Below are 115,343 nucleotides of genomic sequence, written 5' to 3' on the forward strand. Positions count from 1 at the left end.
GGCCACAGCAGTGGACCGCGCACGATGGCTGGCGCGGCTACGCCAGCGAGGGTGAACGCTGGTTCGGGTTTGATGCGGTAAGAGCGATTGACGATCTCAGCGATGAGATCCTGCTGGTGCCGCTGCCGGGACACACCGCCGGACACGCAGGCGTGGCGATCCGCCACGGCGGTGGCTGGCTGCTGCATGGGGGAGACGCCTGGTTTTATCGCGGAGAGATGCATCACACCCAGCGGCACTGTACGCCGGGCCTGCGCGCCTATCAGCGGCTAATGTGCAGCGATCGCGAAGCGTGGCGTATTAATCAGCAGCGGCTGCGCGAACTCTCGCTGCAGCCCCAAAGCGGTGTTGCGCTGTTTTGCAGCCACGATGCGCGCGAACTGGCACACTACCGGCCACACTGTTAGCTTTTTTGCCGGTTTTCTGCGCATTACCCTTTATCTTTACTAATATTTCTCTGGCGGCGTCGTGAAGCCTGTCGGCTCGCCGCCGTCTGAAAACTCTAAAGGGAGCGTGCCATGTTTCATACCTCGGGAAAGTCGGCGTTCGGCATTACGCTGTATGCCTTACTGGAGCCACTGCCGCTGGGCTTTTTTTTTGCCGCCTGGCTGTTTGACATCCTCTATCTGCAGACCTTTGTGGTGATGTGGACCAAAGCCGCCAGCTGGCTGATTGTATTTGGTCTGCTGCTGGCTATTCTGCCGCGAATTATCAGCCTGATTCATCTGTTTCGCGGCGTCACTGCCGGTGAGAAAACGCATTTCTGGCTCTCGCTGCTGGCGGTGCTGGTGGCCATAGTTAACGCCTTTATCCATAGCCGTGATGCGTATGCGGTGGTGCCCATGGGCGTCACGCTGTCGACCATCGTGGTGGCGCTGCTGCTGATCGCCAACGTACAGCTGGCGCTGCGCGCGCGCCGTATCCCGGGAGGTCGTCCATGAAACTGCGCATTCTGAGTGCTGTCAGTCTTGCTGCGCTACTGAGCGCCTGCGACAGCGGATCTTCTCTCGATCCGCAAAAACAGACCGGACCCAATCCCGAGCTGCCTAAAGCGCAGAACTTTTTCATGCCGCCTATGCAGGTACCGGAAGGGACGCCGTGGAAAACCGGCGAAACGCCAAAGGTGGCGGACGGACTGAAGATAGAGCGGATCCCGGCGAAGCTGATGCACCCGCGCCAGCTCTACGTACTGCCAAACGGAGATGTGCTGGTGGCCGAGGCCAACGGGGTAAAAAATCCGGTCACGGCGCCGAAGCAGCTTATTATGGGCATTGTGCAGAAATCCTCAGGCAAAGGTGCGCCGGGCGGCAACCGTATCTCACTGCTGCGTAACGTTAACGGTAAATGGGAGCAGCATCTCTTTATCGAAAACCTGAATGCGCCCTTTGGTATGCAGCTGATTGGCAACACGCTCTACGTTGCCAATGCCGACAGCCTGGTGAAGTTCCCTTATCAGACCGGGCAGACGGAGATCCGCACCGCGCCGGAAGAGGTCACGGCACTGCCGGGTGGCGAGCTTAACCATCACTGGACCAAGGCGCTGCTCGCCAGCCAGGATGGCAGTAAACTCTATGTTGGCGTCGGGTCTAACAGCAACATCACCGAAAACGGACTGGGTGCGGAATATCAGCGCGCAGCGATCTGGGAGGTGGATGCCGCCAGCGGGGCGAGCCGCATTTACGCCAGCGGCATCCGCAATCCTACCGGACTGCAGTGGGAGCCGCAGAGCGGCAAGCTGTGGGCGATCGCGAATGAGCGCGATGAAATCGGGTCCGATCTGGTTCCTGACTATATGACCTCCGTGCAGGATAACGGCTTCTACGGCTGGCCCTGGAGCTATTTTGGCCAGCACGTGGATGACCGGGTCCGGCCGCAGCGGCCTGACATGGTGGCGAAAGCGATCAAGCCGGACTACGCCCTGAGCTCGCACGTTGCACCGCTCGGACTGCTGTTCTACGGCGCGGACAATATGCCGCAGTATCGCGGCGGCGCGTTTATCAGCGAGCACGGCAGCTGGAACCGGACGCCGCTTAATGGCTACAAAGTAGTATGGGTTAAATTTGAAAACGGCATGCCGGTCGGTAAGCCACAGCCGGTAGTCACCGGATTCCTGACGGACGATGAGAAGAACGTGCGTGGTCTGCCAGTGGGACTGGCAACGGATAATCAGGGTGGGGTACTGATAGCGGACGATGCGGGGGATGCGATCTGGCGCATCAGCGCGGCGCAGTAATTTTTACCGGTAAAAATAGAAAAGGATTTGGCTGGTCAGCCAAATCCTTTTTTTTGGTTCGCTTAAGCGGCGGGTAACCGCGCGGCGAACGGGGTGCTCAGCACTCCTCACACAGCGAATCATAAAATGTGACGGGAAATATTTCAAGTTTCAGGAAATTACTGTATGGTTATACAGTGTTGAGTGCGGGCGGAGTATCGTTGCTTTCTGATGACTCTCAGGGGCGCGGATAGTCAAATCCCGGCAGGTTCCAGGTGGTGCTGGCCTGTGGCTTTAGCAATGAGTGCCGCTCAGCGCTCCTCACAGATGTGCTCAGGCGGCCGGCGGGTAGGGTCAGGGCCCCGGCCGCTGAACGGCGCGCGCTCCTGTCAGAGGAGAAGGAAAGTGATGGAACTTGTACGATTACTCCTGGACATCGTCCGGATCATCCTGCAAATCATCGTTGCCCTTTTGCAACTGACCGGTCAGGCGCACTGACCGGAACTTGAAACAAGGCGGAGCTCACCCCTCCGCCTTTTTTCGTGGCCGCTCAGGCGGTCCGTGAAGGTGGACGCCAGGGCGCCATAAATGGCGCCCCTACGGAATGGCGTAGATATCTTCCGTAGGGGCCGCATTAATGCGGCCCGTGAAGGCGGATGTATATCCCGGGCCAGGGCGCCATAAATGGCGCCCCTACAAAATGACGTTGGCGGCCGGTGCTGACGAAACGGCGGGGGCTGGCTGCAGGCGTTTCTCTGGCTGCAGCAATGTCATGGCCAGCATACTGACAAAGGCGATAACGGCAGTCACGGTAAACATGGCGTTATAGCCGTAATACTCCGCCAGCCAGCCGCACAGCATGGGTGAAATAATGGCGGCCAGGTTAGCAATTGCCAGCGTCATCCCGCTGAATGCACCCACCGACGCCTTTGGCGTAACGTCTATAACCACCGACCAGTAAACATTATTGACCAGCGCATTGAGTGCGTTTCCCAGCGTCATCAGGGCGATGATCGCGGCCGCCGAACCGGCAAACGGGATGGCCATAAAGCAGCAGGCGGTGGCGCAGAGCGTAATCGCCGCAAAGCCATTGCGGGCCAGCCGCAGATTTCCGGTTCGCGCCAGCAAACGATCGGCGAGGCGTCCGCCGAGCAGCACCGTCAGACAGGCTCCGCTCCACGGGATCATGGCGATATACCAGAGCGAGTGCAGGTCATAATGAAAATTATCCTGCAGATATTTTGGCAGCCAGGTGACCAGCGTAAAGGTGATATAGAGAAAACTGAAATAGCCCAGCGCATTACACACCAGCGTGCGGCTGGTGAAAAAGCGCCACCAGGGTAACGGGCGCTCATCATGCGCTTCAGCACGCTGCCCCTGTACAATAAGCGCACGCTCAGCGTCGTTCGCCGCCGGATGCCGCTGCGGCGTATCGGCGAAGTAGCGGGCAAACAGCAGCATCGCCAGCAGCGAAAAGACGCCAAGCAGGATAAACATCATGCGCCAGTCGTTGGTCAGCAGCAGCAGGCCAACCGCGATGGGGGCGGTCAGCAGCGAGCCTACCTGCGTACTCAGCAGGCCGATACCCAGCGCCATGCCGCGTTCATTATCCGGCGCCCAGTGCGCAATTGTCTTGTTCATCAGCGCGTAGGCAGGACCCTCGGCAAAGCCAAACAGTACGCGCAGCGCGGCGAACCCCATGATGGCGGAGCCGCCAAACAGCGCCACGCCAATTTCACCTGCCCAGGCCGTGGCGATCTCCAGCAGCGACCAGAGCACGCCGGCCATCAGCCACACTTTACGCGTGCCAAACCGGTCGGCGAGAAAACCGCCGCAGAGCGAGCCAAACAGATAGCCAAAACCAAAGTACCCCAGCACGGCGCCCAGCTCGACCTTACTGAAATGGAACTGCTGCGAAATGGCCTGCGCAGCGAAGGAGAGTGCACCGCGGTCAACGTAATTAATCAGCGCAATAAGGAACAATAATGAAAAGATACGGTAGCGGACAGCAGAGGCTTTCATGGCATAACTCCTGTGAAGAACACAGGAATGAGTAAGCAAAGGTAATGCCAGAATCTCTGAGCCGGGTCATATCAGCGCGAAGAGGGATAAAACCGGGCAGAACAGCAAGCACTTTATGCTTCGGGAAACGTAAAGGTTGCTGCGCTGCACCAGACTGGATGCTTAAGCGTGCATTGAGGGTGCAGAATTACACCACGGGCTGCTGCAGGATCACGCCATTCACCATCGGCTCCTGAGGTAATCCGACATGCAGTAAAATCTGACCACGATAGTGCTCATCCGTGTCGTGCTGATCGTCGCTCAGCAACACGCCCGCTTCATTGACATTCTTGCCCGCAATTTCCGTTTTGGTACGCGCCGCACTGCGCATCCACTCATATTCAATATCGATATGCCCGGTATCAATACAGCGGATCCCCTGCTGACTGAGATCGTAAGCCAGCACGGTCGCCGTCGGACCCAGCGAAATCAGCACTAAGTCATACTCGCGGGCATGCGCCAGCACACTGGTATAGAGCTGGTTATAGACTGAAAATGCATTACGGTTTAGCGTGGTAATACGCTTTATTTCGCGTGCGCCGTCCATTAAATCGTTGCCGATACCCAGCCGGGTGCCGCTGCCTTCAACGATCAATATTTTTTTGTCGTAAAAAAGCTGTTTGAATTTAGCAAATACGCGGGTCGCCTGCTGTTTATCAATATAATCATGATAAGGGCGCGTTACCGAAGTATTTCCATACTGATACGTTTTTTTTAATAAAGGCTCATAGCGGCGAAAGAAAAAGGCTTTATGAAAAAACCAGAACAGGGCTGAGCCAAAACGCATATTGCGGGTGGAGCGAAAAGCATCCGGCATGCAGAGCAGGCAGGGGTTATCGTCACGCGTACCGCGCCGCATGATCTCTTTCAGTCTGATAGAAAGACGCTCATCAAATGACTGAAAGCCAATATTTTTAAACAGTGTCATCTCCAGTTCTCCATCCCCATACCGGCATACGGATAACCTGTCGTTACTGAGCAGCAAATCGATCGTCTGTTCAGGTGACATCACCTGATATTGCCGCGCATGTGCCTGGGCAACCGGGAATTTTAACGCTGCGTGTGTAAATTTAAATGGAAACCGTATTTTACGATAAAGGGAATCTGCGCTGATCATAATAACCTTCTTTTTATCTGCGGATCTGCTATAGAGCAGTCAGGTGATTTATATCACTCTTCCTGAAAAAACAGAGGCTGAGGAAATTCCCAAACTGAAATTACGCTGCGTTATTTAATGATTAAACCCCGGCTCAACGTAAAACCAATCGGAAGAATTGTCAGGCGTAGCGGCAAATTAAATGGCAGCAGGCAATTTACGCCAGGATAATTCGTATACCGGCTGCGCGGACCCGTTAATCAATTTCATCAAAGCGTGCTGCAGGCCCTATTGCCCCTCATTTAAGCCATTCAGCGAGCCTGACGGTAATCATTTTTATGATGCCGGGCCTGTTATCGTGCACGCGCTCACGCCATCTGTTATGCCAGTGAGTTAGCAAAAGGTGCGCAATCGCTGCGGCAATGATTAATTAAATCTATCAAAATTAAACGTGATTTCAGTCACATGGTGAGCCTGCCGCTGACGGCAAGCCTTAAGCAACGCTTGATTCATTAGCGGATCTGACAACACATAAACTCACGGGTTTTTACACAGTGCTTACATAAGTTAATATTTTGTTGGAATTGCTGCGATGTCGTAACGGCATAAATTAATGAACAAAACTGAGGGATTGGCATGATAACAAAACTCACCAGTATCGTAATGGCGATACTGGCGATAGCGCTGCTCTATATGGGTGGTCAGCTGTTACTCAATGGAGGCAGCGCGTTCTACGCGATGATGGGGGCAGGATTACTGCTGACGGCTGTTTTACTGTTCCGCAAACAGCGCAGTGCGCTGACGCTCTATGCGGTACTGATGTGGATCACGCTGGCGTGGATCGTCTGGGAAGCGGGATTTGATAAGTGGCAGTGGATCCCGCGCGGCGACCTGTTTGGCGTGATCGGCCTGTGGCTGGCGATGCCGTGGGTTGTCAGGCCGCTTACCCGCGGCGAACGCCGTTTTCATCCGCTGCTCGGCGGCACCGTGGCGATTATGGTGCTGGTCGTCATCGGTCTCTGTTTTTACGATCCGCTGCCGCAGGCCGGTACCATCACCAATGCACGCGAGCCGGTAAACGAGCCTGGCGCAGAAAATGAGTGGGCCGCCTATGGCGGTACGCCAGCGGGGCAACGCTTCTCAGCGCTGAAACAGATCAGCAAAGCGAACGTCAGTAACCTTGAAGTCGCCTGGGAGTATCATACCGGTGATATGCGTCAGGAGAGCGATGCCACCGAGTATACGTTTGAGGCGGCGCCGCTGAAAGCCAACGATATGCTCTATCTCTGCACGCCGCATAATGAAGTCCACGCGCTCAATCCGGAAAGCGGGGCGGTGAAATGGAAATATACGCCGGAGAAAAACCGCTCTTATCTTCAGCAGCATCAGACATGCCGCGGCGTCAGCTACTACGCCGCACCGGTTGCACAAACCAGCAGCAGTGCGCCTGCGCTTTGCCGTAAGCGTATCTTCAACGCCACCACCGATGCGCGCCTGATTGCGCTGGATGCCGACAGCGGCAAGCGCTGCCCTGATTTTGGCCGCGATGGCGTGGTGGATCTGCGCGCAAACATGGGTGAGATCCGCCCGCACGCGCTGATGCAGACGTCTGCTCCGCTGGTGGCCGGTAATCTGGTGATCGTGGGTGGATCGGTCATGGATAACGGCTTTGAGAAAGGCAATCCTTCCGGCGTCATTCGTGCCTATGACGCGCAGAGTGGCCGCCTGGTGTGGAATTTCGATCCGGCCACGCCGGATGTGACCGTGCCGATTGCCGCAGATAAGCGCTATCCGCAGGATACGCCGGTTGCCTGGGCAACGCTGAGCGCCGATGTCAAAAATGGCCTGGTCTACGTTCCCTTTGGTAATGCATCACCGGATGAAGTGGGGATTGAACGCGACGCTGACAGTAACACCGAGAAGTTCCGCGACACGCTGGTGGCGCTGGATCTGCAGACCGGTGCGTTTAAGTGGCGCTATCAGAGCTCGCACCACGATTTGTGGGATCGCGATAACCCGTCACAGCCTTCACTGCTGGATATCGATTATCAGGGCCAGAAGCAGCCGGTAGTGATCCTGCCGACCAAAACCGGCAACCTGTTTGTGCTGAATCGTCTGACCGGCCAGCCGGTTTATCCGGTGAACGAAGTGAAAGTCTCGACTGAAGGTGGCGTTCCCGGCGAAAAATTTGCCGCCACGCAGCCGGTCTCCAGCCTGAACTTTATTCCGCAGGCGCTGACGGAAAAATCGATGTGGGGCATTACGCCGTTTGACCAGATCGCCTGCCGGATCGATTTTCATCGTCTGCGTTATGATGGCAATCCGTGGACGCCAGCTACCGAGGCGGGCACGCTGGTGTTCCCGGGCAATATTGGCGTCTTTAACTGGGGATCCGTCGCGGTCGATCCGGAGCGCCAGATGCTGATCGCTGCGCCGGTACGCCTGGCGTATAAATATAATCTGATCAAGCGCACGCCGCAGACGGCGACCGAGCGCCTGTTCACCAAAGATGGTCAGCCTTACTGGAATGAAAACTTTCACGGCGACTATGCGATCCACATTCAGCAGCTCGCGTCGGGTCTGGGTATTCCCTGCATTGCACCGCCGTGGGGCCGCCTGGTGGGGGTTGATCTGAAAACCGGGAAAACGGAGTGGCTGCGTCGTATCGGCACCACGAAGAACCTGAAAACCACTTTCCTGCCAGGCCGCTTCCCGCTGGGATTCCCGATGGGGATGGTGGCACACGGTGGGCCGCTGCTGACCGCTGGCGATCTGGTGTTCCACGGTGCGACGGCAGATAACTTCTTCCGCGCCTATGACAGCACCACCGGCGAGCTGTTGTGGCAGACCGAACTCAGCGCAGGCGCACAGGCCACGCCGTCAACCTATATGGGTAAAGATGGCAAGCAGTATGTAGTAATCGCGGCGGGGGGGCACGGATCGCTCGGCACCAAAGCGGGCGACAGCGTGGTGGCGTTTCGTCTGAAGTAAAGAAGGACGTATCACACCAGGGTTAACCAGCGTCCCGCCGCCCGGCGGGACGCTGAATCAGAGATTACGCTTTCGCACGTTCACTCTGCACTTTCTGCGCAATACGATCGCCAATAGTTTTGTCGATATTACGCCAGTAGGTGAAAGCGCGCGACAGCACCGGCTCCTCCACGCCGTTAAGCAGGTGACCGGCAACGTTGTTTACCAGACGATCGCGTGCGGCATCATCCATCACTTTATTCACCAGCTGATTCGCCTGGCCGAAATCATCGTCATCTTTGCGCAGCGTATAAGGTGAACGCACCATATCGCCCTGCGACTGCCAGGTGGAATCGGTAGGGTAGCGCTCGCCATCGGCCACCGGACCACCTTTGGAGTTAGGCGCATAGACCGGATCGGAGACCGGATTAATGCGCATCGCACCATCTTTGCTGTAGCTGTTGACCGGCGCCTGCGGCGCGTTCACCGGGATCTGCTTATAGTTAACGCCAAGACGTGCACGGTGCGCATCTGCATAGGCGAAAATACGGCCCATCAGCATTTTGTCCGGGCTCAGGCCGATACCGGGAACCAGGTTATTCGGCTCAAACGCCGCCTGTTCAATCTGGGCATGGTTATCGGTGGGGTTGCGATCCAGCGTCAGTTTACCGACTTTGATCAGCGGATAGTCGTCGTGCGGCCAGACTTTGGTCAGATCAAACGGGTTGTAGCGGTAGCTGTCCGCTTCTGCAAACGGCATGATCTGCATATAGAGCGTCCAGCTCGGAAAATTGCCTTCTTTGATAGAATTAAACAGGTCGCGCGTATGGTAGTCGCCATCCTGACCGGCCAGCGTGTCGGCATTCTCCTGCGTCAGGAACTCAATGCCCTGATCGGTTTTAAAATGATATTTCACCCAGAACTTCTCACCAGCGGCGTTAACCCACATATAGGTATGGCTGGAGTAGCCGTTCATGTGGCGCCAGCTTTTCGGAATGCCGCGGTCGCCCATCAGCCAGGTCACCTGGTGCGCAGATTCGGGTGAGAGGGTCCAGAAATCCCACTGCATATCGTTATCGCGCAGGTTGTTATCCGCCCGGCGCTTCTGCGAGCGGATAAAGTGCTGAAACTTCATCGGGTCGCGGATAAAAAACACCGGCGTGTTATTGCCCACCATGTCGTAGTTGCCTTCGGTGGTGTAAAACTTGATAGAGAAGCCGCGCGGATCGCGCCAGGTATCCGGGCTGCCGCGTTCACCGGCTACGGTGGAGAAGCGCATCACCACATCAGTGCGGGTCCCGGGCTGGAAAACGGCGGCTTTGGTATAGCGGCTGACATCTTCTGTCACTTCAAAATGGCCAAATGCGCCGCTGCCTTTTGCATGGGGCTGACGCTCCGGAATACGCTCGCGGTTAAAGTTGGCCATCTGTTCAATCAGATAGTGATCGTGCAGCACCAGCGGACCATCAGGCCCGACCGACAGGGAGTGTTCATCGCTGGCTACCGGAATGCCCGCATCCGTGGTGGTCGGTTTGCGATTATCACTGCTCATAATATCTCCAGATTTTGTAAGGGTAATCTCAGCCTTTAAGCGTAGCAGCATGCGCTGCGCTTGCCTGATTAGTTACGCAATCTGAAGCGAGCGCCACTCACCCTGTCCGGAACACCCCGCGCGCCGGGCAGAAGGGGCGATCAGCGCTGCGCCGCGTGCTCGTAAAAATCTATCTTTTCTACTTTTGCCGCAGAACCGCCCCCCTCAAACTCCGCCGCCAGCCACGCATTCACAATATTTTTTGCCAGCTCCGGACCCACCACGCGCGCGCCCAGCGTCATGATCTGGGCATTATTGCTTTTACGCGCCCGCTCGGCAGAGAAAGTGTCGTGACACTGCGCTGCCCGCACGCCGGGCACTTTATTGGCCACGATGGCTACGCCAATACCGGTGCCGCAGAGCAGGATGCCGCGCGCAAACTCCTGCCGCTGAATCGCGGTCGCCAGCGCCCAGGCAACATCCGGGTACATAGGGCGGGCGTTATCAGCATCGTTGGTAAAATCTGTCACGGTATAACCCTGCGTTTCCAGCAGCGTCTTAATGATATTTTTCAGATCGACAGCCGCATCATCAGCACCGATTGCAATCGTTTTCATAGCGGTTCTCCGGTAAAGAAAAAGGGCCTGCATCCAGGCGTGGATCACAGCGTGCCACAGGGTTAAACATTTGTTCAATGCATGTTCATTTGTAATATGATGGTTTTGTGAGCGCGATCGCGATAGATGAGTCAGGTGGCAGGTTTTAAGGCGCGACAGGGCCTTGCGCCAGGTCACAGATCCTCTGAACGCGCATTGAAACAGGTTCATTAATTCGTTTACTGTTCATATGAACAAATGACCATCAGGGTCAGGGCGCGCTATAACCGGGAGCTGCATGATGTCTCAGCCACAACGCTTACTTGGTGTCAGTCTCAAAATGTACTTTGGCTATCAGCAAACGCTGGCGTGGTGCCGCGAGGTCGCCAGCCTGGCCGATCACCCGGCGATCAGAAGCGGCAGGGTCGGCCTGTTTATCCTGCCCGCCTATCCGGCGATCCCTGCCGTAGCGGAGATCTTCGCGGGCACGCCGGTACGCATTGGCGGACAGGATGTTTGCCAGGCGGAAAATGGCGCCTGGACCGGTGAAGTCAGCGCCAGCATGCTGCAGGAGCTGGGCTGTTCGCTGGCTGAAATCGGTCATGCGGAGCGGCGGCGACACTTCCGCGAGGATGCGGCGCAGATTGCCGCCAAAGTGGCGATATCGCTACAGCACGGGCTGACGCCGGTGCTCTGTATTGGCGAGTCGGAGCAGGGCACGCCCGCGGAGGCGATTGCGCTCTGTGCCGCAGAGCTTAACGATGCGCTGGCGCAGGCGGCGGCGCATCGCCTGCGGGGCGAGATTCTGTTTGCCTATGAACCCCAGTGGGCCATTGGCGCGCCGCAGCCGGCCCCCGACAGCTATATTCGTACCGTCTGCGCCGGGCTGCGGACGCTGCCGCTGCCCGCCGGTATTACGCTGAAGGTGATATATGGCGGCAGCGCCGGACCGGGTCTGATCCAGCGACTGGGCAGTGATGTGGATGGCCTGTTTCTTGGCCGCTTTGCTCACGACCCGCAGGCGCTGGCGCAGATTATTGAAGAGGCCAGCGCGCTCGCCGGTGGCAGAGCATAGCGGGGCGGCCGCGATGAGTGCTATAACTTACGGCTGCTTACGACCGCGTTACACAGGACAGAGAAGAGATGGAGAATACCACGCCGGGTCAGGATGCTGAGCTGCTGACCGAGATTGCCGTCGCCTACTATCAGGATGCCATCACGCAGGAGGAGATCGCGCGTAAATTTGGTATCTCGCGCATCAAGGTCGGGCGACTGCTTAAACGTGCGCGCGAAGAGGGCATTGTGGAAATCAGCGTGCGCTACCATCCGGTTTTCAGTACCCGGCTGGAGCAGCAGCTGCAGCGCTCTTTTCCGCGCCTGCAGCGGGCGCTGATTGCGCTGGATTCCGCCGACAGCGACGAGCAGCGCCGTCAGGTAGCCGCGCTGGTGTCTGCCCATCTGGCGCAGACGCTGAAAGATAACGCTATCGTCGCTGTCGGTCAGGGGCGTAACGTGGCGGCGGTGGCCGATCATCCGGGTCAGGTGCCCGACCGCAACTGCCTGTTTATCAGCGGTATTGGCGGCACGCACCGCCCGGGCGACGCCATCAACGCCGATCACATCAGCCGCCGGCTGGCAAAGAAGTTTGGCGGCAGCAGCGAAACGCTCTATGCCCCCGCCTACGTGGAGAACCGCGCGCTGCGCGACAGCTTTATGCAGAACGGTACGGTAAAAGAGACGCTGGATCGCGCGCGTAAAGCGGATGTGGCGCTGGTGGGGATCGGGGATATGAATGAGAACAGCTACATGGTGAAGCTGGGCTGGTTTACCCCGCGTGAAATTATCGACGCCAGCGTTAATCAGGGTGTGACCGGTGATATTGCCGGCTATGACTTTTTCAACGCCCGCGGTGAAGCGGTGGAGACGGTCATGAATGAGCGCGTGATCGGGCTGAGCATTGATGAGCTGCGCCGGATCCCGTGCGTGATCGCGATAGCCGCAGAGAATACCAAGGCGATGGCGATACTCGGGGCGCTGCGCACCGGGGCCATCGATATCATCGCGACCTCGGCGCAGAATATCCGCACGGTGCTGAGCTTGGTACAGGCGCGCTAAAGCGCGCTTTAGCGTATCTGAACGCGCCGGATTGCAATCTCTTCGGCGCGCTGCAGCAGCAGCTGCAGATCGTCCTCATCAATATCCAGCAGGGGCCCGCTCTCCAGCGCCTGATGCAGGTCGTCGCGCGTGAGCGGAACCGGCATCGCCACCGGCTGCGGTTTCGCCTCGGCGGCCGCCAGCGGATGAGGATAGCGGCGTCCGGCGAGGTTATTAAATACGATCGCCAGCAGCGCGAGGCAGACAGAGTTAAGCATCACCGGCGTCAGCACAAAGTGGTAGCCGAGCTGCGCCACGCTGCCGCCGCCGAGAATCGCCGTCAGCGCCACCGCGCCGCTGGGCGGGTGCAGACAGCGCAGCTGAAACATCACCGCAATAGCGAGACAGGCGGCTACTCCGCACGCCAGTGCCGGCTGCGGGATCAGCAGTGCCGTGGTCACGCCAATAACGCCGGCAACGAGGTTACCGCCAATAATCGACCACGGCTGCGCCAGCGGGCTATTGGGCAGGCCAAACAGCAGCACCGCAGACGCTCCCATTGGCGCGACAAACCACAGGTTTACCGCACCCAGCATCCAGTGGCTGATGAGACTCGTCAGCATAAGGCCCAGCCCGGCTCCGAGGCTGGCCAGCAGGCGCTGTCTGCGCGCCACGGGCAGGGGATGTGGCCAGAAGCGGGCCAGAAACAGGCGCAGCGAGGCCAGTCGGCTCGCCGGTTGCGGTTGTGTCATAGAAAATCCGTGAGAAGCCAGAAACAGTGGCCGGGGATTGTCGCCTGGCGTCTGACGCTAAACAACCCTGCAGTGTGCAGGGATTTATGCGCGTACGCGGAAGGTGCGACAGCCTTACGCAACGGCGGCAGTTGAGGTATAGTCCGTTTTTTTTCGGAGGAACCATGCTGCCTGACTTATCTACCCGCCTGAACAAATACATCAGCGAGAGCGGAATCTGCTCGCGCCGCGATGCCGATCGCTATATCGAACAGGGCAACGTATTTATTAACGGTAAACGCGCCGCCGTCGGTGCTCAGGTGTACGCCGGAGATGAGGTCAGGGTGAATGGCCAGCTGATTGAGCCGCGTGACGCCGACGATCTGGTGCTGATTGCGCTTAACAAACCCACCGGCATTGTTACCACCATGGAAGAGGGTGAGCGCGACAATATCGGCGACTTTGTGAACCACAGCAAGCGCGTGTTTCCTATCGGCCGGCTGGATAAAGATTCGCAGGGGTTAATTTTCCTCACCAACCACGGCGATCTGGTTAACAAAATTCTGCGCGCCGGTAATAACCACGAAAAAGAGTATGTGGTGACGGTTGATAAACCGATCACTGATGAATTTATCGCGGGCATGGCGGGTGGCGTGCCGATGCTGGGCACGGTAACAAAAAAGTGCAAAGTTAAAAAAGAGTCGACGTTTGTGTTCCGCATTATTCTGGTGCAGGGGCTCAATCGCCAGATCCGCCGCATGACCAAACACTTTGGCTATGAGGTGACGAAGCTTGAGCGTACGCGCATCATGAACGTCAGCCTGAAGGGGATTCCGCTCGGCGAGTGGCGCGATCTGACCGATGATGAACTGATCGATCTGTTTAAGCTGATTGAGGATTCGTCATCAGAAGATACTAAAACCCGGCAGGCGCAGGCGAAGAAAAAAACGGTGTCGCCGGCGAAAAAAGCGCCCGCTGCGGCTGCAAAGCAGGGCGATAAAGCGGGGGGCCAGGGCGCGAACCGCAAACGCTTTACCCAGCCCGGCCGCAAAAAAAAGGGGCGTTAAGCCCCGGATTATCCGCCCGGCCTGCGGGCGGATCGGATTATTTATCGGTGCCAAACCCCTGTTTATGGAGCGCCGCCAGCACGTGCGGGAAGTAAATGTGCTGGTAGTAGCCGCTGACGCTGTCGCTCCAGCTCTCGCCATCGCTGCGGCCGGTAGTTTGCCAGTGCTGCACCAGCTGCGCGTTGTAATCAGCGATATGCTGCGGCAGATCCGCCTGCTGATAACGCTCTTCGTGGCGGAAAGTCGGCAGCGGCAGACGCGGCTTCTGGTGCGCAGGCTGGTCGACGTGGCCGATGACCACCCCGGCAACCGGGAAGGTATAGTCGGGCAGATCCAGCAGCGCGATCATCGCTTCCGGATCGCGGCGGATGCCGCCAATCGGCACAATACCCAGCCCCTCAGCCCGCGCGGCGGCCATGACCGATCCCAGCGCAATGCCCACATCGGTGGCGCCGGAGACCACGCTTTCAATACTCTGCTGCGCAATCTGCTCACGGCCGCTGGCTTCTATCGCCAGGCGCGACTTATGCATATCCAGGACAAAGGTCAGAAACACGGGCGCTTTCGCGATCCACGGCTGCCCGCCGGCAATGGCGGCAATCTGCTGGCGCTGCGCGGCGTCGCGGGTGACGACGACGGATACCTGCTGGGAGTTGACCGAGGTAGGCGCGTAGTACGCCGCTGAAATAATTCGCTCAAGTACCGCATCCTCTACGGGCTGATCGGTATAGCTGCGCTCACTCTTATGCTGAGCGAAAAGATCGATAATGGAACTCATGCTGCCTCCTGTTGTGGGGGAGAGAGCGTAGCAGGCCGGGTAGCGGTGCGTTTTACCGTTATTGCCGTGAGGTAAAACCGGGTGCCGTGGCGGCACCCGGGCGGGAGGTATCAGCTGACTTTCACCACGGTTTTACCGAAGTTTTTGCCATTGAGCATATCGAAGAACGCCTGCGGTGCATTCTCCAGCCCCTCAATCACATGCTCGCGATAGTGCACCTTCTCCTGCTCAACCAGCGGCGTCATCGCTTTCAGAAACTCAGGATAGCGGTCGCCGTAGTCCTGGAAGATGATAAAGCCCTGCATGCGGATACGGCGTTTCAGGATCCCCGCCATGATCAGCGGCGTGCGGTCAGGTCCCGGCGGCAGGTCGCGGCTGCTGTAGCCCGAGACGAGGCCGCAGACCGGAACGCGGGCAGCGGTGTTCAGCAGCGGGAATACCGCGTCAAACACTTTACCGCCGACGTTCTCGTAATAGATATCGATACCGTCCGGGCAGGCCGCAGCCAGCTGGTCGGCAAAGTCATCACTGTGGTGATTGATACAGGCGGAGAAGCCGAGCTTTTCAATCGCATAGCGGCACTTCTCTTCACCCCCGGCGACGCCCACCACGCGGCAGCCGTTAAGCTTGCCCAGCTGGCCCACGGTCGCGCCGACCGGACCGGTCGCCGCCGCCACTACCAGCGTTTCGCCCTTTTTAGGCTGACCAATGTCCATCAGTCCCATATAGGCGGTAAAACCGGGCATGCCGAGAATGCCGAGCGCCCAGGAGGGGTGAGCCAGCTCGCCGAGCTTTGCCACGCCTTCGCCATCAGAAACCGCATAGGTCTGCCAGCCGCTCTGGGCCAGCACCCAGTCGCCCGCTTTAAAATCGCTGTGCTTTGATGACTCAACCTGACACACCGTGCCGCCAACCATCGGCTGGTCGAGTTCCGCCGGCGGCGCATAGGATTTACCGTCATCCATGCGGCCACGCATATAGGGATCCAGCGACAGCCACACCGTGCGCAGCAGCATCTCACCCTCTTTGATCTCCGGCACCGGTTGTTCCACCAGCCGGAAGTTCTCTTTTACCGGTTCGCCCTCGGGACGGGAAGCCAGCAGCCAGGCCTGGTTTGATACAGCGTGTTGCGACATAGTTACCTCTCTTATGACAAACGGGTGAGGCAAGTGTAGCTGAGGATAAGCGCACTGCCGTTAGCGGATATTGCGCGACCGGTCTGCCGCAATAGTTTGTCACTCATTCGCGGAAGGGTGTTATATAAGAGCGACCGATTGCCAGATCCCCCCGGACCGTGCTGCTTCGCATGTGCCGTTTCCTGACCCGGAGATTGTTATGATAAAACCGTTACGCGCCGCGCTGCTGCTGGCGACGCTGGCAGGCAGTACGCCGCTGCTGGCGCAGACTTACGTCTATGTTTCAGAAGCCGGCGACGGCACGATTGCGCGCTACAGTCTGGATCAGCACGGCGCTCTGCACCTGCTGGGCCATACTCCGGCGGACGGCAAGGTGATGCCGCTGGCGCTCAGCACCGATAAAACCCATCTTTATGCGGCGATCCGCAGCAAGCCGCTGCAGCTGGCAAGCTGGGTGATTGATCGCCGCAGCGGCGACCTGACGCAGAAGCAGCAGGTGCCCGCCGCCGCCAGTTATCCCTGGATCGTCGCTGAGCCGCAGGGGCGTTTTCTGCTGGCGGCTTCGTATGATGGTAACGTCGTTGATGTATACCGGCTGACGCCGGAAGCGACACTCAGCGCACCGCCGGTGAGCCGGTACGCCACCGGGCCTGCCGCTCACTCGGCCATTGCGGATCCAGCCGGCAAAACGGTGTATGTCGGCAACCTCGGCACCGACCGCGTGCTGCAGCTGACGCTGAGCGACAGCGGCACGCTGGCCGCGCTCGGCAGCGGGTATGTCGCTACGGCTAAAAACAACGGCCCGCGCCACTCGGTAATGTCCGCAGACGGGCGCTTTCTGTATAACATTGGCGAAATGGGCGGGGTGATCACGCAGTTCCGGCGTGAGGCGAACGGGGCGCTGGTAAAAGTTGCTGAATCCCCCAGCGCGGTTGCCGCCTCTTATCATCTGGCAGAGGGGCGCGAACGGCCGCCGGGATACAGCGATCCCACGCCGCGTATCTGGGCCGCCGATATTCATCTCACGCCGGACGGGCGCTTTCTCTACGTCAGCGAGCGCACCAGCAGTACGCTGAGCGGCTACCGGGTAGATGCAGAGAGCGGGGCGCTGACGTTAGCGGGCAGCTGGCCGGTGGAGAAGCAGCCGCGCGGGTTTGCCATTACCCCGGACGGACGCGGGCTGGTGGTCAGCGGCGAGAAGAGCGCGGTGATTGGCAGTTACCGCATCGATCCACAAAGCGGGGCGCTGACGCGCACCGGTGAAGCGCCGGTGGGCAGCGATGCCAACTGGGTGACGATCGTGCACTACTGACGGCTGTGCAGGCGGCGGTCTGCACAAAATAATTTTATGGAGCCGCCGCACAGCTGAGAAATGTGATCGCCGACACATTTTATCTGTTAACCGGACGATTCCCTCCGGTGCCGTGCAGCCACTACGCTGGTCGCTGCGGCACCGGCAGCTTCGATAAGCGGCGTTAACGGATAACCGCACACGCGGGGCGTATCATCCAGCATAAATTTTGATGACGAAACAATTTGTCGTAGTTATCTGCGTGAGCGCAGGCAGCAATCTGGCAGGATACGCCGCACTTAGTGCCTTCTGGTCCCTGTGACATGCCGTGGCTTACCCGACCCGCTCTGTTCTTTGCCTTAAAAACCACGCTCGCTGCGTTTCTGGCGCTCTGGCTGGCGCTGGAGATTAACCTGGATCGCCCCGCCTGGGCGCTGACGACGGTGTTTGTCGCTTCGCAGCTCTACTCCGCCTCGACCATCTCTAAATCGCTGTTTCGTCTGCTCGGCACGCTGCTGGGCGGCCTGTTTATCTTTCTGATTTTTCCGCTGACGGTGGCGCATCCGCTGCTGTTCAGCCTGGTGATTTCACTCTGGGTCAGCGGCTGTCTCTGGCTCTCACTGCATGACCGGACGCCCAAAAGCTATGTGTTTATGCTGGCGGGCTACAGCGCGGCGATTATGGGGTTTCCGGAAGTTTACACGCCGTGGGGCATTACCAGCACGGTGCTGTCGCGTATTGAAGAGATCACCTTAGGCATTGTCTGCAGCAGCCTGATACACGGCCTGCTGTTTCCGGTCTCCATGCGCAGCCTGCTGGAGCAGAGCGTGACGCAGTGGTATCTCACCGGCCGCCGGCTCTGTCACGATCTGCTCTCCGGGCCGGTTAGCGCCGTCTCGCCCGAACGGGAAGCGATCCTGACGCAGATGGCTACCGCACCGCAGCAGGTGGAAATTCTGATCACCCACTGCGTCTATGAGGGTGACGCTGCCCGGCGGCTGATCCGCTTAGTCAGCGCGCAGTATCAGCATCTCTCCTATCTTATCCCGACGCTGACCGCCATCGAGCTGCGCCTGCAGCGCCTGGCCGCACGCAATATCCTGCTGCCTGACTATGTGGCGCAGGGATTTCAGCAGTTCCTGCAGTGGCTCAGCGACGGAGAAGCGCCGGGCGATGTGATCGGCATTCAGCTGGAGCTGACCCACCGGCAGGCGCAGATCAACGCGGCGTGGCGCGCCGGCGAGCTGCCGGTGGAACACTGCCTGCTGCTGAGCGGGCTGCTGGAGCGCATGATCGACTTTGTGCGCATCGCCGGGGCGTATCAGAGCGTCAGTGGCATGGTGAGCGATTTGTCGGGTGACACCGCACTGGCGCGCGGCAGACGCACCCACCGCTTCTTTGATCGCGGGCTTATCCGTCTTTCGGCGCTGACCGCTTTCTGCGCCACCTTTGGCAGCTGCCTGCTGTGGATGGGAAGCGGGTGGCGCGACGGCGCCTCTGCCCCGGTTATGGCGGCGATCCTGAGCTCTTTTTTCGCCAGCCTCGATACGCCGCTCACCTCGATGAAGCTGTTCGTGCGCGGCGTGCTGATCGCCATTGGTATCAGCCTGGTGTATGTCGCGCTGCTGCTGCCGCAGGCGACCTCGTTTGAGGCGCTGATAATCTGCATGGCGCCGGGGCTTATTATGCTGGCGCTGACAATCGCCCGCCCGGCAACCAACCTGATTGGCCTGAGCGTGGCGATTCAGATCCCGGGACTGATCGGTTTTGGTCACCATCTGAAGCCGGATCTGGTGCTGCTGGTGAATAACGCCATCGCCTCGGTGACCGGTGTCCTGTTTGCCGCGATCGCCACGGCCATTATGCGCAACAAGCGGCCGTCGTGGAGTGCGCGGCGCGCGGTGCGGCGCGGACTGCGCGAGCTGCTGCGCTTTATTAAGGAGATTGAGCGCAACGGCTCATCCCTGCCGGCCCGGCAGCGCTTTATCAGCCTGATGCTGGATAAGGTCAACATGGTGCTGCCGCGTCTGCGTCTCGATCCGCAGTCAGATATGAGCAGCGCCGGTATGCTGCTTAATGAGGTGTGGCTGGGCGTCAACAGCTTCGACTACTATGCGCGGCACCGGGTGCTGCTGGGTAATTACCTGCTCGACAGCGGGGCGTTTTTCTATGAGCTGGGACGCTTTCTGAAGCAGCGGCTGAAGTCGCTGCAGAGCGCCCCGCACGCTGAACTGCAGCAGACGCTGGATCTGCTGCTGCTGCAGCTGGAAGCGCTGGCGCTGGATGATGAACGCCTGTTTACGCCGCTGTTTCATCTGTTCAGCGTCCGGCTCTATCTGTTTCCGCAGCTGGCGTGGCCGGAGGCGACCGCCGGCCAGCGCGCCGCCCTGCAGCAGCACGCTCTGCGCCTGCGCGCTCAGCCATCCCAGCTGTAGCCGCCCGGTACGCGCGCAAAGCCTGCCGGTTTCAGCAGCGCCGTCAGCGGCGACTGGCTGGCCGGAGAACCATCAATCTGCTCCAGCGTAAAGCGCAGGCGCGGCTCGCGCCGGAGGGCCGCGGCTAGCGCGCCAAGCGCCTGCTGCAGGATCTCCGGCGATATATCTGCCATAAACGTATGCAGCTGTTTACCGCCGGGCGGCAGCCAGAGCAGCGGCTCTCCCTGAAACAGCACCACCCAGCTGCCGCTGCGCCGCAGCGGTTTCGTCCCGGAGAGGGTCAGCGGCCACGGCAGCTGGGTGCCAAACGGATTAGCCGGATCCAGCGTAGCCAGCGCCAGCGTCGCAGCGGACGGCGCGCGCTGCAGCTGACGGATACGCTCAATCAGCGCCGGCTCAGCGAACTGCGCGGCCCCCATGCCGCTGACAAAACGCCCGCGCAGCAGGTGTCCGGCATCCTCCATCGCGCGCAGCACCGGCTGCAGCGCCGGAAAACCACCGGGGATCGCGCTGCTGCGGGCGGCGCCGTGCGTTGCCACGCCGCTGCGGTCCAGCAGGGCGCGGGTCAGCGCCAGCGCCCGCACCGTATCGGACGCCGGTCTGATATTCAGCAGCGTCCAGTTGCCGGGCAGCGTCACGGTGGCGGCCAGGGCCGGACGCCCGGCGCCGCCGGGTGCCGCGCCAAAATGGCGTCCGGCCATGCGGCGACGGCGTGCCGGACGCGGTTTGCTGCGCAGCGGCGGCATCCGCAGCGGCTGCCAGCTCTGCGACGTGATCCAGCCACGCCACACCAGATCCCACAGCGCCGCGTCGGTTTCCGGTGACGCACCATCACCGGCGTCGCTCTCGGTGGCGAGCTGCAGCTGCCGGAAGGTTGCGCTGCCGTACTGCTGCAGGTGCGCCACGATCCGCTGCTGCAGAGGTGACAGCGTCACGACTTGCGTCTCCGCCGGTGGCGTCATGATTGCGGCACCGGCGTCAGCCGGGCAGAGTTCCACCCGCTCCTGTCGCGTGCCGGCTGCGCGGCTGCCGCGCCAGAGCACCTCGCCGCTCGCCAGCAGTTCATCCAGCAGCGCGGGCTGGTAATCAGCGATACGCGCCGGAAAAATCTGACTCTCCCAAAGCCCGGCAGGCAGGGCCACGCCGGCCAGCTGCGCGATGACCCGGCGCAGACCCTCTGTACCGCTGAGCCGGGCGGTAAGCGCGTGGCGCTCCGTCAGCGCCTGCACCCATGCCGCCGGCGCAGCGGGTTGGGTCGCCTCACGCGCCGCCTGCAGCGATGCCAGCCGCAGACGCCGGAATACCGGCGCGGCTATCCACTGCACCCCGCCGGAGGCGGGTTCGCTTCTGACGACACCCGGCGTCTCCGCCAGCAGCCTCTCTGCCGTGCCGGCGTCGAGGCCAAAATGCCGGGCGACCTGGCTGGCTCTTACCAGCGTGTGCGTCTGCAGATAGCGGCTGACCAGCCCCTGCAGCGGGCGAACCGCGCTCTCCGGCACTGCGCTGCCGCCACCGGAGAGCACCTGCAGGCGGGCGGCATCTTCTGCGACCGCAAAACAGGCCTGCGCACCAGACGTAACCGGCAGGATCCGGCCCGCCTGCTGCAGGGTCTCCAGCACGTTTGCCAGCGGCGGCGCGCCCCGGTAGCGCCGGGCTATCTCTCCGGCGCTGAGCGGCCCCAGTTCGCGCAGCAGATCCACCACCGTTTCCTCGCCGGTAGCCTGGCGTGCTGGCGTCAGGCGCTGCAGCAGCGCTTCCGTCTGCGCAATGACGTTTGCGTCCAGCAGCTGCTCTGGCGGCAGCGCCCCGATCAGCTCGCTGAGCAGTGACGTATCCAGCGCCAGCAGTGCGGCCAGCTGCTCAGCCTGCGGCACCGCCCGGCGGTCGGCGTCAGCCAGATGGCCGGTCAGCAGCGCGGCAGCGAAGGGCGAGGGCGCGTCAGTTGTTACCTCGCGCAGCTGCACCTCTCCGGCGCGGATCTGCGCCATCAGCTGCTGCAGCGCGGGCAGATCATAGACATCCTGCAGGCATTCACGCGCGGTTTCCCGCAGCAGCGGAAAATCCGGGAACGGCCGCACGGCGTCAAACAGCTCTGCGGCGCGCAGCCGCTGCTGCCAGAGCGGGGTGCGCTGCCCGGCACGCTGACCCGGCAGCAGCAGGGCGCGGGCGGCGCATTCGCGAAAGCGGGCGGCAAACAGCGGCGATCCGCTGACGGCGCGGCTGACCCGCTGCTGTAACTCATCCGGCGTAAACTGCAGCCAGTCGGAAAGTGAAAATGTGGCATGCGGCGGCAGACGCGTCACAATGCCGTCGTCGCTGGCGACCACGTCAGCCGTTATGCCGTGCTGTTCCGCGAGCCGATCGGCCAGCGCCAGCGCCCAGGGCGCGTGTACGCGTCTGCCCCACGGCGAGTGCAGAATAATGCGCCAGTCGCCGCTGTCGTCCGCACAGCGCTCAATCAGCAGCGTGCGATCGTCCGGCAGCTGTCCGGTCGCCACCTGTTGCTCACGCAGCAGCGTCTGCAGATTACGCCGGGCGTGCGCGTCCAGCGCCGGGTCTTCTGCCGTGCCGTTTGCGGCCTGACGCAGATAGCGGCCGCGCGCCGCGCCGAGCGATGCGGCGCGTCCGGGCGCATCCGCCTGCCAGAACGGCAGCCGTGCGGTGCGTCCCGGTGCCGGTGTGACAATCACCCGGTCGCGCATAATCTGCTGAATACGCCAGGTTGTGGCTCCCAGCGTCACGATGTCATTGACGCGCGAGCCGTAAACCATCTCCTCATCCAGCTCGCCCACGCGGCGGGTACCGGCCTGCGCCTCACCCTCCGGCAGCATCACGCTGACGCTGCCGCGATCGGGAATGGCGCCGGCGTGCATAATCGCCAGCAGCTTTGCGCCGGGCCGGGCCGTGATGCGATCCGTCTGCGGATCGTGGATCAGCCGCGGGCGCAGCAGGGCGAAAGCGTCAGTGTCGTCGCGTCCCGTCAGCATCGCCAGCACCGCATCGTAATCGTGCCGCGACAGCGCCAGAAAAGGCGCGCTGCGCGTGACTTGCTTAAACCAGCGGCCAGCCTCCAGCGGCGCTATGGCGGCGGCAGCGATGGTCTGCTGGGCAAGAATATCCAGCGGGTTTTCCGGCACGGTCAGCGGCTCCGTTTCGCCCGCCAGCATCGCCGTGACGATCACCGCCGTCTGCAGCAGATCGCTGCGCGATCGGGGCCAGAATTCCCCCTGCGGCGTGCTGCCCGGCCGGTGTCCGGCGCGTCCGGTGCGCTGCAGGGCGCTGGCGACCGACGGCGGCGTACCGACCTGAATCACCTGTCCGACGCTGCCCATATCGATCCCCAGTTCCAGGCTGGAGGTGGCCACCACGCAGCGCAGCGCACCGCTCTTCAGCGCGCTCTCGATCAGCAGGCGCTGCTCCCGGGCAACGGAGCCGTGGTGCGCGCGTGCGATCTCTGCGGCGTCGTCGCGCTGCTGCTGCTGCTGCCAGCGGGCGTTAAGGCGCGCCGTCAGCTTCTCCGCCAGCGCGCGCGAGTTGGTAAACACCAGCGTGGTGTGATGGCGCAGCACCGCCGCCAGTATTCCCGCTTCCAGATGCGGCCAGAGCGCGCCGGCTTCGCTTTCGCTCCCCGGCAGCGGCGGAGGAGCCGTGAGATCCGGCACCGGGACCGTGACGCGAAGCTGCAGCGGGCGCGGCAGCGGCGGGTTGACGATAGTGACCGGGCGGCGACCGGCCAGAAAGCGCGCCACGGTCTCCGGCGGGTTTACCGTTGCGGATAACCCGATACGCTGCGCCGGCCGGGCCAGCTGCGCATCGAGCCGCTCCAGCGACAGGGCCAGATGGGCGCCGCGTTTGTTGCCCGCCAGCGCATGAATTTCATCAACGATGACGCTGGTGACGCCGCGCAGCGTATCGCGCCCCTGCGAGGTCAGCAGCAGATAGAGCGACTCCGGCGTGGTGATTAAGATATCGGGCGGATGGCGGCGCAGCGCTGCCCGCTCGCGCGCCGGGGTATCGCCGCTGCGGATCCCGCAACGGAGCGTGATGGCCGGCTCGCCCTGCTGCTGACGACATGCGCTGACGCCCGCCAGCGGCAGCTGCAGGTTGCGCGCCACGTCGGCGGCCAGCGCTTTAACCGGCGAGATATAAAGCACGCGCGTGGTTTCTTCGTGCGCAACGGCGACATCCGGACTGCGCTCGCGAAACAGCGCATCGATGGCGTGCAGAAACGCCGCCAGCGTTTTGCCGGAGCCGGTCGGCGCCACAACCAGCGTATGGCTGCCGCCGGCGATCGCCTCCCAGGCCGCCTGCTGAACCGGCGTCGCCTGATCGAACGTCTGTGTAAACCACAGGCGCGTGGCGGGTAGAAAGTGCGACAGCGGTGGGACAGACATCCCGGACTCCTTGCGGGTAAGAGGGCGCGATTAGCAGTGTAGTCGCCCGCGCGCGGCTGAACAGGTTATATACTTGATGCTCAGCGATTTATTACGGGAGCTTGTTATGAACAGCGTAAAAATGGCGTTACTGGCGCTGGCGCTGCCGGTCAGCGCGCTGGCCGCGCCGGTATTTACCCTTCAGTCGCCCGATTTTCAGGATGGCGGTATGCTGCAGAAGGCGTTTGCCGGCAATAAACCGGGCAATCCGGCGTGCAGCGGCGAGAACCTCTCACCCGCCTTCAGCTGGCGCGATGCGCCGCCGGGCACACGCAGCTTTGCGCTGCTGATGACCGATCCGGTGGGTGCGAAAGGGCTGGGCGTGGTGCATATGGTCGCCTATAACATTCCGGCGGATCGGCAGCAGTTTGCGCGCGGCGAGCTGAGCAGGGGAACCGGTTATACCGGCGGCACCAACAGCCCAGGCACGGCGCACTACTATGGACCCTGTCCGCCTGCGGGCAGCGGCATGCATCACTACAACTTTGTGATTATCGCCACCGATCTGCCGCCGGACAGGCTGCCGGCCGGGCTGACGCATGATGCGCTGATCGCTCAGCTTAAAGGTCACGCGCTCGCCGGCGCCACCCGCGTCGGTCGCTTTACCAACGATGAGTAAACCGCCACGCCCGCTGCCGTGCCGGGCGGGCAGTTATCTGGCGTCGGCGGGTGCCACCTCCAGCTCCAGCTGGTTTTCTGCCAGCGTTTTACCCTGTGCGTCGATAAGCCAGGTCTGCACCCGCAGCGGAGTAGCGCTGACGGGGGTGAGCGGCACATCAAGCACGTTACTGCCGGTATCAGCCGCCGCCGCGACCTGCCGTTCACCGCGCGCGAGCAGATGACCCTGCTGAGTGGCGCGCCAGCGCAGCGTAAGCGCCGGAAACGCCTGCGGCAGATCGTTAATCACCCAGAGTGACAGCGCGCCGGGTCTGGCGGCCTGCCAGTTCAGGGTATGCGGATCGATAGAGGGCAGCAGCGGCTGGTAGGCGCGCTGCAGGGCGTAATAGCCCGCTTTCGGCTGACGCAGGTAATCCACCACGCCCCAGTTGATTGAGGGCCAGGTTTCCACAAACATAAACTGAAACAGCGCGGTCACCGGCTGGAAGCGCTGCCGCCGGTAGCTCTCGGCAGCCACGGCGACCAGCTGCGCCTGATAGCGCTGGGTGTTTTTGATAAAGTCATGGATGTTCTTGCCCCGGCTGATGCCCGCGTTTTTAAACGTCTGGATCGGCTGGAAATTGTGATATTTCCAGCGCGTCCAGAGCGGATCGCCGGGTTCGGTTGAGGCTGGCCACCATTCGCGGCGCGGAATGATGCTCTTCAGGGTGGCCAGATCGGGCAGCGCCTGCGCACCGAACTCCGTGACGGTGGCCGTTTTCGCCGGCTCAAGCAGATTATTCAGCGTGCCAAAATACCAGCCTGCCCAGTAGTGCTCCTCCACAGCAGAGTAAGGATGCACAATGCGGCTGCGATCTTCCGCCAGCGCGTCTGCCACACGCCGGGTCAGGGTGCGGTTAAGATCTTTATGCCAGTCGGGAAAGCGCTTCTCCATCCACGGCGAGTTAAACGGCGGCTCGTTCTGGCCGCCCCAGACCACGATAGCCGGCGAGTTGCCAAACTGCGCGGTCATGGCGCGGGTCTGCGCCACCGCGTTATCCGCAAAGGCGGCAGAGTCGTTATAGCCCCACTGCAGCGGCACATCCTGCCAGATCAGCAGACCGCGTTCGTCAGCCGCCTCATAAAGCGCCCGGCCCGCCACGTGACCATGCACGCGGATAGCGTTAGCGTTCATCTTCTCCACCAGCGTAAAATCGCGCAGATAGCGCGCTTTGTTCATGGTGCTGAGCCACGGGGAACCGATGTAGTTGGTGCCGCGAACAAAGATCCGCCGATCGTTGATGCGCCAGCCCTGATTATTTTCCAGCGCCTCCACCTTGCGCAGACCGGTGCGGCTGCTGCGCCGATCCATCACGCCGCGATCGTCACGGAGCGTGGCGCTGACCTGATAAAGATGGGGTTTGCCGTAGCCCACCGGCCACCACAGCCGCGCCGCCGGCATCGGCAGCGTGACCTGCAGATGCGCGGGCGTATCGCCGGTCGCCTCCAGCCGTACGCGCTGCTGCAGCTCAAACGCCTGGCCGGGAAAGTTATCCGGTGTGGCGCGCAGGGTCAGCGTGACGTCAGCCGCGACCGGGGCGCGGTAGTGCAGCCCGGCAGAGAGCTGCGGCTGCGCCAGCCCCTGAGACCAGTCGGGACGCAGGATCAGCCGATCGATCGTTGCCCCCCGGCTGATGCGCAGCCGTACCGGCGCCCAGATGCCGCCGGAGTTCGCCTCCTGACCGCGATCGCTCCAGGCTCCGCCGGGACGCGTATCGTGCTGGTTCAGGATCCCTTTCATCAGGTTCTTGTGCAGCGGCCAGGTGCCCGGCGTCGCCTCGCGCGGGCTGTCGACCCGCACGGCCAGCCGGTTGTAGCGGCGCAGGCTGTCAGTGAGATCGACAGCAAAGCGCTGGAAATATCCCTCATGCTGCGCCAGCCGCCGGCCGTTGAGCCAGACGTCAGCCATGTAATCGACCCCGTCAAACTCCAGCGTCGCCCGCTGGTCCGCCTGCAGCGGCGGCAGCGAGAACTCATGGCGGTACCAGAGCGCGCCCTGATGATCGCGACCGGCGCTATACCAGTTGGCAGGGACGCGCAGCGTCGGCCATTTTCTGTCCGCTTCGCGCCAGCCCTCAAAGCCGGGCGTATTCGCGTCATGCACGCGCCATTGTCCGGCCAGCGACCAGCTGACCGGCACCTCGCTGGCTGCGGCTGCGGGCAGGCTGACTATCAGTAACAGGGACAGTAAACCACGCATCACTTCTCCTCCAGCAGGGCGCGCAGCTGCTGACGCACCCGCGTACACTCGTGTATCAGGCTTTCGCGCAGCCGGGCGGCATCGATGGCGTCACCCTGGCGGATCTGCGTTTCAGCGGTCTGCAGCGTATGGGTTAAGTCTGTGAATCCAAATATGGCGGCTTCGCCCCGCAGCTTGTGGCAGTGGCGTGACGCGCTCGTCCAGTCGCCTTCACTCAGCGCGGTCAGCAGCTGCGTTTCGATCTCCGTCAGCGAATCGGCAAACAGCAGCAGCAGTTCGTGCAGCAGCGTCGCGTCCAGCCCAAGCTGCTGCGCCAGCGCGGCGGCGTTGCCGGCTGGCGCAGGCGTGTCGCCTGCCGCCGGGTCAGGCAGCGCCATGACCCGGCTGATCTCCTGATGCAGCATCTCCTGGCTAACCGGCTTGGCGACGTAGCCATCAAAGCCATTCTGCAGGCAGTACTCCTGGTCGCCTTTCATCGCGTGCGCCGTCATGGCAATGATGCGCTGGTGGCGGGGCGGCGATGCGGCGGCTTCACGTTCGCGGATCAGACGCGTCGCTTTTTCACCATCCAGCTCCGGCATCTGCAGATCCATCAGCACCAGGTCCCAGCCATCCTGCTCCAGCAGCGTCAGCGCCTCCAGCCCGTTACCGGCGATGGCGAACTCATGACCGAGCCGGGTGAGGAAATGGGCGGCAAGCTTTTGATTCACCAGATTGTCCTCGGCAAGCAGAATGCGCAGCGCCTGCGTGGCGGGGTCGGCCACGGGGCTGGCCGGCGCACTTTCCGCACTGCTGGCGGGCTGGCGCTGCCCGGAGGCACCCGCCAGCGCGTCATAGAGCTCACGCTGATCGATCGGTTTAGCCAGAAACTTATTCACGCCGAGCTGCCGCAGCTGTTCTGCATCCATCGCCCGGCTCATTGAACTGAGCATAATAATCTGACTGGTTGCCAGCTGCGGGTTTGCCCGGATCTCCCGCGCCAGGTCAAGGCCATCCCGATCGGGCATCTGCGCATCCAGCAGGATCAGCGGAAAGTCCGGCTGCGCCTGCAGCAGCGCCAGCGCATCGGCGGCGCTGGCGGCGAGGCTGGGCTGCAGACCCATATTGCGCAGCATGTCGCTCAGCAGATGGCGGTTAGTGGCGTTGTCATCCACCACCAGTACCGGTAACGGTGCCAGGCGCGGCGAATGCCGCACCGGATCGCTCTCTGTCTCTGCCGGCAACGGCAGAGAGAAGGTAAACGTGCTGCCGCGCCCCGGTTCACTCTGTACGGTCAGCGAACCGCCCAGCCGCTCCACCAGCCGGGCAGAGATGGTCAGCCCGAGCCCGGTGCCGCCATATTTGCGGGTGGTCGAGGTGTCTGCCTGGCTGAACGATTCAAATATAAGCTGCTGCTTCTCCGGTGGAATACCGATGCCGGTGTCGCGCACCTGAAAGCGCAGCCGGTTGTGCGTGGCATCGCGCGTCACGGCCAGTTCAACCTCGCCCTGATGAGTAAACTTCAGCGCGTTGCTGATGAGGTTGGTCAGGATCTGGCGCAGGCGTACGGTGTCAGCGAGAAAGGTGGCGGGAACATCCGGGGTGACGTTAATCAGCAGCTCCAGCGCTTTTTCGCTGGCGGCCGGCATCAGCGGCCGCGCCACGGCGTGCAGGAACGGGCGGATCTCAAACCGCTCTTCATCCAGCTCAATTTTTCCCGCCTCTATTTTGGAGTAGTCGAGAATATCGTTAATGATGCGCAGCAGGGTGTGGGCTGAGTGATAGACCAGCGTCATGTACTCGCGCTGCTCCGCAGTCAGCCGGGTGTCGAGACAGAGCTGGGTCATACCCAGAATGCCGTTCATCGGCGTGCGGATCTCATGGCTCATGTTCGCCAGAAACGCGCTTTTGGCTTCATTGGCCGCGTGCGCAGCGGCAATCGCCTGCAGCGAGAGCTGCTCTGCCTCTTTGCGCTTGGTAATATCCTGCAGCGTGCCAATGACGCGTTCCGTCTCGCCGCTGACCGTGACGCTGGCCACCTGACCGGAGAGCAGCATCCAGCGATAGTTGCCGCTGCGGTGCAGCAGGCGAATTTCCCGTTCAAATACCGGCAGCTGTTTGTTGCTGGCGGAGGCAAACAGCTGCTGCAGCGGCTCGCGATCGTCCGGGTGCAGCAGCGTATCGAGAAAAGTGGCGCTGTAGTGCCAGGTTTCACGCGGATAGCCCAGCATATTGAGCAGCGCATCGTTGACCTGCAGCAGATCGTGCTGCTGCTGCCAGTCCCAGATGCCAATCTGGGTCGATTCCGCCGCCAGCACAAAGTCAGCGTGCAGCTGCCGCCGCGATGCGTCAATCAGCGTATAGCCCGAGACGTCAATATGCAGACTGACGATGCCGCCTTCAGGCGTGCGGTTATGCTGGACAAACACCTGCCGGTTAGCGATGCGCCGCATCTCACTGTGATTGTCGAGCCGGCAGCGGCTTATCAGGTTATCGATCATCGCCTGACGGCTGCGGTCATCCTCTGTCATGTAGGCGGAAGCGATAAAATCCTGCGCCAGCTCGGTCAGCGTCATGCCGACGCGGATCCGCTGCTCCATTCCGGGGTAGAAACAGACTACCTGCTGGTTATACGCCACCAGCCGCTCCTGTGCGTCATACATCAGCACCGCGGCGCGCAGGGAATCGAGCGCTTTGGGTAACAGGCTTTCCGGCATCAGTTTCTCCTTATTCTTCGGCCAGCGGGGCGGTGACCGGCAGACAGCGCTGCGGCACACGGAACGGATCGGCCAGCTGCTGACGGAAAAACTGGCGGTTCTCGCTATTTCCGCTGTCGATCAGCGGCTTCATGTGGGTTTTGAAAAGCAGCGCTTCCAGTACCGTGGCGTTGGTAGAGAGCGTGATAGCGCGGTTGTACTCCCCGGTCGCCTCGGTGCGGCCTTCATACCAGCCGCGCGCCGGATCGTACTGCAGCCGGGTGGTGCGCATCAGCGCATCGGTAAACGGCGTGTCCCAGAGCGCCCAGAGGCCAAATACCGCGCGGGTGGAGACCTGCGCCAGCGTCGGCACCCATTTATTGTCATCGGTCAGCGTGTTCCAGGCGTAGCCGTTAGCGAAAATGGTGTCGTTGACGTGCCACGGCGCGACGTTCAGGGCGAAATCGCTGCGGGCGGTTAAAATGCCCTGACGCTGCCAGCGACGCTCCTGCACCTGATAGACCAGGCTGGCGCGCTGGCGCTGCTGCCGGATCTGCGCGCGGTCGGCGCCCGGCAGCTGCCAGCCATACTCCATTCCGCTCAGCACCCAGGGCAGCGTGGTAAGGGCGGCGGGCGTCCAGGTGGTGCGGGGATCGCGGCTGTCGATATCCAGCGCCAGCCCGTCGATAATGACGTGCTGCGCCGGAGGCTGCAGCGACTGCTGGTTAGCAAAGCCCCACAGCCCGAAACCAGCGGCGCTGTATTCGCTGTCGCCCAGCCGCCCCTCTGGCTGGATGCGCATCTGCTGCTGCTGCCACATGCCCGCACTGAGCTGGCCCTGCTTATCCACCACCGGGCAGAAGTTCCAGCGCAGGATAATGCGCTGCAGATATTCCCCGTACTGCGGGTGAAACGTTGCGACCACCTGCAGCGCCATCATCAGACGCGCCATGTCGCGTGAGGACCAGCCGATCACCTGTGGCGTATTGCTGTAGCCCACCATCGACAGCGTCCGGCTGTTATAGAGCAGATTGGGCACGCCGCTCCGGGTGAGGGGGAGGCGATTAAGGCTGCCGAGCAGCTGACTGAGCTGGTGGTCAAAACGGCGATCGTCGATAAGCTGCAGTTCGCGCGCCGCCGTGAGCGCAATCAGGGTATCGCCCATCTGCCACAGGCTGACCACCGGCCGCCGGTCGCTGCCGCTGACCAGACCGCTGTTCGCCTCGCTGTTATTCTCAAAGTAGCGCCAGGCCACCGCGGCCCAGCGCTGCTCTTCAGGCGTCAGCGCGCCGGTGCGGGCGGTGGTGTGCCAGCCGCCGTTCACCAGCCAGCGCCAGCCGTCTCCCTCGTGACGCAGCAGCAGCCAGGCCCCGAGCGCCAGCAGCAGAGCCACGACCAGACCGGTGATACGCACTAGGGTTTTAGGCATGAGGTCGCTACCGGCGGAAGTTTAACGGGCGCACTGCTGTCGCAGCGGGCGCATTTGCAGGCGCTGCACTTCGGTGCGCTGCGCACGGCGGTCCCGCTCTGATCGCACCAGGTTTTTATGCCGGGCGTCACCTCCAGGAAAGGCCGGTTGCGACGCGTGTTGTTCTCTTCAAACAGATCTACCAGGCGCTTTTCCCACAGGGAGGGCGCATAGCTGCGGCTGCGCGCATCGTTAGTGTTAAAGCGCAGCAGCTTGCCCTGTTTTTTGAACAGCAGCGCTTCCAGCATGATGCCGTTGTTGTTGGCGGTGAACTCTTTGATCGGGCCGTCGCCATTCTCATAGAGCCCTTCGTAGTAGCCTTTGTCTTTCTCATCGGCGTTTTCAATCGCGTCAAACAGGCGATCGGTATAAGGGGAGTTCCACAGCACCCACATGCCGAGTGCGGCCTTCAGCGAAACAGCCGCCACATTGGGCACATACTGGCCTTTATCGGTGATGGTGTTCCAGTTGAAGCCGTCGCTGAAGACGGTGTCATAGACAAAGTAGGGGGATTTATCGAGCTGGTGTTCGGAGCGCGCCGTCAGGGTACCGGTGATCATGTAGCGGTTCTCCTGCGCCTGATAGACCCGATCGGCGAAGTTCTTCATCCACGGATGAGAGTGGTTGTTGGGGCGCGCTTCACGATCGTCGCTGTTGTCCCAGCCCATCTCCAGGCCATGCAGCAGATAGGATTCGGTGACCACGTAGTTATGCTGATTGGTCAGCCGCGGATCGCGCGAGTCGTAGGGCACCAGCACGCAGTAGATATCCGCCAGCGCATAAGGCTCAGGCCGGCTCGCCTGACAGGTGGTAAATCCCCACAGCTGATAGCCCGCCGCCGCATACTCCTCATAACCAAGCCGGCCCTCCTGTACGTACTGAGGCTGCTTCTGCTTATCGAGATAGGCGCCATAGAGCGTGCCGCACTCATCGACCACGTGGGTAAAGTCCCAGCCCAGCACGACGTTATCAATGCTGTTGCCATGCTCCGGATAGCGCTCTTTGATAATCTTCAGCCAGAGCAGCATGCGGCCAATATCGATAGCGGAGAAGCCTATCTCGCCCGGTTTGTTCAGGTAATCGACTTTCTGCCCGGTAATGGTGTTATAGGCTTTGTTTGGCACCTGGTTCTGAAACAGCACCAGCTTGTTCAGCGTGGCGATAAACTGCAGAAAGCGGCGATCAAACTCCGCTTTATCAATGATCCCCAGCTCGCGTGCTGCCGTCAGCGCGGCGAGGTAAGAGCCGCTGTCCCACATGGTGGTGGAGGGGTATTTATTCACCGCGTTCACCAGACCGGTAGTGGGCTGATAGTTGGCGACAAAATAGGACCAGGCGTTGCGCGCCACCTGCATCTCCCGCGCGGTCAGCTCGCCGTGGCGGCTTTTATAGTCGGAGGCGGGCAGGCTGACGGCCGCCTGCAGCGGCAGCATCCACAGGGTCAGCAGCAGCGTCAGCCCCGCCAGGCCAGCGTGTTGTAGCGATAGCACTTTCATCGTTCTTGCTCCTTGTTGCGTGCGGTTGCGGGGGGCTGAGACAGGCAGCCCAGGCAGAGCAGCTGTCCGTGGGCGATATAGGAGAGGCTCTCCAGCACCATCGCGTTGGTATCGGCATTCAGGGCAGCGTTCACGCTGCCGTCAGGGTTAAATCCCGCCTGCCAGCCTTTGCCGGGCACCAGCAGCGGCAGCATCTGCTGGCGCAGCGCGTCGCTCCAGCGATTGCGGAACAGGGCATACCAGGCAAAGGCGGTACGGACCGAGAGCAGCGCCTGGTTGGGCAGCGGGGCGACGGTATGCTGTGGTGCGCCGCGCTGCGGCTGTCGGCCCGGCAGCGCCGCATTGAAATCGGGTGCCTGTTCGGCATAGTCGGCGCTGATATCCCCCCGTGAGTCAGGTTTGCCGGTGCGCTGCTGCAGGATCTGCATAATGCGCCAGCTGATCTCACCGCTGCGCGCGTCAAATCCCTGCTCCAGCCCGGTCAGCAGATAGGGTGAGCTGATGAGCGACGGCTGTTTGCCCCACGGCGTGCGGATCCCTTCATCAGGCACCGCGTGCCCCTCAATCTCAATCATCTTCAGCCCGTCCGGCGGCTGGCTGACTGCCAGTCCCGCGGTGCTGTTGATCAGCCGCAGCACGCTGCCCGCATAGAGACGGTAGCCGTAGCTGCCGCGCGGGTCGTCGCTGCGGATCACCCAGCGATTGACCGGCAGGCTGGCACCCTGCGGACCGCTGCTCTGCAGCAGCGCATTCAGCTGCCAGCCCGCCAGCAGCTGCTGTACGGCGGCAGCGTGCTGCGGATAGCGCCACAGCAGGATCTGCAGCGGCATCAGCAGACGGCCCATATCGATAGCGGAGCCGGGGCGCGCCGGATCCTGGTCGAGCGGGGTCAGGGTTTCAGCCTGATAAAAAGCGGCGGGAAGTTTATCCGGCTGCAGCGGCAGCCTGCCCAGCGCCTCAAGCGCGGAGCCGATGCGGTCGTCAAACTCAGCGGCGTCAATCACCTCCAGCTGGCGGGCAGCAATGGTTGCCAGCAGATAGCTGCCGCTGCTCCACAGGCTCAGCCAGGGGTTATCCGCTTCCGCGTTAGCCAGCCCGTTGGGCTGCGTGTTATTGACAAAGTATTGCCACGCCACGCGTGCCCACACCGCCTCCTCAAACGTCAGCTCGCGCGTCTCCGGCAGCGCGGGAAAACTTTCGCTGAGGATAATTCCATCGGTGGTTTCCGTGCGGGTGGGCATCTGATGTTCAACCCACAGCACAATGGCAAAGCCGATCAGAAAGCCGATCAGAATGGTGAGATAGCTGCGTGCGCTATAGAGTCCCGCTTTAAGGCTCATGGTCTGCCGTCTCCTGTGCCGGCGGCGTCCAGAGCGCAGCCATAATCATAGGCAGCATCGCCGCAATGTTGACGGCTCCCCAGAAAATGTTGATGACGTAACCCGAAGGGTCATCGACGTTGCCGCGCGCTACCTGTATACCGCCCCAGATAAGCCCGAGCAGCGTCAGCGCCACAATCGCCAGCTGCGGCTTCACCAGGTAGAGAAAACGCCCGCTCTGCCGCTCCTTTGGCGTGACGTGAAACTTGATTTTTTCGCCGCGCAGCACCGTACCGAGCGCCCGCAGGTTGACAGAGAAGAACGCCAGATAAGAGGCGCGACCGTCCCACGCGGAGATCCCCCAGGTGCCGAACATAAAGGCGAGCTCAGAGACGATAAAGAACGGCAGAAAATGCAGGTAAAAAGGCGTTGAGTAAGCGGCCACCGGCGGAATACCGGTAAACAGATAGATCAGCGGCGAGATAAGAAACACCGTGTTCCAGATGCAGGCCAGGTAGGACCAGAACGTTGTGCCGTACATCAGCGTTTGTGCCGCGCTCAGCTTAAAGCGGCGGCGGCTGAAAATTTTGTCATGAAACAGAATATCCAGCGAACCCGCAGCGTACTTAAAGCGCTGGATCATCCACGTCAGCAGATCCTGCGGCGAGAGCATTTTGGATTCAATGCCCGGATGCATCACCGAACGCCAGCGGCGACCGGCGTCACCGTGCAGTACGATTGAGGTATAGATATCTTCAGAGACGTGGAATTTATAGGGCGTTAGCTCCGTGTCGGCAATAATGTGCGGTCGCATCGCCTGTGACAGCGCCTGACGCGTCTCCTCATCGCGGATATCCTGCGTAAAGCGCGCAATCTCTTCCTCCACGTTAAACGCGTAGCTGCGCAGGGCGGCCTGCATAACGGCTTCGCGCCGGTGGACAGAGGCGGCACCGCAGCAGAACGCCGCGTTGGCCGCATTGCGGCGGCGCAGGATCACGTCGTAGAACATACGCGGATCGTTAAAGAAGGGATCGCTGCCCACGGTAAGCGGGCCAAACAGCTTTTCACTCAGGCTGCCAAGCAGCCAGCCGGGCCAGCCGGTCCGGCGCCGCAGCCATGCCGGCAGACGCTCACCTTCAGGCAGGTCATAAAACCACTGCGGCGTCTGCACCCAGGCGACGTCCGGATCGCGGAAATAGCCCAGCGTGTGCACCAGCAGCGTCGGGAAAACACGGGTATCCGCATCGCAGATCACCAGAAAATCGCCGTCAGTGTGCTCCATGCCGTTGCGGATATTGCCCGCCTTGAACCCGGTGTTGTTGTCGCGGGTAATGTAATTGACACCTTCCTGCTCACACACCGCGCGCATCTCCGGGCGACGACCATCGTCCAGCACGTGCACCTTGTAATCGATAGCGGCGGGATAGTGCACCTTACAGGCATCCTGAATCGACAGCCTGACCAGCTCCGGATCTTCTGAGTAGGTCGCAATAAACAGGTCAACCCGGATAGGTCGCGGCGCGGCCTGATCTGCCGGCAGCAGACACTGGTTAATCTCCTCCGGCGCAGGCGGACAGGGCGGATCTTTCTCCTGCCAGATGTTGATAGTGAACAGCAGCGTGCCAAACCAGGCGCAGGTCTCTGCCAGCGCCAGCGGCACCGCATACCAGAGCGCATCAGGGTTCAGCGAGGACATCCAGCGCCAGCGAATGTAGTTTGCGCCCAGAATCAGTCCGGCAACGGCCAGCACCTGCCAGCAGATAACAACCCAGCGCGGTGTCTGCAGCGCCGGAGGGGGACGACGCTGTTCAAAACGGGAAAAGTAGTGGTCCATGGCATCCTGTCTCACATCCTGCAAAAAAGGGCATCTGACCTGGTGAACGCGTTAAGGCAAGCTAAATGAATGAATAATATTAAAACAGATCACTATTATTTATTATTACCGTCTGGCTTTCTGATGCTTACGCTCAGGGCGCCTGACAGCACAAGAAAACATATAGCTGGCAAATAGCGGTTTTAACAGCTTATTTTACGCTATATTTATCATCAGTCTATTTATTGCGCAATGCAGCTACACTTTTCCTTACATCTGAAATATATATTATATTAATGTTTTAACTGATCCTTTATCAGCAGGACTAATGCGTTATGAGCGAATCTGCCGTCGCGGCTGCGCCGTCTGTCACCGTGCCGCACACATGGCGTTATGCTGTGCCTGGCCGGCGCGATCTGCGCATTGATATGCTGCGCGGGATTGCGCTGGTGATGATGGTCGTGGCCCATACTGAACTGCTCTCTGCGATCAATATCTTTACCTGGGAGCGGTTTGGCCTGACTACGGGGGCTGAAGGGTTTGTCATCCTTTCCGGCTTTATGCTCGGCATGCTCAACCGGCAGCGGCTGCAAAAAGAGGTGCTGCTGACGATTGGCTGGACGCTATGGCGGCGGGCCGGGAAGATCTATCTGGTGAATATCGTCATTGTGCTGCTGATTTTGCTGCTCTCCGCGCTGCCGCTGATTAACACCTTTGAGGTTACGCACTTTGTCGATCGCTATTCCGGTACGGTCTGGGCGCTGTTTCCCGCTACGCCGCAGATCAAAGAGACCTGGTTTAATATTGTGCTTTACCTGCAGATAGGCCCTCATCAGACGCAGATCCTGGGTCTCTATATCTGCCTGCTGCTGGTCAGCCCGCTGTTCCTCTGGCTGCTGCAGACGCGACGCTCGGGCTGGCTTATCGCTGCTTCGCTGCTTGGCTATCTCGCTTACCAGCGCTGGCCGCTGCGGCTGACGGTTTCCGAGTTTGAATTCGCCTTTCCCTTACTGGCGTGGCAGCTGATCTACGTGCTGGGCATGTGCTGCGGCTGGTTTAAAGATGAGCTGACCTCGCTGGCGCGCACCCCGGCAGGCTATGTGGTGATCACGCTGATGGTGATTTATGCGCTGGTGATGATGTTTGTTGCGCAGAACCATACCAATCCGTTTATGCCGCCGGCGCTGCTGCTGCACATCATCCCGCCCGCCGATTTTAACTGGTTTTATCACCATCTCGCCGCCAAGAACGCGCTGGGACCGTGTCGGGTCATCAACGACTTCTGCCTGATTCTGCTGGTCTATCTGATCCTTACCCGCTGCTGGTGGCCCATCAATAAAGTGGCGGGCTGGTTTCTGATCCCGCTTGGTCAGCATTCGCTTTACACCTTTATCCTGCACGTGTTTGTGGTGCTGGGCGTCAGCCAGTTTGTCACTTTTGATCTGTGGCAGCAGGCGTGGCTGCGCAACACCGCTATCCATGTGGGCGCACTCGGCCTGCTGTGGTGGATGGCTAAAAAAGAGATTGGCGGGCGTTTTATTCCTAATTGATCGGAGACATCAGATGGAATTCGGGCAGCGGGCAGGGATAACGTGCGGTGTGATTATGCTGGTGGCAGGCACGCTTGACGCCTCAGCGGCAGAGACCGGCTCGGATAAAGGGGCTGGAGCAGAGAGCAGTGAACCGATTCAGGCGGGCGTGTTTACCAGCCGCTGGGGACGACTCTTTTCCGGTAACAAAGATACCTTCTCCGGCGCGCTGAGTTTTTCCAGCGGGCTGAAAGAGCAGTGGCTGACCATCCCGAACGGCTCTGAATCTGCGCAGCAAAAAAAGAAGATCAATCAGCTGCTGAACCTGAGCCTGCAGTATTCACCTTACAGCTACTGGTTTGCTAACGTCACCCTGCGCGCACCGATCACCGATTTTGACCGCTACACCACCGATTTCCGCTACAGCTTTGGCTATGACGACTGGCATGCCAACACCTTTAGCCTGGTCTACAGCAACTATGGCGATAACCATCTGTTTCCCTCCGGCACTAAGCGCTTTACCTACTTTGAGCAGGGGGCATTTACGTTTGCCTATAAATTTTCGCTGCCCAAACCCCTTGAGCGTCACCTGCTGATTAACGACGGGGATGCGCTGACCTGCCAGCTCGGCTACAGCTGGGTGCCGCGCTACTATTCGCTGGCGGATAACGATTTGCGCGCCAACAAGCAGGTCATGCTGGGCGGCTGTGGTTACACCTTTAAACAGCACTTCTTCGTCCGCGCCACCGCGTTCTGGTATCCGCACGCCAGTCAGCAGCAGCCGTGGAACGGAGATTACAGCTACAGCTTCGGCTATGCCGGTTATACGCCTGGCTCGTTCTCGTTGCAGTACAGCAACTATAGCGGTACCCGCTTTCCCGGCAGAAGCAGTGCGAATGCAAAGTTTCGTGAAGGCACGGTATCTCTGATCTGGTTCCTGCCGTTTTAGGAAGGTATATATGCAGCCCGTTTCCGCCCAGTCGGTACTGATTGTTGATGATGCGCTTACCTGGCGTAAGCTGCTGGCCGGTCTGCTACGGCAGTGGGGCTATCACGTGCTGGAAGCTGAAGAGGGTGAGCAGGCGCTGGCGCTGCTGCGGCAGCATCCGGTTAATCTGCTGATCAGCGACTGGGAGATGCCGGTCATGGACGGGCTGACGCTGTGCCGTCAGGTGCGCCAGCAGTTCCGGCAGCGTTATATCTATGTGATCCTGCTGACGGTGCGCGAAAGCACCGACGATCTACGCGCCGGCTTCGCCGCCGGTGCGGATGATTTTCTGCGTAAACCGGTAAACCGGGTCGAGCTGCAGGCGCGCCTGCATGCCGGAGAGCGCATTCTGCAGCTGGAGTCGACGCTGGAGAGTCGCAACCAGAGCCTGCAGCAGGCGCTGCAGCAGATTGAGACCGACCTGCAGGCTGCCGCCGCGCTGCAGCGCAGCATATTACCGCCGCACGCCATTCATCACGCCGGCTGGTTTGCCGACTGGCTGTTTATACCTTCGGCCTGGGTTTCAGGCGATATCTTTCATTTTTTTCCGCTGGACGGGCAGGCGCTCGGTTTTTACAGCGTCGATGTCTCCGGACACGGCGTGTCAGCGGCAATGATGTCGGTAGCGGTGGCGCGCCAGTTTCTGCATGGCCGTACGGTAGAGCGGTTTCTCTATAGCGGCGAGACGATCACGCCGCCCGCCGACGTGGTGGCGATACTGAATGAGCGCTTTGTGGCGCAAAGCAGCGACGTAACCAGCTATTTCACTATGGTGTATGGCGCGATTGATCGTCAGAGCGGTGCCGGACGACTCTGTCAGGCCGGGCATCCGCCACCGCTCATTGTGGCGCGCGATGGCACAATCCGCATCGTCGGTGAGGGCGGTGCGCCGGTCGGGCTGCTTAACGATCTGAGCTGGGAGGAGGTGAGTTTTACGCTGGCCCCCGGCGAGCGGCTCTGCCTCTACAGCGATGGCATTACAGAGTGTGAAAATCCACAGCAGGAGATGTTTGGCATGGCGCGGCTGCAGGCGCTGCTCGCGGAGCAGGCTTGCCAGCCGGCAGAGAGTCTGCTGCAGACGCTGCACCAGCAGCTTAACCGCTGGCGTGACCTGCCCGCTGACAGTACCGCACCGGCAGGCGACGATATCTCACTGCTGGTTATTGAACATCTGAACCCGGACGAACAGGAGTCTGCACATGAAGTTTGAATCTGACACCGTCGATAACACCCGCATTCTGACCCCGGTGGTACGACGACTGGACGCCGCCGTTGCGCTGCCCTTTAAGCAGCAGGTGCTGGAGGAGATCCGGCAGGGCACGCGCGCGCTGATCCTCGACTTTTCACGCGTGGATTTCATCGACAGCAGCTGTCTGGGCGCGCTGATCTCTATCCTGAAATCACTTAACGGCGGCCAGCTGATGCTGTGTGCCCTGAACAGCAACATCAAAAGTATGTTCACGCTGACCCGGATGGACCGGGTCTTTACGCTGTGCGCCGATCGCGAAGAGGCGCTGCGTACGCTGCAATAAGGAGGGGCTTATGCACCACGCAATGGCCGCAGAGATGCTGACGCTGCCCGCTACGCTCAACAGCCTGACCCGTCTCGGCAACGCGCTGCGTCGTTTTCTGCAGCCGCTGCAGCTGCCGGAGAGCTGGATCTACCCGCTCGATCTGGCGCTGTGCGAGGCGGCGAGCAATATTATCCGCCACGGTTATCAGGATGATGCGCAGCAGCACTACCGGGTGCATTTTTCCTGTGATGAGCAGGGCGTCACCGTCACGTTGTCCGATAGCGGGCAACCGGTGCCTGAGGCACTTATGGAGCGCGCGCAGCGCGGTTTTGATGACATCGCTCTGCTGGCTGAGGGCGGCCGGGGCTGGCCGCTGATTTACGCCAGCGTGGATCGGGTCAGTTATCAGCGTCAGCCGGCAGAGAACCAGCTGACGCTGTGGCGGGCGCTACCGGGCGTCTGAGGCGTCTGAAGGTTTAAACAGCTGCCGGACAAACGCTATATAAGCCGGACGCCAGACATCCATCTCATGCCCGAGACCGGCATAGCTGTGCCACTCATGCCGGATTTTCTGCTGCTCCAGCAGCGCCTGCAGTCCGGTCATATCCCGGCCGGTGATAATATCTTCGTCACCTGCCGCCAGCGCAAACAGGCGCAGCTGACGATTGATTGCGGCGGGCTTTTTCAGCTGTGCGGTAACACGAAAGTCAGGCACGGTTTCCGTGGTGACGCCGCTGAAGATGCCGAGCCAGGCAAACCGATCCAGATGCCGCATACCGCTGACCAGCGCCTGGTAACCGCCCTGAGAGAGGCCCGCCAGCGCCTGGCCGCCAGCCTCGCTGCGCACGCGGTAGCGCTGAGCGATACGCGGCATAATCTCCTGCGTTAACTCACGATCGGCTGCCTGCGCGTTACGCGGATAGAAGGTTTCACGCCGGGAGGCGGGCGCAAAGGTCTCGGGGATGGCATCGCTGATATCCGTCTCCGTATCCGGGATCACCACCAGCATCGGGACAATTTTACCTTCCGCCAGCAGGTTATCCATGATTTGCGGGATGCGTCCCTGGGTTACCGCCGACAGCGCGGTGTCGCCAAAGCCGTGATAGAAATAGAGCACGGGCAGGGGATCCGCGGCGTCCGCCGCGCCCGGTGGCACCCAGACCGCCAGCTGTCGCTCGCGCTTCAGCACCTCTGAGTGCCAGGTCAGGGTATGGATTTCGCCATGCGGGACCTGACGCGTATCCAGCAGGCTGCCGGGCACCAGAATCAGGCTGGTATTGACCTGTCGCTGTGGTTTGGGCAGGGAATTGCCGGTATCGATGCTGCGAAAGCCATCTACGTTAAAGAAATATTCATACAGGCTCGGGGCGAGCGGTTCACTGGTAAAGCGCCAGATACCACGCTCATCCTTAGTCATGGGATGCGCGACATAGCGGTCAGGCGTGGCGCCGGTGACCACATCCACCGCTTTTGCAGAGGGTGCCCAGAGTCGCCAGGTTATGCTGTCATCGGTGTTAACTGCGGAGAGATACTGTTCAGGGACCAGCGTATCAGGCGGGCGCTGCGGCAGAGGCTGCGCACCCGCTCCGGCGCTCCACAGCGCGGTGCAGACCAGGGCAATAAGAGAATAACGCATCAGTTTTCCTTACCAATAGACGGTATTGCAAGTGTGGCACAGGCCGCCTGAAAGTGAGAGAAACGGCGAGAAAAGTGTGAGAGCTGCAGGCAATTTGCAGGAAGCGTAGCGGGAATCGCGAACTGCGCTACCTTTAATAACGGGTGCTCACGCGTTAAATAACATCATTAATAGGGGGACAGCGGTGAAAATAGCCTGTTTAGCATGGGGGTCACTGATCTGGAAACCCGGTGAACTGCCGGTGGCCGGCGAGTGGCATGCGGATGGTCCGGCGCTGCCGGTGGAGTTCTGTCGTATTGGCGATGGCGGTGAACTGGCTACGGCGCTCTGTATGAACGCGGCACCAGTTAACGTTTACTGGGCAGTACTGGCGAGCGTTTCGCTGCCGGAAGCGGTGGCGGCACTGCGTCTGCGCGAGGCGATCCCTGATGAGCGTGAAGATGGCGTCGGCATACTGCTGCAGCCGCAGCATACGCCGGGTGTGCTTAGCGACTGGGCGCAGGATCGCTGCCTTGATGCGGTAATCTGGACCGCGCTGCCGCCGCGCTATCAGCACCAGGAAGGCTTAATCCCCAGCTGCGACGAGGCGCTCGCGCATCTCGCCAGCCTGAGCGGTGAGGCGGCTGAACACGCATTTGATTATATTCGTCGCGTGCCGGCGCAGTTCGACACCGCTTATCGCCAGCGCCTGCAGGCGCTGATCGACACGTCAGCTGAAGTGGCGTAGAGCGGCGTAAAAGTTATCCTGAAGAATTTTGATGCGGTATGAGATGGCACTGTACCGTATCGTTGAACAGCTGATGACAATATTTGCAGCTGAACCGGAAAGCTATAATGTGCCGGCAGCATTCTGGCAGAAAGCGTTACCGGTTAAAGCAGCGGACATGAAAAAGTATGTGGAGCGTATTCGCCAGGATAAGCAGCGGCGACTGCAGCAGAAAAAGCAGAAGGCTAATGATCTCAACGGAAGAGGTGAGGCGGGTAGCAGGGAAAACGGTCTGACAGAGGTCTGAGGTCATTGCGTCGTTGCGGATGAAATCCATCATTTAACATAATATACATTATGCGCATTAAGGTGGCACCCGGTAATATATCGCAGAATAGACATTTATACAGAATCGGCCGCACGTACCTGGGCGCCATTAATGGCGCCCCTACAAAACCGTATGCGATCCGGATCCGACAACCGCGCGGGCCTGGGCGCCATTAATGGCGCCCCTGTGGGTTTTATGGGCGTGCGTTGAATGATGACGTGTTATCCGGGCGCTCCGGCGAATTTTGTAGGGGGCGCATTAATGCGCTCCTGGTGAACATGCGCCCGCCCCCTGGTAAAAGAACCTGCGCCCGACCCCGGCTCACGCATAAATCCGGCGACCGCCCGGCGGGATTCAATTAGCATGTATTCATGCGTCATCTTTTATCGTGGTACTTTCTGACAAAGTACCTCCGGACCACCCGATCGGCCACAGGATGTGTTAAATGAAGTTCCTTTCTGTTCAGTATCTGCGCGGGCTGGCCGCGCTGCTGGTTGTTGTTGCGCATAACGCTTTGCTGTTACCGGATGGTATGGCGGCGCATATTCCGGGCGCGCTGGGCGTCGATATCTTCTTTATCATCAGCGGCTTTATCATGACCTTTATTACGGCACACTCCGCTGAACGTCCACTGCCTTTTCTGATTAAGCGTTTCTTTCGTATCTGGCCGGTGTTTTTTCTGGTCTGGCTGGCGGCCTGGACGCTGGTTTATAACGAACGTGAATTTCAGCAGATGGGCTGCGTACTCTACTTTTGCCTGCAGGACTACAGCAGTGCCGGACCGGTGTTTGGTTACAGCGCGCTGGGGCCGCCGTGGACGCTGACCTACGAAGTGCTGTTCTATACGCTGTTTACGCTGGCAATGTGTATCAGCTATCGTCAGCGCAGCCTGGTCTGCAGCCTGATTTTTCTTACCGCCTCCGTCGGCTTTCAGCTGGCCTATAACGGCAGCGTCACCCTCTCCTCTCAGGCGTCTCCGGACCTGGTGGTAAACGCCTGGTGGCAGGCGTGGATCAAACTCAGCAGCAATACCATCGTATTTGAGTTTATTACCGGCATGCTGCTGGCCGAACTGGTCGTCAGCGGCAACATGCCGGCGCTGCGCACCCGCGGACGACGCATTGTCTGGTTAGCGCTCGCCGCCGCGGCGGGTATCGCATTATTGACAGGCCCGCAGCCGTTTGGCCTGCACGGCGGCTACTGGCTGGCCGCCATTATCATGGCTTGCGTCATTCTGCTTAGTGACGAACGACAGTCAGCGCCGCAGCCGGTGCTGAATTTCCTCGGCAACATCTCTTACTCCCTCTATCTGGTGCACTATCCGCTGCGCCGCGTGCTGCTCAACCAGCTGCCGGCTGACGCCAGCGCAGGCACAAAGCTGCTGGTCTTTGCGCTGTCGGTAAGCGGCAGTGTCGCGCTGGCTGCGCTGCTGTTTCGCTATGTCGAACGCTACGCTATCCGCGCGGGGAAAAAACTGGCCGATAGCTGTTATAGCTGGTTCTCCGTGCAAAAAAGCTGACCGAACAGCCGTGCCAGGCAGCTGAGGATACCTCCCCGCCGGGTGCTGTCCTGCTGATTGCGTCTGGCTGGAGGCGCTGGCCGATGAGGTAGGTCTGTTATTATGTTAAATAGCCCGGTTTACTCCGGGCTGCCAGCGGCGCGCTTGATCGGTGCAACCACCACGTTGACCCCGTTATCCTGCATGCGACGCAGCAGCGGCAGCGGCGTGCCCTGATTCACAATCACCACGTCAAACTCGCGCAAATCGGCAAAGCGATGCAGCGCGCGCCGGCCAAACTTGGTGTGATCCATCAGCAGAATACGCTTCTGTGCCGACTCAAACATGGCGCGCTTGGTCTCTACCGTCTCTGCTGACTGATGAAACACCGCGTCATCCACAATGGCGGACATGCTGACAAAAAAGATATCTGCGCGCAGCGAGGCGATCTCTTCGCGCGTCATGCGCCCCATAAACGCGTTACACCAGGGGTGATACTGCCCGCCCAGCCCCATCAGGGTAATATCCCGCCCGTTACGCAGCTCGTTCATCAGGGTCAGCGAGTTGGTGATCACCGTCAGCGGCGCTTTCGCATACAGCTGCCGCACCAGCTGAAACACCGTGGTGGAATCATCCAGAAACAGCGCCTGCCCCGGCTCCAGATAGCTGGCCGCCACTTCGGCAATCGCCTGCTTCTCCTCCAGCTGGCGCGTGGCGCGATAGATATCGCTCGATTCCACCAGGCTGGTTGAGGTAGCCGATACCACCCCGCGCGACTTATGCAGCAGGCCGCGCTCGACCATTTCATCAATATCACGGTGTGCGGTCATCAGACTGATACCAAACCGCGCGGTCAGATCTTCGATTCGTACGGCGCCCTCGGCCATGACCGCTTCCGCGATCAGCTGGCGGCGCGCCTGCTGGCGTGCCTGGCGACTGTCGCCGGGCAGCGTATCCGCCGTGAAAACACCAGGCAGCGTGTCGTGTGGGTTATGCGCCATATAAGTTCCGGAGAGGAGTAAAATGCAGGATTAGTTGTAATTACAGCGCGTTATACCCATTAATGCAAATAACCGATCGCCTGCACCCCGGCCAGCTGCGGCCAGCCGGGGATGCTGCGGTTACTGTTTAAGCACAAACGGTGAAATGAAGTTGCCGGCGTTCTCTTTGGTGATCAGCACGCAGTCAAACAGCTGTTTTTCAGCCGGTGCGCCGGTTTTTCCGGTTTTCAGGAAAGTATCTGCCTGCTCAATCGCTTTCTGTGCAAACAGCGCGACCGGCTGCATAACGGTATAGGCCAGCGTGCCGGCTTTCACCGCATCGACCGCGTCCGGCGTGCCGTCAAAGCCCCCGACCTTGATCTGCCCCAGTTTGCCGGCCTGTTTCAGAGCCGCAATAGCGCCCAGCGCCATCTCATCGTTACCGCTGATCACGCCTTTGACATCCGGATTCGCCTGCAGCAGCGACTGCATCTTGTTAAAGCCCTGCGTGCGATCCCAGTTCGCCACTTCCTGACCCGCCTTTTTCAGATCGGGATATTGCGACAGCACGGTATCAAAGCCGTTGGCGCGGGTTGCCGCATTGTTATCCGAGGGCGGTCCTACCAGCTCAACATAGTTACCGCTGTCGCCCACCTGCTTCACCCACTCCATGGCACCAGCAGCGGCGCCCTGCGCGTTGTTTGAAACCAGCTGCGCTTTCGCCAGCCCGCTCTGATTCAGCTCTGCGTTAATGACAAACACCGGAATATTGGCGGCAATCGCTTTTTTCACCGAGCCGATGGAGCCGTCAGCGTTGGCGGGATCGAGGATGATCGCTTTAGACTTATTGGTGATGGCGGTATCGATCAGCTGGCTTTCCGCGTTGGTATCGCCTTTATGGGCGCTGACTTTGGCGCTGTAGCCAAGTTTTTCAGCCGCCTTCTGCGCGACCTGGCCCTCCGTCAGCCAGTAAGGGTTAGAGGGATCGTTGACGATAATAGTCATCAGACCTTTATCGGCCCAGCCTGGTGCAGCAAAGGTGCTGATGGCGACGGTAGCGGCAAGCATAAGACGTTTGGTAAACATAGTGACTCCGTTATTATCAGGGTACAGGTTTTTTTTACGGATAAACGCGCACCGCAGCGGCGCGCGCAATTCAGCGGCTGCGTCGCCCGTACTGCAGCGTATTCAGTAACACGGCCAGTACAATCACGGCCCCGGTAAACACCGTCTGCCAGTAGGCAGAAACGCCGATAATCACCAGACCATCAGAGAGAAAGCCAATCACGAATGCTCCCAGCAGCGTGCCGCGCACGTTACCGCGCCCGCCGGTCAGCGCCGCCCCGCCAATGACCACGGCCGCAATCGCCGTCAGCTCGTAGGTGGTACCCGCCGTCGGGCCGGCAGAGGTGAGCTGCGAAGAGAGCACCAGCCCCGCCATCGCGGCACAGATACCTGACAGCACATATACGCTAATCTTCACGCGTTTCACCGGCACGCCGGAGAGATCGGCGGCGCGCTCATTGCCGCCTGACGCATAGAGCCAGCGGCCAAACGCGGTACGGCTCAGCAGAAAACCGCACGCCAGCGCCACCGCGCCGAGTACCAGCACGCCAACCGGAATGTTGAACAGCCGGTTAAACCCAAGCCAGTCAAAGCCGGTGTTGCCCAGGGATTCACTGCCGGAAAGCTTGTTATAGGTCAGACCGTTAGTCATCAGGAGCGCAATGCCGCGCGCCACATACATAGTGCCAAGCGTGGCCACGAAGGCGGGTACGCGGCAGATGGCAATCAGTACGCCGTTCACCAGCCCTACCAGCGCGCCCACGACCAGCGTCAGGATCGCCACGGCCCACACCGGCAGATAGAGCACCACGCCGAGCGCCTCAAGGCTGATGCCCTGCATCATAAAGCCCGCCATTACGCCAGCCAGTCCCAGCGTGGAGCCGACCGAGAGATCGATGCCGCCATTCAGGATCACCAGCAGCATACCGATAGCGGGCAGGCCGAATATCGCCACGTGTGACGCCATCGTCAGGAAGTTAGCTCCGCTAAAATAGTTAGGCGACAGAAACGAAAACGTCGCGATAATCACCAGCAGCGCAATAAAGGCGCGTCCCTCCAGCAGCAGGCGGGCCAGGTTAAGCTGTTTTGTAGTGCGGGAGGCATTCGCCGCGGGCGAGGTGGCCAGCGTTTGCGTTTGATCGGTCATACTTTTCACTCCGTTTTTCATGTTATGCCACCAGTGCTTCACCCGACGCCGCCATGATGCGCTCTTTACTCACGCTGGCGTCGAAAATGGCGGAGATACGCCCTTTGCTCATCACCACGATGCGGTGAGCGATGCTAAGACATTCACCAACCTCGGAGGTGGTATAAACCACCGCCAGCCCCTGCTTCGCACTCTCTGCCAGCAGGCGAAACACTTCTGCTTTGGCACCGATATCGATGCCGCGGCTTGGCTCATCGAGCAGCAGCACGTTGGGCCGCGTCGCCAGCATCTTGCCAATCACAACTTTTTGCTGATTACCGCCCGAGAGCGATCCGATCGCCGCGTCACCGCCTGCGGTTTTCACCGTGACGTTGCGAATGGTATCGCTTACCAGCTGCTTCTCACGGCGGGCGGAGAGCATCAGTCCCCGGACAAACTCACCGATGCTGGCCAGCGACAGGTTCTCCCCTACGCTCATGGTCTGTACCAGTCCGTCGCGCTGCCGATCTTCCGGCACCAGCGCCAGCCCGATAGCGATACGCTGCGCCAGAGATAAGCGGCTAATCTCCGTCTCCTGCAGCCGGATATCGCCGCTGCTCTGCGCAATACGTCCGGCAATGCACTCCAGCAGCTCCGTGCGCCCTGCTCCCATCAGGCCATAAATACAGACTATCTCGCCCGCCTTTATGGTCAGCGACAGGTTGTCTACCAGCCGGATGCCGGTTTTACTCTTCACCGTCAGGTTTTCAACCGTCAGCGCGGGCGGGCCAAAGGCGTAACCCTGCGGCGGCGAGCCGAGATCGAAATGCTCCCCCACCATGTTGCGCACGATCCACTCAAGATCGATATCGCTGCGCTGCGCCCAGGCGGTCATCACGCCGTCGCGCAACACAACGGCGCGGTCGGTGATCTCCAGCGCCTCCTCCAGATGATGGGAGATATAAACGATGGCGACGCCCTGGCTGGTGAGATCGCGGATCACCTGAAACAGCACCCGGACTTCGGCGGCGCTCAGAGCCGAGGTTGGTTCATCCATGATCAGGATCTGCGAATTTACCGACAGCGCCCGGGCAATCTCCACAATCTGCTGCTGGCCGAGACGCAGGTTCTCGACCGGCGTCAGCGGATCGATATCCTCTTCGAGCGCCGCCATCAGGTGCCGGGTCAGCCGTGCCTCTTCGTCGTAGTCAACGCCGGTAGCCCCCATGATTTCGCGTCCCATGAAGATGTTGTCACGGACATTCATATTGGGCGCGAGATTCAGCTCCTGATGAATAATGGAGATACCGCAGCCGCGCGCCTCGGTGGCGGAGTGAAATAGCTTACTTTCGCCATTGAGCAAAATTTCCCCGGATGTTGGCGTAATCACGCCGGATAAAATCTTCATTAAGGTCGACTTGCCGGCGCCGTTTTCACCAAACAGCGTGGTGACTTCGCCGCGGCGTATCTCAAAGTTCACGCCTTTTAGCGCATGCGTTGAGCCATACACCTTGCTGACGTTACGCGCCTGCAGCACCACTTCACCTTTTAACAGCGCCGGATTAACAGGAAAGGGTTTCATTTAACCTCCACGCTGACCGGTGTGATCAGCCAGTTACTGGCATTAAGGAGGCGAAACACCCCGATGACCTCCACGGTCTTGCCCGGCAGCGCGTTGCGGTCAAGCTTCTCCAGAACGCTGTTTTTCATGGCGCGGTTCAGCGCTGCCCCGGCGTTCTGATACTCAATCTGGTTGGTAAAATCGCCGAACTGAATAGTGCCGCTGGCGTCGCGCAGATCGGTACCGCTCAGGGCCGGCCCGGTCTGCAGGCGTACTTTCAGGCTCTCCGGCACGCCGGCGACCTGCAGCGGAAAAATCCCCTTCTCTCCCGGCTGCACCACGCCCTCCAGCCTGACCGGGATCACCGGCAGCGGCGAGCCGACACCATACTGCGCGGCGGCGGCCTGCTGGTTCGCCTGCAGCGCTGCGGCCAGCGTTTGCGCCGCAACGGCGCGACGCTCCACGCTCTGCTTCACCTCAGGGAAGTGCTGTTCCGCCCAGCTGTCTGGTGAAAAGCCCTGCTGCGTCTGCCCGGCGGCGTCGGTTCTGACAACGTGGGTATCCAGAGCAATGCCGGCTATGACGGCACAGCTCAGCACGGCGGTCAGCAGCAGGCGACGCCTGCGCTGCCGGTCAAGCTGGTGTGCGAGCACTGAAACATCAGACATAACGACACCTCATCGGGTTAACAGCCCGGAATTAACGCTGGCTGTGTTATATATGTGATAACTAATGTGATGAGAATTGTGCTGATGTGACTAAAATGTCAACAGCCCGGCGGCGATTTTTTCAGGAGAGCGATCTGGATCGCTGTTTGAACCGCAACCGCTGATAAAGGTTTAAATTCCCTTATGTCAGGGATGTTGGCGAGTATAAGTTGTCTGGAGGTGACTCAGCCGGGCGGTGATTTCGTGATCCTGCTCGCTAAGTGAAATGAAATATTTTATCTGTATTGAAATTTAATACAAAAGATATGTTATCTAAGTGAGAAAAGAAGTATCACTAGCAGCAGCATAATAATCACACGCCGTTAACACGGCATACGGCGGGATCGCAGGCAGCCCGCAGCACATACCAGGTGGAGGTGTCGGTGGAGAGTGACGATATCATTGTGGGCCTGGATTCAGGTACCTCGGTGGTCAAGGCGGTAGCCTTTGATTTGACCGGCAAACAGCTGGCCTGCGCGTCGGTACGTAACCGCTATTATCGCGCAGCAGGTGGCGCAGCGCAGCAGTCGATGTCACAAACCTGGCAGGATGCAGCCAGCGCCCTGCGTCAGCTCGGCGACCATATCGACAACCTGGCAGTCCGCGTAGTAGCGTTAGCCGTGACGGCTCAGGGGGACGGCAGCTGGCTGGTGGATGCGGAAGATCGGCCAGTGGGTGACGCCTGGATCTGGCTCGATGCCCGGGCGGCCCCCACGGTGGCCACGCTGAATCAGCATCCGCTGGCGCAGGCGCGCTTCAGCGCCACCGGCACCGGACTCAATACCTGCCAGCAGGGGGCGCAGCTGGCACACATGGACAGGCACTTTCCTGAACTGCTGGCAAAGGCTGACGTCGCGCTGCACTGCAAAGACTGGCTCTACCTTAACCTGACCGGTGTACGCGCCACCGACCCGTCTGAGGCGAGTTTTACCTTTGGCAACTTTCGTCACGCCGGCTATGACGACACCGTGATTGACGCGCTGGGGCTGACGCACCGGCGTCATCTGCTGCCGGAGATTGTCGAGGGCACAGAGACCACGCATCCCCTGACCCGCGAGGCGGCAGCGCTGACGGGCCTGCGGGCCGGGACCCCGGTAGTGCTGGGCTATGTGGATATGGCGATGACGGCGCTGGGCGCGGGCGTCCACACCGGCGAGGCCAATACCGCCTGTTCGATTGTGGGTTCAACCGGCGTCCATCTGCGCAGCGTTACTGTTGATGATGTCTGGCTCAATCCGGCGCAGACCGGCTACGTGATCCCGCTGCCGTGGCCCGGTTATGTCACGCAGGTTCAGACCAATATGGCCTCGACGCTGAACCTGGACTGGCTGCTGAATGTCGCCGGAGACCTGCTGCAGAGCTTTGGCTGCGAAACCGATCACGCCCGGCTGGTGGCGCAGATTGATAGCTGGCTGACGCGCACCCCGCCCGGCACGCTGCTGTTTCATCCCTATATTTCACTGGCGGGCGAACGCGGTCCCTTCGTGAATGCCAGCGCGCGTGCCGGTTTTACCGGCCTGCACTATCAGCACACTTTTGGAGACCTGGTGCGCGGCGTGGTAGAGGGAATTGGGATGGCGGCGCGCGACTGCTACCAGGCGATGGGTCAGGATCGGCCCGGCGAGATCCGTCTGACCGGCGGTGCGGTGCGCTCAGCGCCGCTGCGGCAGATCCTCGCGGCGGCTATCGGTGCCCCGGTGCGTATCAGCCAGCGTGAAGAAGCGGGCGCGGCCGGCGCGGCAATGATGGCCGCGGTTGCAGTGGGCGCGTTCTCTTCTATGGCCGCGTGTGCCGAAACCTGGGTCCGCCCGCTGCTTGATGCACCGGAAGCGCCGCAGCCCGATCTGATGCAGCGCTATGACGCGCTGTTTCCTCATTATCAGCAGATCCGCAGCGATCTGCCGGCCTGCTGGCAGGCGCTGAATACCTGTAACGGAGTCAATCATGAGTGACACTATGCTGGATCTGTTTGTTATTGGCGGCGGCATTAACGGCGCCGGTATCGCCCGTGATGCCGCCGGTCGCGGCCTGTCGGTGGCGATGTGTGAAAAAGACGATCTGGCGCAGGGCACCTCCTCCCGCTCCGGGAAGCTGGTGCACGGCGGCCTGCGCTACCTGGAGTATTATGAGTTCCGGCTGGTGCGCGAAGCGCTGATTGAGCGGGAAGTGCTGCTGAATGCTGCCCCGCATATTATCTGGCCGATGCGCTTTGTGCTGCCGCACAGCCCCTCCGATCGCCCTGCCTGGCTGGTACGGCTCGGCCTCTTCTTCTATGACCATCTGGGCGGCCGTAAGAAACTGCCCGGTACGCGCTCACTCGATCTGACGCGCGATCCCGAAGGCGCCCCGCTGCTCGACAGCTATAAAAAAGGGTTTGAGTACTCCGACTGCTGGGTCGATGACGCGCGGCTGGTGGTGCTGAACGCGCTGGATGCCGCTGAGCGCGGCGCAACCATTCTGCCGCGCACGCGCTGCGTTGCCGCACAGCGCCTGGCCGGCAAATGGCAGATAACCCTTGAAGATGTCAGCAGCGGCGAGCGCCGCACGCTGTTTGCGCGGGCAATCGTCAACGCGGCGGGACCCTGGGTGCTGGACATTGTGAGCGACGTGACGCAGAGCCACAGCCAGCGCCGGGTACGTCTGGTGAAAGGCTCACACCTTATCGTGCCTAAATTCTGGGAGGGTCAGCAGGCGTATCTGGTGCAGAACACCGATAAGCGCGTGATTTTTATCAATCCTTATGAAGGCGATAAAGCGCTGATTGGCACGACGGATATTCCGTGGGAAGGCAAAGCGGAAGCGGTGACCGCCGACGATACGGAACAACAGTATCTGTTAGACGTCGTTAACCGCTACTTCAAAGTTAAGCTGCGCCCGGCTGACGTTATTACCCGCTTCTCCGGCGTGCGTCCGCTGTTTGACGACGGCAAAGGCAACCCCTCCGCGGTGACGCGCGACTACGTGTTTGACCTCGATAACCAGCAGGATGCGCCGCTGCTGCACGTCTTCGGCGGGAAAATCACTACGTTCCGCAAGCTGGCAGAGCACGCCCTGCAGAAGCTAGCCCCCTTCTTTCCGCAGATGGGCGCTGACTGGACGCGTGCGGCCACGCTGCCGGGAGGCGATATGGCTGACGCCGACTTTGAAACCTTTCTTGAACAGTGCAAAGCGCGCTGGCCATGGCTGCCGCAGCCGCTGCGTAAACACTACGCCCGTCTTTATGGAACGCGCATCGCACAGCTGCTGGCAGATGCAACGGCGCTGAGCGATCTGGGACGCCATTTTGGCGGACTGCTGTATGAAGCAGAAGCACGCTATCTGGCTGACCACGAGTGGGCGCAGCAGGCGGAGGATATTCTGTGGCGGCGCACTAAACATCAGCTGCACCTTACCCCGGCGCAGCGCGATGCGTTCATCACCTGGTTTGAAGCGGCTTCCGCGCGCGTGATCCCGCTGCGCGCCCGTGCCGGACAGGAGAACTGATATGGCCCTGACTCTTTCGCTTAATACGAATCCGCTGGTTAACCGCTTTGCCGATCCGCACGACTTAATTATCACGGTGGCGGAACAGATCCGCATTCGCGACCTGCAGCTGACCCATGAATTTATCAATCCGGACTGGCCTGCCGCGACGATAACCGCAATGACGCGTCGTATGCAGCAGGCGCTGAACGCCACCGGCGTGCGCGTCACCTCCGGTATGACCGGCCCCTACGGGCGACTGAACCACTTTGGTCATCCCGATGCTGCGGTGCGCCGCTACTATATTGACTGGTTCAAAACCTTTGCGGATATCACCGCTGAACTGGGCGGTGTGGCTATCGGCTCGCAATTTGCCATTTTTACGCAGCGCGACTTCCGGGACGCAGAGCGCCGCGAAACGCTTATCGATATCGCCACTGACTGCTGGCAGGAGGTCGCTGAACATGCGCGCGCGGCGGGGCTGAAATATCTTTTCTGGGAGCCGATGAGTGTGGCGCGCGAGTTTGGCGAAACCATTCCCGCCGCGCTGGCACTGCAGCAGCGCCTGAGCCAGCGCGATTTTGCCCTGCCGATGTGGATGATGGCGGATATTGATCACGGTGATGTGACCTCGGCCGATCCGCAGGATTACGATCCTTACGCCTGGGCCGAAGCGGTGCCGCGCTGCTCACCGATCATTCATATCAAGCAGAGCATGATGGATAAAGGCGGGCATCGTCCGTTTACAATGCAGTACAATGACGGCGGCCGTATTCAGCCGCAGCCGCTGCTGGAGGCGCTGGCGCGTGGTGGCGCGCAGGATAATGAAATCTGCCTGGAGCTGAGTTTCAAAGAGCGCGAGCCCACCGACAGTCGCGCCGTGGCGGAGATCGCAGAGAGCGTCGCTTTCTGGGCCAGCCATATTGAAACCGGCGTGGCGGACCTGCATCTGGCGACGCACCGGCCCGCCGGAGCGCACAGCTAAACACGCGGGCCGGAGCCCGCGTCGTCTTCTACTCTGAATGGACAAAGACATGAAATCCGCACCTGCTTCTGCCGATCGTGATGACTCTCTGGCGCTGCGTGCGGCCTGGCTGCACTACGTAGGCGGCCTGACTCAGGCTGAAGTCGCTAAACGACTGGGGCTGCCTTCGGTAAAAACGCACCGCCTGATTGCTCGCATGGTGGCGGAAGGCGCAGTAAAAATCACCATTGATGGCGATATTCTCGACTGCGTGGCGCTGGAGGATAAGCTGCGTCAGCACTTTGGCCTGCGGTTTTGTCAGGTTGCGCCCGATCTGGGTGAGACCGGGCTGCCGGTGCGGGCGCTGGGGATGGCTGGCGCGGACTATCTGCGCCAGCTGCTGCTCGGCGCGCCCGCGATTACGCTCGGGCTGGGGCATGGCCGTACCCTCTCCGCGGCGATCCATCAGCTGGCGCGCCTTGAGGCACCACAGGCGCGTTTTGTGTCGCTGCTGGGCTGCCTGACGCGCAACTATGCGCTCAACCCGCATGATGTTATGCACCGCATCGCCGCCAAAACCGGCGCGCAGTCTTACATGATGCCGGTGCCGTTCTTTGCGAACACTGAAGAAGATCGCGATGTTCTGCTGGCGCAGCGCGGCGTCAGCGAGATTTTTGATATGGCCGCGCGCAGTGAGGTCAAGCTGGTCGGTATCGGGACGGTAGAGCCGGCGGCTCAGCTGGTTGAAGCCGGCATGCTCGAAGAGGCGGAGATCAACGCCCTCTCAGCTGCCGGCGCGGTGGGAGAATTGCTGGGCCACTTTTTTGCCGCCGACGGCACGCTGATCCACAACTCACTGACGGCGCGGACACTTTCCGTGCCGCTCAGCCAGAACCGCAGTGAGATTGTGGCGCTGACGGGTGGCCTGAGTAAAGTGGCGGCTATTCGTGCCGTGCTGAGCAGCGGTCAGCTCTCCGGGCTGATCACTGATGAGGTCACGGCGCAGGCGCTGCTGATATAACGCTGACCGGTCAGTAAAATAGCGCTCTGCACCGCCAGGTTAAATCTGCGTGACCTCCGTTCCCTGCGCCGTCAGCAGCGCCTGAGCGGCCGGATCAAGCTCGCTGTCGGTAATCAGCTGCCTGAACGGCTGATGCGGCGCCAGCGCATAAGGGTGGATCTGACCAAATTTAGAGGAGTCGGTCAGCGCAATAGTGTGCGCAGGCTTTTCCAGCAGCGCATGAACCACATCGCAGCGCAGCATGTTGCGCCCGGTAAAGCCGGTGGCGCGATCCCAGCCATCAATGCCGATAAAGACTTTATGAAAGCTGAGCTGCTGAATACAGAGCCGGGTCAGCGGACCGACCACCGACTCACTGCTTTTCTGAAACAGACCGCCGAGAATAATGACGTCGCCGCCCTTTTCACGCAGCAGGCCGGCAATATAGTGGCTTACCGTGACCAGCGTAACGTCATGCCGCTCGCTCAGCGCCTGTGCCAGCAGCGCATTGGTGCTGCCCCCCTCAATAAATACCGTTTCCCCTGCATTCACCAGAGAGGCGGCATAATCGGCCAGCCGTTTTTTTACGGCAAGGCGGGTTTGCATCCGGGCGCTGACATCGTCACCGCCCGCAGCAACGGCGGAGCCATGCACCCGACGCAACAGCCCCTCTTTTTCCAGCTGGTTAAGATCCTGGCGCATCGTGACTTCAGAGACGCCGGTGGTCAGCGCCAGCTCGCTGACGCTGACGCTGCCGCGCGCACTGAGCAGCTCGATAATTGACTGATGACGTGCGTTCATAGTGTCCTGCAGTTAGTCAGTAAGGCCCAGCGCCTGACGGCCGCGGGCGTTCAGATGCTGGGGCGTAAAGCGATCCTGCCAGTTAACCTCATAATCTTCACGCGGGAAATCACCGGGTGAAACACCCTCTGTCAGCGCCTGCGCCACCTGATGCGCGTAAGCGCGATTTTTGTCGCACATCGGCGCGGCCGGAATATACATCACATTACCCCAGCCCTGCTGATCTTCTACCGGCGCGACAGAATGTATCACATCGCAATGCCACCATACGGAATCGCCCGCTTCCAGCGCCGGAATGGAGCAGAGTCCGGCAATCAGTTCAGGATGCCAGCGCTCCGATACCGGCAGGACTTTACCCGGCTCAACCCCGCATAGCTCCTCTTCCGGTACATCGCTGAGCAGAGGACGCAGCAGCAGTAACGCCATTGCCTGCGGCACCGGCACAACGTGCAGCAAACCCTGACCCGGCTGCATATCAGAGAGCGCCGTCCAGCCCTGAAACGTACGGAATACCGAACATTTTGTGGTAGTACCGGACTGGTATTCATTTACCTCTGTGCGGTATGCCGCATCCCACGAGTCGTACTGTGCAAAGCGGTTATTAAAGATATGTCTGAATACCTGCTGATAAGCCGGCAGCAGCCAGCGCTCCAGCGCACCGGAATCGGTATGCGCACCGAGCCCTTTAGAGGTTGTGCCGGGCAGCCGCCGGCGGATGCGGTCGGGATAGATAATGCTGACATCAGGGTCAAACCAGCGTTTACCCTGAGAATCAAACCGCCACAGGTGATTGAGGAATCGCTGGGTGGCAGCCATCGCCTCACTCTGCCGCGCGGCCATTTGCGCCTGACTCCAGTAAATCGGATAGATTTCCGGCCGCGACGCCGCAAGATTGCCAAAGAAATCATCTCCCGGTCCCCGGTAGCCGGTCATAAAATCGTTATCGTCCAGATAACGCATCATCGATGCATCCCATCCCAGCGCGCATTCGCGGCTGAAATTACCTTTTACCACAACACAGCCGCGCCGCCGGATATGTGCTTTCTGCGCCTCACTGATTTCACCTGCGGCTATCGCCTGCCAGCTCAGCTGGGGCCAGGCGGAACCAGACTGCGCCTCTTCATTTCTGGCCGCGGCAAGCTCCGTCACCACGCTCTCCCGCACCTGCTTATACAGCGCCTCCACATCTCCGATCTGCTGGCGCAGCTGCTGCTTCATCTGACGAATGCTTTTTCTGAAATCGTCGGGCTGCTGCTCTGAAGAGAATAAAGTGGTCACAGAAATCACCTCTCGCTCTGGTTTCAAATGAAAGTTAATAACGTTTCATTCATAACACGCAGCTGGCGTATGGCAAGCCGGTTGTGGCGGAAAGCCGGACGCGGTCACAGTTGGCAGGAGGTTTCATTTGAAAGTGTGAGGTAACAGAGCGCTCAGCTCCTGCGGGCTGCCCTGCCCGCGGCTTATATTTTCTGTCAGGCAATTTTTTGCAGAGGAGGTTAACCCTTTTTATCATGGGAAAAATTGTTTGTTGTAACTACTAAGGTGCTACCAGATAACGATACTGAATAAATTCTGTTTTTGTCGCCATCCGGTCGTACAGCGCCCGTGCGGCGACGTTGCCCTCCTGCGTGTTCCAGTAGACCCGTGAACAGCCGCGCGCTCTGGCCTGCTCATAGACGGCCAGTATCAGCGCTTCGCCCGCACCGTTACCGCGCGCCGCTTCTGCGACAAACAGGTCCTGCAGATAACAGTAGTCACCGCGCGTCCAGGTGGAGCGATGCGTCAGAAAATGCACCAGCCCCACCATGCTGCCACCCTGCTCCAGCACCAGACAATACATCGGTTCCGCACGGGAGAGCATGCGCCGGAACGTTTCGCCGGTCGTCGCCTCATCAATCTCTGTCTGATAAAACTGCTGGTAGCCCTGCCATAACCGCAGCCAGGCCACATAATCCTCAGCCCGCAATGCCCGTATATTCATCGTCTCTCCTCACTTTGCCAGCGCACGGATAATCTCATCTGCAGCAATAACGCGATCGTCATTGGGTATCCATTTGTTGGCCAGCATAATCAGCCCCACCCTTTGGGAAGGGATAAACACCGCATAGGCTGAAAAGCCATTGGTTGAGCCGGTTTTGTTATACCAGGCGCGCAGCGGCACCGGCGCAGAAGGAGAAACCGGCGTGGCCCGCATACCGTTAAGTATGATTTTGCTGCTGTTCCCCGCCACCAGCTGCTGCTGAGTAACAGGCAGCGGGTAGTACTCCCACATCATCGCCTGCGTAAATGCCGCCGTGCGAAAATAGCCCTGATGGGTGGCAGCCACCGCCTGCCGCCAGGCAGGTACCACGTTAATCTCTCCCATCTGAATGCCGATCCAGCGAATCAGATCTTCTGACGTTGATTTCAGCCCATACGCTTCTGCATCCAGCGGCCCGGGCGTCACGCGTACCGGCCGGTTCTGTTTATCGTAGCCCTGCGCGTAATCCGGCATGGCGCGCGGCGGCACCTGAAGAAAAGTACGATGCATTCCCATCGCCGGCAGCAGCATCGACTCCATTGCGCGCATAAATGACATATTCAGGCTCTTCGCCGCTATCATGCCGAGCATACCGATACCGAGGTTTGAATAGATGCGCTCTGTTCCCGGCTCTGCCTCAGGCTGCCACGCCTTATACCACTGCATCAGCTGCGCGCTATCCGTGACCTCCTCCGGCACAAACAGCGGCATGCCGCTGGTATGCGTCGCCAGGTTCAGCAGCGTAACGCGATCGAGCGCGCTGCCCTGCAGAGCAGGCAGCCACTGGCTGGCGCTGTCGCGAAGCTGCATTTTATGCTGCTGTACGGCGTAGCTGGCGAGCGTGGCGGTAAAGGTTTTGCTCAGCGAGCCGATCTCAAACAGCGTGCGGGAGGTGACCGGCTCTCCGCGATCGGTTGAAGTGACACCGTAACTATAAAAGGTCGTCTGGCCCTTGTTCAGCACGGCAACCGCCATGCCGGGGATCGCAAAGCGCGCCATCAGCGGCTCAATAATGTTATCCGGTGCCCGGGCAGCAGCGGAAGTGGCGATAAACAGCAAAAATGTAGCCATAACGCGGCGTCGCATGAATAATCCTTATTCCTCAGAACCAAAAGCGGTGCGCATAGTATATCCGCCCCCGGCCCACCCCACATGCCCATTCGTGGTGTAAGTGAACAGAGTCACATCCTGAGTAAGCGGGTTTGCCGTTTTGGCTGCGCACTCCTATACCTTTGACGGATAAGCCTTCACCGTCAGGGAGCGTGCTATGGCTACTGTGTTAACCCGTAATGAGCGTCTCGACAGGCTGCGCCAGCGTCAGATTACACCGGTCCTGATTGCCGGAGGCGGCATAAACGGCATCAGTACCTTTCGCGAACTGGCCCTTCAGGGCATCCCGGCTATTCTGGTGGAGCGCGATGACTGGTGTCAGGCGGCAAGTGGTGCCCTGTCGCGCATGATCCATGGCGGCCTGCGCTATCTTGAAACCGGTGAGTTTGGTCTGGTTAAAGAGTCGGTGATCGAGCGCGACCGGCTGCTGAAAAACGCGTCGCACTATGTTTTCCCGCTGCGGACGACGGTGCCGGTGGAAACCTTCGGCGGCGGCATGGTCAACGCCACGCGACGGTTTCTGCGCCTCAGTGACAAACCTGCCCGGCGCGGTGCGCTGCTGATCAAAACCGGCCTCAGCCTGTATGACCTCTATACGCGCCAGTATGGCTCCATGCCTAAACATCAGGTACGAAGCGAGGCGGCAACCCGCGATCGCTGGCCGGGCTTTGCGCCGTGGGTGAAATATAGCGCCAGCTACTATGATGCGTGGATCAGCGCCCCTGAACGGCTGGGGCTTGAGCTGGTGGAGGATGCGGAGCGCGCCTGCAGCGACGCGCTGGCGCTGAATTATATGCAGTTAATCAGCAGCGACGGTGAGAGCGTCACGCTGAAAGATACGCTGAGCGGAGAGCAGTTTCGCCTGCAGCCACACGTGCTGGTCAATGCCGGCGGCGCGTGGATTGATCGGCTTAACCAGCAGATCGCGCCCAAAAGCGCCCGGCAGAAACTGATTGGCGGCACCAAAGGGTCACATCTGATCCTCGATCATCCGGAGCTGCTGCGCATGCTTGATGGTGAAATGGTCTACTTCGAGAATCAGGAGGGGCGCGTCTGCATCCTCTATCCGTGGGGAGGTAAAGTCCTGGCCGGCTCAACGGATATCCGCGTTGACGATCCCGATAACGTGGTCTGCGAGGCAGCCGAGAAAGCGTATATTCTTGAGTCGCTGCGCTTTGTCTTTCCTGAGGTGGTGGTGCCGGAGTCCGCCGTGGTCTACACCTTTTGCGGCGTACGTCCGCTGCCTGCCAGTGATGCAAAGCTGAGCGGTCAGATATCACGTAACCACTCGCTGGTGATGCTGCCGCCCGATCCCACCCGCGCCTGGAGCACGCTCTGTCTGGTAGGTGGTAAGTGGACCACTTTTCGCCGCTTCGGTGAAGAGGCGGCCGATCGCGTTCTGCGGCTGCTGGGCGAAAAGCGCCATGTTTCCACCACTGATTTAGCGATTGGCGGCGGGCGCGACTTCCCTGCTCCGGCGGCCCAGCCCGCCTGGATCGCCCAGCTGGCGCAGCAGCATGCGCTGCCGCTGCCGCGCGTCACGCAGCTGGTAAAACGTTACGGCAGCCGCGCCTTACCGCTGCTGTCGCTGCTGCGCGATGACGACCGTCCGCTGCATCATCACGCCGATTACAGCGCCACGGAACTGCGCTATCTGACAGAGCATGAGCAGGTGTGCCAGCTGGAAGATCTGCTGGTGCGCCGCACGTCGCTGGCGATCGGCGGCGAGCTGACCCCGCCGCTCATTCAGGAGATCTCGCTGCTGATGGCGCAGACGCTGGGCTGGAGCGAGCGTCAGCGGGTACAGCAGCTGCAGCGCTGCTGCGCGTCGCTGGCGCGTTTTCACGGTCTGCATGGCCTCTACCCTACGGTGATGCAGCAGGAGGCACAGCATGTCAGCGAGCAATAAGGCACGCATGAAGCGGTTATTCCGTCACGGCCGCTGTCTGGACGTAGCGGTCGATCACGGTATTGCCAATGAACCCGATTTTCTGCAGGGGCTTGAGAATATTGACGCGGTGATGCAGAACCTGATTGCCGCGCAGCCCGATGCGATTCAGCTCAATTACGGACAGGCAGATCTGCTGCAGTGCGCGGAAGGAGCGAAACCCGCTCTGGTGCTGCGCACCGACGTCGGCAACGCCTATAACGCCGTGCGCCATCGCGAGATGTGGGCAGTGCTGCATAATCCCGATGAGCCGGTTCTGGCGGCGCTGCAGCTGGATGCGGCCGCCGTGGTGGTGAATCTTTATCTTATCCCCGATGAACCCGCGATTTTTCGCATGTGCATCGAAAATATTGGCCGGCTGCGCCATGCGTGCGACCGCTACGGCATGCCGCTGATGATTGAGCCGCTGGTGATGGCACCCGCCGGTCAGGGGGCCGCCTACGGTTCACTGGGCGATGCAGAGCAGATTGTTCCGCTGGTGCGGCTGGCGCGCGAACTGGGCGCCGATATTATTAAAGCGGATCCAACCGATAATCCGGCTGATTTTCACCGCGTGGTAGAGGCGGCGCGCTGTCCGACGCTGGTGCGCGGTGGGGGTAAAGGCGAGATCGGTGCGGTACTGCACAAAAGCGCGCTGCTGATGGCGCAGGGTGCCAGCGGCATGGTGTATGGGCGCAATGTTTATCAGCACGCCTCTCCTGCCCGGGTCGTCGCCGCCCTGATGGCCATTATTCATCAGGGTGCCAGCGGCGAGGATGCGCTGGCCCTTTATCAGCAGGCTGACGCCTGACCTGGCGCACGTTCTGTGCGCGCTCTCCTCTGCGGTTTTACGGAGCCGGATATGAAAATCCTGGGTATTGATGCCGGTAATACGATGATCAAGGCGGTGCTGTTTGATCTCAGCGGGACGATACTGGCCGTGGCTGAGCATAGCGGCGAAACGCTGCAGCCGCAGGAGGGCTACGCCGAGCGTTCGATAGCCGCCATCCGGCACGGTACTGAACAGGCGATCCGTCACTGCCTGCTGCAGGCGGGCACGGACGCACAGGATATCATTGCAGTGGGCGCCGCCGGACACGGCAATGGCCTCTATACGCTGGACCGGGCGCTGCAGCCGCAGCTCGGCATTCAGTCGATCGATCGGCGGGCGGACGATATTGTCGCTGCGCTGGAGCAGGCTGAAAAACAGCACGCCATTTATACCCTCTCCCGCCAGACGCCGTGGGCAGCCTCCACGCCAGTGCTGCTGAGCTGGGTTAAACAGCACCAGCCTCAGATATGGCAGCAGATCGGTGCGGTACTGAGCGCTAAAGATGTTATCGTCCATTTTCTCAGCGACGCGCTCAGCAGCGACTATTCAGATGCGGCGGGTGCCGGGCTGATTGACTATCGCGTTCGCGATTACAGCAGTGAACTGCTGGCACTCTATGACATTCAGGAGGCAGCAGCCTGGCTGCCGCCGCTGCGTGAATCGAGCGCTGTCAGCGGTTATGTTACCGCGCTGGCGGCGGCACGCACCGGTTTGCTGGCGGGTATACCGGTGGTGGCGGGTCTGTTTGATGTGGTGGCCAGCGCAGCGGGATCGGGGGTCGTCAGCTGCGGTGACGCCTCAATCGTAGCGGGTACGTGGAGTATCAATCAGGTTGTGGTGGATAAACCTGACTATCTTCGCCCGGTTTCCATGAGTTCAATGATAGAACGGGATCGCTTTATGGCGATTGAAGCCAGCGCAACCTCGGCGGCCAACCTCAACTGGTTTCTGCGGGAATTTGACGACCGGCGCGGAGGAAAAGGCGCGGTGCAGAGCAGCGAGTGCGTGGCGCAGATCCGTCAGGATCCGCATCTGCCGTTTTATCACCCCTACCTCTACTCCGGCCGCAAACCGGAACCGGCCCGCGCCGGCTTTTACGGGCTGGGCGGCTGGCATACCCGTGCAGATATGCTGTTTGCCCTGTTTGAGGGCGTGACCTTTGCTCACCGGGCGCATATTGACCGGCTGCACGCTGCCGGCCTCCCATTTACCCGTGCCACGCTCTCAGGCGGCGCCGCGCGCAGCGTCATCTGGCCGCAGATGTTTGCCGATGTTTTGAATATTCCGGTGCGGGTGGCAGAGTGTACGGAAACCGGCGCGCTGGGCGCCGCGCTCTGTGCAGGCGTTGGCGTGGGCGTGTGGCGGGATCTGACGGATGCGGTGCAGCATGCGGTGCGTCTGCAGCCGGAAGAGCGGCAGCCGCGGCCGGAGTGGGTCAGCTTCCACGACGCGCGCTATCACCAGTTTAAAAAACTGGAGCTGGCGATGCGCGACATCTGGCGCGAGACCCGCTGATACTCAGCGACACTGGCTGGTGCAGTTCTGTACACAGATTTGCGCCAGCGAGCCACATCCGCCGCCGCTATCATTTTTGCACTGTGACTGCTGTACGTAGCAGTTTTGCTGACAGGCCGACAGATCGCATTTTGACGCGATCGGGGTAAACATAGCAGACGGCGATTTGGGCGACGGCTGCCAGCTGCTCTGCGCCATCGCGTTTACGCTGCACGCCATCATTAACGCAATTATCCACTTCATGATTAATCCTCCGCTCTGAAGCTTTAAGTATGCGCAAAATCTGGTCAGAATGCCGAATGAAACAAAAGATTCATGCGCATAGAGTTGCACTATAAAAGTGCGAGCGCACTGCAACAATCGTTTCATCATTATGTCTCTTTTATAAAAAACCATAGTTATCAACACGCTGTCTGTTGGCGCGCATCTGGTACAGAAGTTGCAGTATTTCCCTGACTGAGCACAGGAGAGCATGATGAAAGTGATTGTTATTGGCGCCGGTATCGGCGGAATGAGTGCTGCTATCGCCCTGGAACGGGCGGGCTTTGAGACGGAAGTCTATGAGGCCGTTGCGGAGATGAAACCGGTTGGCGCAGCCATTTCCGTCTGGCCTAACGGCGTGAAATGCCTGAATGCCCTCGGTCTGAAACAGCCGCTGCGCGCGCTGAGCGGCAATATGGCCTGGATGGCTTATCACGATGCGCGAAGCGGTGCCCCCCTGACCCGCTTCAGCCTGGATCCGCTGGTGCAGCGCACCGGTGAATATCCTGCGCCGGTATCACGCGCCGGGCTGCAGGCGATGCTGCTTGATACTTATGGCCGGACGCGCGTTCGCTTTGGCAGGCGCGTCACGCATGCTGAACAAACCTCGCAGGGCGTTACCGCTTTCTTTGCCGACGGCAGCGAAGCCACAGGCGACCTGCTGATCGCTGCGGACGGCACGCACTCTGTACTGCGCGAGGCGGTTCTGGGCGAGCGCGTGGCGCGTCGCTATGCGGGCTATGTAAACTGGAACGGGCTGATTAGCGTGGATGAAGCGATTGCACCCGCCGATCAGTGGACCACTTTTGTCGGCGACGGCAAGCGCGTGTCGCTGATGCCGGTTGCCGGCAACCGCTTCTACTTCTTCTTTGATGTGCCGCTACCTGCCGGCCTCGCTCAGGATCGCACCACGCTGCGCGCCGATCTCAGCGGCTATTTCGCCGGCTGGGCCGAACCGGTGCAGCGGCTGATAGCGCAGCTCGATCCGCTCACCACTAACCGGGTCGAAATACACGATACCGAACCCCTTACCCGCTTTGTGCGCGGACGCGTGGCGCTGCTGGGCGATGCAGCCCATAGCACCACCCCCGATATTGGTCAGGGCGGCTGCGCGGCAATGGAAGATGCCGTGGTGCTGGCACAAACGCTGGCGACACATTCGCTGGGGGTGGAAGATGCGCTGCTGCGCTATCAGGCGCGCCGGCTGGACCGCACCCGCGACCTGGTGCTGAAGGCACGCAAGCGCTGCGACGTGACGCACGGTAAAGAGCCCGCGCTGACGGCAGCCTGGTATGAAGAGCTAAAAACCGAAAGCGGCGAGCGGGTGCTGGCTGGCATGTGCGACACAATCTGCGGTGGTCCGATGGGATAGCGCGCCACCGCTTCTGCCCTACTCTGCGCTTAATCCGCGATGGCGCAGCATCGGCTCTGGCGCTGGTGCTTTACCGCGCCAGCTCAGCCAGACGTGCTGCAGATCGCTGCTGTTTCCGCGTGACAAGACCAGATCCCGGAAGCGCTGCCCGTTTTCCCGCGTCAGGCCACCCTGTTCAGTGAACGCCTGATAACCATCGTCAGCCAGCATCTGCGTCCAGATATAGGCGTAATAGCCTGCCGCATATCCTCCTCCCCAGATGTGACGAAAATAGCTGGAGCGATAGCGCGGCGGCACTGCTGACAGCGCAATGTTTTCTGCCTGCAGCGCCTGCCGTTCAAAATGTTCCACATCCTGTGGCTTATCGTGCGCGGAGAGGGAGTGCCACTGCAGATCCAGCAGCGCCGCGGCCAGCAGTTCGGTCATGTCATAACCTTTATTAAAGGTAGCGGCCTGTACCATTTTTTCGCGCAGCGCAGCGGGCATCGGCTCCCCGGTTTCCCAGTGGCGCGCATAGCTGGCGAACACCGCCTCATGACTGGCCCAGTGTTCGTTAATCTGCGACGGAAACTCCACAAAATCGCGCGGCGTGGCCGTACCGGAGAGGCTGGCGTAGCGCTGGCTGGCAAACAGGCCGTGCAGCGCATGACCAAATTCGTGGAACAGCGTGATAACATCATCCCAGCTCAGCAGCGCCGGCTGGCCAGGCTGCGGTTTGGTATAGTTGCAGACGTTGTAGATCACCGGTTTCTGATCCAGCAGCGCAGACTGGTCAACAAAGTTGCCCATCCATGCCCCGCCGCTTTTATTATCACGAGCGAAAAAGTCGGTATAAAACAGCGCCAGCGGCGTCTCATCGGCGTCGAAAATCTCATAGACGCACACATCCGGATGATAGACCGGCAGATCGTGGCGCCGGCTGAACCGAATACCGTAAAGCTGCGTGGCGGCCCAGAACGCGCCGCGCTCCAGCACGCTATCCAGCGCGAACCAGGGGCGAATAGCGTCTTCATCAAAGTCATATTTCGCCTGGCGCACCTGCTCTGCGTAAAAATTCCAGTCCCAGGCGCGCAGGTCAAATCTCTGCTGCTGCTCAGCCATCAGCTGTTCTATCTCTGCGGCCTCGCGCCCGGCGCGCTCGCAGGCTGCCGGCACAATATTGCGCATAAAGTCCAGCGCGGCATCCGGGGTTTTCGCCATCTGATCCTGCAGGTTCCACGCCGCATAGCTGCTATAGCCCAGCAGCGCGGCCTGCTCCGCCCGCAGCTGCGCCATACGCGAAACCAGCGGCCGCGTATCGTTAACATCGTTACGCTCACAGCGCTTCAGCGCCTGCTCAAACAGCGCTTCCCGCGTGGCGCGGATGGTTAGCCGGCTCAGCGCTGGCTGCTGCGTGGTGTTTTGCAGCGGGATCAGCCACTGATTATCCAGACCACGTGCGGCCGCAGCGGCACGCGCCTGCTCCAGCGCTGCATCGTCGAGTCCCGTCAGCGCCTCCGGGCTGCTGACGGTGTAAGCGGCTGACTGCGTCGCCGCCAGCAGCCGGTTACCAAAGCGGGTGCTGAGGCCTGCCAGCTCCTGATTGATGTCGCGCAGCCGCTGTTTTTCATCATCACTCAGGCTGGCTCCGGCCAGCTGAAACGCCTGCCGGGTAACCTCCGTCAGCCGCACCGCCTCTGCGTCCGGGCAGGCGGTACTGCGCTGCTGCCAGACTGCCTCCAGCCGGGCGAAGAGCGCGCTATTGAGGTAGATCTCATCGTGCAGCGCCGCCAGGGCGGGCGTAATGATCTCTTCCACCTCCTGCAGGCGTGGCGACGTATTCGCTGCCGTCATGGCTGAAAAGACCTGCCACACCCGGCTCAGTAAGAGGCCGCTGCGCTCCAGCGCTTCAAACGTATTAGCAAAGTCCGGTGGCGCAGGGTTTGCGATAATCGCGGCGACTTCGCGGCGCTTCTCTTCGATGCCCGCTTCCAGCGCCGGCAGAAAATCGTCTTCGCGTATCTGATCGAACGGCGGCGCCTGATACGGCAGCGTGCTGGCGCTAAAAAAGGGATTGGCGGATCGGTTCATTATCGCTCCTGATAATCAGCAACGCCGCAATAGCCTGCGGCAGAGAGCCTTTATCCTGGCACGCCGGTGTGCGGGCAACAACCCGGCGTGCTGCCCGCCCTCTCTTTTTGCCACACCGGCTGGCCATTTACCCAGGTCTGCGCAATGTTGCGATCGTCACCCAGCGTCATCAGAACAAATAGCTGCTCGAAGATATCTTTACTGTTGCCATGACGCAGCTGCTGCAGCGGCGATACGGCCGGATCCAGCACCACAAAATCCGCCTCTTTGCCGGGCGTAAAGCTGCCAATTTTATCGTCGAGATCCAGCGCCTGCGCCCCGCCCAGCGTGGCGCGATAAAGCGCTTCGCAGGCGGTCAGCTTATAGTGCTGCAGCTGCCCGACTTTATACGCCTCGCCCAGCGTCTGCAGCAGGTTGAAGGTGGTACCAGCGCCAACGTCGGTGCCGATCCCCATGCGCACGTTCTCCTGCCAGCAGCGTTTGAGATCAAACAGCCCGCTGCCAAGAAACAGATTTGAAGTAGGGCAAAATGCGATGGCTGAACCGGTGTCGTGCAGGCACTGCCACTCATGGTCCTGCAGATGCAGGCAGTGGGCAAATACGCTGCGTGCGCCGGTGAGCTGATAGTGGTGATAGACATCGAGATAGCCGTTGCGCTCGGGAAAAAGCTCTCTGACCCACGCCACCTCCTGCGGATTTTCACTCAGGTGCGTATGCAGCCAGGTATCGGGAAACTCTCTCCGCAGCTGACCTACCCGTTCCAGCAGCTGTGGCGAAGAGGTCGGCGCAAAGCGTGGGGTCAGCGCATAGCCAAGACGGCCGCGCCGGTGCCAGCGCTCAATCAGCGCCCGCGTCTGCTGATAGCTCGTTTCGGGGGTTTCAGTCAGGTAGTCCGGCGCGTTGCGGTCCATCATCACTTTACCGGCAATGAGCCGCATGCTGAGCCGCTCCGCCGCGCTGAAGAGCGCGTCAACCGACTGCGGATGCACCGTGCCAAACACCAGTGCGGTAGTGGTACCGTTAGCCAGCAGCTGCTGCAGGAAAAAATCGGACATCTTTGCCGCATGGGTTGCACAGTGATACTGCTGCTCAACCGGAAAGGTATAGTTATTCAGCCAGGTCAGCAGCTGTTCGCCAAACGCGCCCATCATTTCCGTCTGCGGATAGTGAATGTGGGTATCGATAAACCCCGGCACAATCAGCTTGCCGCGCAGGTCCGTGACCCGCCGGCTATCCACCCGTAGCGCCGCGCTGCTCCAGCTTTCCAGGCTGACAATTTTTCCTGCACGCAGCGTGAGCAGACCATCAGCGAGATAGCGTGCGGCGTCACTCAGCGCCTCTGGCTGATCTACCGTGCGGGTAAAATCAAAAAAACTGGCGCGCAGCAGCGTCTCGTTGTCAGCATTCATAACTCATCCTCTCAGTAAGATAAAATGAGTGTGCAAAAGCCGTGCCAGTTAAGGGTCATTTACCTGCTAAATCATAAGGTTAGGCTAAAAGAGAGGCAACCGGATGCGCAAACGATTACGTGCATCTGCACCGGCGTTAAGATCTGCTGGCGACCGCTCACGCTGCACCATGATGCATCAGCGCGGTGCACGCCTGCACCCTGTTAACGCATTCCGGCGACAGAGAGTTTGCCGACCGCTTTTTTTCAGCAGGCGAAGAATGATGGTGATATGGTTAAACGCGGACTACCTGAAAACAGTTAAGGAACAGTGAGATGATTATTTTTGTTACCGGTGCTACTGCGGGGTTTGGTGAAAGTATTACCCGTCGCTTCATTGCCACAGGCCATAAAGTGATCGCCAGCGGGCGGCGCGCCGAACGGCTGCAGGCGCTGAAGGATGAGCTGGGTGAAAACCTCTATACCGTTCAGCTCGATGTGCGTAATCGTGCCGTTATCGAGGAGGTCATCGCTGCGCTGCCGGCAGAGTGGCGCAACATTGATGTACTGGTCAACAACGCCGGCCTGGCGCTGGGCACTGAGCCAGCCCATAAAGCCAGCGTCGATGACTGGGAGAATATGATCGACACCAATACCAAAGGCCTGGTTTTCATGACCCGGGCGCTGCTGCCTGCCATGGTAGAGCGCAACGTCGGGCATATCGTCAATATCGGTTCCATTGCCGGCAGCTGGCCCTATGCGGGCGGCAACGTCTATGGCGCAACCAAAGCGTTTGTGCGCCAGTTCAGCCTGAATCTGCGTACCGATCTCCACGGCACCGCGCTGCGCGTGACCGATATCGAGCCGGGTCTGGTAGGCGGAACGGAATTTTCCAACGTGCGCTTTAAAGGCGATGACGATCGCGCCGGCGCGGTGTATGAAGGTACAACGGCGCTGACGGCAGAGGATGTCACCGAGGCCGTTTACTGGGTAACCACGCTGCCAGCGCACGTCAATATCAACACGCTGGAGATTATGCCGGTCAGCCAGACCACCGCCGGGCTGAAAGTGCATAAAGACGCATAACCGTGTGTGACAACGTCACCTGATAGTACCGGGTGACGCTGTTACGCTTTTCCCCAGCCGGTGACAATAATCAGCATTCCGCACAGCGCTATCAGCGCGCCCGCCCAGTCCCATGCGCTCAGCCGTACCCCATCCACCACGCGCAGCCAGATCAGCGCTGTAAACACATAGACACCACCATACGCCGCGTAAACCCGCCCGCTCGCCGCCGGATGCAGCGTGAGCAGCCAGACAAATAGCGCCAGACTCGTCGCAGCCGGCAACAGCAGCCAGGCGCTTATCCCTTTACGCAGCCAGAGCCAGGGCAAGAAACAGCCCGCAATCTCTGCGACAGCCGTAATGAAAAATAATAGTGCGGTCTTGATCAGCATAACTCTGCTCTCTGTTCCCTCAACGCGCTGCACACCGCTGGTGAGCAGCAAAAGCAGGATGATATACTAGCCGCTGTTACGGCAACAGCCTCGCACGGCTGACCGGGTCTGACTAAAGGACAACATCATGAAAAACTATGCTTCCGTTCTGTTTACGGCGCTGCTGACGGCCAGCGTGCTGCTGAGCGCTCCCTTTGCCGCTGCCCGTACCGATCGCCTGATCGTGGAAGATGGCAATAGCGCGGCCAGCAATGAAGCCGCCCGCCAGAGTAAAGAGCAGTGGAACGATACGCGTAATCTGCGCAGCAAGATTAATACCCGGACAGAGAAAGAGTTCGACAAAGCGGACCGCGCGTTTGATACCCGCGACGCCTGCGACAAGAGCTATAACGTCAACGCTTACTGGGAAGAGAATACCCTGCGCTGCCTCGATCGCCGCACCGGTCGTCCGGTCGCGCCGTAACGCGGCGCTGCTGCTATAGTGTTCAGAGAGACAGTCAACAAGGAGTTTGCGATGAAAAAGGGTTCTCTGGTACTGCTGCTGGGTGTGATGACGCTGCCGCTGATGGCTCAGGCCTCCTGCGACAGCGTTCGCGCCGATATCAGTAAAAAAATTGTCAGTAATGGCGTGGCGGAGTCAGATTTTACGCTGGATATCGTGCCAAACGATCAGGCCGACCAGGCGGGCGGTCAGGTGGTCGGCCACTGTGAAAATGATACGCAAAAAATTGTTTATAAAAAGAATATGCGGGATGCAGAGGGCAGCGCACCCGACAGCGCCGGCAGCTCTCAGGATATGTCAGCGCAGTAACCTGCAACCGGGGCAGCCGCCGCTGCCCCGCTTCTTCTCTTCTATTCCATCTCCGGTCGCTGACGCGGCATCAGCCAGGCGATCCACACCGTCAGCAGCGCGATCAGCAAGGCCACGATAAATACCCAGTGCAGCGATGCGGCAATCTGGGTCGTCCAGAGCTGCAGTTCTGCAACCGGCAGCGCCTCCCGGCTTTCCGGCGACATGATTTTTTGCATCGGATCCTCCGCCTGCGGCAGCCGCTGCGCCAGATTGATGTTTAAAACCGCCCCCATCAGTGCGGTTCCCAGCGCTGAACCCAGCATCCGGCTGAACATAATAGAGGCGGTACAGATACCGCGGATCTCATACTGCGCATGGTTCTGCACGGAAACCAGAAACGTGGTGCTGGTCATGCCCATGCCGGTGCCGATAACAAAGGCCGTAAAGCCCGCCTGCAGCACGGAGCTTTCCGCGTGGAGCAGCAGCAGCAGCGCGCTGCCAGCGATCAGTAACAGTGCGCCAAGCTGAGCGGTGAAGCGATAAGAGGTCACGAGCATCAGGCGACCGCTGAGCGTACTGGCAATCGGCCAGCCAATTGACATCATCGCCAGCGCGCTGCCCGCCTGCAGCGGCGTACCGCCGGTGATCCCCTGGATCCAGGTGGGCAGAAACGCGCTGATGCCCATCATGGTGGCGCCGATAATCAGATTACCGGCGTTGCCTGCCACAATCAGACGGCTGCGCCACAGCGCAAGCGGGAAAAGCGGTGCCGCCGTCTGCTGTTCGTGCCGTTTGAGACGCCAGCCTGCCACGCCTGCCAGCAGCAGAAACGGCAGCAGCCAGTAGCCGAGCGCTTCCGCCTGCAGCAGCGCCACCAGCAGCGCAGTGACGCTGATCATCAGCCAGCAGCTGCCGGTAATATTCAGCGCACCTGCGGCGGAGACCGGGCGGGCGGGCAGGAAACGCGCCAGCAGCAGCATAGAGATCAGCCCTATCGGCACGTTGACCCAAAAGATCACCGCCCAGCTAAAGTGCTGCACCAGCCACGCACCGCTAAGCGGTCCGATAATTGCCGCCACGCCCCAGACGCTGGAGAGCCAGCCCTGAACGGTGGCGCGTTCACGCGGGGAGTAGATATCCGCCACAATGGTAGTGGTCAGCGGCATAATGGCACCCGCTCCCAGCCCCTGAAAGGCGCGAAACAGAATGAGCCATGTCATGGTATGAGCAAAGCCGCACAGCACTGAGCCAAACAAAAACAGCGATACCCCGACAAAAAAGAGCCGCTTACGTCCCCATATATCGGCTAAACGGCCATAAAGCGGCACGCTCACCGCCTGCGTCAGGAGATAAATAGAAAATACCCAGCCAAACTGCGCGAAGCCGCCCAGATCGGCAATGATCGTAGGCATCGCCGTCGCCACAATCGTCACCTCAATCGCGGCCATAAACATAGCCAGCATACAGGCAAACAAAATCCATGGACGATGGCTGCGCAAAACTTCAGCGTGCTCTGACATAACGCTCCTTATCCCGTTTTACTCTCTCTTATCCCGCCACACAGCCCGTGCTTATGTGACAGGGTAACCTTTTTCGATGAATTTTTTTTATTGTCATACCATCCCGTACCCGGTGCGGGCTGCAGGCGGTTTTGACCCCTCACCGTCAGCTGTTTTTTGCGTTAAATGCTGGCGTTGCCGATCAGAGATTGCTATAGACTTTTAGCCGTCAGGTTAATTATCTGTGAATTTATGCCGAATTAACGCAGGCAACCCGCACCTTAACCATAAAATTTTGCTATCGAACGCGGCCTCTTATCCTGCCGCTCAGCAGAGCAATCATAGCTGATAGTTCTGTTTATTCAGGGAGAAAACGGTTATGCCTCACGCATCGCTGATCCGGCGCACCGGATTGGCTCTTCTCACTCTTACGCTACTCGTTGCGCTTCTGATCTGGGGCATTGGTCCGGATACGCTGCGCGCCCGCCAGACCGATCTGATCTATCTTGGCCAGCAGCATCTCTGGCTGGTTTTCTGGTCCATGTTCTGCGCCCTGCTGGTGGGGATCCCTGCCGGGATTGTGCTGAGCCGTCCTTTTGCGCGACGTCAGGCTGAATATGTTATGCAGATCTTCAACGTCGGCAATACCCTCCCGCCTCTGGCCGTGCTGGCGCTGGCTATGGTCGTGGTGGGCATCGGTGAGCGACCGGCGCTGATTGCGCTGTTTCTTGCCTCGCTGCTGCCCATTGTGCGCAATACCTATGCCGGCCTGTGCGCGGTTCCACCTGCGCTGACCGAGGCGGCTAAAGGCATTGGCATGACCCGCCTGCAGCGGCTGCGCCAGGTTGAGCTGCCGGACGCGCTGCCGGTGATATTAGCCGGCGTGCGCATCGCCACCGCAATTAACGTCGGCACCGCGCCGCTGGCCTTTTTGATAGGCGCCAGCAGCTATGGCGAGCTGATTTTCCCCGGGATCTATCTGAACGATTTCCCGACGCTGATTCTGGGTGCGGCCGCTACCGCGCTGATTGCCCTGATCCTGGACATGCTGCTGGCCGCGCTGGGCCGCATTCTTTCGCCACACGCTGCAACTTAACTCATGGAGCACGTTTTGATGACCCCCACCAGGCTGTTTTTCAACCGGCTGCGCGGCGCTGTGCTGGCCCTGAGCGCTGCGCTACTGCTTAATCAGTCAGCGCTGGCGGCTGCGCCCATTACGCTCTCAACCAAAAGCTTTACTGAACAGCATATTTTGTCTGCCCTGTCCGTTTTGTGGCTGCAGAAAAACGGGTTTACGATCGTCCCTAAGACCAATATTGCGACCACCATCAGCCGTAATGCCATGATCAACAAACAGATCGATATGACATGGGAATATACCGGCACCTCGCTCATTATTTTTAACCACATCAGTAAGCCCATGTCTCCTGAACAGGCGTGGGAAACAGTAAAAAAGCTGGATGCGAAACTGGGCCTGGTCTGGCTTGAACCGGCACCGATGAACAACACTTACGCTTTCGCCATGCAGCGACGTCGCGCAGAGCAGGAGGGTATCACCACCCTGTCGCAGCTGGTCAGCAAAATGGAGCAGGTGCGCGCCAGCGATCCGGAGCATAACTGGCGGCTGGGACTCGACCTGGAGTTTGCTGGTCGCTCCGATGGCCTGAAGCCGCTGCAAAAAGTTTATCAACTGCCGCTCGATCGCCCGCAAATCCGTCAGATGTATCCCGGCCTGGTCTATAACGCGGTCCGTGACGGGTTTGTGGACGCCGGCCTGATCTATACCACCGATGGCCGTGTCAAAGGCTTTGACCTGCTGGTATTGAAAGATGATAAGCACTTCTTCCCCAGTTACAACGTCACGCCAGTGGTACGTAAAGAGGTGCTCGCTGCACATCCTGGCCTGGAGAAAGCGCTGAATCAGCTGTCAGCATTGATTACTGATGACGCTATTTCAGAAATGAACAAGCGGGTGGATATCGATCATCAGTCACCCGCTCAGGTTGCACGCGATTTCCTCCAGACCCGTAACATGCTGTAAGGAGACACCATGGATACCCTCTATTACATCACTGATAACTGGCAGATGCTGCTCGGCCTGACCTGGCAGCACACCTGGCTGGTGCTGGTGGCGGTTGGTTTTGCCATCCTGGCTGGCGTACCGCTGGGCATTTTAATTGTCCGCTTTAAGTGGCTGGCGACACCGGTGCTGGGCGTCGCCACTATTGTACTGACCATTCCGACTATTGCGCTGTTCGGGCTGATGATCCCGTTGTTTTCGCAGATCGGCCAGGGCATCGGCGCCCTGCCCGCCATCACGGCAGTGTTTCTCTATTCGCTGCTGCCTATTGTGCGGAACACCCATACGGCGCTGGAAAACCTGCCCTCCGGACTGCGCGAAGCGGGACGCGGCATCGGTATGACGTTCTGGCAGCGGCTGCGCTGGGTAGAGATCCCGATGGCGCTGCCGGTGATTTTCGGCGGCATCCGCACGGCGGTGGTGATGAACGTCGGCGTTATGGCGATCGCCGCCGTTATCGGTGCAGGCGGTCTCGGACTGCAGCTGCTGGATGGCATCGGCGGTAGCGATGTACGCATGCTTATTGCCGGCGCGCTGATGATATGTCTGCTGGCTATCTTTCTTGACTGGCTGCTGCACCGGCTGCAGCTGGCACTGACCCCGAGGGGGATTCGCTAATGATTAAACTGGAAAACCTGACGAAAACCTTTACCCAGAAGAGCGGCGCGGCCTTCAATGCGGTTGATAACGTCAGCCTGGATGTACCGGCAGGCGAAATGTGCGTGCTGCTCGGCCCTTCCGGCTGCGGCAAAACCACCACGCTGAAGATGATTAACCGGCTGATACCGGCCAGTGGCGGCCGGATTTATATCAACGGAGAGGATACCAGCGGCCAGGATACGGTAACGCTGCGCCGCAACATCGGCTATGTGATCCAGCAGATTGGCCTGTTTCCGAACATGACGATTGAGGAGAATATTACGGTGGTGCCGCGTATGCTGGGCTGGGATAAAAAGCGCTGCCGCGAACGGGCTACGGAGCTGATGAGCATGGTGGCGCTGGACCCGACTAAATTTTTGCATCGCTATCCGCGTGAAATGTCCGGTGGTCAGCAGCAGCGTATTGGCGTTATCCGCGCCCTGGCCGCCGATCCACCGGTATTGCTGATGGATGAGCCGTTTGGCGCCGTCGATCCGATAAACCGCGAAGTAATCCAGAACGAGTTTCTGGAGATGCAGCGACAGCTGAAAAAAACGGTCATGCTGGTCAGCCACGATATTGATGAAGCGCTGAAGCTCGGCGATCGCATTGCGGTGTTTGGTCAGGGAAAAATTGTGCAGTGCGCCAGCCCGGATGAGCTGCTGGCAAAACCTGCTAATGACTTTGTCGGATCCTTCGTTGGTCAGGATCGCACCCTTAAGCGCCTGCTGCTGGTACAGGCGGGCGACGTCACTGACCAGCAGCCCACCATTACCGTACGCCGCAGTACGCCGCTTACAGAGGCCTTTGCCACCATGGATGACAACGATATGCGTTCCGTTACGGTTGTCGATGAGGATGGCAGGCCGCTCGGATTTGTGAAGCGGCGCGAAGCGCGCGGCGCTGCCGGCCAGTGCGGAGAGCTGCTGCACCACTTTCGCGTCACCGGTAAAGCTGAAGAGAACCTGCGCGTGGTGCTGTCAAAGCTGTATGAGCACAATACCGTCTGGATGCCGATTGTCGATGAAGATGGTCGCTACAGCGGCGAAATTTCGCAGGATTACATAGCGGATTATCTCAGTTCTGGCCGGACCCGCCGCCGTCTGAACCCCTGAACGCTGCGTGCGCCGGAAGCGGCGCACGCGTGGCTCGTTAATCGTGTTCTGACACGCTGACGGCTGCGGGTTGTGCCCTGGTAAAGGAAAACGCCGGCCCGGTTAACGCCTCCGGATCGATATAGCGCGTGAGATCGCGCTGCTCAGCGCGCGGCAGATAAGGCAGCTCTCCCAGCAGCGGCGCGGCAAGCCGGTCGCGCAGCACGCTGACAATCTCCGCATAGTGAGCCAAACCCGGATTGATGCGGTTTGCGACCCAGCCTGCCAGCGTCAGGCCATCGTGCGCAATCGCCTCCGCTGTCAGCAGCGCATGATTAATACACCCCGTTTTTATCCCCACGACCAGCACGACCGGCAGCTGCTGCTGCTGTACCCAGCCGGCGAGCGGCTGCCGATCGTTTATCAGGCTGCGCCAGCCGCCTGTGCCCTCCACGATCACATATCCCGCCTGCGTCTGCAGATCGGCCAGATGACGATCCAGCAGCGCGTAATCGATATGCTGCCGTGCCCCCGGTCCGGACGCATCATCGGTCAGAATAACCGGATTAACCGCCGGATAGCTGAGCGTCAGCCCTGACGCCTGCTGCAGCAGTTCTGCATCGCGGTTGCGTAATCCTTCCGGCGTGGCGCGCGCCTCTTTTGCCACAGGTTTAAAACCTGCGGCGCAGATGTTTGCCTGTGCCAGCAATTGCAGCAGCGCGCATGCAACCACTGTTTTTCCTGCTCCGGTATCGGTACCTGTGACAAATAGCGTTTTCACCTGTTCCACTCCTTCCAGTAAGCAGCATGGATAGCCTGCGAAGAAGGCAGTGTAGGTAATTGACGCCGCCGGATGCTTGCGTTAGCGCAAACTTAAGGTGGGCTGTAGTTATCCCTGCAGCAGTTTAATCAGCAGATGACCGTTATAGAGGGCATCTTTGATCAGCGCTGCCGCCCCCAGCGTACCGGGATCGCTCATTAACGCAGGCACCAGCTCCAGATCGCGGCTGTAAGCGGGCAGCGCCTGCTGCCGGATAGTGCTGTTTATGGCGGGGAAAAGTACGTCTGCCGCCTGATTGAGTGGCGAACCGATAAGAATTTTTTGCGGGTTGAAAATATTCACCATCATCGCCAGCATACGCCCGACGTGATGCCCCACGCCGGCAATCGCATCGTGCGCCAGCCGGTCACCCTGCTGCGCAGCGCGGCAGAGGTTTTCCAGCGTCAGCGGCTGCTGATGCAGCGGGCTGTCAGGCTGTAGCGCCAGCCGCTGCTGCGCCAGCTGCAGCAGACTGGAAGTGCTGGCCACGGTCTCCAGGCAGCCGTGATTACCGCAATAGCACTGCTGGCCCCAGGGATCGATCTGGGTATGCCCTATCTCCACCAGCGCACGGCCGCTTTTATGCAGCAGCTGACCGCCACTGATGACCCCTGCGCCTACGGTCTCATCAATAACAATCTGAATAACATCCTGCGCGCCGCGCGATGCGCCAGACTGCGCCTCTGCCAGCGTCCACGCTGAGATGTCATGCTGCACAAACACCGGCAGGCCGGAACGCTGCGCCAGCGTTTCGCCCAGCGGCATATCCTCTACATCATAGCCCGGCATGCGATGAACCACGCCGGAGGCGGCGTTGATAAGACCCGGGGTGGTGATAGCGATAGCTGTCAGACGCTCCAGCCGCTGCTGATGCCGGATAAAGAACGCATCCACCAGCGTCTGCAGCGTCTGCAGCAGCGGCACGTCAGACGTCACGGGCAGCGGCAGGCGATCCTCTTCCAGTGCGCGGCTGCTTAAATCGCGCAGCGTCAGCGTGATTGCGCCGGGCTGAATACGTATCGCCAGATAGTGCCACGCCAGGGTATCGAGCACGAGACCAATCGCCGGACGACCGCGGCTGCCCGGCTCCTGAAACTCCGTTTCCTGCACCAGATGCGCATCCAGCATTTCGCGTACAATTTTAGTAATGCTGGCGGGTGCCAGCTGCGCCCGTCTGGAGAGTTCAATACGTGATATCGGCCCATGCTGGTCAATCAGACGGTAGACTACGCCTGCGTTAGTCTGTTTGATGTGGTCAATATGACCAGGCTGACTCTCCCGATTCACACCCTGCTCCCGGATATTTTCGCGCTTCTAAATAAACATTCGCTATGGTGAGGCACTTTGCCGGAGAGCGTTAACTATTTGGCTGGAAATGTGACTGGTCGCACAGATTGTTCGGCTCCGTCTGCCCTGATTGCGTCAGATTTCAGCGTTTTCCAGCATCAGCGCCTGCATGTTGCGCATCTGGGCGGTGGGTTCCCGCAGCGCTGACCAGACCAGCCACACTTCCGAGCGCGCATCGCTCTCCTCCAGCGGGATCCAGATCAGATCGGCGAGCCGCGCCCGGGCAAACGCAGCGGGCAATACCGAGATCCCCAGCCCGGTCGCTACCAGTCCCAGAATCGTCATCGCCTCACCCGCCTCCTGCGTGATAACCGGGCTGACGTGATAGCGATGCAGCAGGGCCAGAATGTCACCGTAGAGCGCCGTACCGCTCTGCGCGTCAAAGAAGATAAACGGCTCCCCGGTCAGGGCGCGAACGGAGAGGCTGCGGTGCTGCGCCAGCGGATGATCGCGGTGCATCACCGCATATAACGGCTCCCGCAGCAGCAGCTGGTAATGCAGATCTGCCGGCAGCGGCGTATTGCGCATCACACCCAGATCGAGCTGGCCATCAAGCAGCGGCGTCAGCTGCTGGCGGGTGTTGTGCTCCTGCATATGAATATGCACTTCCGGCCAGCGCTGGCGAAAACGAAACAGCGCATCGGAAACCAGTCCGGTAAACGGGGCTGATGAGGTAAAACCGATGCGCAGTTCGCCCTGCTGCCCCTGATGAATGCGTGCCGCCCGGTCAGCGCTCTGGTTTACCTGCAGCAGAATAGCGCGCGCATCCTGCAGAAAAGCGGCACCGGCCGGCGTCAGCTGTACGCTGCGATTGGTGCGCACCAGCAGTCGGGCCTGAATGCTCTGCTCCAGCTGCTGGATCTGCTGGCTGAGCGGCGGCTGAGAAATATTGAGGCGCCGCGCCGCGCGGCCAAAATGCAGCTCCTCAGCGACAGCAATGAAATAGCGCAGGTGACGCAGCTCGATAGCCATATTTTTAACATATCAGTTGAGAGGATTAATATATTGTACATCTCATTAACGCCTTTCTACAGTAAGTCACTCTCTCTCAATAAGGATATCCTGTGAGCCGCCTTACCTCGCTGATATGGCGTAACCCTATCGACGTCACTGCTGACGCCACCCCGTCCCGCATCGGGCGCGACTCACCGCAGTTCCTGCCGGTGACGCTGGCGCTGTTTTCTGCCGGCCTTGCCACTTTTGCTCTGCTCTACTGCGTCCAGCCTATTCTGCCGGTGCTGTCGCAGCAGTTTGGCATTACGCCGGCGCAAAGCAGCATCTCGCTCTCGCTCTCTACCGGATTGATGGCGCTGGGGCTGCTGTTTACCGGTCCGCTTTCAGACGCTATTGGCCGTAAGCCGGTGATGGTAACGGCGCTGATGCTGGGGGCGCTGTGTACGCTGCTGTCGGCGATGATGCAGAGCTGGCACGCCATTCTGCTGATGCGTGCGCTGATCGGCCTGTCGCTCAGCGGCGTGGCCGCCGTTGGCATGACCTATCTGAGCGAAGAGATGCATCCCCGGGTGGTGGCTTTTTCGATGGGACTCTATATCAGCGGCAATTCCATTGGCGGCATGAGCGGCCGTCTGCTCACCGGGGTGATCACCGATCTCTTTTCCTGGCGAATCGCCATTGGCGTCACCGGCTGCTGCTCGCTGGCGGCGGCGCTGATGTTCTGGAAAATCCTGCCCGCATCGCGTCACTTCCGCCCCGCCTCGCTCCGCCCGCGCCATCTGCTGATCAACTTCCGCCTGCACTGGCGCGACGGCGGGCTGCCGCTGCTGTTTGCCGAAGCCTTTCTGCTGATGGGCGCGTTTGTCACCCTGTTTAACTATATTGGTTACCGGCTGATGAGTGCGCCGTGGACTCTCAGCCAGGCGGTAGTAGGATTACTGTCGCTGGTCTATCTCACCGGCTCATGGAGTTCGCCAAAAGCAGGAGCCCTGACCGGCCGCTTTGGGCGCGCGCCGGTGATGCTGAGCGCTATCGCTATTATGCTGGCCGGACTGCTGCTGACGCTGGCGCCCACCCTGTGGCTGATCGTTCCCGGCATGCTGCTCTTTACCGCCGGTTTTTTTGCCGCTCACGCCGTTGCCAGCGGTTGGGTGGGAACCCGCGCCCGGCGCGCCCGAGGCCAGGCCTCTTCACTCTATCTGTTCAGCTACTATGCCGGATCCAGCCTGGCCGGTACGGCGGGCGGCCTGTTCTGGCATAGTTACGGCTGGCCGGGCGTCACGTTATTTATTACGCTGCTGCTGCTGCTGGCACTGCTCACCGGTTTTCTGCTGCTGCGCCGCCGCCTCTGACCCGCGCTTATGGCCAGGCGGAGCGCCCCGGCTCCGCTTCTGCCACCTTTCTCCAGGTCCACCTGAAACAAAACTGCAATTCATCGTTATAATCTTTTCTATTCCAATAATAGTCAGACGTTTTTTTTTACAGCAATGAGGTGGTTAATGGCGCTTTTTTACTATGTTGATAAACATGCCGGGTATAACAATAATCATGTGGTGCACGCAAAAGGCTGCCCGTTCCTCCCTGCCGACCCTGCGCGGCGCTTTCTTGGCACTTTTTATGCGCCGAACGCGGCGATCCAGCAGGCGCGTAAATTCTATCCGGGCGCCATGGGCTGTGAGCACTGCTGCCCGGTGGGTGTAAAAAAAAACCTGACCCCCTATAATAGCGTGGCCCTGAAACATATGGTGTGACTCTGATAATTCTGGTCTGAAGTCACACTGTTATAAATAAGGGTTACGTCGCCACTCTGTCAGCCCTGAATTCCGCGCTTTTCCCCGTCAGCGGCTGATGCCGGTAATAAACAGAGGAATAAAAAAGCCTTAGCAGGTTTCCATCTGCCGGTTCATCAGCCACAATAGAGATAATTTGTGACGCAGATCACCTTTGAGGCGTCTCTGCTCCCGTTAACCTGCTGTCTGACTAATTTGAACTTCATGCAAACATCTACCGTTTCCCGTAAAACAGCCTGGCTACGCGTTGTCCTGCTGGCCATTGCGGCGTTTGTCTTTAATACCACTGAATTTGTGCCGGTCGGCCTGCTTTCTGATATTGCAGCAAGCTTTACGATGAAAACGGCAGATGTGGGGATCATGCTCACCATTTATGCCTGGGTGGTGGCGCTGCTGTCGCTGCCGCTGATGCTGCTGACGCGCAACGTTGAGCGGCGTCTGCTGCTGGCGGTGCTGTTTATTCTCTTTACCGGCAGCCACGTGCTCTCAGCGTTTGCCTGGGACTTCCGCTCTCTGGTGGTGTCCCGTATCGGGATTGCACTCTCACACGCCGTGTTCTGGTCGATTACTGCCTCGCTGGCTATTCGCGTGGCACCGGCGGGTAAAAAAACGCAGGCGCTGAGTATGCTTGCCACCGGAACCGCACTGGCAATGGTTCTGGGGGTGCCTATCGGGCGCGTAATCGGGCAGTATCTCGGCTGGCGCACCACGTTTGGCATGATTGGCCTCTCGGCGCTGGTGCTGATGATCCTGCTGGTGCGTGTGTTACCGCGTCTGCCCAGCGAGCATACCGGCTCACTCAGCAGCGTGCCGATGCTGTTCCGCCGTCCGGCGCTGGTGACGATGTATCTGCTGGTGACGCTGGTGGTCACGGCGCACTACACCGCTTATAGCTATATTGAACCCTTTATGCAGGTGGTAGCGAACGCGGATGCCAATTTTACCACCCTGCTGCTGCTGCTGTTCGGCTCTGCGGGCATTCTCGGCAGTATTCTGTTCAGTACGCTGGGTAACCGCTTCCCGTCTGCGATGTTAATCGCTGCTATTGCGCTGATCACGCTCTGTATGGGACTGCTGATTTTTGCAGCGGTGCGCCCGACCGCCATTATTACCCTCTGTATTATCTGGGGCATGGCGATGATGATGATCGGACTGGCGATGCAGGTTCGCGTGCTGTCACTGGCCCCGGATGCCACCGATGTGGCGATGTCGCTCTTCTCCGGTATTTATAATATCGGTATCGGAGCCGGCGCACTGCTCGGCAGCCAGGTCAGCCAGCATCTGCAGCTCTCAGACGTGGGTAACGTCGGGGCGCTGATAGGGCTTTTCTCGCTGTTCTGGTGCGTGGCGATTTTCCGCCGCTATCCGCAGTTACGCTCTAATGGCTGACTGACCGACCGGCAGCTGCAGGGACGCACGCTGCCGGAGCCCGCTTTTTGTATTACGCCTCGCATCCTGTCCGTTTTGCCCTTTATAATCCCACTGACTCTCTCCGCAGGGACCGTTATGAACAGTAAACGAGTAACGCTGATTCTGTCGCGCGCCGTCAGCCACGTCATGCTTGAGGATATCCGGGCGATTGTGCCAGCCGCTGCGCTGAGCGTTTTTATCAATACCCTGGATGAAACCCGCTACGCCACGGTTGAGTGCCTGCAGAGCGAAGAGAACTGTGCGCTGCTCGCCTCCGCTATTGTGGTCTGGCGTCAGCTCGGGCAGATTCAGCACATTGACTACCATAAAGGCGATCGCCTGCGGCAGATCGCGGATGCCACGCAGTTTGAACTGTTCAGCATGATGAAAACGCATCGCGCGCTGCTCCGGCTCGCTTAATAAGGATTGCTATGAAGATTGGTTTGCTGTTTCCCATTGCCATTATTGTTGCCGGCGTAACGTTTCTGGCCTGGTTTATCGCCAGCGGTGCAGCGGTGCCGGGATCGTAAAGCGGCACCGCTGCGGCGGCAGCAGCCGACGTCTGCGCCTTAACGGATATGCTTCTGGCTAAAGAGCAACGCCGCGCCGCTCAGCAGCGACATCGCCATCAGATAATAGCCCGGTGCCAGGCTACTTCCCGTCCAGCTAATCAGCAGCGTGCAAATCAGGGGCGCAAAGCCGCCAAAGAGGGTAACGGCGACGTTATAGCTGATCGCCATGCCGCTGGCGCGCGTGCCCATCGGAAAGAGATCGGCCATCACTGAAGGCACCACGGAGAAGTAGACCGACTTCAGCAGCGCCATCCAGCAGACCAGCAAAATCAGCGTCACCGGCGTGGTATGGTTCGCTAACAGCCGGAACGCCGGCCAGATGGTAACCATTAACAGTATCAGCGATCCCCACATCAGCGGTGCGCGGCCAACGCGCTCCGCCCACAGGCCCATCAGCGGCGTCACCAGCGTCAGGATCACCCCGCCCAGCAGCGTAGCGGTAAAGGCCGCGCTGCCTGAAAGGTGGAGATTTTTGGTCGCCCAGGTCGGCACATAGTTCAGCATGTAGTTAACCGCCGTCGAGATTACCATCAGGCCAATCGCCAGCAGCATCAGCTGCTTCTGGCGCCCGAACAGACGCTTCAGCGGCGCGGGCTCCGGCGGGCGGTCGGCAAAGCTTGCGGGCTCATGCACATGGCGGCGGATATAGAGACCCAGCGGACCAATCAGCAGCCCAAAGGCAAACGGAATGCGCCAGCCCCACGCCTGCATTTCACTTTCGCTCAGCAGCTGCGTCAGCCCCAGCCCAAACGCAGAGGCCATCAGCGTACTGGCTCCCTGGGTCGCGAACTGCCAGCTGGCAATAAAGGCTTTGCGCTCGGGATAGTGCTCCACCAGAAAGGCCGTCGAGCTGCCAAACTCGCCGCCAGCTGAAAATCCCTGAATCAGCCGCGCTACCAGAATCAGCAGCGGCGCCAGCAGCCCGATGTGCGCATAGCCCGGCATAAAAGTGATGATCGCCCCGCCCAGCATCATCAGATTGATTGAGAGCAGCAGCGCCCGCTTGCGTCCGTGGCGATCGGCGTAGTTACCCAGCACGATTGCCCCCAGCGGGCGGATCAGAAATGAGACGCCAAAACTGCCAAAGGTCAGCAGCAGCGAGACCGCCGGATCGCTGACCGGGAAAAACGCGTGGGCAATATAGCTGGCAAAAAATCCATATACCGCAATATCAAACCACTCCAGGGCATTGCCGATGCAGGTGGCAAACAGCGTTTTATGCAGCGCAGGTTTACTCCCCGCGAGCGTGGCGGCCGGGTTCAGGCTGCTCATTGTGCACCTCCTGCTCTGGCACGATGCTGTGCAATAAGCGCGTCACCCCGCTCGCCCAGATCCCACAGCAGCGCGGTCATGATCTGCAGCCCTTCGCGCGCCACCGGCGTCAGCAGATGCTCATTGACGCCATGCTGCCCGCAGGCCGGATAGGAGTGCGGCACCCAGAGCGTCGGTAATCCCAGAATGTCCGCAAACACATCGTTCGGCAGCGATCCGCCCAGATTCGGCAGCAGCGCCGGAGGCTGCTCACACAGCGCCGTCATGGTATGCATGACCCACTCCACCAGCGGATCGGTCGGATCAAAACGCGTTGCCGGCGATCCGTGCAGCACCTCAACCTCAACGTCAGTAAAGCCTGCGGCGGCAAGGTGAGCCGTAACGTGCTCGCCCAGCCGCTGCCAGTCGGTTCCCACCACGAAGCGCAGCTGGCATACCGCCGTGGCGCTGGCGGGGATAGCATTCATCGGGCGTGCCGGATTGCCGGTGATAAAGGTCAGCACTTCCAGCGTGTTCCAGCCATAAAGGCGTTCGGCAGGCGTCAGCCCCGGCTCCCCCCAGTTGCAGGCAAGCGCAGGATCGCCCGGCATGCCGCCCACGCGGATGCTGCTCAGGATCGCACGCACCGCGGGCGTCAGAGAGTCAGGTTTCAGCGCGGCGACCTGCAGCTCACCGCGGGCGCTTATCAGTGCTGCGATCGCATGGGCCAGCCGGGTACCGGGGTTACTCAACAGGCCGCCCCAGTTGCCGGAGTGACAGGCGTTGTCGCGCGCGTTGATGGTGAGACGAAAATTTACCGCGCCGCGTGAGCCGAGAAACAGGGTCGGACGGGGTGCGCTGACGCGCGGTCCGTCTGACGCGATAAAGAGATCGGCCTTCAGCAGCGCAGCATGTTCCCGGCAGAGTTCCGCCAGGCCCGGCGAGCTAATCTCCTCACCCATTTCAAACAGCAGTTTGCAGTTAAAGCCGAGCCGGCCGCCCCGCGCGTGCCAGACCTGCTCCAGCGCCGCCAGATTTATGCAGTGCTGGCCTTTATTATCCGCGCTGCCGCGCGCATACCAGCGATCGCCCTCTGCCGTCAGCTGCCAGGGATCCAGATCGGCGCGCCAGTTTTCATCGTCACCAAAGACCACATCGCCGTGACCATAGCTCAGCAGCGTGGGCAGCGTCGCCGCTTCCATACGGATGGCAACCAGGAACGGCGGCTTATCCGCCAGCGGGTTGGCGATAAAGTGCAGCTCAAAACCGAGCGCGCTCAGCTGCGGGCCGATCTCCTCGCGCAGGTAATGCGCCAGCTGCGGCGCACGATCTGGTCGCTGACTCTCCGTGCGCAGCGCCACGCGTCTCGCCAGCAGCTGCTGAAACTCACCGCTGTCGAAGTAGCGCAGCGCGGCTGATATCGCCCGATCTCGTGTCATGTTTGCATCTCTGTTTGCGTTATTGTGCTGACATAGTTACGAAATCACTGCTTTGCCACAATTATCAATTTATCGAGTATGCTTTGCTTTTACAGCAAAGCTTCCCTGCCCGTTTCTGAGGCATGCACTATCATGAGGCACGTCGATGTTAAGCACTGAACTTCGCTATTTTCTGGTGGTTGCCCGGGAAGGATCGCTCAGCGCGGCCAGCGCGCAGCTCTACGTGGCCGTTTCCGCTATCAGTCGTCAGATACAGCGGCTGGAGACGCAGGTTGGCACGCCGCTGTTTCAGCGCCACGCGCGCGGGATGGTGCTGACGGAGGCGGGGGAAATCTTTGCGCATCACGTGCGAAAAACGCAGCTCGATATGGAGTATGCCCTGGCGGAAATCAACGGATTACGTGCGATGCGGCGCACGCTGATCCGCGTGGCCTGTACCGATGGTCTGGCGTTCAGCCTGCTACCGGCTCTGATCGCCGCGTTTCGCGCTGACCACCCGGCCACGCTGTTTGAGGTACAGGTGGCAGACGCACAGGGTGTGGCAGAGCAGCTGCGTCAGGGCGCGTGCGATATTGCGCTGCAGTTCAGCCTGCGTGCTGAACAGGGAGTGGAGGTTATCGGCTCCTGGCCTGCGCCGGTGTTGCTCCTGATGCAGCAGCAGCACCCGCTGGCCGCAGCGTCCGCTATTACGCTGGCGCAGCTCAGCCACTATCCGCTGGCGCTGCCCCAGCAAAATACGACCGTACGCCAGCTGTTTGAACTGGCGAGCCACATGAGCGGCCAGCTGATTGAGCCGGTGTTAACCTGCGACAACTTCTCGGCGCTGTTTAACTTTCTGCTGCAGACGCCGCAGGCGGTGACAATCTGCAGCGCCTTTACCGTACGCGGCCAGACCGGACGGCATCAGCTCGCCCTGCGGAGCATTAATATCGAACAGCTCAGTCAGCGTACACTCCAGCTGCAGGCGCAGTCAGGGCGACCCCGCAGCGCCGCCCTGACGCTGTTCCTCGCGTTCCTGCAGCAGCAGCTGAGCGCAGAAGATCCAGCGCTTACTGCTTAATATCGACCGGATAGAAGTTGTGCTTGCCAAACGGATCAACCTGATAGCCGCTGACCGACTTGCGCACCGGTTCAAAAATAGTGGAGTGTGCGATCATGACCGCCGGCATCTGGTCATGCATCATCTGCTGCGCTTCCTGATAGAGCGCAACGCGCCGATCATGATCCTGCTCGGCGCGCGCGGCGGTAATGATTTTCTCAAACGGCTGATAGCACCACTTTGACGAGTTGGAGCCGCCATTCGCTGATGTGCAGCTGTAGAGCGGACCAAAGAAGTTATCCGGATCGCCGGTGGCGGTGGTCCAGCCCATCAGCGCCGCCTGATGCTCGCCGCTCTTGACCCGCTTAAGGTATTCGCCCCACTCATAGCTGACGATGCTGGCTTTGATACCCACCTGCGCCCAGTCCGCCTGAATCATCTCAGCCATCCGGCGCGCGTTGGGATTATAGGGGCGCTGCACCGGCATCGCCCAGAGTGCGATTTCGGTACCGGGTTTGATGCCCGCCTCCTGCAGCAGCGCTTTGGCCTGTTGCGGATCGTAGGCGTAATCTTTCAGCTGCTGATCCGCGCTCCAGACGCCCGGCGGCAGAATGTTTTTCGCTACTGTGCCGGTGCCTTTGAAGATTGCGTCGATAATCGCCTGTTTATTGATGGCCATTGCGAGCGCCTGGCGCACCTTCACATTATCCAGCGGCGCTTTGGTGGTGTTAAACGAGAGAAAACCGGTGTTCAGGCCCGACTTCTGCTCCAGCGTCAGATCGGGATTGTTGCGCATCTTATCGAGATCGGCCGGATTCGGGAACGGCATAACCTGGCACTCATTTTTCTCCAGCTTCGCCAGTCGCACCGAGGCGTCCGGCGTGATTGAAAATATCAGCCGATCCAGTTTTGCTTTGCCCTGCCAGTAAGCCGGGAACGCCTTATACAGAATGCGTGAATCTTTCTGATACTGCACCAGCTCAAACGGGCCGGTGCCAATCGGCTGCATATCAACCTTTTCCGGCGTGCCCGCCTTCAGCATTTTGTCCGCATACTCGGCGGAATGAATGGAGGCGAAATACCACGCCAGATCGGCGAGAAAAGGCGCTTCCGGGTGCGCCAGCGTGATACGCACGGTGTGATCATCTACGCGGTCAATGGCAGTGATGAGTTTTGCCAGCTCCAGGCTCTCAAAGTTCGCGTAGTTGCCGCCGGATACGGTGTGATAGGGATTTTTTGCATCCATCTGCCGCATAAAAGAAAAAATCACGTCGTCCGCATTGAAGTCGCGTCCCGGCGTGAAAAGTTTATTGCTGTGGAATTTTACGCCTTTGCGCAGATGGAAGGTGTAAACCCTGCCATCGGGGCTGATCTCCCAGCTTTCTGCCAGCGCAGGCTGTAAATCGGTCGTGCCGGGACGGAAGTCCACCAGCCGGTCAAACAGCGGTACGGCGCTGGCATCCACGCTGGTGCCGGAGGTATAAAGCTGCGGGTTAAAGTTTTCCGGGGAGCCTTCAGAACAGTAAACCAGCGTCTTCGCTGACACACTGCCCGCCACAGCCACGCCCAGCAGGCTTAGCGCCAGTTTGCTCATCATCATTTTCATACTGTTTCTCGCTTTTTATTGACTTATGTTGGTCTGCATCGCTATTTATTTCATTGATAACATGTTTTCACCGCCAGGCGTATCACCTGCGGACCCTTACTGATAAGGAATTGTGATGACAGACCAGCTTGCCCGGGAACTGACCCGGCGGTTTTATCGTTATCTGGCGGTCTCCAGCCAGAGTGATGCAAAGTCCACCACCCTGCCCAGTACGCCCTCTCAGCATGAGATGGCTGCGCTGCTGGCACAGGAGCTGCGAGACCTGGGGCTGCAGCAGGTCGAGATTGACCAGCACGCCACCGTAACCGCCGTTAAGCCCGGCAACACGCCTGGCGCACCCCGTATCGGTTTTATTACCCATATCGATACCGTGGACGTTGGCCTCTCGCCCGATATCCATCCGCAAAAGCTGACCTTTACCGGCGACGACCTCTGTCTTAATGCTGAGCAGCAAATCTGGCTGCGCGTGGCGGAACATCCGGAGATCCTGCCTTACCGCGGTCAGGAGATTATTTTCAGCGACGGCACCAGCGTGCTGGGTGCCGATAACAAAGCGGCGGTAAGCGTGGTGATGACGCTCATGGCGAATCTGCAGGGCGCGCACGGCGATGTCGTGGTCGCGTTTGTGCCGGACGAAGAGATTGGGCTGCGCGGTGCCAAAGCGCTGGATCTTGAGCGGCGTTTTAACGTCGATTTCGCCTGGACCATCGACTGCTGTGAGCTGGGAGAGGTGGTCTATGAATGCTTCAACGGCGCCAGCGCTGAGCTGGTGTTTAGCGGCGTGCCGGCGCATCCGATGTCAGGGAAAGGGGTGCTGGTCAATCCGCTGCTGATGGCGCATGATTTTATCAGCTGTTTTGATCGCCAGGCGACGCCGGAACAGACCGAGGGCCGCGAAGGCTATATCTGGTTTAATGAGATGCAGGCGAACGCCAGCCAGGCGGTGCTGAAAGCCTCCATTCGTGATTTCGATCTGCAGGGTTTTGCCGCGAAGAAACAGCAGCTGGCAACGGTTGCCGAACAGATTGCCGCCCGCTATCCCACCGGCAAGGTGGCGCTGACGATCGGCGACGTTTACAGCAATATCAGCAATGCGATTGGTGAAGATCGCCGCGCCATCGATCTGCTGTTTGCCGCGCTGGCGCAGGCTGGCGTGACGCCGAAAGTGATCCCGATGCGCGGTGGCACCGATGGCTCTGCGCTGTCAGCGAAAGGTCTGCTGACGCCTAACTTTTTTACCGGCGCGCACAATTTTCATTCGCGCTTTGAGTTTCTGCCGATCCCCTCATTTGTGAAGTCGTATCAGGTGGCGGAGGCGCTGTGCGCGCTGGCTGCCAGGCCAGCCTGACAGAGGGCAGGCGTTGCGCCTGCCCGCTCTTTATCAGGGCTGTTTGCTGGCGGTCACGTCAATGCCCGGGAAATATTTGGCTGCCAGCCGGGTCACGGTGCCGTCCGCCTGAACCTTGCTGATAGCTTCATCCAGCGCCGTTTTCAGCTGGCTGTCGCCTTTGCGCAGTCCATAACCGATGCCGGTGCCCAGGATAGCGTCATCCTCAACCGGTCCGCCGGCAAAGGCAAAACCTTTCCCCTGCGGCTTATCCAGGAAGCCGGACTGCCCGGCCGCCGACATCACCAGCGTGCCGTCCAGACGACCGGCGACCATATCGTTATAGACCTGGTTCTGATCCTGATAGGACGTTACCGTCACGCCCTGAGGCTCCCAGTGTTTCTTCGCATAGGTCTCCTGAATAGAGCCCTGCAGCACGCCGACCGATTTGCCTTTCAGCGCATCTGCTGAAGGCTGCAGCTTCTCGCCCGCTTTCACAATCAGCATGCTGGGAATACGGTAAATCGGTTTGGTGAAATCGATGCTTTTTGCCCGCGCCTCGGTGATGTTCATCGCGGAGTTAATCGCATCAAACTTTTTCGCCTGCAGCGCCGGGATCAGCGCATCAAAGCTGCTCTCCACCCAGCTGCAATTGAAGTTGCCGGTTTTACAGATGGCGTTACCCAGCTCAATATCAAAGCCTTCCAGCTCGCCGTGCGCGTTGCGGCTCTCAAACGGCGGGTATTGTGACTCCACGCCATAGCGCAGGCTGGTCTGCGCCAGCGTCTGTGCCGATGCGATCATGCCCAGTGCAATAAACAGCGCGTTTAGTTTTTTCATTATATGTCCTCTTTTACCCTGTAACCCGGCAGAGCGCAGCTGCGCCCGCCTCAAGTGTGGCGTCATCTTTAGCAAACGAAAGACGGATTAATCGGTTATCGGTGCCATCTGAATAAAACGCTGAGAGCGGAATGGTCGCCACGCCGTAATCAACGATAAGACGTTTTACCATTTCGCTGTCGCTCTCGTCACTGAAATCGCGAAAGCTCGCCAGCATAAAAAAGGATCCGCTGGCGGGCAGCAGCCTGAACGGTGACGCCTGCAGCAGCGTGGCCAGCCGGTCGCGCTTTGCCTGATAGAGCGCAGCGAGCTGCAGATAGTGCTCCGGCTGCGCGAGATAGCAGGCAAACCCCGCCTGCATCGGCGTGTCTGCCGCGTACATCATGAACTGATGGATCTTGACGATTTCTGCCATGATAGCAGCCGGTGCCAGCGCGTAGCCAACCCGCCAGCCGGTGACGTGAAAGGTTTTGCCAAATGACGAGACGATAACGCTGCGCTGCGCCAGTTCCGGATGGGTCGCCATACCGCAATGCTGACGGCCATCAAACAGAATATGCTCATACACCTCATCTGACAGCACAATAATATCGGTGTTGCGCGTCAGCTGCGCCAGCGCGCTCAGGTCTGCCGGCGTCAGCACCTGTCCGGTCGGATTATGCGGCGTATTAATAATGATCATGCGGGTACGCGGTGAGAGACGGGCGCGTACCTCATCCCAGTTAATGGCAAAATCGGGCTGCTGCAGCTTGATCCCTACCGGCGTGGCGCCCTGCAGGCGCACCACCGGCGCATAGCTGTCGAAGGCTGGCTCAAAAAAAATCACTTCATCGCCTGCGTGCACCAGGGCTGAAATCGCCATATAGAGCCCCTGGCTGGCGCTGCCGGTGATCAGCACTTCGCTGTCAGCATCATAATGCTGGCCATAAAGCGTGCGCACTTTTTCCGCCAGCGCGTTTTTCAGCGCCGGCAGGCCGGTCATCGGCGCGTACTGATTCTGGCCGTCGCGCATCGCCTGCGCCACCAGCTCCACCAGCAGCGGATCGCAGGGAAAATTGGGGGCGCCCTGCGACAGGTTAATCGCCTGATGGCGGGCCGAGAGCTGACCGATCACGCTAAAGATCGTGGTGCCCACATCGGGCTGTTTTGAACAGAGAGAAACTGGCGTGGTGATGCTCATTGCTGCGGCCTCGCTGACTGACAGAGTAAGATTGAAAGATCAGATCGTTATTCAACGCATAGCGCCTTGAGACGACAAGCGAATTGTCGTCATAATAGCCATGAGAAAATTGCATAGCTGAGGATGTTATGGCCTGTTCTGCTCCTCCCCTGACGGCGATTAACGCGTTTCTGGTGACGGCGCGCTGTCTCAATCTGACGCATGCGGCGCGCGAGCTGTACCTGACGCAGAGTGCGGTAAGCCGCAAAATTGCCACGCTGGAAAACTGGCTGGGCTTTGCGCTGTTTCAGCGCCATGCGCGTGGCCTGCGGCTGACTGAACGCGGCGCGGCGCTGCTGCCGGAGCTGCAGCAGAGCTATCAGCAGCTGCTGGCGGTAACGGAACGGGCGCGCCAGCCGTCGCAGACGCTGCGGCTGAAAGCGCCCAGCTGCATTATGCGCTGGCTGCTCCCGCGCCTGATTACGTTTGAACAGCGCTACCCGGCAACGCATGTCGCGCTGACCACGACCCAGGAGCATCTCTCTCAGCTGGAGGAGTTCGATGCGGCGATTGTTTATGGTCTGCCGCCACCCGATGCGCTGCGGCTGTTTGATGAGCGTCTGACGCCGGTGCTGGCCGCCGGGATGGCGATCCCGCAGCGAATTGAAGAGATGAGCGCGCTGACGTTTCTGCATCCGACGCCAGACCGGCGTGACTGGCAGCACTGGCTGCAGCAGCAGCGGATTGAGCTGGTGATGCAGCGTAATCAGCATTTTGCCACGATGGATCTCGCTATCAGTGCGGCAATACAGGGGTTTGGTATTACGGTGGCGGATATCACGCTGATTGAAAACGATCTGCTGGCGCAGCGCCTGGTGACGCCGTTCCCCGGCAGCGTGGCAACCGGGGCGGCGTACAGTTTACTGCAGCGTCAGGATAAGCGCGCCCCGCCGCTGCTCGCTGAGCTGGTGTCGTGGCTCAGCCGTGCCTAAAAAGCGACCCACTCCTCACTGGCTGCGGGTTTCGCCGCCGGCGTAGCGCCAGCCAGCGCCGGACGACGCAGCGGAGCAGCGGAAACCGGCGGCGCATGATGAACCGGCGCGACGGCAGAGAGGCGGAAACGCGCGACGGAGAGCTGCAGCGCTTCCGTCTGCCGCTCCAGCGCGCTCGCCGCCGCAGAGACCTGCTCAACCAGCGAGGCGTTCTGCTGCGTCACGCTGTCCATCTCCGTGACTGCGGTGCCAACCTGCGAGATCCCTTTACTCTGCTCTTCGGAGGCCGCAGCGATCTGTTTCATAATTTCGCTGACATCCTGCACGGACGTCAGGATCTGATCCATCGTGGTGCCGGCGCTGCTTACCAGCACGGAGCCTTTGTCCACCCGCTCCACCGAGTCGGCAATCAGGCTGGCAATCTCTTTTGCGGCTCCGGCGCTGCGCTGTGCCAGATTGCGCACCTCGCTGGCCACTACGGCAAAGCCGCGCCCCTGCTCACCGGCACGCGCCGCTTCAACTGCCGCATTGAGCGCCAGGATATTGGTCTGGAAAGCGATGCTGTTGATGACGCTGGTAATTTCAGCAATTTTCTTCGAGCTGCCGGAAATGCCCTGCATCGTGGCAACCACTTCGCCTACCAGCTGACCACCCTGCTGCGCGGTGCCGGTCGCGGTATCAGCCAGCGCGCTGGCCTGACGGGCGTTATCGGCGTTGAGTTTCACCGTCGCGGTGAGTTGCTCCATGCTGGCCGCGGTCTGTTCCAGCGCGGCCGCCTGCTCTTCGGTGCGTGAAGAGAGGTCATTGTTGCCGGCGGAGATTTCCGACGCGCCGCGGTAGATATTATCTGTCCCGCTGCGGATAGCGCTGACGGCATCGCGCAGGCTCTCCTGCATGGCGCGCAGCAGCGGTATCAGTTTGCCCACGCAGTTGCGGCCTGCATCCTCCATTGGCTGGCTGAGATCGCCCTGCGCGATCAGCGTAAAGTGCTCGCGGATCCGCGCCAGCGGCCTGACCAGCATGCTCACCAGATACCTGTCCGTAAACAGCAGGATCAGCAGACCTGCCGCCACCGCCATCACGATGATGACTTTGGTCATGCCTGTCAGCCGGTCTACCGTGACCCGTGTTGCATCCAGTTTGCTGCCCGCGGACTGATTAAAGGTTTCGGCAGTGGCGCCAAACGCGCGGCTCAGCGCCGGCGTCACGCCGGTCGCCTGCGCTTTGTACGCTTCAGGCGTGCCCTGGCGCGCCAGCGCGACCTGCGGCGCAATGCCCTCATCCAGCAGTTTCTGCCAGCTGTTGATTACGCTCTGCGCTGTTGCCGGATCCATCGGACCGGGTGCCATCGCTTTAAACTGATCCAGCTGCGCTTTCATGCTGCTGAGCGCCTGCTCAACGGGGGCAAAGGCTTCTGTGCTGATTGCCGCGCCGGCGGTACGGCTCTCCATCACGCGCGACAGACGCGTTACTACCCGAAAATATTGATCGTTGCCTTTGCTCAGCACCGTCATCTGATTCACCAGCTGGCGATCGACCTCATTGCCTTTCCCCAGCGCATTCAGCGCATAAACGCTGAACAGACCGACGCCGCACCACAGCAGGCAAAACAGCCCGAGCAGCGCCAGTAAAACCGCGCGAATCGTAAAATTTTTAAAGATACCCATACCTGTTCCCCTGGATTGATACGCGTTATCGCCCGATAAAATCGGGCATATTGCGGTTATCGGCAGCAGGCAGGGAAAATGTAACCGTTTTGTAAGCTAAATAAGCGCCAGCGCAGCGGGGGGGAACAACGCAATCGTGCGCCAGTCTGCTACCGGCATTACAGCTGCACGTGGCTGCGCATCATCAGCCGGAACAGGCGCAAACGGCGACGCATAAAGCGCTTTTTTAAAGTGGTAACCGCACGGCCCTGTTCACCAAACGCGAGCGTGACATCCTCTCCGGTGCGCCAGACGGGCCACTCCGTTTCATTGCGACCGCGCAGGCGATAGCTGAATTCAGTGGCATCCCTGGCAAACGCCACCCAGTATGCGCTTACCTCTGCCGCCAGGGTTTTGTCCGCGGCAGTATAAGGCCGGTTATCGGGCGGCGGCAGCGTCTCCAGCGCGTTAAACACATAGGGGATTTCATTACCGTGCCAGGCGCCGTGCGGGTAGAGATCGCGCGCATTTTCAGAAACATAGTCAAACCAGTAGCGCCAGACGGGCATGCCGGTACCGGACTGCGACTGCGCGACCAGCAGCGGCATGACGGTAAACGCCATATCGCGTGCCACCGCACGTCCCAGCAGCGCATCATCATGAATGTCGTATAACCATTTCAGCAGGCGATAAGTGAAGCGGTTCTTCTCGCGCATCTGCAGCAGCACGCCGCGCGCGTCGACCCCAAAATAGTTGAGTACGCTGGCTTCATCGCTGTTGCTGCCAATCATCAGCGGCACGCGATGCTGCCGGCCGGCGATAAAGGTGTCGAGCATCGGCTTTGGCAGCACGGCATCCCCGCTGATCGCCACCGGTCCCGGCGCCAGCGGCTGTGCCAGCGACCAGAATGCATCGCCGGGCAGCGCGCGCAGCTGTTCTGCCGTTGCGTTCTCCGGCAGTCCGAAATGGGCGGCGACCTCTATTCCCTTCTGCCGCGCCTGCGGCTGCGTCAGATCGGGCAGACTGTAGCTGCTCTGGACGATGCCTTTGTGAAACAGCCCTTCTGCCAGCGGTGAACAGCAGAGAGAGAGTACGCTGCGGGCGCCGGACGATTCACCAAATAGCGTGATATTGCGACGGTTGCCGCCAAAGGCGGGAATATTGCGCTGGATCCACTGCAGTGCGGCTATCTGGTCGAGCAGCGCAAAGTTATTGACGGTTGCGCCCGCCTTATACTGCGCATCCAGCGCGGGATGTGAAAAAAAACCAAGATGGCCCAGCCGGTAGTTAAGGGTGACTACTACCACGCCCTGTGCGGCCAGCGCTTTACCCTGATAAGGATCCAGGCTGCCGGCACCGAGGGTGAAACCACCACCGTGCAGCCAGACCATCACCGGCAGCGGTGCGCCAGGCTCAGGATCGGGAGTCCAGATATTGAGATATAAGCAATCTTCACTGAAAGTGCCCGGATCGCCACCACCGATGCCGATGCAGTATTCGCGATTTTGCCAGCTCGCTGCTCCCCACGCGGTCGCGTCGCGTGCGGTTTGCCAGGGGGTAACCGGCTGAGGCGGCCGCCAGCGTAGCGCGCCCGTCGGCGGCGCAGCATAAGGTATCCCTTTGAAAATATAGATGTCATCATCCATCAGGCCGCTGAGCTCGCCTTCTGCTGTCTTGATCCTCAGACGCGGTTCATTTTTCATATCGGGTTCCCTGATAAAGCGTGCCTCATTATTTGCAGCGACCCGATAAATGTCTATGTTCTTAAAGCATTTGCAGATTATGCCGAAACATGACCCGGATCGCTGAATGAGATCATCAAATATTTTGGCTTACTGTCGGCAGGCTGTTTAGTCTATTGTGGCGGGGCTGAATCCGGCAGGTCAGATGAGTTTCATCCTGAACGGGCGGATTTGATCGAATACCATGCTTACATCGGGGAAAAAGCGTAACCGTTCTGAACGGTGCCGCTGAGCAGAAGCGTATTCGCATATGCTTCTGCCATTATAATGATAAAAAATCGCCGGCTGCTGAAATCATCGCTGATTTCGCTGACCGGCTCTCTGTTATCCCTCGTGAATGCCGCAGCGAATCAGACTGCGCTGCTGCATCTGCGCATAGAGCGCCATCTCATCCTGTACTGACGCGCCCAGCGCCGCTTCAAACGCTGCCTGACTGGCGTGACCCGCCTCGCGCGTTGTTACCGCATTACCCAGATTAGACTGAAATATGCCCGCCGCGCTGACCGGCAGAAAATCTTCATACACGATAGGTTCTGCCTGCAGCCGGCCAGCCTGCAGCAAGGCTGACACGCTCTCTCCGGCGCGCGGAGGCTGCTGTTCGCCGCGCTCCGTCAGACGATAGCGGAACCAGGCGAGCTGCTGCTCGCGCAGCGTCTCTTCATCATCGGGGAAATCACGAAATACCTCACTGAGGCGCTGCTGATGCTGCGCATTATCGCTGCCGGAGCCCGCGGCAGCCAGCAGCCGGTCATAGAGGGCCCGGCCGGCCGGGGTCAGCGCCGCACCGCGCTGCTCTATCTCGCCGAAGCGCGCCGTGTGCGTGCCCGGCGTACCGTCACTGAAATGCACCGCCTCTTCCAGCGCTTTAAAGCTGGTCTGCCGCAGCAGGATCGGAACCTGGCGCCGCGGCGGGCCTTCAATCAGCACTTTTGGCTCGATACCGCGCGACGGCATCAGCGCCTGCACGCGATCGATATCCAGCGTACGCGGCGTCAGATGGTTGATATGGCAGCCGCGGAAGCAGACAACGTCAGCGATCAGCCGGTGCTGCTGGCTCAGCGCATGATAGGTTTTGCTGTCCACCGTGGTCTGCGCATGCCAGCGGAACGTTTCCAGCGCCTCGCTGACAAACGCGGCTGCGTCTCTGGCATTAAGACCGCCCTGCTCCTGATGACGCCGGATAAGCCTGCGGCAGCCGGGCGTAAAGATATCGCGCGCGCCGAGTATCGCCATCGCGCGGGCGTGCAGCGCCGGATCGTCAATCAGCTCAGGACGCAGCAGCGACGTGAAAACGCGAAACGGATTGCGGCGCAGCGCGACCTCGCTCACGGGCCGGAAAGCCGTGGAGTGAACCGGTACGCCCGCCTGCGACAGGTCGTAATAGCCCACCGGCTCCATGCCCATCACGGCAAACATCTCCCGCAGCAGAGAGAGCTCGGCGGCGGTCCCGACCCGGATAGCACCATGGCGTTCAACGCTCAGCCGCGCCAGCTCATCCGCCGCTGCCAGCCGATCTTTCAGCGCGGAGTTCGCTTCCAGCGTGCGTTCATTGACCGCGCTGACCAGCTGCGTCAGCGCGCCATACTGCGGCACTTCCTGCTGATACATGGCCGACATGGCCTGTGAAAATAGCGTACGGATCGCATCAGAGCTGAGAAAATTTTCCATAACAGGGGTCCTGAGCCGGAACAGTGCTGTTACTCTAAATCAAGGCACGCAGCGCAGGTAAAATTTTCCCTGAAGTGTGATCGCCCTGTCACTCCACGCCCGGTTTTGGATCGGCAAAGCGGTACTTGAGCACCAGCATCAGGGTTGTCAGCACGGCCGGTATCGCCAGCAGCAGGAAAATCTGGCTAAACGCCCAGCCCAGCGTCAGCAACTCTGCGCCGGCAAACGCGCTGAGAATCGCACCGATACGGCCTACGCCGTGCATCCAGCTTGAGCCGGTGGCGCGGGCGTGTGTGGGATAGAAGTGAGCGGAGAGCGCATTCATGCCGGTATTGGCGCCGTTAAAACAGAAGCCGCTGCAGAACGCGATTGCGCTCATCAATCCGACCTGCGCCGGAGAGAAGCCAAGCGCAACTATCGCAATGCCGCCGCAGAAGTAGATGGTCGCCAGCGCAAGACTGGCGTTCATGCGGTCCATCAGCCAGCCGGCAAACAGCGAGCCCAGCGTGCCGCCCGCCTGATACATGGCCGTGACAATCGCGGCCTCGGTGAGCGACATCCCCAGCGTGTTGATAAGCGACGGCAGCCAGCTGCCAATAAGGTAGACCAGAAACAGTCCCATAAAGTAGCCGCCCCAGAGCATCAGGCTGCCAAACAGATAGGACTCTGATACAACGGTAGCTATCGCGCCGCGCCGCACGTTCAGAGTTTCACTGGCGTGATAGCGGCTGCCTGGCGCCACCTCTCCTGGCAGCATACGCTCAAGGATCGCGTGTATACGCGCCGCCGGCGCGCGCTGGTGAATCAGAAAACGCACCGACTCCGGCAGGCCATACATCAGCCAGGGCAGCACCAGCAACGGCAAAATACCGCCCATGAGTAACACCGCGTGCCAGCTGTAGCGCGGCAGCAGCCAGGACGCTGCGAATCCGCCAGCCGCTGCGCCAAAGGTGAAGCCGCAAAAGACCACGGTGATAATGAAAGATCGGCGACGTTCAGGGGCATATTCCGCCACCAGCGTGCCCACGTTGGGCATGGCGGCGCCCAGCCCCAGTCCGGTCAGAAAGCGAAACAGCATCATCTGCTCGATGTTCTGCGCCAGCGCGGTGGCCAGCGTCCAGAGCCCAAAAAAGAGCACGCTGAGCAGGATCATGATGCGGCGCCCATAGCGGTCGGCCAGCGGCCCGGCCACCATCGCCCCCAGCGCCAGACCAATCAGCGCGGCGCTGATCACCATGCCCAGCAGATGGTTTGTTACGCCCCAGCCTGCTTTTAGCGCGGGCGCAATGAACCCCATCAGCGCGATATCCATACCGTCCAGTGCCACAATCACAAAGCAGAGCGCGATAAGCCGTTTCTGCCAGCGGCTCAGCGCATGACGGTTGATTAACTGGCGAACATCTACGGCTTCGGCGCTGGTCACGGTTTAACTCCTGCTGTTCAGCAAAAAGGTCATCAGTTTTGGTAAAAAAAACGGCGGATATGATAGCCCATCGTTAACCCTGCACTGCACAATTTTTTCACATGACGCCTGTTTCACTCAAAAACAGAACGATTTAAGCCTCTGATAAAACATACTTTTGCAATAACTGCTTTTCAGCCAGTCGGGACCAGGTTGCAAAAACAAGGGGTTAAGGGAGGCCGTGTATGAAAAGACTTTTGTTAAATTCATTTTGCAATTAAGTTAACAGAACGCATTTTTGCTGGTTGCTCTCGCCAGCCCTTACGGATTACGTTAACCCTATGGATAAAAACACGGTTTTCAGCCAGCGCATTCGCCTGCGCCATCTGCACGCTTTCGTCGCCGTTGCGCAACAGGGAACGCTGGGGCGTGCAGCAGAGACGCTCAGCCTGAGCCAGCCTGCGCTCTCCAAGACCCTGAATGAGCTTGAAGAGCTGGCAGGCGCGCGCCTGCTGGATCGCGGGCGTTCAGGCGCGCAGCTGACCACGGCGGGCGAACAGTTTCTGGTTTACGCAGTAAAAGTGCTGGACGCGCTGAATCATGCTGCGCAAAGCTTTAACGCGCCGGCACCGGGACGGCCGGTTATTATCCGGCTGGGGGCGCTGACCACGGCGGCAATGGGCATGTTACCGCAGATTCTGAACCGCTTTCATGAGCAGCAGCCAAACACCACGGTGCAGGTAGCCACGCTGCACAACAACGTGCTGCTGGCCGGGCTGCGCGCCGGTGAATTTGATGTCGGCATTGGCCGCATGGCCAGCAGTGAAATGATGGCGGGGTTAAGTTATGAGTTGCTGTTTCTGGAGTCGCTGAAGCTGGTCGTCAGGCCGGAACATCCGCTTTTAAGTGACAACGTCACACTGTCCCGCGCCATGCAGTGGCCGGTGGTGATCTCGCCGGAAGGCACCGCGCCGCGGCGCATCGCGCAGCATATGCTGGATGAGCAGAGCTGCAGTTTGCCTCCGGACTGCGTTGAAACCTCCTCTACCTCCCTTGCCCGCCAGCTGGCGCTGCGCTACGACTACGTCTGGTTTGTTCCTTCTGGCGCGGTCAAGGAGGATCTTGAACACCATGCCCTGCATGCACTGCCGCTCGCCTCACCCGGTCCGGGCGAACCGGTAGGGATCATCACCCGCAGCGGCTATCCGCTCAGCCTCAGCGCTGAAGTGCTGATCGCCACGATCCGCAAGTTTCACCATTAGCGGCTGCGCTTTGCATGCCGCTCGCGGTTGTCGAGCCGCGCCTGCTCAGTTTTACGCAAACTCACATAAAGCGCGCCCGCACCGCCGTGCTGCGGCTGTGCGGTACAGAAGCTTTGCACCTGATCAAACTGCTGCAGCCAGCGCGCCAGATAGCTGCGCACAATGTTGGCATGCGACTCGTTATCACGTCCTTTGCCGTGAATAATCAGCAAATTACGCAGCCCCTGCCGGCGCGCTTCCTGCATAAAACTGAACAGTGACTGGCGGCAGGTCTCCACCGGCTGACGCAGCAGATTCAGGCTGGCCTCCAGCGGATATTTGCCCAGCCGCACTTTATCCACGACGCCCTGCTGAATGCCTTCTGCCCGGTACTCCAGCGGTGATGTGAGCGGGACAATCTCCAGAAAACCGCGCGTAAGAAAGTTCTCTTCGCTCTCCGGCGGCACAGTCCGTGGCGCTTTAGTGGAGGGCGCACGCAGCCACTGCGTATTAGCACAATCTTTCAGGGGCGTGACATCCCCCATGGCATCGCGGAACAGGTCTTCATCATCAAGGTTCATCATGTTTCCCCATACCCGATTAAGCATATGCGCACGGCATACTGATAAAACTGAAGAATAGCAAAGGTTGCCGTACGGGGTAAAAGGTCTGAACAGCAGAGGCAGGATGCTGTTGCGCAGCGCGGGTGAAAGCAATCGGGCGAATACCCAATATTTGTAAGGTTTTTGTGCCAGATCCAGCCTGTATGCATTCACAGCAGGAAGAAAAATGGTAAAATTGACGGCAGTCAATAATCATCGAGCGTACAGATATGATCCAGGAAAAACGCAGCATTCGACGTATTCAGTCTGGCGGATGTGCGATCCACTGTCAGGATTGCAGTATCAGCCAGTTGTGTATTCCTTTCACACTGAATGAGCATGAGCTTGATCAGCTGGACAACATCATCGAACGTAAAAAGCCGATTCAGAAAGGCCAGACATTATTCAAGGCGGGTGACGAACTGAAGTCGCTGTATGCCATTCGCTCCGGCACAATCAAGAGTTATACCATTACCGAACAGGGCGACGAGCAGATCACCGGCTTTCATCTGGCAGGCGACCTGGTCGGGTTTGATGCCATCGTTAACGCTAAGCACCCGGGCTTCGCACAGGCGCTGGAGACGGCCATGGTCTGCGAAATCCCTTTTGAGACGCTGGACGATCTGTCAGGCAAAATGCCCGCACTGCGTCAGCAGATGATGCGTCTGATGAGCGGAGAGATTAAAGGCGATCAGGATATGATTATGCTGCTCTCCAGAAAAAATGCTGAAGAGCGTCTGGCCGCCTTTATCTGGAATCTCTCGCGGCGCTTTGGCCAGCGCGGTTTTTCGCAGCGCGAGTTCCGGCTGACCATGACGCGCGGCGATATCGGCAATTATCTGGGACTGACGGTTGAAACCATCAGCCGCCTGCTGGGGCGTTTTCAGAAAAGCGGCATGCTGGCTGTTAAAGGCAAATATATCACTATTGAAGATCACGCCCTGCTCTCTGAGCTGGCGGGTCAGGCGGAACAACCCGCCTGAGGCAATGCCGGGTCAGTAATTGTTATTTTATTGATCCGGCTACACCTTTTCCGCTTCTGCACGCCCGGAACTTAGGCTATCTTTATTCCATATGGCCTGGGTCTAAGGAGAGTGCGCTATGTCCCGTTACCAACATGTTCTGGTCGCGATCGATCCTCAGCAGGACGATCAGCCGGCGCTGCGTCGCGCGGTTTATCTGAATCAACGCATCGGCGGAAAAATTAAAGCGTTTCTGCCTATCTATGATTTCTCCTATGAAATGACCACCCTGCTTTCGCCTGATGAGCGCACCAATATGCGCAAAGGGGTGATTAGCCAGCGCACCGAGTGGATCCGTGAGCAGGCGCAGGCCTATCTGGATGCCGGCGTAGATATCGAAATCAAAGTGGTCTGGCACAACCGCCCTTTTGAAGCGATTATTCAGGAGGTGCTGGCGCACAATCATGACCTGGTGCTGAAAATGGCACACCAGCATGACCGGCTGGAGTCGGTTATTTTTACCCCCACCGACTGGCATCTGCTGCGTAAATGTCCCTGCCCGGTGTGGATGGTAAAAGATCAGCCGTGGCCGGAAGGCGGTAAAGCGGTAGTGGCGGTAAACCTCGCCAGCGAAGAGCCGCATCACGATGAGCTGAATCAGAAACTGATCCGCGAAACCGCGCGTCTGGCGGAAATGGTAAATCACACCGAGGTCCATCTGGTGGGCGCTTATCCGGTTACGCCGATTAATATCGCCATTGAGCTGCCCGATTTTGATCCCAGCGTCTATAACGACGCTATCCGCGGTCAGCATCTGGTAGCGATGAAAGCGCTGCGACAAAAATTTTCCATTGGTGAAGAGTTTACTCACGTCGCTAAAGGCCTGCCGGAAGAGGTGATCCCCGATATCGCTTCACAGCTGGATGCCGGTATTGTCGTGCTTGGTACGATTGGCCGTACCGGCCTCTCGGCGGCCTTTCTTGGCAACACCGCTGAACAGGTTATTGATCATCTGCGCTGTGATTTACTGGCCATCAAGCCGGATGATTTTAAATCGCCGGTCGATCGTGATGATGAGGAAGATGAAGAGGATTAACCGTCACGGGCGCTGCGGCGCCCCTGCATGATGACGCCCATCCTGATCCATTGCCCCGCTTAACAACATCCTATACCGCAGCGCGTAGCCTGAAAGGGCTACGCGCTTAACTGCCCGACAGATGCGTCCGCGATTTCAGAAAAAATATTGCCGCAAAAAGAGACATGCATCCATACAGCATTCACGCTAAATTGGCTGAGACAGGCTGATTATTACATGCAATAATCAGCGGCTAATCTGTTATACATCAAGAGTCCAGCACGTTTTCGTACTCATTTTGCGTAAGGCGAAGGATCATTTTTATGAAGCTGAAGAACACCATTCTGGCGTCTACTCTGTTATCGCTGCTGGCAGCTAACGCGTTTGCTGCCAAAGAGCTGACGCCGGAACAAGCGGCCGGCCTGAAACCATTCGAACGTATTAATATCAACGGCCGCTTCAACGCAATCGGTGATGCCACCAGCGCAGTCTCGAGAGCAGCAGATGAGAAAGGCGCTGACTCGTTTTACGTTCAGGGCATCAATGATACCAACGGTAACGGCGGCAACTGGCGCGTCACCGCAGATTTATACAAAGCGGACGCCGCTAAAGCATCGACCGATACGCAGTATCGCGTGATCAACGGCGTTAAAGAGCTGCCGAAAGCGGAAGCCTACCGCCTTGAACCGTTCGACACGGTTTCAGTCAGTGGCTTCTTCCCCAGCCAGCCTGCGGTAAATGATGCGATCTCCAGAGCCGCACAGAAAAAAGGCGCCGCCTCATTCTTTATCGTGCGCCAGGTTGATGCCAATAACGGCGGCAATCAGTACGTCACCGCCTATGTCTATAAAGCTGATGCCAAAGCGCGTATCGTCCAGGATACATCAAACTCGATTCCTGCTGATTCTGAAGCCGGAAAAGCCGCGCTGGCCGCTGGCGGCGCAGCGGCGTCGCGCGTGGCGCTGCCGGGTGTAGCCTCTTCTGATACGCCGAGCACCAATGTAGGTCGCTTCTTTGAGACGCAGAGTTCAACCGGCAAACGCTATACGGTGAAGCAGTCAGACGGCCGCAGCGTGCAGGAAGTCAATGCGATTACCGCCGCGCAGATGCAGCCGTTTGATACCATCACCTTCTCCGATCATTTCGGCACGCCGACTGAGATTTCAGAGGCCGTCGGCAAGCGGGCTATCGCCAAAGGCGCGAAGTATTACCACATCACGCGCCAGTGGCAGAACCAGAGCGGTGGCAACCTTACCGTTACCGCCGACCTGTTTAAATAATGATGCAGCGGGGCAGCCAGACTGCCCTGCTGTTTGCATAGTTCCTGCACAAATCTGCATACTCTTGCATTGCCATCCCTCTCTCCTCCTCGTAAAATCTGCCGCCTGTTTTCAGGGGATTCCGTTTTAATTTGCGCCTGATGGTGCACTACACTTCTACGGAAAGTTCACGACCCAGCATACTCTGCTGTTCAGGAATGGCATTTTGGATAAAAAATTAGGTCTTAGCGCGCTGACGGCTCTGGTGCTCAGCTCCATGCTTGGCGCGGGCGTGTTCAGTCTGCCGCAAAATATGGCGGCCGTCGCGGGTCCGGCGGCGCTGCTCATCGGCTGGCTCATCACCGGGGTGGGTATCATTTTTCTCTCCCTCGCAATGCTGCTGCTGACGCGGCTCAAACCGGAGCTCGACGGCGGTATCTTTACCTATGCCCGCGCCGGATTTGGTGAGCTGACGGGGTTCTGCTCGGCGTGGGGCTACTGGCTCTGCGCCGTGATCGCCAACGTCTCTTATCTGGTGATTGTGTTCTCTGCGCTGAGCTTTTTTACCGATACGCCGCAGCACGTGGTGTTTGGCGACGGTAACACCTGGCAGGCGATGCTGGGCGCTTCGGTGCTGCTCTGGCTGGTACACTGGCTGGTGCTGCGCGGCGTGCAGACCGCAGCGAGCATTAATATGCTGGCCACGCTTGGCAAGCTGGTCCCGCTGCTGCTGTTTGTGGTGCTGGCGCTGCTGGCATTTAATTATGACCGGTTCAGCTTCGATTTCAGCGGCGCTGAGCTGGGTCAGCCGCTGTGGCAGCAAATCAAGCAGACCATGCTTATCACGCTGTGGGTCTTTATCGGCGTTGAGGGTGCCGTGGTGGTATCGGCGCGCGCGCGCAATAAACAGGATGTGGGGCGCGCCACGCTGCTGGCGGTGCTGGCGGCGCTGCTGGTTTATCTGCTGGTCACGCTGCTCTCGCTGGGTGTGATCCCGCGCGCTGAGCTGGCGCAGCTGCGCAACCCGTCAATGGCCGGGCTGATGACGCATCTGCTGGGTCACTGGGGCGATGCGGTGATAGCCGCAGGGCTGATTGTCTCGGTCTGCGGCGCCTATCTCAGCTGGACCATCATGGCGGCTGAAGTTCCCTTTATCGCTGCCCGGCAGGGTGCATTTCCGCGCAGCCTCGCCCGACAAAACCGTCATAACTCGCCTGCGGCGTCGCTGTGGCTGACCAACGGCAGCGTACAGGTTTGCCTGATCGCCATCGCGCTGACCGGCGCTGACTACAATACCCTGCTGACAATCGCCTCAGAGATGATTCTGGTGCCTTACCTGCTGGTGGGACTCTATCTGATGAAGGTGGTGCGCGGCCAGCAGAAACCGCTGGCGATGAGCATCGGGCTGGGTGCCACGCTGTATGGCCTCTGGCTGCTCTACGCCTCAGGCCCGCTGCATCTGCTGCTCTCCGTGGTGCTTTACGCGCCGGGACTGCTGCTGTTTCTCTACGCGCGCCGCGGCGGACGCGGTGACAAGCCGCTGCTGCAGCTGGAACGCATGGCGATTGTGCTGTTGATGGCGGCATCGCTGCCCGCGCTGTGGCAGCTTACGCAGTAATCAATGCGCGAGTGCCGGAATGGAGACGCACAGCAGATCGTTCTGCTGTGTAAGATTCAGGGGTTTGCTGTATTCGAGGTGGATCCCATCAAGCTGTTCCGCAGAGAGCGGATAAGGCAGCTGAATATCAAACCGGCTGATATGCTGCTGCTCCGCCAGCGTGATCAGCCGGGCGATATTGATCTCATCGCTGACCTGCGTTGAAATGATTTGCAACGCTAATTCTTTCAGATGATCGTCGCTGGCCTGTAAGCTGTGAGCGGACTTACGGGTTACCATGCCAAAAATGGGCATGACACCGTAAATGGCGTCAACAAAGCTCCAGCGTTTTTTGCAGGAAGCGGAGAGAAAGTCACTGTAATTGAAGCAGATGCGATCACTGTATCCGGCTGAAGCCAGCTCTTTATCAGACACCCTCGCACTCCTCCTGTTTTTCAATGCGGTTCCGAACCTTGCGCCTTAACGCGCCGCTAATAATGGCACATTTCACGGTATACATACCAGTGAGACAGGGATATTTCGTGCGGTAGCGTAGTGCTCAGGACCAGGAAAAGCTATGCTGCTGCCATTCTTTTTCAGCGCGCTTACCTATGAACAAAATTGTCTATGTTGAAGATGAGCCGGAAGTCGGCGAGCTGATCGCCGCCTATCTGGGTCGCCATGATATTGACGTGGTGGTCGAAACGCGCGGCGATCGCGCCGAGGCGACGATTCTTAACGTCCAGCCGGATCTGGTCCTGCTGGATATTATGCTGCCGGGTAAAGATGGCATGACGCTCTGCCGCGACCTGCGGGCGCACTGGAGTGGTCCCATTGTCCTGCTGACCTCGCTCGACAGCGATATGAACCATATTCTCGCGCTTGAAATGGGCGCCAATGACTACATTCTCAAGACCACGCCCCCTGCCGTGCTGCTGGCGCGGCTGCGGCTGCATCTGCGTCAGGCGGTGGTCAACAAGCCGGAGAGCACGCCGGCACAGCAGCAGTCGCAGAAAGTGCTGCGGTTTGGTTCGCTGACCATCGATGCGCTGAACCGTCAGGTGCTGCTGTTTGATGAGAACATTACGCTTTCAACGGCCGACTTCGATCTGCTGTGGCAGCTGGCGAGCCACGCCGGCGAGATCCTCGATCGCGACGCGCTGCTGATGACGCTGCGCGGCGTGAGCTATGACGGCATGGATCGCAGTATTGATGTGGCTATCTCGCGGCTGCGCAAAAAGCTCTATGACAGCGCGACTGAGCCGTTTCGCATCAAAACCATCCGCAACAAAGGCTACCTGTTTGCGCCTCAGGCCTGGGATACCCGCAGCTGATGAGAAAGCTCTTTATTCAGTTTTACCTGCTGCTGTTTGTCTGCTTTCTGGTGATGACCCTGCTGGTGGGCCTGGTGTATAAGTTTACCGCCGAGCGGGCTGGCCGGCAGTCGATGAATGACCTGATGGCCAGCTCGCTGTTTCTGATGCGCAGCGAGCTGCGCGAGATCCCGCCGCGTGACTGGAACAAAACTATCCGCAGTCTCGATCTTGACCTCTCCTTCGATCTCAATATCGAACCCATGAGCAAATACCAGCTTGATGAGAGGGATATGAAACGTCTGCGCGCCGGCGAAATTGTCGCGCTCGACGATCAATACACCTTTCTGCAGCATATTCCCCGCAGCCACTACGTGCTCTCTGTCGGGCCTATCCCCTATCTGTTTTATCTGCATCAGATGCGGCTGCTGGATATTGCGCTGGTGGCGTTTATCGGTATGTCGCTGGCACTGCCGGTATTTATCTGGCTGCGTCCGCACTGGCAGGAGATGCAGCGGCTGGAGAAAGCCGCGGAGCGCTTTGGCCGCGGTGAGCTGGACGTGCGCACCCATTTTGAAAGCACCTCCAGCCTTCACAGTCTCGGCGTGGCGTTTAACCAGATGGCGGATAACATCAATACGCTGGTGGCCAGCAAAAAACAGCTGATTGATGGCATCGCCCACGAGCTGCGCACGCCGCTGGTGCGCCTGCGCTACCGGCTGGAGATGAGCGATAACCTGACAGAGGCGGAGTCCGCCGCGCTGAATCGCGATGTGGGCCAGCTGGAGAGCCTGATTGAAGAACTGCTGACCTATGCCCGGCTGGACCGTCCGCGGGTCGACCTGCATCTGCAGTCGTTCGACCTGGCGCAGTGGCTGCGGCTCTATATTGCTGATGTACAGAGTATGCAGCCGCACACGCAGATCGCGCTGGATATTCCGCAGCTGCAGAATACCGGCAGCGCCGACATGCGGCTGATGGAGCGGGTGCTGGATAACCTCGTCAATAATGCGTTGCGCTACGCTACTGAGCGGCTGCGCGTCAGCCTCTGGTTTGACGGCACAACCGGCATTTTGCAGGTAGAGGATGATGGTCCCGGCATTCCGGCCGAAGAGCGCCAGCGGGTTTTTGAGCCTTTCGTTCGTCTCGATCCCAGCCGCGATCGCGCGACCGGCGGCTGCGGCCTCGGGCTGGCTATCGTCCATTCGATTGCCCAGGCGCTGCAGGGTCAGGTGGTGATCGAGAGCTCGCCGCTCGGCGGCGCCAGCGTTCGCTTTTGCTGGCCGGTTGATTTACCCTTGCGTGAGACACCCCCCCGCTTACCCGCTTAAGGAGATCTGGCTGTGACATCAGCTTATCAGGAACTTACCCGCACGTTTCAGCGCCTTTCCCGTTTCGGTCACCTCGGTGCGATTGCCGGGGTTGATATGCAGACTACCATGCCGCCCGGCGGCAGTCAGGCGCGTGGCGAAGCGCTGGCCGAACTCAGCGTGTTTATGCATGAGCTGCTGACCGCGCCGGCGCTGGAAGGGCTTTTCTCTGCTGCTGAGCAGGAGTCGCTGAACGATGTTGAGCAGGCAAACGTGGCGGAGATGCAGCGCGCCTGGCGTCAGGCAACGCTGCTTCCCGCCGCGCTGGTCGAAGCAAAATCGCTGGCGGGCTCGCGCTGCGAGCATGCGTGGCGATCGCAGCGCCCGGCGAATGACTGGCAGGGCTTCAGCGCTAACCTCAAAGAGGTTGTCCGGCTGAGCCGGGAAGAGGCGCAGCTGCGCGCCGCTGCGGCCAGCACGTCGCGCTATGACGCGCTGCTGGATCTGTATGAGCCAGGCATGACCAGCGCCCGGCTTGACGCCACTTTTGGCGCGCTGAAAAGCTGGCTGCCTGATTTACTGCAGCGGGCGGTGGCAAAGCAGGCGCAGGCGCCGCTTCAGCCGCTGGGACCCTTTGCCGTTGAGTCACAGAAGCAGCTGGGGCTGAGCGTAATGAAGCTGCTCGGCTTCGATTTCAATCATGGTCGTCTGGATGTCAGCGCCCACCCTTTTTGCGGCGGTGTGCCGGACGACGTGCGCATCACCACGCGCTACAACGAAAGCGAGTTTCTCAGCGCCATGATGGGTGTGATCCATGAGACCGGGCACGCGCGCTACGAACAGAATCTGCCACAGCAGTGGCGGGGTCAGCCAGTGGCCTTGGCGCGCTCTACCGCGATTCATGAGTCGCAGAGCCTGTTTATGGAGATGCAGCTGGGCCGCAGCCGCGCCTTTTTGCAGCATATTCAGCCGCAGGTCGTCGCGCTGATGGGTGAGCAGCCTGCGCTGGAGACGCCTAACTTTATTCGTCTGGCGCAGCGCGTCAAGCCTGGCTTTATCCGCGTCGATGCCGATGAGCTGAGCTATCCGGCACACGTTATTCTGCGCTATGAGATTGAGCGCGCGCTGATTGAAGGTGAGATTGAGGTAGAGGATATTCCGGCGCTGTGGGATGAAAAAATGCAGCAGTCGCTCGGCATTGATACCCGTGGCAACTATCGCGATGGCTGTATGCAGGATATCCACTGGACCGACGGCGCGTTCGGTTACTTTCCGACCTATACGCTGGGTGCGATGTATGCGGCACAGCTTTATCAGGCGGTTAAGCGCGCGATCCCGCAGCTGGAGACGCTGATCCTTAACGGCGAGCTGCAGCCGGTATTTGACTGGCTGCAGCAGAATATCTGGCAGCACGGCAGTCGCTTCCCGACTGAACAGCTGCTGCGCAACGCCACCGGTGAAGCGCTGAACCCGGACTATTTCCGTCAGCACCTTGAGCAGCGCTACCTCGCAGATTGATCCCGCAGGCGGCCGCAACGGCCGCCACTTTCCCGCCTTGTACAATCCGTTACACGCCGATACCAATCCCTCACGGAAAGCGAAATCGCTTTTTCATATAGTGTTTTCACCGGCCCCGCAGTGGGCTACATATGAAAAATAGTCCGAGGATTAAGCGATGAAAAAATTATGTGCACTGGTAATCGCCGCTGCTATGGGTCTCTCTTCTGCTGCTTTTGCTGCTGAGACAACCGCTGCTCCGGCGGCAACTGCCACCACCAGCTCCACTACCGCTGTGCCAGCTAAACATAAAATGGTGCATCACAAACATAAAGCTGCTGCGCAGAAAGCCCAGGCTGCGAAAAAGCATCATAAAAAAGCAACCAAGCCTGCTGAACAGAAAGCGCAGGCCGCTAAAAAGCATCACAAAAAATCAACTCAGCCCGCTGCACAGAAAGCGCAGGCTGCCAAAAAGCACCACGTGAAATCCGCTAAACCTGCTGCACAGAAGGCGCAGGCGGCTAAAAAGCACCACGCTAAAGTTGCGCAGAAAGCGCAGGCAGCTAAAAAGCATCACAAAATGAAAAAATCAGCGAAATAAGTTCGCGCCAACACCACGATGTTGTTTAAAACACCCGGTTATGCCGGGTGTTTATTTACTGGAGTAGCGAAAAATGGTGCGTCGCTATCGCTTCGAAATTATTCTCTTTGTGATGATTCTCTGCGGCATTGTCGCGGCCAGTTTTTTTATTTGATGGCTGTAGCGCGCTGATTACTCCAATATTTCTCCCTTTTTTACCGCTCACCGACTATAGTTATCGCCTAAGCGTGATAACAAAAACTCCCTTTTATTCTCCCTGTCGAGAGAACTATGCGCCTGGCAATTCTGTTATTTATTGGTATTTTCGGCTTTACCCTCACAGCACACGCCGATGATGAAGACGGGCTGAGTCCCGAAGAGATCAAGACGCTGTTTTTTGGTAAAGACCATCGCCAGGCAATAAGCGACGTGGCCGCTGCGCCCTGGGATGCCATTGGTCAGCTGGAGACGGAAAGCGGCAACCTCTGCACCGCCACGCTGATCTCTGCTCATCTGGCCCTGACCGCCGGCCACTGCCTGCTGACACCGCCAGGGCGGTTCGATAAGCCGGTTGCGCTGCGCTTTATGGCGGGTGAAAAAGGCTGGCGTTACGAAATTCACGATATAGATGCCCGGGTTGAGCCGTCGCTGGCGCGGCGCCTGCAGGCCGATGGCGAGGGCTGGATTGTGCCCTCTGCCGCTGCGCCTTACGATTATGGTCTGGTGATCCTGCACAACCCCCCTTCAGGTATTGTGCCGATCCCGCTGTTTGATGGCTCACGCAGCGATCTCACCGCCGCGCTCAAAGAGAGCGGACGCAAAGTCACGCAGGCGGGTTATCCGGCCGATCACCTCGATTCACTCTATTCGCATAGCGACTGTATAGTCACCGGCTGGGCGCAGCGCGCCGTGCTTTCGCACCAGTGCGATACGCTGCCTGGCGACAGCGGCTCCCCGCTGCTGCTGAAAAAAGATGATGGCTGGCAGCTCATCGCCGTACAGAGTTCGGCTCCGGCGCCGGTCGATCGCTATCGCGCGGACAACCGGGCCATTGCCGTGACCTCGTTTAAAGATAAACTCGAAGAGCTGGCTGAATAAGCAGGCAGGCGCGCGATCACGCACACCTGCGCGCATTATGCATTCAGCTCAGCTGCTCCATCGCCTGCAGCACCCGCTTATCTGAAACCGGATAGGGAGTACCCAGCTGCTGAGCAAAGTAGCTGATGCGCAGCTCTTCAATCATCCAGCGGATCGCCACTACATCGGCATCATCCCGGCGCTGCGGCGGCAGCTTGCTGCGCCAGACGTTCCACGCCTGTTCCACCGCCTGTACCTTCAGCATGCGGGCGCGATCGCTGTGCGGATCGGCGGGCAGCTTCTCCAGACGGCGCTCGATTCCCTGCAGATAGCGCAGCGTATCCCCCAGCCGATCGTAGCCGTTGCCGGTGACAAATCCGCGATAGACCAGACCGCTCATCTGCTGTTTGATATCTGCCAGCGCCAGCGCCAGCGTCATATCCACGCGGCCTTTCAGAAATTTGTTGATATTGAACACGCAGGTGAGGATCTGCTCAACCTGCTGCGCAATCGTCACCACGGTGTCGTTCAGCTCCGCCCGCACTTTATCGCGCAGCTGCTCAAAATTCTGCTGCTGCCACGCGGGGCCGCCCGCCTCCGCCATTAGCTTATCCACGCCGCAGGCAATACAGTCGTCTATCAGCTCCAGCACTTTGCCATACGGATTAAAGTAGAGCCCGAGCTTGGCTTTATTCGGCAGCTTTTCATGCAGATATTTAACCGGTGACGGAATGTTCAGCAGCAGCAGGCGACGCTGACCGCGCCACATCATCTTCTGCTGCTCCTCTTCACTGTCAAACAGGCGGATCGCCACGCTATCTTTTTCATCTACCAGCGCCGGCCAGGCTTTGACCTGATAGCTGCCGCGCTTCTGCTCATAACTCTGTGGCAGGTCGCCAAAACTCCAGATGTGCAGGCCGCTCTGCTCCAGACCATCATCGGCAACCTTCGACAGCGTCTCCTGCACTTTGCCTTTCAGCGCCTGTTTCAGCTGATGCAGATCTTTACCTTCCTGCAGCTTGCGGTTGTGCTCATCCACAATGCGGAACGTCATTTTAAGGTGATCGGGCACCTGATCCCAGTGCCAGGCATCGCGCTCAATCGTCACGCCTGACATGCGCCGGAACTCACGCTCCAGCGCATCCAGCAGCGGCTGTGCCAGCGGCTGAACGCGACCGAGAAACGCTTCCGCGTAATTGGGGGCCGGCACAAAATTGCGGCGCAGCGGTTTGGGCAGCGATTTAATCAGCGCGATGATAAGCTCACGCCGCACGCCAGGGATCTGCCACTCAAAACCGGCTTCATCCACCTGGTTCAGCAGCGGCAGCGGGATATGAACGGTCACGCCATCCGCATCGGCGCCTGGCTCAAACTGATAGGTGAGCCGCAGCTTCAGATCGCCCTGCTGCCAGACATTAGGGTAGTCGAGCTGGCTGACCTTATCTGCTCCCTCTTTGATCAGCATCTGCTTGTCGAAGTTGAGCAGGTCCGGATTCTCTTTACTGGCCTGCTTCCACCAGCTGTCAAAGTGACGGGCAGAGACCACCTCTTTGCCCAGACGGCGATCGTAAAACGCAAACAGCGTTTCGTCATCCACCAGAATGTCGCGGCGGCGTGATTTATGCTCCAGATCCTCAACTTCACTGCGCAGCTTCAGGTTGGTGCGGAAAAAGGCGTGGCGCGTCTGCCAGTCGCCCTCAACCAGCGCATGGCGAATAAACAGCTCGCGGCTCAGCTGCGGATCGATGCGGCTGTAATTCACTTTACGCGCCTGCACGATGGGCAGCCCGTAGAGCGTTACCTTTTCCGTAGCCATCACCGCGCCCTGTGCTTTCTCCCAGTGCGGTTCGCTGTAGCTTCGCTTGATAAGGTGCTGAGCCAGCGGCTCAATCCACTCCGGATCGATGCGTGCCGCCACCCGGCCCCACAGGCGGCTGGTTTCTACCAGTTCTGCCACCACGGTCCATTTCGGCGGTTTTTTAAACAAACCGGAGCCAGGGAATATGGCAAAGCGGGCGTTGCGCGCGCCGGTAAACTCCTGCTTCTCCGCATCTTTCTGTCCGATATGCGACAGCAGGCCGGTCAGCAGCGCACAGTGCACCTCACGATAAGGTGCCGGCTCGCTGTTGACTGGCATCCCCTGTTCACGCACGACCTGACGCAGCTGGGTGTAGATATCCTGCCATTCGCGCACGCGCAGATAGTTGAGATAGTCACTTTTACACTGGCGGCGGAACTGGTTGCCCGACAGCGCTTTCTGCTGCTCCTGGATATAGTTCCAGAGATTAACAAAGGTGAGAAAGTCAGACTCTTTATCAGCAAAGCGGCGATGTTTCTCATCGGACGCCTGCTGTTTCTCGACCGGCCGCTCGCGCGGGTCCTGAATCGAGAGCGCCGCCGCGATAATCATCACCTCGCGCACGCAGCCAAAGCGCTGCGCCTCCAGCACCATCCGCGCCAGCCGCGGATCCACCGGCAGCTGCGCCAGGGTACGACCGGACGGCGTCAGCCGGTAGTGCTCATTTTCATTAAGAGTAATGGCGCCCAGCTCTTCCAGCAGCCGCACGCCATCCTGAATATTTCGTTTGTCAGGCGCTTCCACAAACGGGAACGCCGCAATATCGCCCAGCCCCAGGGCGGTCATCTGCAGGATCACCGACGCGAGATTGGTCCGCAGGATCTCCGGATCGGTAAAAGCGGGCCGGCTGAGGAAATCAGCCTCGGAGTAGAGCCGGATACAGATCCCTTCCGAAACGCGGCCGCAGCGCCCTTTACGCTGGTTTGCCGAAGCCTGTGAAACCGGCTCAATCGGCAGGCGCTGCACCTTGGTGCGATAGCTGTAGCGGCTGATTCGCGCGGTACCGGGATCGATGACATATTTGATGCCCGGCACGGTGAGCGAGGTCTCTGCCACGTTCGTGGCCAGGACAATGCGCCGCCCGCTGTGGGACTGAAACACGCGATTCTGCTCGGCGTTGGAGAGACGCGCGTAGAGCGGCAGGATCTCGGTATGCGGCAAATCACGCTTCATCAGCGCATCGGCCGTGTCGCGGATCTCACGCTCTCCGCTCATGAAGATCAATATATCGCCACGGCTCTCCTGCCCCAGCTCATCCACGGCGTCAAAAATGGCCTGCAGCTGATCGCGATCGCTCTCATCCGCTTCTTCCGCGATAGGCCGGTAGCGCACCTCCACCGGGTAAGTCCGGCCTGACACTTCGATAACCGGCGCATTATTAAAGTGACGCGAGAAGCGCTGCGGATCGATAGTGGCGGAGGTGATGATCACTTTGAGATCGGGGCGGCGCGGCAGCAGCTCACGCAGGTATCCCAGCAGAAAATCGATGTTAAGGCTGCGCTCATGCGCCTCATCAATAATGATGGTGTCGTACTGCAGCAGCAGCCGGTCCTGCTGGATCTCCGCCAGCAGGATACCGTCGGTCATCAGTTTGACCTGCGTGCTGTCGCTGACCTGATCGGTAAAACGGACTTTATAGCCGATGGTACTTCCCGGCGCGGTCTCCAGCTCTTCCGCGATGCGGCTCGCCACGGTGCGGGCTGCCAGACGACGCGGCTGCGTGTGCCCGATCAGGCCTTTCACGCCGCGTCCCAGCGCCAGGCAGATTTTTGGCAGCTGAGTAGTTTTACCCGATCCGGTTTCACCGGCAACAATCACTACCTGATGATCGCGAATCGCGTCTGATATCGCCTGCTGCTTCTGGCTGACCGGCAGATTTTCCGGAAAGGTGATGCGCGGGGTGCCGGCCACGCGCCGGGCGATGCGCTGTTCGGCAACGCTGAATTCCTCCGCCAGCTCTGCGGCAATGGTCTGTTGTGCGGCGCTGT

General features: G+C 59.7%; 95 protein-coding genes (2 of these 95 cut by a window edge). 51 read left to right on the plus strand and 44 right to left on the minus strand.

Annotated elements, in window-relative coordinates; genetic code table 11:
* The 3 genes from F3J39_RS04120 to F3J39_RS04130 form a co-directional block, all read left to right on the plus strand.
* A protein-coding gene (locus F3J39_RS04120) for an MBL fold metallo-hydrolase (protein WP_071668805.1) crosses the window boundary here: on the plus strand, positions 1-407 show its 3' portion. The gene continues 430 nt to the left of window position 1, outside the view; only the last 407 of its 837 coding nucleotides appear in the window; the start codon falls outside the window, past its left edge; it ends in the stop codon at positions 405-407.
* A 111-nt stretch (positions 408-518) separates the two neighbouring features.
* Entirely contained in the window at positions 519-941 is a 423-nt protein-coding gene (locus F3J39_RS04125) for a DUF2231 domain-containing protein (RefSeq protein ID WP_039384314.1), read from the plus strand.
* Complete coding sequence (locus F3J39_RS04130) at positions 938-2,233, plus strand: sorbosone dehydrogenase family protein (protein WP_104084955.1); 1,296 nt, start codon at positions 938-940, stop codon at positions 2,231-2,233. Before F3J39_RS04125 ends, F3J39_RS04130 begins: the two co-directional genes overlap by 4 nt.
* 672 nt (positions 2,234-2,905) lie before the next feature.
* Here the strand turns inward: F3J39_RS04130 and F3J39_RS04135 are convergent.
* Complete coding sequence (locus tag F3J39_RS04135) at positions 2,906-4,234, minus strand: MFS transporter (protein WP_071668807.1); 1,329 nt, start codon at positions 4,232-4,234, stop codon at positions 2,906-2,908.
* Positions 4,235-4,421: 187 nt separating this feature from the next.
* Complete coding sequence (locus F3J39_RS04140; RefSeq protein ID WP_039384317.1) at positions 4,422-5,390, minus strand: GT-D fold domain-containing glycosyltransferase; 969 nt, start codon at positions 5,388-5,390, stop codon at positions 4,422-4,424.
* A gap of 615 nt (positions 5,391-6,005) precedes the next feature.
* Here F3J39_RS04140 and F3J39_RS04145 point away from each other — a divergent pair.
* On the plus strand, positions 6,006-8,360 hold the full coding sequence (locus tag F3J39_RS04145; RefSeq protein WP_166713845.1) for a membrane-bound PQQ-dependent dehydrogenase, glucose/quinate/shikimate family: 2,355 nt from the start codon (positions 6,006-6,008) through the stop codon (positions 8,358-8,360).
* A gap of 64 nt (positions 8,361-8,424) precedes the next feature.
* Here the strand turns inward: F3J39_RS04145 and F3J39_RS04150 are convergent, their stop codons facing one another.
* Positions 8,425-9,891, minus strand: a complete 1,467-nt coding sequence (locus F3J39_RS04150) for a catalase (RefSeq protein ID WP_039384321.1) — start codon at positions 9,889-9,891, stop codon at positions 8,425-8,427.
* A gap of 140 nt (positions 9,892-10,031) precedes the next feature.
* Positions 10,032-10,487: an RpiB/LacA/LacB family sugar-phosphate isomerase gene (locus F3J39_RS04155; RefSeq protein WP_039384323.1), complete on the minus strand. Its 456-nt coding sequence runs from the start codon at positions 10,485-10,487 to the stop codon at positions 10,032-10,034.
* 280 nt (positions 10,488-10,767) lie between these two features.
* On the opposite strand from F3J39_RS04155, the gene F3J39_RS04160 reads away from it, so the two are divergent.
* Together F3J39_RS04160 and F3J39_RS04165 are read left to right on the plus strand one after the other, a co-directional pair.
* Positions 10,768-11,541 (plus strand): triose-phosphate isomerase family protein, encoded by a 774-nt coding sequence (locus F3J39_RS04160; protein ID WP_039385861.1) that lies wholly within the window; start codon positions 10,768-10,770, stop codon positions 11,539-11,541.
* A gap of 68 nt (positions 11,542-11,609) precedes the next feature.
* Positions 11,610-12,581, plus strand: a complete 972-nt coding sequence (locus tag F3J39_RS04165; RefSeq protein ID WP_039384324.1) for a sugar-binding transcriptional regulator — start codon at positions 11,610-11,612, stop codon at positions 12,579-12,581.
* A gap of 8 nt (positions 12,582-12,589) precedes the next feature.
* Here F3J39_RS04165 and F3J39_RS04170 read toward each other — a convergent pair whose 3' ends face one another.
* Positions 12,590-13,312 (minus strand): HPP family protein, encoded by a 723-nt coding sequence (locus tag F3J39_RS04170; RefSeq protein ID WP_039384326.1) that lies wholly within the window; start codon positions 13,310-13,312, stop codon positions 12,590-12,592.
* 164 nt (positions 13,313-13,476) lie between these two features.
* Here F3J39_RS04170 and rluF point away from each other — a divergent pair, with 164 nt between their 5' ends.
* Positions 13,477-14,358 (plus strand): 23S rRNA pseudouridine(2604) synthase RluF, encoded by an 882-nt coding sequence (rluF, locus tag F3J39_RS04175; RefSeq protein ID WP_166713846.1) that lies wholly within the window; start codon positions 13,477-13,479, stop codon positions 14,356-14,358.
* Positions 14,359-14,395: 37 nt separating this feature from the next.
* On the opposite strand, the gene F3J39_RS04180 is transcribed toward rluF, so the two are convergent.
* A complete protein-coding gene (locus F3J39_RS04180; RefSeq protein ID WP_104084957.1) occupies positions 14,396-15,136 on the minus strand; it encodes a nitroreductase family protein in 741 nt (246 codons plus the stop codon).
* 110 nt (positions 15,137-15,246) lie between these two features.
* A complete protein-coding gene (locus F3J39_RS04185; RefSeq protein WP_104084958.1) occupies positions 15,247-16,272 on the minus strand; it encodes an NADP-dependent oxidoreductase in 1,026 nt (341 codons plus the stop codon).
* 199 nt (positions 16,273-16,471) lie between these two features.
* On the opposite strand from F3J39_RS04185, the gene F3J39_RS04190 reads away from it, so the two are divergent.
* Together F3J39_RS04190 and F3J39_RS04195 are read left to right on the plus strand one after the other, a co-directional pair.
* Complete coding sequence (locus F3J39_RS04190; RefSeq protein WP_145339084.1) at positions 16,472-17,584, plus strand: beta-propeller fold lactonase family protein; 1,113 nt, start codon at positions 16,472-16,474, stop codon at positions 17,582-17,584.
* 302 nt (positions 17,585-17,886) lie between these two features.
* Positions 17,887-19,998, plus strand: coding sequence for an FUSC family protein (locus F3J39_RS04195; RefSeq protein ID WP_039384337.1), 2,112 nt, complete (start codon positions 17,887-17,889; stop codon positions 19,996-19,998).
* Here the strand turns inward: F3J39_RS04195 and F3J39_RS04200 are convergent.
* Entirely contained in the window at positions 19,980-24,392 is a 4,413-nt protein-coding gene (locus F3J39_RS04200) for an ATP-dependent helicase (RefSeq protein WP_166713847.1), read from the minus strand. The two genes, F3J39_RS04195 and F3J39_RS04200, sit on opposite strands and share 19 nt — an antisense overlap.
* A 121-nt stretch (positions 24,393-24,513) precedes the next feature.
* On the opposite strand from F3J39_RS04200, the gene F3J39_RS04205 reads away from it, so the two are divergent.
* The gene (locus tag F3J39_RS04205) at positions 24,514-25,050 is read left to right on the plus strand and encodes a YbhB/YbcL family Raf kinase inhibitor-like protein (protein ID WP_233207423.1); all 537 of its coding nucleotides are present in this window, start codon (positions 24,514-24,516) and stop codon (positions 25,048-25,050) included.
* A 33-nt stretch (positions 25,051-25,083) separates the two neighbouring features.
* On the opposite strand, the gene F3J39_RS04210 is transcribed toward F3J39_RS04205, so the two are convergent.
* The 6 genes from F3J39_RS04210 to F3J39_RS04235 are packed head-to-tail and all read right to left on the minus strand — an operon-like array spanning position 25,084 to position 36,080.
* Positions 25,084-27,288, minus strand: a complete 2,205-nt coding sequence (locus F3J39_RS04210; protein WP_166713848.1) for a sugar-binding domain-containing protein — start codon at positions 27,286-27,288, stop codon at positions 25,084-25,086.
* The gene (locus tag F3J39_RS04215) at positions 27,288-29,984 is read right to left on the minus strand and encodes a response regulator (protein ID WP_104084963.1); all 2,697 of its coding nucleotides are present in this window, start codon (positions 29,982-29,984) and stop codon (positions 27,288-27,290) included. The genes F3J39_RS04210 and F3J39_RS04215 overlap by 1 nt, the downstream gene beginning before the upstream one ends.
* Positions 29,985-29,994: 10 nt before the next feature.
* Entirely contained in the window at positions 29,995-31,392 is a 1,398-nt protein-coding gene (locus F3J39_RS04220; RefSeq protein WP_108569314.1) for a DUF3131 domain-containing protein, read from the minus strand.
* Positions 31,377-32,864 (minus strand): DUF3131 domain-containing protein, encoded by a 1,488-nt coding sequence (locus tag F3J39_RS04225; RefSeq protein WP_224144859.1) that lies wholly within the window; start codon positions 32,862-32,864, stop codon positions 31,377-31,379. The genes F3J39_RS04220 and F3J39_RS04225 overlap by 16 nt, the downstream gene beginning before the upstream one ends.
* A 59-nt stretch (positions 32,865-32,923) precedes the next feature.
* Positions 32,924-34,267: a DUF3131 domain-containing protein gene (locus F3J39_RS04230; RefSeq protein WP_039384349.1), complete on the minus strand. Its 1,344-nt coding sequence runs from the start codon at positions 34,265-34,267 to the stop codon at positions 32,924-32,926.
* Positions 34,257-36,080 (minus strand): cellulose synthase catalytic subunit, encoded by a 1,824-nt coding sequence (locus F3J39_RS04235; protein WP_166713849.1) that lies wholly within the window; start codon positions 36,078-36,080, stop codon positions 34,257-34,259. The genes F3J39_RS04230 and F3J39_RS04235 overlap by 11 nt, the downstream gene beginning before the upstream one ends.
* A gap of 314 nt (positions 36,081-36,394) precedes the next feature.
* Between F3J39_RS04235 and opgC the strand changes: the two genes are divergently transcribed.
* The 5 genes from opgC to F3J39_RS04260 are packed head-to-tail and all read left to right on the plus strand — an operon-like array spanning position 36,395 to position 40,553.
* Positions 36,395-37,609 carry an OpgC domain-containing protein gene (opgC, locus tag F3J39_RS04240; RefSeq protein ID WP_166713850.1) on the plus strand — a complete coding sequence of 405 codons (1,215 nt, stop codon included), beginning with the start codon at positions 36,395-36,397 and terminating at the stop codon, positions 37,607-37,609.
* 55 nt (positions 37,610-37,664) lie between these two features.
* Complete coding sequence (locus F3J39_RS04245; RefSeq protein WP_039385872.1) at positions 37,665-38,537, plus strand: hypothetical protein; 873 nt, start codon at positions 37,665-37,667, stop codon at positions 38,535-38,537.
* Between the two features lie 10 nt (positions 38,538-38,547).
* The gene (locus F3J39_RS04250; RefSeq protein ID WP_104084967.1) at positions 38,548-39,786 is read left to right on the plus strand and encodes a SpoIIE family protein phosphatase; all 1,239 of its coding nucleotides are present in this window, start codon (positions 38,548-38,550) and stop codon (positions 39,784-39,786) included.
* The gene (locus F3J39_RS04255) at positions 39,776-40,108 is read left to right on the plus strand and encodes an STAS domain-containing protein (RefSeq protein ID WP_104084968.1); all 333 of its coding nucleotides are present in this window, start codon (positions 39,776-39,778) and stop codon (positions 40,106-40,108) included. The genes F3J39_RS04250 and F3J39_RS04255 overlap by 11 nt, the downstream gene beginning before the upstream one ends.
* Positions 40,109-40,118: 10 nt before the next feature.
* Complete coding sequence (locus tag F3J39_RS04260) at positions 40,119-40,553, plus strand: ATP-binding protein (RefSeq protein ID WP_052246490.1); 435 nt, start codon at positions 40,119-40,121, stop codon at positions 40,551-40,553.
* On the opposite strand, the gene F3J39_RS04265 is transcribed toward F3J39_RS04260, so the two are convergent.
* Positions 40,539-41,726, minus strand: coding sequence for an alpha/beta hydrolase-fold protein (locus F3J39_RS04265; protein ID WP_104084969.1), 1,188 nt, complete (start codon positions 41,724-41,726; stop codon positions 40,539-40,541). The genes F3J39_RS04260 and F3J39_RS04265 overlap by 15 nt on opposite strands.
* A gap of 184 nt (positions 41,727-41,910) precedes the next feature.
* Here F3J39_RS04265 and F3J39_RS04270 point away from each other — a divergent pair, with 184 nt between their 5' ends.
* The 3 genes from F3J39_RS04270 (at position 41,911) to F3J39_RS04280 (ending at position 44,279) form a co-directional block, all read left to right on the plus strand.
* Positions 41,911-42,453, plus strand: coding sequence for a hypothetical protein (locus F3J39_RS04270; RefSeq protein WP_071668817.1), 543 nt, complete (start codon positions 41,911-41,913; stop codon positions 42,451-42,453).
* Between the two features lie 43 nt (positions 42,454-42,496).
* Positions 42,497-42,739 (plus strand): hypothetical protein, encoded by a 243-nt coding sequence (locus F3J39_RS04275; protein WP_146065229.1) that lies wholly within the window; start codon positions 42,497-42,499, stop codon positions 42,737-42,739.
* A gap of 466 nt (positions 42,740-43,205) precedes the next feature.
* Positions 43,206-44,279 (plus strand): acyltransferase, encoded by a 1,074-nt coding sequence (locus F3J39_RS04280; RefSeq protein ID WP_104084972.1) that lies wholly within the window; start codon positions 43,206-43,208, stop codon positions 44,277-44,279.
* 119 nt (positions 44,280-44,398) lie between these two features.
* Here the strand turns inward: F3J39_RS04280 and F3J39_RS04285 are convergent, their stop codons facing one another.
* The 5 genes from F3J39_RS04285 to F3J39_RS04305 all read right to left on the minus strand — a co-directional run bounded on the left by F3J39_RS04285 (position 44,399) and on the right by F3J39_RS04305 (position 49,658).
* Positions 44,399-45,259: a DeoR/GlpR family DNA-binding transcription regulator gene (locus F3J39_RS04285; protein WP_039384361.1), complete on the minus strand. Its 861-nt coding sequence runs from the start codon at positions 45,257-45,259 to the stop codon at positions 44,399-44,401.
* A 120-nt stretch (positions 45,260-45,379) separates the two neighbouring features.
* Entirely contained in the window at positions 45,380-46,324 is a 945-nt protein-coding gene (locus tag F3J39_RS04290; protein ID WP_104085346.1) for a D-ribose ABC transporter substrate-binding protein, read from the minus strand.
* 70 nt (positions 46,325-46,394) lie between these two features.
* A complete protein-coding gene (locus F3J39_RS04295) occupies positions 46,395-47,450 on the minus strand; it encodes an ABC transporter permease (RefSeq protein ID WP_071668920.1) in 1,056 nt (351 codons plus the stop codon).
* A gap of 22 nt (positions 47,451-47,472) precedes the next feature.
* Positions 47,473-49,011 carry a sugar ABC transporter ATP-binding protein gene (locus tag F3J39_RS04300; protein ID WP_094110895.1) on the minus strand — a complete coding sequence of 513 codons (1,539 nt, stop codon included), beginning with the start codon at positions 49,009-49,011 and terminating at the stop codon, positions 47,473-47,475.
* Positions 49,008-49,658 carry a DUF2291 family protein gene (locus F3J39_RS04305; RefSeq protein ID WP_104084973.1) on the minus strand — a complete coding sequence of 217 codons (651 nt, stop codon included), beginning with the start codon at positions 49,656-49,658 and terminating at the stop codon, positions 49,008-49,010. Before F3J39_RS04305 ends, F3J39_RS04300 begins: the two co-directional genes overlap by 4 nt.
* Before the next feature lie 422 nt (positions 49,659-50,080).
* Between F3J39_RS04305 and F3J39_RS04310 the strand changes: the two genes are divergently transcribed.
* Genes F3J39_RS04310 through F3J39_RS04325 form a run of 4 tightly spaced genes read left to right on the plus strand, consistent with a single transcriptional unit; the run spans position 50,081 to position 55,144 of the window.
* Complete coding sequence (locus F3J39_RS04310) at positions 50,081-51,649, plus strand: FGGY-family carbohydrate kinase (protein ID WP_104085348.1); 1,569 nt, start codon at positions 50,081-50,083, stop codon at positions 51,647-51,649.
* The gene (locus F3J39_RS04315; protein ID WP_071668821.1) at positions 51,642-53,180 is read left to right on the plus strand and encodes a glycerol-3-phosphate dehydrogenase; all 1,539 of its coding nucleotides are present in this window, start codon (positions 51,642-51,644) and stop codon (positions 53,178-53,180) included. Before F3J39_RS04310 ends, F3J39_RS04315 begins: the two co-directional genes overlap by 8 nt.
* 1 nt (position 53,181) lies before the next feature.
* Complete coding sequence (locus F3J39_RS04320) at positions 53,182-54,144, plus strand: TIM barrel protein (protein WP_166713851.1); 963 nt, start codon at positions 53,182-53,184, stop codon at positions 54,142-54,144.
* Between the two features lie 49 nt (positions 54,145-54,193).
* Positions 54,194-55,144, plus strand: coding sequence for a sugar-binding transcriptional regulator (locus tag F3J39_RS04325; RefSeq protein ID WP_039385931.1), 951 nt, complete (start codon positions 54,194-54,196; stop codon positions 55,142-55,144).
* Positions 55,145-55,183: 39 nt separating this feature from the next.
* Here the strand turns inward: F3J39_RS04325 and F3J39_RS04330 are convergent, their stop codons facing one another.
* The 4 genes from F3J39_RS04330 to ampC all read right to left on the minus strand — a co-directional run bounded on the left by F3J39_RS04330 (position 55,184) and on the right by ampC (position 59,030).
* A complete protein-coding gene (locus F3J39_RS04330; RefSeq protein WP_039384365.1) occupies positions 55,184-55,924 on the minus strand; it encodes a DNA-binding transcriptional regulator YciT in 741 nt (246 codons plus the stop codon).
* A 12-nt stretch (positions 55,925-55,936) separates the two neighbouring features.
* A complete protein-coding gene (locus tag F3J39_RS04335) occupies positions 55,937-57,202 on the minus strand; it encodes a YbiU family protein (RefSeq protein ID WP_166713852.1) in 1,266 nt (421 codons plus the stop codon).
* 259 nt (positions 57,203-57,461) lie between these two features.
* Positions 57,462-57,905 (minus strand): GNAT family N-acetyltransferase, encoded by a 444-nt coding sequence (locus F3J39_RS04340; RefSeq protein ID WP_145339072.1) that lies wholly within the window; start codon positions 57,903-57,905, stop codon positions 57,462-57,464.
* 9 nt (positions 57,906-57,914) lie between these two features.
* A complete protein-coding gene (gene ampC, locus F3J39_RS04345; RefSeq protein WP_166713853.1) occupies positions 57,915-59,030 on the minus strand; it encodes a class C beta-lactamase in 1,116 nt (371 codons plus the stop codon).
* A 181-nt stretch (positions 59,031-59,211) separates the two neighbouring features.
* On the opposite strand from ampC, the gene F3J39_RS04350 reads away from it, so the two are divergent.
* Genes F3J39_RS04350 through F3J39_RS04360 form a run of 3 tightly spaced genes read left to right on the plus strand, consistent with a single transcriptional unit; the run spans position 59,212 to position 63,328 of the window.
* Positions 59,212-60,963 carry a glycerol-3-phosphate dehydrogenase/oxidase gene (locus tag F3J39_RS04350; RefSeq protein ID WP_039384369.1) on the plus strand — a complete coding sequence of 584 codons (1,752 nt, stop codon included), beginning with the start codon at positions 59,212-59,214 and terminating at the stop codon, positions 60,961-60,963.
* Positions 60,947-61,792: an aldolase gene (locus F3J39_RS04355; RefSeq protein WP_104084977.1), complete on the plus strand. Its 846-nt coding sequence runs from the start codon at positions 60,947-60,949 to the stop codon at positions 61,790-61,792. The genes F3J39_RS04350 and F3J39_RS04355 overlap by 17 nt, the downstream gene beginning before the upstream one ends.
* A gap of 51 nt (positions 61,793-61,843) precedes the next feature.
* The gene (locus tag F3J39_RS04360) at positions 61,844-63,328 is read left to right on the plus strand and encodes an FGGY-family carbohydrate kinase (RefSeq protein ID WP_166713854.1); all 1,485 of its coding nucleotides are present in this window, start codon (positions 61,844-61,846) and stop codon (positions 63,326-63,328) included.
* 3 nt (positions 63,329-63,331) lie between these two features.
* On the opposite strand, the gene F3J39_RS04365 is transcribed toward F3J39_RS04360, so the two are convergent.
* Positions 63,332-63,571, minus strand: coding sequence for a hypothetical protein (locus tag F3J39_RS04365; protein ID WP_039384375.1), 240 nt, complete (start codon positions 63,569-63,571; stop codon positions 63,332-63,334).
* A gap of 232 nt (positions 63,572-63,803) precedes the next feature.
* On the opposite strand from F3J39_RS04365, the gene hpxO reads away from it, so the two are divergent.
* On the plus strand, positions 63,804-64,961 hold the full coding sequence (hpxO, locus tag F3J39_RS04370) for an FAD-dependent urate hydroxylase HpxO (RefSeq protein WP_039384376.1): 1,158 nt from the start codon (positions 63,804-63,806) through the stop codon (positions 64,959-64,961).
* Positions 64,962-64,979: 18 nt separating this feature from the next.
* Here the strand turns inward: hpxO and dcp are convergent, their stop codons facing one another.
* Positions 64,980-67,031, minus strand: coding sequence for a peptidyl-dipeptidase Dcp (dcp, locus tag F3J39_RS04375; RefSeq protein WP_104084978.1), 2,052 nt, complete (start codon positions 67,029-67,031; stop codon positions 64,980-64,982).
* 50 nt (positions 67,032-67,081) lie between these two features.
* Positions 67,082-68,440, minus strand: a complete 1,359-nt coding sequence (guaD, locus tag F3J39_RS04380) for a guanine deaminase (protein ID WP_104084979.1) — start codon at positions 68,438-68,440, stop codon at positions 67,082-67,084.
* A gap of 314 nt (positions 68,441-68,754) precedes the next feature.
* Here guaD and ydfG point away from each other — a divergent pair, with 314 nt between their 5' ends.
* Positions 68,755-69,504 carry a bifunctional NADP-dependent 3-hydroxy acid dehydrogenase/3-hydroxypropionate dehydrogenase YdfG gene (ydfG, locus tag F3J39_RS04385; protein WP_039384381.1) on the plus strand — a complete coding sequence of 250 codons (750 nt, stop codon included), beginning with the start codon at positions 68,755-68,757 and terminating at the stop codon, positions 69,502-69,504.
* A gap of 41 nt (positions 69,505-69,545) precedes the next feature.
* Here the strand turns inward: ydfG and F3J39_RS04390 are convergent, their stop codons facing one another.
* On the minus strand, positions 69,546-69,875 hold the full coding sequence (locus F3J39_RS04390; protein ID WP_104084980.1) for a YnfA family protein: 330 nt from the start codon (positions 69,873-69,875) through the stop codon (positions 69,546-69,548).
* Between the two features lie 127 nt (positions 69,876-70,002).
* On the opposite strand from F3J39_RS04390, the gene F3J39_RS04395 reads away from it, so the two are divergent.
* Both F3J39_RS04395 and F3J39_RS04400 read left to right on the plus strand, forming a co-directional pair.
* Complete coding sequence (locus tag F3J39_RS04395; RefSeq protein WP_039384383.1) at positions 70,003-70,338, plus strand: DUF1283 family protein; 336 nt, start codon at positions 70,003-70,005, stop codon at positions 70,336-70,338.
* Positions 70,339-70,389: 51 nt separating this feature from the next.
* The gene (locus F3J39_RS04400) at positions 70,390-70,686 is read left to right on the plus strand and encodes a DUF1161 domain-containing protein (RefSeq protein ID WP_039384385.1); all 297 of its coding nucleotides are present in this window, start codon (positions 70,390-70,392) and stop codon (positions 70,684-70,686) included.
* Positions 70,687-70,727: 41 nt separating this feature from the next.
* On the opposite strand, the gene F3J39_RS04405 is transcribed toward F3J39_RS04400, so the two are convergent.
* The gene (locus F3J39_RS04405; RefSeq protein ID WP_104084981.1) at positions 70,728-72,188 is read right to left on the minus strand and encodes an MDR family MFS transporter; all 1,461 of its coding nucleotides are present in this window, start codon (positions 72,186-72,188) and stop codon (positions 70,728-70,730) included.
* 358 nt (positions 72,189-72,546) lie between these two features.
* Between F3J39_RS04405 and F3J39_RS04410 the strand changes: the two genes are divergently transcribed.
* From F3J39_RS04410 to osmV, 4 genes are read left to right on the plus strand one after another with little or no spacing between them, the layout of a single operon-like run.
* On the plus strand, positions 72,547-73,263 hold the full coding sequence (locus F3J39_RS04410) for an ABC transporter permease (protein WP_166713855.1): 717 nt from the start codon (positions 72,547-72,549) through the stop codon (positions 73,261-73,263).
* Positions 73,264-73,281: 18 nt separating this feature from the next.
* Positions 73,282-74,208, plus strand: a complete 927-nt coding sequence (locus tag F3J39_RS04415) for a glycine betaine ABC transporter substrate-binding protein (RefSeq protein WP_104084983.1) — start codon at positions 73,282-73,284, stop codon at positions 74,206-74,208.
* Positions 74,209-74,217: 9 nt separating this feature from the next.
* A complete protein-coding gene (gene osmW / locus F3J39_RS04420) occupies positions 74,218-74,865 on the plus strand; it encodes an osmoprotectant ABC transporter permease OsmW (protein WP_039384394.1) in 648 nt (215 codons plus the stop codon).
* On the plus strand, positions 74,865-76,001 hold the full coding sequence (gene osmV, locus F3J39_RS04425; protein WP_166713856.1) for an osmoprotectant ABC transporter ATP-binding protein OsmV: 1,137 nt from the start codon (positions 74,865-74,867) through the stop codon (positions 75,999-76,001). The genes osmW and osmV overlap by 1 nt, the downstream gene beginning before the upstream one ends.
* 37 nt (positions 76,002-76,038) lie before the next feature.
* Here the strand turns inward: osmV and bioD are convergent, their stop codons facing one another.
* The 3 genes from bioD to F3J39_RS04440 all read right to left on the minus strand — a co-directional run bounded on the left by bioD (position 76,039) and on the right by F3J39_RS04440 (position 79,119).
* A complete protein-coding gene (bioD, locus tag F3J39_RS04430) occupies positions 76,039-76,761 on the minus strand; it encodes a dethiobiotin synthase (protein WP_104084984.1) in 723 nt (240 codons plus the stop codon).
* Between the two features lie 108 nt (positions 76,762-76,869).
* Positions 76,870-78,087 carry an ROK family transcriptional regulator gene (locus F3J39_RS04435; RefSeq protein WP_094110910.1) on the minus strand — a complete coding sequence of 406 codons (1,218 nt, stop codon included), beginning with the start codon at positions 78,085-78,087 and terminating at the stop codon, positions 76,870-76,872.
* A gap of 135 nt (positions 78,088-78,222) precedes the next feature.
* Positions 78,223-79,119 carry a LysR substrate-binding domain-containing protein gene (locus F3J39_RS04440; RefSeq protein WP_039384400.1) on the minus strand — a complete coding sequence of 299 codons (897 nt, stop codon included), beginning with the start codon at positions 79,117-79,119 and terminating at the stop codon, positions 78,223-78,225.
* 128 nt (positions 79,120-79,247) lie between these two features.
* Here F3J39_RS04440 and F3J39_RS04445 point away from each other — a divergent pair, with 128 nt between their 5' ends.
* The 5 genes from F3J39_RS04445 to F3J39_RS04465 all read left to right on the plus strand — a co-directional run bounded on the left by F3J39_RS04445 (position 79,248) and on the right by F3J39_RS04465 (position 82,831).
* Entirely contained in the window at positions 79,248-80,453 is a 1,206-nt protein-coding gene (locus F3J39_RS04445; protein WP_223811754.1) for an MFS transporter, read from the plus strand.
* 147 nt (positions 80,454-80,600) lie between these two features.
* The gene (locus tag F3J39_RS04450; protein ID WP_108569336.1) at positions 80,601-80,852 is read left to right on the plus strand and encodes a hypothetical protein; all 252 of its coding nucleotides are present in this window, start codon (positions 80,601-80,603) and stop codon (positions 80,850-80,852) included.
* A 243-nt stretch (positions 80,853-81,095) separates the two neighbouring features.
* A complete protein-coding gene (locus tag F3J39_RS04455; protein WP_039385944.1) occupies positions 81,096-82,280 on the plus strand; it encodes a sugar transporter in 1,185 nt (394 codons plus the stop codon).
* Between the two features lie 117 nt (positions 82,281-82,397).
* Entirely contained in the window at positions 82,398-82,721 is a 324-nt protein-coding gene (locus tag F3J39_RS04460; RefSeq protein WP_039384405.1) for a hypothetical protein, read from the plus strand.
* Positions 82,722-82,732: 11 nt separating this feature from the next.
* Positions 82,733-82,831, plus strand: coding sequence for a YoaK family small membrane protein (locus F3J39_RS04465; RefSeq protein WP_139239671.1), 99 nt, complete (start codon positions 82,733-82,735; stop codon positions 82,829-82,831).
* A gap of 39 nt (positions 82,832-82,870) precedes the next feature.
* Here the strand turns inward: F3J39_RS04465 and F3J39_RS04470 are convergent, their stop codons facing one another.
* A complete protein-coding gene (locus F3J39_RS04470; RefSeq protein ID WP_104084987.1) occupies positions 82,871-84,145 on the minus strand; it encodes an MFS transporter in 1,275 nt (424 codons plus the stop codon).
* Positions 84,142-85,563, minus strand: coding sequence for a M20 family metallopeptidase (locus F3J39_RS04475; RefSeq protein ID WP_104084988.1), 1,422 nt, complete (start codon positions 85,561-85,563; stop codon positions 84,142-84,144). The genes F3J39_RS04470 and F3J39_RS04475 overlap by 4 nt, the downstream gene beginning before the upstream one ends.
* A gap of 145 nt (positions 85,564-85,708) precedes the next feature.
* Between F3J39_RS04475 and F3J39_RS04480 the strand changes: the two genes are divergently transcribed.
* Positions 85,709-86,623: a LysR family transcriptional regulator gene (locus F3J39_RS04480; RefSeq protein WP_071668836.1), complete on the plus strand. Its 915-nt coding sequence runs from the start codon at positions 85,709-85,711 to the stop codon at positions 86,621-86,623.
* On the opposite strand, the gene F3J39_RS04485 is transcribed toward F3J39_RS04480, so the two are convergent.
* Positions 86,613-88,199, minus strand: coding sequence for an ABC transporter substrate-binding protein (locus F3J39_RS04485; protein ID WP_199559912.1), 1,587 nt, complete (start codon positions 88,197-88,199; stop codon positions 86,613-86,615). The two genes, F3J39_RS04480 and F3J39_RS04485, sit on opposite strands and share 11 nt — an antisense overlap.
* A gap of 124 nt (positions 88,200-88,323) precedes the next feature.
* On the opposite strand from F3J39_RS04485, the gene pepT reads away from it, so the two are divergent.
* Complete coding sequence (gene pepT / locus F3J39_RS04490) at positions 88,324-89,556, plus strand: peptidase T (protein WP_071668838.1); 1,233 nt, start codon at positions 88,324-88,326, stop codon at positions 89,554-89,556.
* 33 nt (positions 89,557-89,589) lie between these two features.
* Here pepT and F3J39_RS04495 read toward each other — a convergent pair whose 3' ends face one another.
* Positions 89,590-90,375 carry a transporter substrate-binding domain-containing protein gene (locus tag F3J39_RS04495; RefSeq protein ID WP_039384421.1) on the minus strand — a complete coding sequence of 262 codons (786 nt, stop codon included), beginning with the start codon at positions 90,373-90,375 and terminating at the stop codon, positions 89,590-89,592.
* Positions 90,376-90,388: 13 nt separating this feature from the next.
* Positions 90,389-91,555 carry a methionine aminotransferase gene (locus F3J39_RS04500; RefSeq protein ID WP_094110916.1) on the minus strand — a complete coding sequence of 389 codons (1,167 nt, stop codon included), beginning with the start codon at positions 91,553-91,555 and terminating at the stop codon, positions 90,389-90,391.
* 128 nt (positions 91,556-91,683) lie between these two features.
* Here F3J39_RS04500 and F3J39_RS04505 point away from each other — a divergent pair, with 128 nt between their 5' ends.
* Entirely contained in the window at positions 91,684-92,526 is an 843-nt protein-coding gene (locus tag F3J39_RS04505; RefSeq protein WP_166713857.1) for a LysR substrate-binding domain-containing protein, read from the plus strand.
* Here the strand turns inward: F3J39_RS04505 and F3J39_RS04510 are convergent.
* The 4 genes from F3J39_RS04510 to F3J39_RS04525 all read right to left on the minus strand — a co-directional run bounded on the left by F3J39_RS04510 (position 92,523) and on the right by F3J39_RS04525 (position 99,005).
* The gene (locus F3J39_RS04510) at positions 92,523-94,193 is read right to left on the minus strand and encodes a methyl-accepting chemotaxis protein (protein WP_166713858.1); all 1,671 of its coding nucleotides are present in this window, start codon (positions 94,191-94,193) and stop codon (positions 92,523-92,525) included. The two genes, F3J39_RS04505 and F3J39_RS04510, sit on opposite strands and share 4 nt — an antisense overlap.
* 158 nt (positions 94,194-94,351) lie before the next feature.
* A complete protein-coding gene (locus F3J39_RS04515; protein WP_166713859.1) occupies positions 94,352-95,875 on the minus strand; it encodes a carboxylesterase/lipase family protein in 1,524 nt (507 codons plus the stop codon).
* Between the two features lie 363 nt (positions 95,876-96,238).
* Positions 96,239-97,582 carry a VOC family protein gene (locus tag F3J39_RS04520; protein ID WP_166713860.1) on the minus strand — a complete coding sequence of 448 codons (1,344 nt, stop codon included), beginning with the start codon at positions 97,580-97,582 and terminating at the stop codon, positions 96,239-96,241.
* An 88-nt stretch (positions 97,583-97,670) separates the two neighbouring features.
* Entirely contained in the window at positions 97,671-99,005 is a 1,335-nt protein-coding gene (locus tag F3J39_RS04525) for an aromatic acid/H+ symport family MFS transporter (RefSeq protein ID WP_166713861.1), read from the minus strand.
* A 320-nt stretch (positions 99,006-99,325) separates the two neighbouring features.
* Between F3J39_RS04525 and F3J39_RS04530 the strand changes: the two genes are divergently transcribed.
* Positions 99,326-100,246 (plus strand): LysR substrate-binding domain-containing protein, encoded by a 921-nt coding sequence (locus F3J39_RS04530; RefSeq protein ID WP_071668841.1) that lies wholly within the window; start codon positions 99,326-99,328, stop codon positions 100,244-100,246.
* On the opposite strand, the gene smrA is transcribed toward F3J39_RS04530, so the two are convergent.
* On the minus strand, positions 100,243-100,806 hold the full coding sequence (gene smrA, locus F3J39_RS04535) for a DNA endonuclease SmrA (protein ID WP_166713967.1): 564 nt from the start codon (positions 100,804-100,806) through the stop codon (positions 100,243-100,245). The two genes, F3J39_RS04530 and smrA, sit on opposite strands and share 4 nt — an antisense overlap.
* Before the next feature lie 251 nt (positions 100,807-101,057).
* Between smrA and F3J39_RS04540 the strand changes: the two genes are divergently transcribed.
* The 4 genes from F3J39_RS04540 (at position 101,058) to F3J39_RS04555 (ending at position 105,741) form a co-directional block, all read left to right on the plus strand.
* Positions 101,058-101,810 carry an FNR family transcription factor gene (locus F3J39_RS04540; protein WP_039384441.1) on the plus strand — a complete coding sequence of 251 codons (753 nt, stop codon included), beginning with the start codon at positions 101,058-101,060 and terminating at the stop codon, positions 101,808-101,810.
* 118 nt (positions 101,811-101,928) lie between these two features.
* Positions 101,929-102,885: a universal stress protein UspE gene (gene uspE, locus F3J39_RS04545; RefSeq protein WP_071668843.1), complete on the plus strand. Its 957-nt coding sequence runs from the start codon at positions 101,929-101,931 to the stop codon at positions 102,883-102,885.
* 302 nt (positions 102,886-103,187) lie between these two features.
* Positions 103,188-104,144, plus strand: coding sequence for a DUF1471 family protein YdgH (ydgH, locus tag F3J39_RS04550; RefSeq protein WP_166713862.1), 957 nt, complete (start codon positions 103,188-103,190; stop codon positions 104,142-104,144).
* 205 nt (positions 104,145-104,349) lie between these two features.
* Positions 104,350-105,741, plus strand: a complete 1,392-nt coding sequence (locus tag F3J39_RS04555; protein ID WP_039384450.1) for a basic amino acid/polyamine antiporter — start codon at positions 104,350-104,352, stop codon at positions 105,739-105,741.
* Here the strand turns inward: F3J39_RS04555 and F3J39_RS04560 are convergent, their stop codons facing one another.
* Entirely contained in the window at positions 105,742-106,155 is a 414-nt protein-coding gene (locus F3J39_RS04560) for a hypothetical protein (protein ID WP_039384453.1), read from the minus strand. It lies immediately after the preceding gene.
* A gap of 176 nt (positions 106,156-106,331) precedes the next feature.
* Between F3J39_RS04560 and rstA the strand changes: the two genes are divergently transcribed.
* The 5 genes from rstA to F3J39_RS04585 all read left to right on the plus strand — a co-directional run bounded on the left by rstA (position 106,332) and on the right by F3J39_RS04585 (position 111,518).
* Positions 106,332-107,054, plus strand: a complete 723-nt coding sequence (rstA, locus tag F3J39_RS04565) for a two-component system response regulator RstA (RefSeq protein ID WP_039384454.1) — start codon at positions 106,332-106,334, stop codon at positions 107,052-107,054.
* The gene (gene rstB / locus F3J39_RS04570) at positions 107,054-108,364 is read left to right on the plus strand and encodes a two-component system sensor histidine kinase RstB (RefSeq protein ID WP_039384456.1); all 1,311 of its coding nucleotides are present in this window, start codon (positions 107,054-107,056) and stop codon (positions 108,362-108,364) included. Before rstA ends, rstB begins: the two co-directional genes overlap by 1 nt.
* Positions 108,365-108,376: 12 nt before the next feature.
* Positions 108,377-109,861: a carboxypeptidase M32 gene (locus F3J39_RS04575; protein WP_039384459.1), complete on the plus strand. Its 1,485-nt coding sequence runs from the start codon at positions 108,377-108,379 to the stop codon at positions 109,859-109,861.
* A gap of 157 nt (positions 109,862-110,018) precedes the next feature.
* Positions 110,019-110,441, plus strand: a complete 423-nt coding sequence (asr, locus tag F3J39_RS04580; protein WP_104084998.1) for an acid resistance repetitive basic protein Asr — start codon at positions 110,019-110,021, stop codon at positions 110,439-110,441.
* A 270-nt stretch (positions 110,442-110,711) separates the two neighbouring features.
* Positions 110,712-111,518: a serine protease gene (locus F3J39_RS04585; protein ID WP_039384464.1), complete on the plus strand. Its 807-nt coding sequence runs from the start codon at positions 110,712-110,714 to the stop codon at positions 111,516-111,518.
* A gap of 43 nt (positions 111,519-111,561) precedes the next feature.
* Here F3J39_RS04585 and hrpA read toward each other — a convergent pair whose 3' ends face one another.
* Positions 111,562-115,343: the 3' portion of an ATP-dependent RNA helicase HrpA gene (gene hrpA, locus F3J39_RS04590; RefSeq protein WP_166713863.1), read on the minus strand. The gene runs 115 nt beyond the window's last position; only the last 3,782 of its 3,897 coding nucleotides appear in the window; its start codon lies off the right edge, out of view; the stop codon is at positions 111,562-111,564.

The sequence above is a fragment of the Pantoea sp. Acro-807 genome, assembly GCF_011752675.1.
Taxonomy (GTDB): domain Bacteria; phylum Pseudomonadota; class Gammaproteobacteria; order Enterobacterales; family Enterobacteriaceae; genus Pantoea; species Pantoea eucrina.

What these genes read in the sequence shown, in the direction of transcription:
- F3J39_RS04520 (WP_166713860.1), bottom strand. Translation starts at nt 97,582, where the DNA reads ATGGAAAATTTTCTCAGCTCTGATGCGATCCGTACGCTATTTTCACAG.
- F3J39_RS04365 (WP_039384375.1), bottom strand. Translation starts at nt 63,571, where the DNA reads ATGAAGTGGATAATTGCGTTAATGATGGCGTGCAGCGTAAACGCGATG.
- F3J39_RS04170 (WP_039384326.1), bottom strand. Translation starts at nt 13,312, where the DNA reads ATGACACAACCGCAACCGGCGAGCCGACTGGCCTCGCTGCGCCTGTTT.
- F3J39_RS04225 (WP_224144859.1), bottom strand. Translation starts at nt 32,864, where the DNA reads ATGCTGCCGCTGCAGGCGGCCGTCAGCCTGCCCGCCTCCGACTATAAA.
- F3J39_RS04145 (WP_166713845.1), top strand. Translation starts at nt 6,006, where the DNA reads ATGATAACAAAACTCACCAGTATCGTAATGGCGATACTGGCGATAGCG.
- F3J39_RS04160 (WP_039385861.1), top strand. Translation starts at nt 10,768, where the DNA reads ATGTCTCAGCCACAACGCTTACTTGGTGTCAGTCTCAAAATGTACTTT.
- F3J39_RS04235 (WP_166713849.1), bottom strand. Translation starts at nt 36,080, where the DNA reads ATGGACCACTACTTTTCCCGTTTTGAACAGCGTCGTCCCCCTCCGGCG.
- pepT (WP_071668838.1), top strand. Translation starts at nt 88,324, where the DNA reads ATGACAGACCAGCTTGCCCGGGAACTGACCCGGCGGTTTTATCGTTAT.
- guaD (WP_104084979.1), bottom strand. Translation starts at nt 68,440, where the DNA reads ATGAATGCTGACAACGAGACGCTGCTGCGCGCCAGTTTTTTTGATTTT.
- ydfG (WP_039384381.1), top strand. Translation starts at nt 68,755, where the DNA reads ATGATTATTTTTGTTACCGGTGCTACTGCGGGGTTTGGTGAAAGTATT.
- F3J39_RS04530 (WP_071668841.1), top strand. Translation starts at nt 99,326, where the DNA reads ATGGATAAAAACACGGTTTTCAGCCAGCGCATTCGCCTGCGCCATCTG.
- F3J39_RS04475 (WP_104084988.1), bottom strand. Translation starts at nt 85,563, where the DNA reads ATGACACGAGATCGGGCGATATCAGCCGCGCTGCGCTACTTCGACAGC.
- uspE (WP_071668843.1), top strand. Translation starts at nt 101,929, where the DNA reads ATGTCCCGTTACCAACATGTTCTGGTCGCGATCGATCCTCAGCAGGAC.
- F3J39_RS04140 (WP_039384317.1), bottom strand. Translation starts at nt 5,390, where the DNA reads ATGATCAGCGCAGATTCCCTTTATCGTAAAATACGGTTTCCATTTAAA.
- F3J39_RS04510 (WP_166713858.1), bottom strand. Translation starts at nt 94,193, where the DNA reads ATGGGTATCTTTAAAAATTTTACGATTCGCGCGGTTTTACTGGCGCTG.
- rluF (WP_166713846.1), top strand. Translation starts at nt 13,477, where the DNA reads ATGCTGCCTGACTTATCTACCCGCCTGAACAAATACATCAGCGAGAGC.
- F3J39_RS04500 (WP_094110916.1), bottom strand. Translation starts at nt 91,555, where the DNA reads ATGAGCATCACCACGCCAGTTTCTCTCTGTTCAAAACAGCCCGATGTG.
- F3J39_RS04220 (WP_108569314.1), bottom strand. Translation starts at nt 31,392, where the DNA reads ATGCCTAAAACCCTAGTGCGTATCACCGGTCTGGTCGTGGCTCTGCTG.
- hpxO (WP_039384376.1), top strand. Translation starts at nt 63,804, where the DNA reads ATGAAAGTGATTGTTATTGGCGCCGGTATCGGCGGAATGAGTGCTGCT.
- F3J39_RS04290 (WP_104085346.1), bottom strand. Translation starts at nt 46,324, where the DNA reads ATGTTTACCAAACGTCTTATGCTTGCCGCTACCGTCGCCATCAGCACC.
- F3J39_RS04340 (WP_145339072.1), bottom strand. Translation starts at nt 57,905, where the DNA reads ATGAATATACGGGCATTGCGGGCTGAGGATTATGTGGCCTGGCTGCGG.
- F3J39_RS04360 (WP_166713854.1), top strand. Translation starts at nt 61,844, where the DNA reads ATGAAAATCCTGGGTATTGATGCCGGTAATACGATGATCAAGGCGGTG.
- F3J39_RS04205 (WP_233207423.1), top strand. Translation starts at nt 24,514, where the DNA reads ATGGCGTTACTGGCGCTGGCGCTGCCGGTCAGCGCGCTGGCCGCGCCG.
- rstB (WP_039384456.1), top strand. Translation starts at nt 107,054, where the DNA reads ATGAGAAAGCTCTTTATTCAGTTTTACCTGCTGCTGTTTGTCTGCTTT.
- F3J39_RS04450 (WP_108569336.1), top strand. Translation starts at nt 80,601, where the DNA reads ATGGCGCTTTTTTACTATGTTGATAAACATGCCGGGTATAACAATAAT.
- F3J39_RS04165 (WP_039384324.1), top strand. Translation starts at nt 11,610, where the DNA reads ATGGAGAATACCACGCCGGGTCAGGATGCTGAGCTGCTGACCGAGATT.
- F3J39_RS04210 (WP_166713848.1), bottom strand. Translation starts at nt 27,288, where the DNA reads ATGCGTGGTTTACTGTCCCTGTTACTGATAGTCAGCCTGCCCGCAGCC.
- F3J39_RS04230 (WP_039384349.1), bottom strand. Translation starts at nt 34,267, where the DNA reads ATGAGCCTTAAAGCGGGACTCTATAGCGCACGCAGCTATCTCACCATT.
- F3J39_RS04245 (WP_039385872.1), top strand. Translation starts at nt 37,665, where the DNA reads ATGCTGGTGGCAGGCACGCTTGACGCCTCAGCGGCAGAGACCGGCTCG.
- F3J39_RS04150 (WP_039384321.1), bottom strand. Translation starts at nt 9,891, where the DNA reads ATGAGCAGTGATAATCGCAAACCGACCACCACGGATGCGGGCATTCCG.
- F3J39_RS04200 (WP_166713847.1), bottom strand. Translation starts at nt 24,392, where the DNA reads ATGTCTGTCCCACCGCTGTCGCACTTTCTACCCGCCACGCGCCTGTGG.
- F3J39_RS04180 (WP_104084957.1), bottom strand. Translation starts at nt 15,136, where the DNA reads ATGAGTTCCATTATCGATCTTTTCGCTCAGCATAAGAGTGAGCGCAGC.
- F3J39_RS04440 (WP_039384400.1), bottom strand. Translation starts at nt 79,119, where the DNA reads ATGGCTATCGAGCTGCGTCACCTGCGCTATTTCATTGCTGTCGCTGAG.
- F3J39_RS04255 (WP_104084968.1), top strand. Translation starts at nt 39,776, where the DNA reads ATGAAGTTTGAATCTGACACCGTCGATAACACCCGCATTCTGACCCCG.
- F3J39_RS04455 (WP_039385944.1), top strand. Translation starts at nt 81,096, where the DNA reads ATGCAAACATCTACCGTTTCCCGTAAAACAGCCTGGCTACGCGTTGTC.
- F3J39_RS04400 (WP_039384385.1), top strand. Translation starts at nt 70,390, where the DNA reads ATGAAAAAGGGTTCTCTGGTACTGCTGCTGGGTGTGATGACGCTGCCG.
- F3J39_RS04155 (WP_039384323.1), bottom strand. Translation starts at nt 10,487, where the DNA reads ATGAAAACGATTGCAATCGGTGCTGATGATGCGGCTGTCGATCTGAAA.
- osmW (WP_039384394.1), top strand. Translation starts at nt 74,218, where the DNA reads ATGGATACCCTCTATTACATCACTGATAACTGGCAGATGCTGCTCGGC.
- opgC (WP_166713850.1), top strand. Translation starts at nt 36,395, where the DNA reads ATGAGCGAATCTGCCGTCGCGGCTGCGCCGTCTGTCACCGTGCCGCAC.
- F3J39_RS04505 (WP_166713857.1), top strand. Translation starts at nt 91,684, where the DNA reads ATGGCCTGTTCTGCTCCTCCCCTGACGGCGATTAACGCGTTTCTGGTG.
- F3J39_RS04280 (WP_104084972.1), top strand. Translation starts at nt 43,206, where the DNA reads ATGAAGTTCCTTTCTGTTCAGTATCTGCGCGGGCTGGCCGCGCTGCTG.
- F3J39_RS04275 (WP_146065229.1), top strand. Translation starts at nt 42,497, where the DNA reads ATGGCACTGTACCGTATCGTTGAACAGCTGATGACAATATTTGCAGCT.
- F3J39_RS04315 (WP_071668821.1), top strand. Translation starts at nt 51,642, where the DNA reads ATGAGTGACACTATGCTGGATCTGTTTGTTATTGGCGGCGGCATTAAC.
- F3J39_RS04130 (WP_104084955.1), top strand. Translation starts at nt 938, where the DNA reads ATGAAACTGCGCATTCTGAGTGCTGTCAGTCTTGCTGCGCTACTGAGC.
- F3J39_RS04585 (WP_039384464.1), top strand. Translation starts at nt 110,712, where the DNA reads ATGCGCCTGGCAATTCTGTTATTTATTGGTATTTTCGGCTTTACCCTC.
- F3J39_RS04515 (WP_166713859.1), bottom strand. Translation starts at nt 95,875, where the DNA reads ATGAAAAATGAACCGCGTCTGAGGATCAAGACAGCAGAAGGCGAGCTC.
- F3J39_RS04415 (WP_104084983.1), top strand. Translation starts at nt 73,282, where the DNA reads ATGACCCCCACCAGGCTGTTTTTCAACCGGCTGCGCGGCGCTGTGCTG.
- F3J39_RS04350 (WP_039384369.1), top strand. Translation starts at nt 59,212, where the DNA reads ATGGCTACTGTGTTAACCCGTAATGAGCGTCTCGACAGGCTGCGCCAG.
- F3J39_RS04330 (WP_039384365.1), bottom strand. Translation starts at nt 55,924, where the DNA reads ATGAACGCACGTCATCAGTCAATTATCGAGCTGCTCAGTGCGCGCGGC.
- F3J39_RS04135 (WP_071668807.1), bottom strand. Translation starts at nt 4,234, where the DNA reads ATGAAAGCCTCTGCTGTCCGCTACCGTATCTTTTCATTATTGTTCCTT.
- F3J39_RS04480 (WP_071668836.1), top strand. Translation starts at nt 85,709, where the DNA reads ATGTTAAGCACTGAACTTCGCTATTTTCTGGTGGTTGCCCGGGAAGGA.
- F3J39_RS04320 (WP_166713851.1), top strand. Translation starts at nt 53,182, where the DNA reads ATGGCCCTGACTCTTTCGCTTAATACGAATCCGCTGGTTAACCGCTTT.
- F3J39_RS04495 (WP_039384421.1), bottom strand. Translation starts at nt 90,375, where the DNA reads ATGAAAAAACTAAACGCGCTGTTTATTGCACTGGGCATGATCGCATCG.
- F3J39_RS04465 (WP_139239671.1), top strand. Translation starts at nt 82,733, where the DNA reads ATGAAGATTGGTTTGCTGTTTCCCATTGCCATTATTGTTGCCGGCGTA.
- F3J39_RS04295 (WP_071668920.1), bottom strand. Translation starts at nt 47,450, where the DNA reads ATGACCGATCAAACGCAAACGCTGGCCACCTCGCCCGCGGCGAATGCC.
- F3J39_RS04305 (WP_104084973.1), bottom strand. Translation starts at nt 49,658, where the DNA reads ATGTCTGATGTTTCAGTGCTCGCACACCAGCTTGACCGGCAGCGCAGG.
- smrA (WP_166713967.1), bottom strand. Translation starts at nt 100,806, where the DNA reads ATGAACCTTGATGATGAAGACCTGTTCCGCGATGCCATGGGGGATGTC.
- F3J39_RS04215 (WP_104084963.1), bottom strand. Translation starts at nt 29,984, where the DNA reads ATGCCGGAAAGCCTGTTACCCAAAGCGCTCGATTCCCTGCGCGCCGCG.
- ampC (WP_166713853.1), bottom strand. Translation starts at nt 59,030, where the DNA reads ATGCGACGCCGCGTTATGGCTACATTTTTGCTGTTTATCGCCACTTCC.
- F3J39_RS04540 (WP_039384441.1), top strand. Translation starts at nt 101,058, where the DNA reads ATGATCCAGGAAAAACGCAGCATTCGACGTATTCAGTCTGGCGGATGT.
- ydgH (WP_166713862.1), top strand. Translation starts at nt 103,188, where the DNA reads ATGAAGCTGAAGAACACCATTCTGGCGTCTACTCTGTTATCGCTGCTG.
- F3J39_RS04265 (WP_104084969.1), bottom strand. Translation starts at nt 41,726, where the DNA reads ATGCGTTATTCTCTTATTGCCCTGGTCTGCACCGCGCTGTGGAGCGCC.
- F3J39_RS04460 (WP_039384405.1), top strand. Translation starts at nt 82,398, where the DNA reads ATGAACAGTAAACGAGTAACGCTGATTCTGTCGCGCGCCGTCAGCCAC.
- asr (WP_104084998.1), top strand. Translation starts at nt 110,019, where the DNA reads ATGAAAAAATTATGTGCACTGGTAATCGCCGCTGCTATGGGTCTCTCT.
- F3J39_RS04390 (WP_104084980.1), bottom strand. Translation starts at nt 69,875, where the DNA reads ATGCTGATCAAGACCGCACTATTATTTTTCATTACGGCTGTCGCAGAG.
- F3J39_RS04395 (WP_039384383.1), top strand. Translation starts at nt 70,003, where the DNA reads ATGAAAAACTATGCTTCCGTTCTGTTTACGGCGCTGCTGACGGCCAGC.
- dcp (WP_104084978.1), bottom strand. Translation starts at nt 67,031, where the DNA reads ATGAACCGATCCGCCAATCCCTTTTTTAGCGCCAGCACGCTGCCGTAT.
- F3J39_RS04195 (WP_039384337.1), top strand. Translation starts at nt 17,887, where the DNA reads ATGCCGTGGCTTACCCGACCCGCTCTGTTCTTTGCCTTAAAAACCACG.
- F3J39_RS04410 (WP_166713855.1), top strand. Translation starts at nt 72,547, where the DNA reads ATGCCTCACGCATCGCTGATCCGGCGCACCGGATTGGCTCTTCTCACT.
- osmV (WP_166713856.1), top strand. Translation starts at nt 74,865, where the DNA reads ATGATTAAACTGGAAAACCTGACGAAAACCTTTACCCAGAAGAGCGGC.
- F3J39_RS04125 (WP_039384314.1), top strand. Translation starts at nt 519, where the DNA reads ATGTTTCATACCTCGGGAAAGTCGGCGTTCGGCATTACGCTGTATGCC.
- F3J39_RS04285 (WP_039384361.1), bottom strand. Translation starts at nt 45,259, where the DNA reads ATGGCGCATAACCCACACGACACGCTGCCTGGTGTTTTCACGGCGGAT.
- F3J39_RS04355 (WP_104084977.1), top strand. Translation starts at nt 60,947, where the DNA reads ATGTCAGCGAGCAATAAGGCACGCATGAAGCGGTTATTCCGTCACGGC.
- F3J39_RS04250 (WP_104084967.1), top strand. Translation starts at nt 38,548, where the DNA reads ATGCAGCCCGTTTCCGCCCAGTCGGTACTGATTGTTGATGATGCGCTT.
- rstA (WP_039384454.1), top strand. Translation starts at nt 106,332, where the DNA reads ATGAACAAAATTGTCTATGTTGAAGATGAGCCGGAAGTCGGCGAGCTG.
- F3J39_RS04470 (WP_104084987.1), bottom strand. Translation starts at nt 84,145, where the DNA reads ATGAGCAGCCTGAACCCGGCCGCCACGCTCGCGGGGAGTAAACCTGCG.
- F3J39_RS04405 (WP_104084981.1), bottom strand. Translation starts at nt 72,188, where the DNA reads ATGTCAGAGCACGCTGAAGTTTTGCGCAGCCATCGTCCATGGATTTTG.
- F3J39_RS04260 (WP_052246490.1), top strand. Translation starts at nt 40,119, where the DNA reads ATGCACCACGCAATGGCCGCAGAGATGCTGACGCTGCCCGCTACGCTC.
- F3J39_RS04185 (WP_104084958.1), bottom strand. Translation starts at nt 16,272, where the DNA reads ATGTCGCAACACGCTGTATCAAACCAGGCCTGGCTGCTGGCTTCCCGT.
- F3J39_RS04190 (WP_145339084.1), top strand. Translation starts at nt 16,472, where the DNA reads ATGATAAAACCGTTACGCGCCGCGCTGCTGCTGGCGACGCTGGCAGGC.
- F3J39_RS04300 (WP_094110895.1), bottom strand. Translation starts at nt 49,011, where the DNA reads ATGAAACCCTTTCCTGTTAATCCGGCGCTGTTAAAAGGTGAAGTGGTG.
- F3J39_RS04485 (WP_199559912.1), bottom strand. Translation starts at nt 88,199, where the DNA reads ATGATGAGCAAACTGGCGCTAAGCCTGCTGGGCGTGGCTGTGGCGGGC.
- F3J39_RS04325 (WP_039385931.1), top strand. Translation starts at nt 54,194, where the DNA reads ATGAAATCCGCACCTGCTTCTGCCGATCGTGATGACTCTCTGGCGCTG.